Source organism: Seohaeicola nanhaiensis, assembly GCF_042654245.1.
Classification (GTDB): Bacteria; Pseudomonadota; Alphaproteobacteria; order Rhodobacterales; family Rhodobacteraceae; genus Seohaeicola_A; species Seohaeicola_A nanhaiensis.
Genome location: NZ_JBHSGI010000024.1, coordinates 216382 through 329105 on the forward strand (window position 1 = coordinate 216382; position 112724 = coordinate 329105).

General features: G+C 64.9%; 103 protein-coding genes, 1 tRNA gene and 2 pseudogenes (2 of these 106 only partly in view). 61 read left to right on the top strand and 45 right to left on the bottom strand.

The features are described from left to right. On the bottom strand, nt 1-527 hold the beginning of the coding sequence (locus ACFO5X_RS15520) for an efflux RND transporter periplasmic adaptor subunit (RefSeq protein WP_380718493.1). It extends 613 nt beyond the left edge of the window; 527 of the gene's 1140 nt are visible here — the first part of the coding sequence; the start codon lies at nt 525-527; its stop codon lies beyond the left edge, outside the window. A gap of 213 nt (nt 528-740) precedes the next feature. Between ACFO5X_RS15520 and ACFO5X_RS15525 the strand changes: the two genes are divergently transcribed. Further along, on the top strand, nt 741-1349 hold the full coding sequence (locus tag ACFO5X_RS15525; protein WP_380718495.1) for a TetR/AcrR family transcriptional regulator: 609 nt from the start codon (nt 741-743) through the stop codon (nt 1347-1349). 291 nt (nt 1350-1640) lie between these two features. Then, the gene (locus ACFO5X_RS15530) at nt 1641-2357 is read left to right on the top strand and encodes a GntR family transcriptional regulator (protein ID WP_380718497.1); all 717 of its coding nucleotides are present in this window, start codon (nt 1641-1643) and stop codon (nt 2355-2357) included. A gap of 7 nt (nt 2358-2364) precedes the next feature. On the opposite strand, the gene ACFO5X_RS15535 is transcribed toward ACFO5X_RS15530, so the two are convergent. The 8 genes and pseudogenes from ACFO5X_RS15535 to ACFO5X_RS15570 form a co-directional block, all read right to left on the bottom strand. Next, nucleotides 2365-3783 (bottom strand): amidase, encoded by a 1419-nt coding sequence (locus ACFO5X_RS15535; RefSeq protein ID WP_380718499.1) that lies wholly within the window; start codon nt 3781-3783, stop codon nt 2365-2367. Nucleotides 3784-3785: 2 nt separating this feature from the next. After that, the gene (locus ACFO5X_RS15540; protein WP_380718501.1) at nt 3786-4754 is read right to left on the bottom strand and encodes an ABC transporter ATP-binding protein; all 969 of its coding nucleotides are present in this window, start codon (nt 4752-4754) and stop codon (nt 3786-3788) included. Further along, nucleotides 4751-5722: an ABC transporter ATP-binding protein gene (locus tag ACFO5X_RS15545; RefSeq protein ID WP_380719522.1), complete on the bottom strand. Its 972-nt coding sequence runs from the start codon at nt 5720-5722 to the stop codon at nt 4751-4753. The genes ACFO5X_RS15540 and ACFO5X_RS15545 overlap by 4 nt, the downstream gene beginning before the upstream one ends. After that, nucleotides 5719-6054 carry an ABC transporter permease gene (locus tag ACFO5X_RS15550; protein WP_380719524.1) on the bottom strand — a complete coding sequence of 112 codons (336 nt, stop codon included), beginning with the start codon at nt 6052-6054 and terminating at the stop codon, nt 5719-5721. Before ACFO5X_RS15550 ends, ACFO5X_RS15545 begins: the two co-directional genes overlap by 4 nt. Before the next feature lie 28 nt (nt 6055-6082). Next, nucleotides 6083-6631 (bottom strand): annotated as a pseudogene (locus ACFO5X_RS15555) (ABC transporter permease); the annotation flags it as partial. After that, a complete protein-coding gene (locus ACFO5X_RS15560) occupies nt 6603-7547 on the bottom strand; it encodes an ABC transporter permease (protein WP_380718503.1) in 945 nt (314 codons plus the stop codon). The pseudogene ACFO5X_RS15555 and the gene ACFO5X_RS15560, both read right to left, overlap by 29 nt. 85 nt (nt 7548-7632) lie before the next feature. Further along, the gene (locus tag ACFO5X_RS15565; protein ID WP_380718506.1) at nt 7633-9192 is read right to left on the bottom strand and encodes an ABC transporter substrate-binding protein; all 1560 of its coding nucleotides are present in this window, start codon (nt 9190-9192) and stop codon (nt 7633-7635) included. Nucleotides 9193-9250: 58 nt separating this feature from the next. Further along, nucleotides 9251-11584, bottom strand: a pseudogene (locus ACFO5X_RS15570) (penicillin acylase family protein). A gap of 178 nt (nt 11585-11762) precedes the next feature. On the opposite strand from ACFO5X_RS15570, the gene ACFO5X_RS15575 reads away from it, so the two are divergent. Further along, nucleotides 11763-12683, top strand: coding sequence for an aminotransferase class IV (locus ACFO5X_RS15575; protein ID WP_380718508.1), 921 nt, complete (start codon nt 11763-11765; stop codon nt 12681-12683). A 3-nt stretch (nt 12684-12686) separates the two neighbouring features. Then, complete coding sequence (locus ACFO5X_RS15580) at nt 12687-13439, top strand: SDR family NAD(P)-dependent oxidoreductase (RefSeq protein WP_380718510.1); 753 nt, start codon at nt 12687-12689, stop codon at nt 13437-13439. On the opposite strand, the gene ACFO5X_RS15585 is transcribed toward ACFO5X_RS15580, so the two are convergent. The 4 genes from ACFO5X_RS15585 to ACFO5X_RS15600 form a co-directional block, all read right to left on the bottom strand. Then, a complete protein-coding gene (locus ACFO5X_RS15585) occupies nt 13429-14088 on the bottom strand; it encodes a class II aldolase/adducin family protein (RefSeq protein WP_380718512.1) in 660 nt (219 codons plus the stop codon). The two genes, ACFO5X_RS15580 and ACFO5X_RS15585, sit on opposite strands and share 11 nt — an antisense overlap. A 16-nt stretch (nt 14089-14104) precedes the next feature. Continuing rightward, a complete protein-coding gene (locus tag ACFO5X_RS15590; RefSeq protein ID WP_380718514.1) occupies nt 14105-15376 on the bottom strand; it encodes a four-carbon acid sugar kinase family protein in 1272 nt (423 codons plus the stop codon). 22 nt (nt 15377-15398) lie between these two features. Continuing rightward, the gene (locus ACFO5X_RS15595; RefSeq protein WP_380718516.1) at nt 15399-17063 is read right to left on the bottom strand and encodes a N,N-dimethylformamidase beta subunit family domain-containing protein; all 1665 of its coding nucleotides are present in this window, start codon (nt 17061-17063) and stop codon (nt 15399-15401) included. A gap of 82 nt (nt 17064-17145) precedes the next feature. Then, nucleotides 17146-18306 carry an aminotransferase class III-fold pyridoxal phosphate-dependent enzyme gene (locus ACFO5X_RS15600; RefSeq protein WP_380718518.1) on the bottom strand — a complete coding sequence of 387 codons (1161 nt, stop codon included), beginning with the start codon at nt 18304-18306 and terminating at the stop codon, nt 17146-17148. Nucleotides 18307-18772: 466 nt separating this feature from the next. On the opposite strand from ACFO5X_RS15600, the gene ACFO5X_RS15605 reads away from it, so the two are divergent. From ACFO5X_RS15605 to ACFO5X_RS15625, 5 genes are all read left to right on the top strand, one after another. Next, entirely contained in the window at nt 18773-19870 is a 1098-nt protein-coding gene (locus tag ACFO5X_RS15605) for an ABC transporter ATP-binding protein (protein WP_380718520.1), read from the top strand. Next, on the top strand, nt 19867-20736 hold the full coding sequence (locus ACFO5X_RS15610) for an ABC transporter permease (RefSeq protein ID WP_380718522.1): 870 nt from the start codon (nt 19867-19869) through the stop codon (nt 20734-20736). The genes ACFO5X_RS15605 and ACFO5X_RS15610 overlap by 4 nt, the downstream gene beginning before the upstream one ends. Beyond that, nucleotides 20733-21548, top strand: a complete 816-nt coding sequence (locus ACFO5X_RS15615; RefSeq protein ID WP_380718524.1) for an ABC transporter permease — start codon at nt 20733-20735, stop codon at nt 21546-21548. The genes ACFO5X_RS15610 and ACFO5X_RS15615 overlap by 4 nt, the downstream gene beginning before the upstream one ends. Before the next feature lie 42 nt (nt 21549-21590). Beyond that, nucleotides 21591-22640 (top strand): extracellular solute-binding protein, encoded by a 1050-nt coding sequence (locus tag ACFO5X_RS15620; protein ID WP_380718526.1) that lies wholly within the window; start codon nt 21591-21593, stop codon nt 22638-22640. Between the two features lie 107 nt (nt 22641-22747). Continuing rightward, nucleotides 22748-23437: a TetR/AcrR family transcriptional regulator gene (locus ACFO5X_RS15625; protein WP_380718528.1), complete on the top strand. Its 690-nt coding sequence runs from the start codon at nt 22748-22750 to the stop codon at nt 23435-23437. A gap of 544 nt (nt 23438-23981) precedes the next feature. On the opposite strand, the gene ACFO5X_RS15630 is transcribed toward ACFO5X_RS15625, so the two are convergent. Beyond that, nucleotides 23982-24065: transfer RNA gene (locus ACFO5X_RS15630), tRNA-Tyr, on the bottom strand. Between the two features lie 107 nt (nt 24066-24172). Here ACFO5X_RS15630 and rlmB point away from each other — a divergent pair. From rlmB to ACFO5X_RS15645, 3 genes are all read left to right on the top strand, one after another. After that, complete coding sequence (gene rlmB, locus ACFO5X_RS15635; protein WP_380718530.1) at nt 24173-24955, top strand: 23S rRNA (guanosine(2251)-2'-O)-methyltransferase RlmB; 783 nt, start codon at nt 24173-24175, stop codon at nt 24953-24955. 109 nt (nt 24956-25064) lie between these two features. Beyond that, the gene (locus tag ACFO5X_RS15640; protein WP_380718532.1) at nt 25065-25511 is read left to right on the top strand and encodes a YHS domain-containing (seleno)protein; all 447 of its coding nucleotides are present in this window, start codon (nt 25065-25067) and stop codon (nt 25509-25511) included. 178 nt (nt 25512-25689) lie between these two features. After that, entirely contained in the window at nt 25690-26160 is a 471-nt protein-coding gene (locus ACFO5X_RS15645) for a CoA-binding protein (RefSeq protein WP_380718534.1), read from the top strand. Here the strand turns inward: ACFO5X_RS15645 and ACFO5X_RS15650 are convergent. Together ACFO5X_RS15650 and hisF are read right to left on the bottom strand one after the other, a co-directional pair. After that, nucleotides 26157-26474, bottom strand: a complete 318-nt coding sequence (locus ACFO5X_RS15650) for a phosphoribosyl-ATP diphosphatase (RefSeq protein WP_380718536.1) — start codon at nt 26472-26474, stop codon at nt 26157-26159. The genes ACFO5X_RS15645 and ACFO5X_RS15650 overlap by 4 nt on opposite strands. Then, nucleotides 26471-27232 (bottom strand): imidazole glycerol phosphate synthase subunit HisF, encoded by a 762-nt coding sequence (gene hisF / locus ACFO5X_RS15655; protein ID WP_380718538.1) that lies wholly within the window; start codon nt 27230-27232, stop codon nt 26471-26473. Before hisF ends, ACFO5X_RS15650 begins: the two co-directional genes overlap by 4 nt. A 73-nt stretch (nt 27233-27305) precedes the next feature. Here hisF and ACFO5X_RS15660 point away from each other — a divergent pair, with 73 nt between their 5' ends. Further along, nucleotides 27306-28415 carry a THUMP domain-containing class I SAM-dependent RNA methyltransferase gene (locus ACFO5X_RS15660; protein ID WP_380718540.1) on the top strand — a complete coding sequence of 370 codons (1110 nt, stop codon included), beginning with the start codon at nt 27306-27308 and terminating at the stop codon, nt 28413-28415. Between the two features lie 38 nt (nt 28416-28453). Here the strand turns inward: ACFO5X_RS15660 and hisA are convergent, their stop codons facing one another. Then, nucleotides 28454-29170 (bottom strand): 1-(5-phosphoribosyl)-5-[(5-phosphoribosylamino)methylideneamino]imidazole-4-carboxamide isomerase, encoded by a 717-nt coding sequence (gene hisA, locus ACFO5X_RS15665; RefSeq protein WP_380718542.1) that lies wholly within the window; start codon nt 29168-29170, stop codon nt 28454-28456. A gap of 134 nt (nt 29171-29304) precedes the next feature. Between hisA and ACFO5X_RS15670 the strand changes: the two genes are divergently transcribed. Next, the gene (locus ACFO5X_RS15670) at nt 29305-29694 is read left to right on the top strand and encodes a DUF2147 domain-containing protein (protein WP_380718545.1); all 390 of its coding nucleotides are present in this window, start codon (nt 29305-29307) and stop codon (nt 29692-29694) included. A gap of 9 nt (nt 29695-29703) precedes the next feature. On the opposite strand, the gene hisH is transcribed toward ACFO5X_RS15670, so the two are convergent. Continuing rightward, a complete protein-coding gene (gene hisH, locus ACFO5X_RS15675) occupies nt 29704-30339 on the bottom strand; it encodes an imidazole glycerol phosphate synthase subunit HisH (RefSeq protein WP_380718547.1) in 636 nt (211 codons plus the stop codon). 70 nt (nt 30340-30409) lie between these two features. Continuing rightward, on the bottom strand, nt 30410-30997 hold the full coding sequence (gene hisB / locus ACFO5X_RS15680) for an imidazoleglycerol-phosphate dehydratase HisB (protein ID WP_380718549.1): 588 nt from the start codon (nt 30995-30997) through the stop codon (nt 30410-30412). 211 nt (nt 30998-31208) lie between these two features. Here hisB and ACFO5X_RS15685 point away from each other — a divergent pair, with 211 nt between their 5' ends. The 11 genes from ACFO5X_RS15685 (at nt 31209) to ACFO5X_RS15735 (ending at nt 40198) form a co-directional block, all read left to right on the top strand. Further along, complete coding sequence (locus tag ACFO5X_RS15685) at nt 31209-31550, top strand: zinc ribbon domain-containing protein YjdM (protein ID WP_380718551.1); 342 nt, start codon at nt 31209-31211, stop codon at nt 31548-31550. A gap of 140 nt (nt 31551-31690) precedes the next feature. Then, a complete protein-coding gene (locus tag ACFO5X_RS15690; RefSeq protein WP_380718553.1) occupies nt 31691-31930 on the top strand; it encodes an Lrp/AsnC ligand binding domain-containing protein in 240 nt (79 codons plus the stop codon). 175 nt (nt 31931-32105) lie between these two features. Then, entirely contained in the window at nt 32106-32894 is a 789-nt protein-coding gene (locus ACFO5X_RS15695; RefSeq protein ID WP_380718555.1) for a cyclase family protein, read from the top strand. Between the two features lie 3 nt (nt 32895-32897). Continuing rightward, nucleotides 32898-33377: a MarR family winged helix-turn-helix transcriptional regulator gene (locus ACFO5X_RS15700; RefSeq protein ID WP_380718557.1), complete on the top strand. Its 480-nt coding sequence runs from the start codon at nt 32898-32900 to the stop codon at nt 33375-33377. Nucleotides 33378-33402: 25 nt separating this feature from the next. Next, complete coding sequence (locus tag ACFO5X_RS15705) at nt 33403-35571, top strand: thiamine pyrophosphate-dependent enzyme (RefSeq protein ID WP_380718559.1); 2169 nt, start codon at nt 33403-33405, stop codon at nt 35569-35571. Next, nucleotides 35568-37142: an indolepyruvate oxidoreductase subunit beta family protein gene (locus ACFO5X_RS15710; protein ID WP_380718561.1), complete on the top strand. Its 1575-nt coding sequence runs from the start codon at nt 35568-35570 to the stop codon at nt 37140-37142. The genes ACFO5X_RS15705 and ACFO5X_RS15710 overlap by 4 nt, the downstream gene beginning before the upstream one ends. A gap of 69 nt (nt 37143-37211) precedes the next feature. Further along, nucleotides 37212-37607, top strand: coding sequence for a RidA family protein (locus ACFO5X_RS15715; RefSeq protein ID WP_380718563.1), 396 nt, complete (start codon nt 37212-37214; stop codon nt 37605-37607). Nucleotides 37608-37616: 9 nt separating this feature from the next. Beyond that, entirely contained in the window at nt 37617-38738 is a 1122-nt protein-coding gene (locus tag ACFO5X_RS15720; protein ID WP_380718565.1) for a cupin domain-containing protein, read from the top strand. Nucleotide 38739: 1 nt separating this feature from the next. After that, nucleotides 38740-39360, top strand: a complete 621-nt coding sequence (locus ACFO5X_RS15725; protein WP_380718567.1) for a flavin reductase family protein — start codon at nt 38740-38742, stop codon at nt 39358-39360. Then, a complete protein-coding gene (locus ACFO5X_RS15730; protein WP_380718569.1) occupies nt 39360-39767 on the top strand; it encodes an acyl-CoA thioesterase in 408 nt (135 codons plus the stop codon). The genes ACFO5X_RS15725 and ACFO5X_RS15730 overlap by 1 nt, the downstream gene beginning before the upstream one ends. Continuing rightward, nucleotides 39764-40198: a type II 3-dehydroquinate dehydratase gene (locus ACFO5X_RS15735; RefSeq protein ID WP_380718571.1), complete on the top strand. Its 435-nt coding sequence runs from the start codon at nt 39764-39766 to the stop codon at nt 40196-40198. Before ACFO5X_RS15730 ends, ACFO5X_RS15735 begins: the two co-directional genes overlap by 4 nt. Before the next feature lie 97 nt (nt 40199-40295). Here ACFO5X_RS15735 and ACFO5X_RS15740 read toward each other — a convergent pair whose 3' ends face one another. Beyond that, nucleotides 40296-40595 (bottom strand): DUF6476 family protein, encoded by a 300-nt coding sequence (locus ACFO5X_RS15740; protein ID WP_380718573.1) that lies wholly within the window; start codon nt 40593-40595, stop codon nt 40296-40298. Between ACFO5X_RS15740 and ACFO5X_RS15745 the strand changes: the two genes are divergently transcribed. The 4 genes from ACFO5X_RS15745 (at nt 40594) to pssA (ending at nt 44350) form a co-directional block, all read left to right on the top strand. After that, nucleotides 40594-41619, top strand: a complete 1026-nt coding sequence (locus ACFO5X_RS15745; RefSeq protein ID WP_380718575.1) for an RluA family pseudouridine synthase — start codon at nt 40594-40596, stop codon at nt 41617-41619. The two genes, ACFO5X_RS15740 and ACFO5X_RS15745, sit on opposite strands and share 2 nt — an antisense overlap. A 249-nt stretch (nt 41620-41868) precedes the next feature. After that, on the top strand, nt 41869-42765 hold the full coding sequence (rpoH, locus tag ACFO5X_RS15750) for an RNA polymerase sigma factor RpoH (protein ID WP_380718577.1): 897 nt from the start codon (nt 41869-41871) through the stop codon (nt 42763-42765). A 134-nt stretch (nt 42766-42899) separates the two neighbouring features. Further along, nucleotides 42900-43592, top strand: a complete 693-nt coding sequence (locus ACFO5X_RS15755) for a phosphatidylserine decarboxylase (RefSeq protein ID WP_380718579.1) — start codon at nt 42900-42902, stop codon at nt 43590-43592. Next, on the top strand, nt 43592-44350 hold the full coding sequence (gene pssA, locus ACFO5X_RS15760) for a CDP-diacylglycerol--serine O-phosphatidyltransferase (RefSeq protein WP_380718581.1): 759 nt from the start codon (nt 43592-43594) through the stop codon (nt 44348-44350). Before ACFO5X_RS15755 ends, pssA begins: the two co-directional genes overlap by 1 nt. Before the next feature lie 4 nt (nt 44351-44354). On the opposite strand, the gene ACFO5X_RS15765 is transcribed toward pssA, so the two are convergent. Continuing rightward, nucleotides 44355-45530 (bottom strand): dipeptidase, encoded by a 1176-nt coding sequence (locus ACFO5X_RS15765; protein ID WP_380718583.1) that lies wholly within the window; start codon nt 45528-45530, stop codon nt 44355-44357. 117 nt (nt 45531-45647) lie between these two features. On the opposite strand from ACFO5X_RS15765, the gene ACFO5X_RS15770 reads away from it, so the two are divergent. Beyond that, on the top strand, nt 45648-46613 hold the full coding sequence (locus tag ACFO5X_RS15770) for a Gfo/Idh/MocA family protein (protein WP_380718585.1): 966 nt from the start codon (nt 45648-45650) through the stop codon (nt 46611-46613). On the opposite strand, the gene ACFO5X_RS15775 is transcribed toward ACFO5X_RS15770, so the two are convergent. Both ACFO5X_RS15775 and ACFO5X_RS15780 read right to left on the bottom strand, forming a co-directional pair. Continuing rightward, nucleotides 46610-47092 carry a GNAT family N-acetyltransferase gene (locus tag ACFO5X_RS15775; RefSeq protein WP_380718587.1) on the bottom strand — a complete coding sequence of 161 codons (483 nt, stop codon included), beginning with the start codon at nt 47090-47092 and terminating at the stop codon, nt 46610-46612. The genes ACFO5X_RS15770 and ACFO5X_RS15775 overlap by 4 nt on opposite strands. Further along, nucleotides 47089-48906 carry a M3 family oligoendopeptidase gene (locus ACFO5X_RS15780; RefSeq protein ID WP_380719526.1) on the bottom strand — a complete coding sequence of 606 codons (1818 nt, stop codon included), beginning with the start codon at nt 48904-48906 and terminating at the stop codon, nt 47089-47091. Before ACFO5X_RS15780 ends, ACFO5X_RS15775 begins: the two co-directional genes overlap by 4 nt. 132 nt (nt 48907-49038) lie before the next feature. Here ACFO5X_RS15780 and ACFO5X_RS15785 point away from each other — a divergent pair, with 132 nt between their 5' ends. Next, entirely contained in the window at nt 49039-49296 is a 258-nt protein-coding gene (locus ACFO5X_RS15785) for a hypothetical protein (RefSeq protein WP_380718589.1), read from the top strand. A 42-nt stretch (nt 49297-49338) separates the two neighbouring features. After that, nucleotides 49339-50166, top strand: coding sequence for a mechanosensitive ion channel family protein (locus tag ACFO5X_RS15790; protein ID WP_380718591.1), 828 nt, complete (start codon nt 49339-49341; stop codon nt 50164-50166). Between the two features lie 82 nt (nt 50167-50248). Here ACFO5X_RS15790 and ACFO5X_RS15795 read toward each other — a convergent pair whose 3' ends face one another. The 4 genes from ACFO5X_RS15795 to ACFO5X_RS15810 are packed head-to-tail and all read right to left on the bottom strand — an operon-like array spanning nt 50249 to nt 54137. Further along, on the bottom strand, nt 50249-51841 hold the full coding sequence (locus ACFO5X_RS15795; RefSeq protein WP_380718593.1) for an ATP-dependent DNA ligase: 1593 nt from the start codon (nt 51839-51841) through the stop codon (nt 50249-50251). Next, complete coding sequence (locus tag ACFO5X_RS15800) at nt 51838-52845, bottom strand: ligase-associated DNA damage response exonuclease (protein ID WP_380718595.1); 1008 nt, start codon at nt 52843-52845, stop codon at nt 51838-51840. Before ACFO5X_RS15800 ends, ACFO5X_RS15795 begins: the two co-directional genes overlap by 4 nt. Before the next feature lie 42 nt (nt 52846-52887). Beyond that, the gene (locus ACFO5X_RS15805; RefSeq protein ID WP_380718597.1) at nt 52888-53847 is read right to left on the bottom strand and encodes an alpha/beta hydrolase; all 960 of its coding nucleotides are present in this window, start codon (nt 53845-53847) and stop codon (nt 52888-52890) included. Continuing rightward, complete coding sequence (locus ACFO5X_RS15810; protein WP_380718599.1) at nt 53847-54137, bottom strand: SCP2 sterol-binding domain-containing protein; 291 nt, start codon at nt 54135-54137, stop codon at nt 53847-53849. The genes ACFO5X_RS15805 and ACFO5X_RS15810 overlap by 1 nt, the downstream gene beginning before the upstream one ends. A 76-nt stretch (nt 54138-54213) precedes the next feature. On the opposite strand from ACFO5X_RS15810, the gene ACFO5X_RS15815 reads away from it, so the two are divergent. From ACFO5X_RS15815 to ACFO5X_RS15840, 6 genes are all read left to right on the top strand, one after another. Further along, a complete protein-coding gene (locus tag ACFO5X_RS15815; protein WP_380718601.1) occupies nt 54214-54861 on the top strand; it encodes a hypothetical protein in 648 nt (215 codons plus the stop codon). A gap of 31 nt (nt 54862-54892) precedes the next feature. Then, nucleotides 54893-57868 carry a helicase-related protein gene (locus ACFO5X_RS15820; protein ID WP_380718604.1) on the top strand — a complete coding sequence of 992 codons (2976 nt, stop codon included), beginning with the start codon at nt 54893-54895 and terminating at the stop codon, nt 57866-57868. 4 nt (nt 57869-57872) lie between these two features. Next, on the top strand, nt 57873-58244 hold the full coding sequence (locus ACFO5X_RS15825) for an RNA-binding S4 domain-containing protein (RefSeq protein ID WP_380718606.1): 372 nt from the start codon (nt 57873-57875) through the stop codon (nt 58242-58244). A gap of 154 nt (nt 58245-58398) precedes the next feature. Continuing rightward, nucleotides 58399-58737 (top strand): ferredoxin FdxA, encoded by a 339-nt coding sequence (fdxA, locus tag ACFO5X_RS15830; RefSeq protein WP_380718609.1) that lies wholly within the window; start codon nt 58399-58401, stop codon nt 58735-58737. 292 nt (nt 58738-59029) lie between these two features. After that, nucleotides 59030-59539: a CarD family transcriptional regulator gene (locus ACFO5X_RS15835; protein WP_380718612.1), complete on the top strand. Its 510-nt coding sequence runs from the start codon at nt 59030-59032 to the stop codon at nt 59537-59539. A 66-nt stretch (nt 59540-59605) separates the two neighbouring features. Continuing rightward, complete coding sequence (locus ACFO5X_RS15840; RefSeq protein WP_380718614.1) at nt 59606-61198, top strand: MFS transporter; 1593 nt, start codon at nt 59606-59608, stop codon at nt 61196-61198. Here the strand turns inward: ACFO5X_RS15840 and ACFO5X_RS15845 are convergent. Continuing rightward, nucleotides 61175-61900, bottom strand: a complete 726-nt coding sequence (locus ACFO5X_RS15845) for an adenosylcobinamide-GDP ribazoletransferase (RefSeq protein WP_380719528.1) — start codon at nt 61898-61900, stop codon at nt 61175-61177. The genes ACFO5X_RS15840 and ACFO5X_RS15845 overlap by 24 nt on opposite strands. Nucleotides 61901-62027: 127 nt before the next feature. Here ACFO5X_RS15845 and cobT point away from each other — a divergent pair, with 127 nt between their 5' ends. Then, entirely contained in the window at nt 62028-63038 is a 1011-nt protein-coding gene (gene cobT, locus ACFO5X_RS15850) for a nicotinate-nucleotide--dimethylbenzimidazole phosphoribosyltransferase (RefSeq protein ID WP_380718617.1), read from the top strand. A gap of 119 nt (nt 63039-63157) precedes the next feature. Here the strand turns inward: cobT and ACFO5X_RS15855 are convergent, their stop codons facing one another. Continuing rightward, nucleotides 63158-65041 carry a cation:proton antiporter domain-containing protein gene (locus tag ACFO5X_RS15855; protein WP_380718619.1) on the bottom strand — a complete coding sequence of 628 codons (1884 nt, stop codon included), beginning with the start codon at nt 65039-65041 and terminating at the stop codon, nt 63158-63160. Nucleotides 65042-65065: 24 nt separating this feature from the next. Beyond that, nucleotides 65066-65521: an Lrp/AsnC family transcriptional regulator gene (locus ACFO5X_RS15860; RefSeq protein ID WP_380718621.1), complete on the bottom strand. Its 456-nt coding sequence runs from the start codon at nt 65519-65521 to the stop codon at nt 65066-65068. Nucleotides 65522-65665: 144 nt separating this feature from the next. Here ACFO5X_RS15860 and hppD point away from each other — a divergent pair, with 144 nt between their 5' ends. Further along, nucleotides 65666-66760 (top strand): 4-hydroxyphenylpyruvate dioxygenase, encoded by a 1095-nt coding sequence (gene hppD / locus ACFO5X_RS15865; RefSeq protein ID WP_380718623.1) that lies wholly within the window; start codon nt 65666-65668, stop codon nt 66758-66760. 196 nt (nt 66761-66956) lie between these two features. Beyond that, nucleotides 66957-68099: a calcium-binding protein gene (locus ACFO5X_RS15870; RefSeq protein ID WP_380718625.1), complete on the top strand. Its 1143-nt coding sequence runs from the start codon at nt 66957-66959 to the stop codon at nt 68097-68099. Nucleotides 68100-68243: 144 nt separating this feature from the next. On the opposite strand, the gene ACFO5X_RS15875 is transcribed toward ACFO5X_RS15870, so the two are convergent. After that, nucleotides 68244-70883 (bottom strand): hypothetical protein, encoded by a 2640-nt coding sequence (locus ACFO5X_RS15875; RefSeq protein ID WP_380718627.1) that lies wholly within the window; start codon nt 70881-70883, stop codon nt 68244-68246. 189 nt (nt 70884-71072) lie between these two features. Between ACFO5X_RS15875 and ACFO5X_RS15880 the strand changes: the two genes are divergently transcribed. Continuing rightward, nucleotides 71073-71762: an SIMPL domain-containing protein gene (locus ACFO5X_RS15880; protein ID WP_380718629.1), complete on the top strand. Its 690-nt coding sequence runs from the start codon at nt 71073-71075 to the stop codon at nt 71760-71762. 7 nt (nt 71763-71769) lie between these two features. Here the strand turns inward: ACFO5X_RS15880 and ACFO5X_RS15885 are convergent, their stop codons facing one another. Then, nucleotides 71770-73062, bottom strand: coding sequence for an O-acetylhomoserine aminocarboxypropyltransferase/cysteine synthase family protein (locus ACFO5X_RS15885; RefSeq protein WP_380718631.1), 1293 nt, complete (start codon nt 73060-73062; stop codon nt 71770-71772). Nucleotides 73063-73292: 230 nt separating this feature from the next. Here ACFO5X_RS15885 and ACFO5X_RS15890 point away from each other — a divergent pair, with 230 nt between their 5' ends. Continuing rightward, entirely contained in the window at nt 73293-73937 is a 645-nt protein-coding gene (locus ACFO5X_RS15890) for a hypothetical protein (RefSeq protein WP_380718633.1), read from the top strand. A 77-nt stretch (nt 73938-74014) separates the two neighbouring features. On the opposite strand, the gene ACFO5X_RS15895 is transcribed toward ACFO5X_RS15890, so the two are convergent. Further along, nucleotides 74015-75019: a hypothetical protein gene (locus tag ACFO5X_RS15895; RefSeq protein WP_380719530.1), complete on the bottom strand. Its 1005-nt coding sequence runs from the start codon at nt 75017-75019 to the stop codon at nt 74015-74017. Nucleotides 75020-75157: 138 nt separating this feature from the next. On the opposite strand from ACFO5X_RS15895, the gene ACFO5X_RS15900 reads away from it, so the two are divergent. Beyond that, a complete protein-coding gene (locus ACFO5X_RS15900) occupies nt 75158-75961 on the top strand; it encodes a hypothetical protein (protein ID WP_380718636.1) in 804 nt (267 codons plus the stop codon). A gap of 23 nt (nt 75962-75984) precedes the next feature. Here ACFO5X_RS15900 and ACFO5X_RS15905 read toward each other — a convergent pair whose 3' ends face one another. The 10 genes from ACFO5X_RS15905 to ACFO5X_RS15950 form a co-directional block, all read right to left on the bottom strand. Then, nucleotides 75985-76680, bottom strand: a complete 696-nt coding sequence (locus tag ACFO5X_RS15905) for a helix-turn-helix transcriptional regulator (RefSeq protein ID WP_380718638.1) — start codon at nt 76678-76680, stop codon at nt 75985-75987. Between the two features lie 197 nt (nt 76681-76877). Beyond that, nucleotides 76878-78491: an AMP-binding protein gene (locus tag ACFO5X_RS15910; protein WP_380718640.1), complete on the bottom strand. Its 1614-nt coding sequence runs from the start codon at nt 78489-78491 to the stop codon at nt 76878-76880. Further along, nucleotides 78488-78937 (bottom strand): cupin domain-containing protein, encoded by a 450-nt coding sequence (locus tag ACFO5X_RS15915; protein WP_380718642.1) that lies wholly within the window; start codon nt 78935-78937, stop codon nt 78488-78490. The genes ACFO5X_RS15910 and ACFO5X_RS15915 overlap by 4 nt, the downstream gene beginning before the upstream one ends. Before the next feature lie 91 nt (nt 78938-79028). Continuing rightward, nucleotides 79029-80159 (bottom strand): acyl-CoA dehydrogenase family protein, encoded by a 1131-nt coding sequence (locus ACFO5X_RS15920; RefSeq protein WP_380718644.1) that lies wholly within the window; start codon nt 80157-80159, stop codon nt 79029-79031. Between the two features lie 73 nt (nt 80160-80232). Continuing rightward, on the bottom strand, nt 80233-81045 hold the full coding sequence (locus ACFO5X_RS15925; RefSeq protein WP_380718646.1) for an enoyl-CoA hydratase family protein: 813 nt from the start codon (nt 81043-81045) through the stop codon (nt 80233-80235). Next, the gene (locus tag ACFO5X_RS15930) at nt 81042-81491 is read right to left on the bottom strand and encodes a MarR family winged helix-turn-helix transcriptional regulator (RefSeq protein WP_380718648.1); all 450 of its coding nucleotides are present in this window, start codon (nt 81489-81491) and stop codon (nt 81042-81044) included. Before ACFO5X_RS15930 ends, ACFO5X_RS15925 begins: the two co-directional genes overlap by 4 nt. Continuing rightward, nucleotides 81488-82234, bottom strand: a complete 747-nt coding sequence (locus ACFO5X_RS15935) for an SDR family NAD(P)-dependent oxidoreductase (RefSeq protein WP_380718650.1) — start codon at nt 82232-82234, stop codon at nt 81488-81490. Before ACFO5X_RS15935 ends, ACFO5X_RS15930 begins: the two co-directional genes overlap by 4 nt. Then, nucleotides 82231-84516, bottom strand: a complete 2286-nt coding sequence (locus ACFO5X_RS15940; RefSeq protein ID WP_380718652.1) for a bifunctional salicylyl-CoA 5-hydroxylase/oxidoreductase — start codon at nt 84514-84516, stop codon at nt 82231-82233. The genes ACFO5X_RS15935 and ACFO5X_RS15940 overlap by 4 nt, the downstream gene beginning before the upstream one ends. Nucleotides 84517-84680: 164 nt before the next feature. Then, nucleotides 84681-86252: a 2-isopropylmalate synthase gene (locus ACFO5X_RS15945; protein WP_380718655.1), complete on the bottom strand. Its 1572-nt coding sequence runs from the start codon at nt 86250-86252 to the stop codon at nt 84681-84683. Between the two features lie 223 nt (nt 86253-86475). Beyond that, nucleotides 86476-87825, bottom strand: a complete 1350-nt coding sequence (locus tag ACFO5X_RS15950; RefSeq protein ID WP_380719532.1) for an MORN repeat-containing protein — start codon at nt 87823-87825, stop codon at nt 86476-86478. 206 nt (nt 87826-88031) lie between these two features. Between ACFO5X_RS15950 and ACFO5X_RS15955 the strand changes: the two genes are divergently transcribed. Next, nucleotides 88032-89690, top strand: coding sequence for an NAD+ synthase (locus ACFO5X_RS15955; RefSeq protein ID WP_380718658.1), 1659 nt, complete (start codon nt 88032-88034; stop codon nt 89688-89690). Here ACFO5X_RS15955 and ACFO5X_RS15960 read toward each other — a convergent pair. After that, on the bottom strand, nt 89665-90147 hold the full coding sequence (locus ACFO5X_RS15960; protein ID WP_380718660.1) for a GNAT family N-acetyltransferase: 483 nt from the start codon (nt 90145-90147) through the stop codon (nt 89665-89667). The two genes, ACFO5X_RS15955 and ACFO5X_RS15960, sit on opposite strands and share 26 nt — an antisense overlap. Before the next feature lie 112 nt (nt 90148-90259). On the opposite strand from ACFO5X_RS15960, the gene ACFO5X_RS15965 reads away from it, so the two are divergent. The 15 genes from ACFO5X_RS15965 to ACFO5X_RS16035 all read left to right on the top strand — a co-directional run bounded on the left by ACFO5X_RS15965 (nt 90260) and on the right by ACFO5X_RS16035 (nt 111605). Next, on the top strand, nt 90260-92029 hold the full coding sequence (locus ACFO5X_RS15965; RefSeq protein ID WP_380718662.1) for a hypothetical protein: 1770 nt from the start codon (nt 90260-90262) through the stop codon (nt 92027-92029). A 92-nt stretch (nt 92030-92121) separates the two neighbouring features. Continuing rightward, nucleotides 92122-92709 carry a heme NO-binding domain-containing protein gene (locus ACFO5X_RS15970; protein WP_380719534.1) on the top strand — a complete coding sequence of 196 codons (588 nt, stop codon included), beginning with the start codon at nt 92122-92124 and terminating at the stop codon, nt 92707-92709. After that, on the top strand, nt 92706-93737 hold the full coding sequence (locus ACFO5X_RS15975) for a diguanylate cyclase domain-containing protein (RefSeq protein WP_380718664.1): 1032 nt from the start codon (nt 92706-92708) through the stop codon (nt 93735-93737). Before ACFO5X_RS15970 ends, ACFO5X_RS15975 begins: the two co-directional genes overlap by 4 nt. A 69-nt stretch (nt 93738-93806) precedes the next feature. Further along, nucleotides 93807-94292, top strand: a complete 486-nt coding sequence (locus ACFO5X_RS15980) for a MaoC family dehydratase (protein ID WP_380718666.1) — start codon at nt 93807-93809, stop codon at nt 94290-94292. 193 nt (nt 94293-94485) lie between these two features. Then, nucleotides 94486-95181, top strand: coding sequence for a hypothetical protein (locus tag ACFO5X_RS15985; RefSeq protein ID WP_380718668.1), 696 nt, complete (start codon nt 94486-94488; stop codon nt 95179-95181). Between the two features lie 4 nt (nt 95182-95185). Next, on the top strand, nt 95186-96817 hold the full coding sequence (locus tag ACFO5X_RS15990) for a trypsin-like peptidase domain-containing protein (RefSeq protein ID WP_380718669.1): 1632 nt from the start codon (nt 95186-95188) through the stop codon (nt 96815-96817). Nucleotides 96818-96820: 3 nt separating this feature from the next. Then, nucleotides 96821-97999, top strand: a complete 1179-nt coding sequence (locus ACFO5X_RS15995; protein ID WP_380718670.1) for a hypothetical protein — start codon at nt 96821-96823, stop codon at nt 97997-97999. A gap of 6 nt (nt 98000-98005) precedes the next feature. Beyond that, complete coding sequence (locus tag ACFO5X_RS16000) at nt 98006-101044, top strand: virulence factor SrfB (RefSeq protein WP_380718672.1); 3039 nt, start codon at nt 98006-98008, stop codon at nt 101042-101044. 14 nt (nt 101045-101058) lie between these two features. Then, nucleotides 101059-103674 carry a virulence factor SrfC family protein gene (locus ACFO5X_RS16005; RefSeq protein WP_380718674.1) on the top strand — a complete coding sequence of 872 codons (2616 nt, stop codon included), beginning with the start codon at nt 101059-101061 and terminating at the stop codon, nt 103672-103674. Beyond that, nucleotides 103671-104759, top strand: a complete 1089-nt coding sequence (locus ACFO5X_RS16010; RefSeq protein WP_380718676.1) for an SEL1-like repeat protein — start codon at nt 103671-103673, stop codon at nt 104757-104759. The genes ACFO5X_RS16005 and ACFO5X_RS16010 overlap by 4 nt, the downstream gene beginning before the upstream one ends. Continuing rightward, nucleotides 104743-106653, top strand: coding sequence for a vWA domain-containing protein (locus ACFO5X_RS16015; protein WP_380718678.1), 1911 nt, complete (start codon nt 104743-104745; stop codon nt 106651-106653). The genes ACFO5X_RS16010 and ACFO5X_RS16015 overlap by 17 nt, the downstream gene beginning before the upstream one ends. Before the next feature lie 6 nt (nt 106654-106659). Further along, nucleotides 106660-107373 (top strand): ABC transporter ATP-binding protein, encoded by a 714-nt coding sequence (locus ACFO5X_RS16020; protein WP_380718680.1) that lies wholly within the window; start codon nt 106660-106662, stop codon nt 107371-107373. Beyond that, nucleotides 107367-108563: an ABC transporter permease family protein gene (locus tag ACFO5X_RS16025; protein WP_380718682.1), complete on the top strand. Its 1197-nt coding sequence runs from the start codon at nt 107367-107369 to the stop codon at nt 108561-108563. Before ACFO5X_RS16020 ends, ACFO5X_RS16025 begins: the two co-directional genes overlap by 7 nt. Continuing rightward, nucleotides 108560-110110, top strand: a complete 1551-nt coding sequence (locus tag ACFO5X_RS16030; protein ID WP_380718684.1) for a formylglycine-generating enzyme family protein — start codon at nt 108560-108562, stop codon at nt 110108-110110. Before ACFO5X_RS16025 ends, ACFO5X_RS16030 begins: the two co-directional genes overlap by 4 nt. 187 nt (nt 110111-110297) lie before the next feature. Then, nucleotides 110298-111605 carry a peptidoglycan-binding domain-containing protein gene (locus ACFO5X_RS16035; RefSeq protein WP_380718686.1) on the top strand — a complete coding sequence of 436 codons (1308 nt, stop codon included), beginning with the start codon at nt 110298-110300 and terminating at the stop codon, nt 111603-111605. A 56-nt stretch (nt 111606-111661) separates the two neighbouring features. On the opposite strand, the gene ACFO5X_RS16040 is transcribed toward ACFO5X_RS16035, so the two are convergent. After that, nucleotides 111662-112351: a 5-formyltetrahydrofolate cyclo-ligase gene (locus tag ACFO5X_RS16040; RefSeq protein WP_380718688.1), complete on the bottom strand. Its 690-nt coding sequence runs from the start codon at nt 112349-112351 to the stop codon at nt 111662-111664. A 136-nt stretch (nt 112352-112487) separates the two neighbouring features. On the opposite strand from ACFO5X_RS16040, the gene ACFO5X_RS16045 reads away from it, so the two are divergent. After that, nucleotides 112488-112724, top strand: partial view of a DUF6522 family protein gene (locus ACFO5X_RS16045; RefSeq protein WP_380718691.1) — the 5' portion only. The gene runs 39 nt beyond the window's last position; the window shows 237 of its 276 coding nt (coding positions 1-237); the start codon lies at nt 112488-112490; the stop codon falls past the right edge of the window.

Genomic DNA, 112724 nt, shown 5'->3' on the forward strand with positions numbered 1-112724 from the left:
GAGATCGGCGCCCGGATCGTCGTCCGGTCCAGATCAATCGCGGCCGCCTGCACCTGTGCTTCAGCAACCTTCACCGCCGCATTGGCGCTCTCCAGGGTGGCAACGGCGTCGTCCAACACCTGCTGGCTGACAACGGCACGTTCGCGCAGTTCCTGCTGCCGCTTCTCCTCGCGCTCGGCCGAGCGCTGCTGCGCCTGAGCCTGCGCCAGCCCGGCCTCGGCCGCCGCCTTCGCGGCCTCATAGCTCGCCGCGTCGATATGATACAGCGCCGCGCCCTGCTCGACAGGGCGCCCCTCCTCGAACATCCGTTCGGTGACGATGCCGCTCACCTGCGGGCGCACCTCGGCCACGCCGGACGCCGTGACTCGCCCGGGCAGGACCGAGATCAATGTGACGTCACTGGCTTCCAGCGTCACCACGGTCACTGGCTGCGGGGGCGGGGCACCGCCGGCCTGCTGTGCATGGGCAGACGACACGCAGGCAAGGACAAGGGCCAGAATCGGAAAGGAGAGACGAGAGATCGGCATCGCGGGCTCCGGAAGGCGAACATCCGCCAGAACGGCAGAAAACTTGCTTCCGGCAGTTATGGAAACTAAACAGTTTTGTAAAGATCGCTATATCGGGGATACAGCTTTTCTTTGAGGGAGTGTCAAGTATTGGGGCGCGATGTGACGGATAGCCGGGCAAATCAGGACCAACCGAACGCAACGTCGACCCGCCGCAGGGGTCGGCCCGTCCAGATGTGTCCGGTCGAACGGGAAACCGCCGTCATCGACTGCGCCATCGCCCTGCTGTCCGAACGCGGCGCCGAAGATGTCACCATGGCCGACATCGCCAAGAGTGCAGGCATGTCCAAGCGCACGCTCTACGAGCTTTTCACCAGCCGCGAGGAGCTGCTGGGCGCGGGCCTCGCGCGGATGGGGGCCAAGCTTTTCCGACCGCTGAGGCCCGACGAACGCGACGCCTCGCTGGAAGAGCGCCTACGCATCCTGCTGACTTTAAGCCCGTCGTGGGAGCCGCCCGAGGTGGTGATCAAGATGCTGCGCGCGGTGATCGCCGAAGTGCCGACCTATCCCGACCTCGGCCGCCGCCTCAGCCGCACCGGTCCCGGTCAGGTGGTCGATTTGCTGGTCGAGGAATTGTCCCGCGCGGCCGAAACAGGCGAGATCGAACTGCGCGCCGACGAGATCGTCCCCACCGCCGAACTGCTTGTCGACATGGTCGTCGGCAACACCATCCCCTGCCTGCTCGACCCCGACCGCATCCTCAGTCTCCCCGAGGAACAGGCTGCCCGTCGCGACCGCGCCCTAGCCATCTTTCTGAACGGCGTGCGTCCGCGCAACGCCTGATCGCGCGAGAGTAGGACAGGACATGCGTGTCAGACATCGGTCGGCTATGCCTGTTCCGCATCCGGCCAACTTTCACCTCGCCACATCGTCGGAACCTCCGAGACCTTGCCTGCGGATCAAAGGTCATCGCCTTGAGTGAAACCTGTGGCAGGGAAACGCTGAAGTGCGGGCTCTACATGCATCACAGACACAACATGTTCCCCGGAATCGTGTATTCCACCGAAGAGATTGACTGCGCGCCAGTTGCGGCCGACTCTGCCGTCGCCGCACTGGCGAAAGGACGACGCCGCGATGACTGAACTGATCGAAGAGGAGATCGAGACCGGGGCCGACAACGAGCCACTGTCGGAAGTGGTCTATGCCCGACTGCGCCGTGCGCTGATGCGGGCCGAACTCAAGCCGCACGAGCGTCTCAAGGTTCGCGATCTCGCCCAGCAGATGGGTACGTCGGAAACACCTGTCCGCGAGGCGCTGTTCCAGCTGGCCCACGAAGGTGCCATCGAAATTCGTCCGCGCTATTACATCCGTGTCAAGCGCCTCACCCTGCGCGAATACACCGAGATCCGCGATATCCGCATGAACCTCGAACCGATGGCGGCCGAGCGGGCGTTGCCCTTCATCAACGACGATATCATCGAACAGCTTGCCGCCACTCACGAGGCGCTGATCGCGGCCGAGGCGGCGCATGACTGGCCGACGGCGTTGCAGACCAATTTCGATTTCCACTTCGGGCTCTATTCGCGCTCGGGCATGTCGACCCTGACCGAGGTTCTGGAAGGCCTGTGGATCCGCGTCGGACCAGTCCTGAGCGAACTTTATCCCGACGCGCACCCGACGTATGCCGAGCGTCACCAGCACCTCAACGTGCTCGATGCCCTGCGCGCCCGCGATCCATACTCCCTGCGCGAGGCGATCCGGATGGATCTGATCGAGGGTGGGCGGAACCTGCGCCAGCACCTCGGGGCCTACGAGGCCGCGGCTGCTGCGGCAAGCAATCGCCGCCGCTGAGCCCGGCTTACAGCCCCGGTGGCCTGAGGTGGGCCCACGGGCGGTCTTCCTCGACCAGCGCGCCGAGGCCTAGCAGGTCCATGTCGCTGTACCAACGCCCCACGAATTGCACCGAAGTGGGCAACCCATCGCCGGCAAAGCCCGAGGGTATGGCCAGTGCCGGATGGCCGGTCAGGTTGAACGGATAGCAATAGGGCGACATGCCCACGCGGGTCAGCCCGTTTGCCGCGCCGTCCACCATCACCTGGCCGTCAAGCGCCTCGAAATCGGCAGGCAGGGCGGTGCGAGTGAGCGTAGGGCTGACCAGAACGTCATACCGTTCGAACAACTTCTGCACGTGGCGGTAGAGCCGCGTACGGGCCAGCTGTGCGCGGCGGTAGTCCTCGGTGCTGAAAGCGCGGCCCCGCTCGATGAATCCAAGGTAAACCGGGTCCATCTGATTGCCCCATTTGCCTACATGCGGCCCGCCGGCCACGGCAATATTGGCCTGGTACATCACGCGGCCCTCATATTCGATCCAGTCGATCTCCTCGGTTACCTCCTCGATGTATGCGCCGCGCGCGGCAAGCAGGGCCAGCACCGCCTGGGTGTTGGCCTCGACGTCGCGGGCGATCCGCCGGTTCACCGTGCGCGCGACATATCCGACACGCAGACCGTGCAGCGTCGCGCCGGTGCGGGTCGCCACCGGTCGCGGGGCCGCCAGCGACCACGGATCGACAGGGTCGGGCCCGGCCAGCGCGCGCAGCATCAGCGCCGCGTCCTCGACGGTGCGCGAAAGGGGGCCGGCGGCCGCGTAGTTGAAGAATCCGTCGACCGCCTCGGCGTAGGGCAGGAGACCCGGCGACGGCTTGAGGCCGACCGTGCCGCAGGCGGCCGCCGGAATGCGGATCGATCCGGCGCCGTCGGTGCCCAGACCCAGCGGGCCGATCCCCGCCGCCACCGCACAGGCCGCGCCCCCCGACGATCCACCGGCATAGCGCGAGGTGTCCCAGGGGTTGCGCGTGGTGCAGAACTGCGGACCATCCGTCTGGCCCTTGTGGCCGAACTCGGGCGTGTGCGACTTGGCGAACATCACGCCACCCGCTGCCCGCAGTCGTGTAACTAGCAGGTCGTCGCTGTCAGGGATATTGCCGGCGTGGATCGCAGACCCGTATTCGGTCGGAATGCCGGCGGTCTTCAAAAGATCCTTCACGTGCACCGGCAGTCCGTGCAGCGGGCCAAGCGCTTCGCCCGCCATCACCGCTCGCTCGGCCAATTTGGCATCGTCCCGTGCGTGTTCGGCGGCGACATAGGAAAAGGGGTTCAGCCGCTCGGCCTCGGCATCGGCGCGGGCCAGCAGCGCCTCGAGGTATTCTACCGGCGACAGTGCCTTGCGCGCGATCAGCGCCACGGCCTGCGCGGCGGAGAACCAGGCGAGTTCACTCATGTTCAGCTTCCTTCGTGGAGATGGCAGGCAACCTTGCGGCCAGGAGATATCTCGCGCAGCCTCGGCGCTTCGACCCGGCAGCGGTCGAATGCATGCGGACATCGCGCGCAGAGGCAGCATCCGGCCGGGCGGTTCAGCAGGCTCGGCACCTCGCCCCGGATCGGCGGCTTGCGCACGCCCGCCTGCGGCCGTGGAATCGCGGCCAGCAGCGCCTGGGTATAAGGGTGTTTGGGGTCCTCGTAGAGCGCGCGGCGTTCGGCCAGTTCGACGATCTCGCCGGCGTAGAGCACCGCGATCCGGGTCGATACGGCGCGGACGACGGCCAGGTCATGTGCAATGAAAAGATAGCTTAGCCCGAGTTTGTCCTGCAGGTCCATCAGCAGGTTGATGACCTGCGCCTGCATCGACACATCCAGCGCAGCCACAGCCTCGTCGCAGACCACAATGCTCGGATCGAGCGCCAGGGCCCGGGCGATGACGATGCGCTGCCTTTGGCCGCCAGAGAACTCGTGGGGAAAGCGGTCGGCGAAATCGCCCGAAAGCCCCACGATCTCCAGCAGCTCGGCAACCCGATCGGCGCGGTCCTTGCGGCTCCAGCCGCCACGCACGTCGATCGGCTCGGCGATCACGTCGGCGACCCGCATCCGAGGGTTCATGGAGGCATGCGGATCCTGGAAGACGAATTGCAGCCGGTGGCGCACGCGGGCCAGCGCCTGCGCGCCGCCGCGCCCGGTGATTGTTTCGCCGAAGAGCTCGATGCTGCCGCCGGACGAGGGCAGCAGCCCGACCAGCATCCGGCCAATGGTCGATTTCCCTGAGCCGCTCTCGCCGACGACGCCCAGCGTCTCACCGGACATGACGTCGAAGCTCACGTCGTTCACCGCGCGCAGCACTTGGCGGCCCGCGCCACGCCGGCCCACGGTGAAGTCGCGTCGCAGATCGCGCACGCGGATGATCGGCTCCTGGTTCATCGGATGCCCTCCGAGAGACGCACGGGACACCGCACGAGATGTCCCGGCGAAGCAGTGTCCATCGGTGGCATTCCCGCCGAGCAGGCGGGCAGTGCCAGCGTGCAGCGCGGAGCGAAGGCGCATCCCGGCGGCCGCCGGCCCGGGTCTGGAATGCGTCCCGGTATTGCGTAAAGGCGGAACACATCCTCGTCGGGCGATGGAATCGCCCGCAGCAGTCCCTCGGAATAGGGATGCATCGGCTGCTCGAAGATGGTCTGCGCCGGCGCGTCCTCGACCAGGCTGCCGGCATACATCACCAGGACCCGTTCGGCGAATTCGGCAACCAGCCCCAGATCGTGCGAGATCAGGATCACCGACATGCCGATTTCGGCGCGCAACTCGCGCAGAAGTTCGAGGATCTGTGCCTGAACCGTCACGTCCAGTGCGGTTGTCGGTTCATCGGCGATCAGCAGGCGCGGTCGGCAGGCGATGGCCATGGCGATCATGACGCGCTGCCGCATCCCGCCGGACAACTGGTGGGGAAAGTCGGCGATCCGGCTCCGGGCATCCGGGATCCGCACCATGTCGAGCAGTTCCGCCGCCCGTGTCATCGCCTGATCGCCTGACAGGCCCTGATGGATCCGCAACGTTTCACCAATCTGGTCGCCGATCGTCAGAACCGGGTTCAGCGAATGCATCGGATCCTGGAAGATCATCGCAATGTCGCGCCCCCGCAGCCGTCGCAACGCGCGTTCGGGCATGGCCAGAAGGTCCTTGCCGTCGAACAGGATGCGTCCGGCCATGCGGGTGGTGCGCATGGCGTGCAACCGCAGAACCGAAAGCGCGGTCACCGACTTGCCCGAGCCAGATTCGCCGACAATGCCCAGTGTGGCATTGGCCGGCAGGTCGAAGGACACACCGTCAACCGACCGGATCCAGCCGGTATCGACGCGGAAATCGACCGAGAGGTTTTCGACACTCAGCATCATTGCTCGATCTTCAGCCGCGGGTCGAGCACGTCGCGCAGACCGTCGCCCAGCAGGTTCATGCCTAGCGCAGCCAGGCTGATCGCGAGACCCGGGAACAGCATGATCCACCAGGCCTCGACCGAATAGTCGCGCCCTTCCGCGATGATGTTGCCCCAGGAAGGGTGCGGCGGCGGCGGACCGATGCCAAGGAAGGACAGCGCCGCCTCGGCCAGGATCGCATAGGCAAAGACGAAGGTGACAGAGACCAGCAACGGCGCCATGCAGTTCGGCAGGATGTGACGGAAGACGATCCGCGCCCCCCCCGGCGCCGCTGACCCGCGCTGCGTCGACATAGTCGAGTTCCCGAATGACCAGCGCGGCCGCCCGCACGATACGCGCCATGCGCGGCACATAGGCCGAGGCTAGCGCGATGATGACGCTCGACACCTGCGGACCAAGGGCGGCGTTGATGCCGATCGCCAGCAGGATCGCCGGAAAGGCCAGCAGCGCGTCCATGATGCGCATGATCAGCCCATCGAGCCGGCGGAACCAGGCAGAGGCCAATCCCACCAGCGCGCCGCCGGCCGCTGCCAGCATTGCCGAGGCGAAACCGATCCAGAGCGAGATCTGCGCGCCGTAAAGGACCCTCGTGAAAATGTCGCGCCCGAAATTGTCGGCGCCGAACCAGAAGTCGGCCGAGGGCGGTGCGAACCGGTTCCGGAGCGACATGGCGTTGGGCTGACCGTTGGTGAGGAGCGGCGCAGCCAGCGCGAGAACCAGCACAACCAGCACGATCCCTGCGCCGACACGGAACGAGCGATGCCGCCAAAGCCGTTGCATCAGCACCCGCCATCGCGCCGCGCGCGGCGGCAGTGCGGCGGCGTGCAGGGGCATCGTCGCGTCAGTCATAGCGGATCCTCGGGTCGACATAGGCGTAGATCAGGTCGATCACGATATTGATGAAGACGAAGGCGAAGCCGAGCATGAGCATGGTGCCCTGCACCACAGGGTAGTCGCGCGCCATGATCGCCTGGACGAGCAGCCGTCCGATGCCGGGCATGGCGAAGATCTGCTCGATCACAACAGAGCCGCCGATCAGCAGTGACAGGATATAGCCCGAAACTGTCACCACCTGCATCAGCGTGTTGCGGAAGGCATGTTTCACGATGGTTGTGAAGGGCGAAACGCCTTTGGCGCGGGCGGTGCGGATATAGTCCTGGTCGAGTACCTCCAGCATCGCGGAGCGGGTCATCCGCGCCAGGTATCCGATCTGGAACAGCGCCAGCACTACTGCCGGCTGGATCAGCGAGGCCAGCCAGTTCCCGACCCCCTGTGACAGAGGCGCGTAGCCGGACGAGGGCAGCCAACCGAGCGTCACCGAAAACAGGATCACCGACAGGATCGCGATCCAGAAGTTGGGCACCGAGACGCCCACCAGCGCCAGCATCATCACTGCGCTGTCGGCCCAGGTGTCCCGCCAGACGGCGGCGACCACGCCCAGCACGATCCCGACAGGAATGGTGATGACGAAGGCAACCAGCGCCAACGAAAGCGTCACCGGCAGGCGCTCGGCCACGGCGGTGGCGACCGGCTGGTTCAGCATCAGCGAACGACCGAAATCGCCTTGCAGCAGGTTGGTGATCCAAAGCCACAGCTGCGTCGCCACCGGCTGATCCAGCCCGAGATCGCGGCGCACCTGCGCGATCGCATCCTGGTCGGCCATGTCACCGGCAATGATCGTGGCCGGGTCGCCGGGAAGAAGATGCATCAGCAGGAAGGTCAGCACCGCCACCACCAGCATCACCGGGATCGCCTGCGCGATGCGGAAGGCTATGAGCTTGGGCATGCAATGCTGCTCCTGCCGGTCGGGGCTTTGGGGAAGGGAAGGGCACGGGCGGCAGGAGCCGCCCGCACAAGCATTTGGGTGGGCTTCAGCGGTCCAGCCACATGTCCCAGAACAGGTTGATGTTGAACTCGCGGAATCCCTTGAGATCGTTCGAGATCGCCCGGTTGGAACCGCGGTCCGACACCTTGATCATGTAGGCGCCCTCCAGGACTTCGGCCTCGATGTCCTTCCACGCCGCCACACGGTCCTTCAGGTCGAGAGAGCCGTAGAACTTGGCAAAGGCATCATCGAGCACCTTGTTGTTCTCGATATGGGGGAAGTTGTAGATCATCGTCTGCCACTGTTGCGGCCCGAGGATCGGGTTCGAGCAGAAGGATGTCGTCGAGACGTTCCAGCCGCCATTGCCAGACTGCAGGTTCGACGCGTTGGTGGTCCAGTCGGTGATGTCGACCTTGACCTTCATCCCCGCCAGCTTGAGCTGTTCGGCCAGCACCAGAATCGAGTCGCGCATGTAGCCGTAGTTCGTGTTTGATTGCAGCACGATCTCCTCGCCCTTGTAGCCTGCCTCCTTCAGCAGCGCCTTCGCGGCCTCGGGATCGCCCTGGTCGTACCAGCCGGCATTCGCGTCGCCGATGAAGTAGGCTCCGCCCGGATAGACCATCGAGAAATTCGGCCGCGCCGCCTCGCCGGAGGCGAGGATCAGGTCGTCCACTTCGGTCGCGGTGCGGATGGCCTGCCGGATCAGCCGGTTGTCGGTCGGGGCCTGCGCCGAGTGGACGATCAGGTATTGCTGGCAATAAGGGAAGACCGTGACCGGGGTCACGCCTTCGGTTCCCTCCAGCCGCTTGGCCAAGTCGAGCGGCAGCGCGGTGGTGATGTCAGCCTCGCCGGTCTGCATGGCGGCCACCCGCGCATTGGCCTCGGGCAGGAAATTGTAGCGCACAGCATCCACGTAGACGGTCTTCTTGCCGACATAGCCGTCCGGCCCCTCGGCATCTTCTCGCGGAACGTAGTTCGGGTTCTTCTCTATCACCAGGTGGCTGTCCTTCACCCATTCACCCAGCGTGAAGGGTCCGGTGCCGATCACTTCGATCTCACGCGGCGGCGCATTGCGCTGAGAGGCCGGCATGATCGAAAACGGATAGACCGGCGTCTTAAGCTGGTCGATGAACACCGTGTTCAGCTTGTTCAACTCGATGATGAACGTATAGGGATCCGGCGTGCGGTATTCTTTGACGTCGGCCAGTGTTGCCTTTCCTGGACTTACTTCGGCATAACGCTCGAAGGTCGCCTTGACGTCGGCCGACGTCATCTCGTCGCCATTGTGGAACTTCACGCCTTTCCGCAGGTGGAAGGTGAAGGTCTTGCCGTCTTCCGAGATGTCATAGCTCTCCGCCAGCATTGGCTTGGCGTCATAGTTGCTGTCCATGAAGACCAATGGCTCAAAGATATGCGCGATGACCTCCAATTCGACGAGGCTCGCAGCCATCTGCGGGTCCAGCTGCCCGGGACCCGAGTTGTTGGCATAGACGATCGTGCCGCCTTGCTTGGGCGTCTGCGCGAAGGCAGCGGCAAGCGGGGCAGTCGCCAGAAGCGCGGCCGAAAGCACGAGACCGGCGGCGCGGCCGGGACTGAAATGTTTCATTGCGTCGTCTCCCTGTTGTTATCCGTCTGCTGTCCGGCTGCAGGCCGGTCGTCGTTGGTCATGCCGGCATGTAGCGGCTGCGGGTGACCGCATGGGCCTCGACCGCCGCAGAGCTGTAGGGCATCGGCACCAGTTCGCCCTGCGCCCAGAGCGGGTTCTGATCGGAATAGTGCCGGTCGCCGGGACGCCCCGAGGTTCCGTGCAGCACGATCCAGCGGCTGTTGTCCCAGTCGGCGAGATCGAAGATGTAACGCGCGACCGGACCATAGACCGACCGGGTGCCAAAACCCGGAAAGCCGCCGGTCGCCAGCACGCAGTCTCCGTCCCCGCCGGTCGGATTCGACACAGGGGCGGCGGTGCCCTCGGACTGCGGGAACGCATGTGCCAGCGGGTGAACGAAGACAGGCAGATGCGCCGCTCCCCAGGGCATGGGCGCCGGGCCTGCGGTAACTGTCGCCACCGCCTCGCGGATCACCTCCGCCCAGCTGGCGCCGCCCAGCAGCGTGGTATCGTCCGAACGCAGCAGGTTCGGGAGCGTCCACCATAGCTGGTTCAGCGCCGGAATGCCGGGCGCGGGCGAGGCGGCAACATCGCGCGAGGCCGCTTCCAGTCCCGAGCGGCGGCCCAGGATACGGGTCATTTCCTGGCGGATCAGATAGTAGAGCGTCGGCGCTGTCAGTCCCGCGTCCATCCGACCGTCCCAAGCCTCCAGCACTGCCAAGAGCGTCTCGCCGCTGTCGCATTCCGCAGCGAGGATACTTGCCACGATCTCGCGCGCCGGGGCGCTGTCGGTGTCTCGAAGGATGTCGGCCACATCTCCAGCGGTCAGACCCTGCACCCGCTCGATGCGCGCAGCCACCCGCGCCGCGCGTGTCGTCGGATGGCAATCGGTGGTGAGATAGTCGGGATGATCCTCGGGCACGAGGCGATTGTTGGCCGTGACGACGTAACCTCGCACTGGGTCGATCTCGCGCGGCATCCGCTCAAAGGGAATCAAGCCCTGCCATTCATGTGCACCGGTCCAGCCCGGCATCGGCAACCAACCGTTGGCGCGCTCCCGCACCGGGACAGCCGCGCGCACCAGCACGCCGATTTGCCCGTCGCGATCGGCGCCCACCAGGTTGTGATCGATCACCCCCCAACCCTTGCAGCTGTCGTAGAAATCCGCCAGCGTGGGCGACTTCAGCATTGGCAGCAAGCAGTCGAGCGAGCGGTCCGTGTCGAACAGCTGGACCGATTTCAGCACCAGTGCGCGCCCGCTTTCGGGACGGCCCGCAATGACCGGCCCGTGCCGGGTCTCGGTCACGGTGATCGTTTCCGCAGCTTCGCCACGCACGGCGATGGTCTCCTGCCGCCGCACGGACGGATCCCAGCCATTCTCGGCGCGGAACTGCGCGCCACTCTCGGCGAAGTCCTCGATATACACGTCGTGGATGTCGGCGAAGGAGTGGGTCACACACCAGGCGACGCGCTCGGTATGGCAGAAATGCGGGAAGGCGGGCACCCCCGGCACCGAAAAGCCGATGGCGTCGAAGTCTGGCCCGGTCAGGTGGAGCTGGGTATACATTCCCGGGATTTCGTATTGGCGGTGCGGATCCCCCGCAACCAGCGGCATCCCCGACGCGGTGCGCGCGCCGCTGACCGCTCAGTTGTTCGATCCGCCAACCGTGCCGTCCGGCGGCGCCTTTCTGGTCAGGGCCTCTACCGCGGGTTTCAGCGCCTCGAGATCCGCCACGACGCGCCGTCCGGCCTCGCCTTGCGGCACGATGAACTGTTCGATCCCACCATCGTCATAGCGAAGCAGCGAAATCGCATCGGGTCCGATTGTCGCAACCGCCGCCGCGCGCCACAGCTTGAACCAGACGGATCCCATGAGAAGGCCCCGCTGGCGCATGACCGCCACCGAAAACCAGGGCTCCCATCGCATCGGGCGTTCGCCGAGCAAGTCGTATTCGGGTGCGCTGCCGCCTGCGTCGATCCAGGCGTTCACCCCGGCGGCATAGGAGACAAGCATCGCGCGGGTCTCGGCGCAGAGCGCGTCGTAGTCGCGCCGAGAGGCCGCTTCGACCCCCAGTTGGCGGGCGAGCCGGTCGGCGGGCAGAGCGGAAGGTCCCGCCCATTCGGCAAACCGCCCAACAGCCCGGCGAAGGGCGGCTTCCATCTGCCACATGCGGTCCTCTGCATGGACATGCCCGTTGAGGAAGAAGAGGTCGGCCGTCGTCTCGGCCCGCACGTGAGGAATGCCCCATTGGTCGCGCAGAACCTCTGCGGCGGCCTCGATCCCCTCCAGATTCGCCGCTGGGTTTTCCTCGGAGCGGTTCGCGAAAGCGGCGGCGGAAGGTGTCATGACGGCCAGTTCACTTGATTCGGATATATCATAAGCCTGACACATGTTCCGATTGCTTCAAGAAATAATCCCGATCAAGCACCATCTAGGGTGCTCGCTACGGAAATATCTGAGGAAATACGCATTTTCTTGAGCTGTTTTTCCACATTATGATATATTAAAAACCTGTTCCCTAAGGAATTTTGTCCCGACTCGGGGGGAGCGGCAAAGGGCGATGACCGGCATGAGCAGTGATTTTTCCTTCGGTTCGGCCTACATGAAGGGGCGATACATGCCTGTCAGCGAGGCCGCGATTCCGGTGCTCGACGCGGCCTACCGGCGCTCGGACGTAACCTATGACGTCGTCGGCGTTCGCGACGGCGCCTTCTTTCGGCTCGACGATCACATCAACCGATTCCGCGCCTCGCTCACCCGGTTACGGATGACGCCGGTCGAGACGGACGACGACATCCGCGTGATCCTGAACCGAATTGTGGCGCTCAGCGGCTTGCGCAATGCCTATGTCTCAATGGAATGCCTGCGCGGCGCTCCGCCGCCCGGCAAGACACGCCATCCTTCCAACTGTGAGAGCTATCTCTGCTGCATCGCCATACCTTGGGTCTCGGTAGCCTCTGACGAGATGTTCCGGCGCGGAATGCACTTGATCATCCCGAAGGTGCGCCGCATTCCGCCCGACAGTTTCGATCCGACCGTGAAGAACTTCCTTTGGGGCGACTTCACCCAGAGCCTGTTCGAAGCCGAGGACGCGGGCGCCGACTATGCCGTCTTGCTCGACGCCGAGGGCAATGTGACCGAGGGCGCGGGCTTCAACGTTATGTGCATTGTCGATGGGACTGTTGTTTCACCCGCGCACGGCGCGCTCGAGGGCGTCACCCGCGCCTCGGTCTTCGAACTTTGCGAGGAACTGGGGATTCCCACCGAGATCCGCGACATCTCGGCCGACGAGCTGCGCAACGCCGACGAGATCTTCACCTGCACCACGGCGGGCGGCATCATGCCGGCCTCGCGCATCGACGGGCGCATCCTGACCAATGACGCGCCGGGGCCGATCTCGTCGCAGCTGCGTGAGCGGTTCTGGAGCCGGCGCGCCGAGGGTTGGCATGCAACGCCGGTCGATTACTCCGTTGTAGCCGGGAGCAACTGACAAATGATCATCGTGACCGGGGGCACCCACGGCATCGGCCGCGCGGCCGCGCGCATCCTGGCGGGCGAGGGGCATCGCGTGCTGATCGCCGGCCGCGACGCCGAGGCCGGAGAGGCCGCAATGCGCGAGATCGCCGGCCTGCACTACATCTGCGCCGACATTTCCGAAGAGGCCGGCTGCCGGGCGATTGTGGAACGCGCGATGGAACTGGGGGAGGGCCTCATCCGGGGCCTGGTCAACAACGCGGGGCTTGGCCGCCGCCATGTCTTTGCCGATACGACGGTGGCGGACTGGGACTTGCTGATGACCGTCAATGCCCGCAGCGTCTATCTCATGACCCGGCTGGCGCTCGACGGTTTGATCGCGGCGCGGGGATCGGTGGTGAATGTCGCCTCGATCGCCGGTCGCGCAGGCGAAGAGGAACTCGCGCTCTACACAGCTTCCAAGGCGGCCGTGATCGGTCTGACGCAAGCGCTGGCACTCGAACTCGGCGACCGGGTGCGCTTCAACGCGATCTGCCCCGGCCAGATCGGTACGAGAATGATGGGCAAGGTGCTCTCCGACCCCTATCGCCGCCGCGCGCTGGAACTGCGCATTCCGGTCGGCCGCATCGCCGACCCTGCCGAAGTGGGCGAGGTGATCGCCTGGCTGGTCTCGGACAGGTCGAGCTATGTCAACGGCGCGGTGATCCCTGTCGATGGCGGCGAGACCGCAGGTCTGCGAAATCCGCGCGCCGTGGATGAGCCTAGGATATGACCTCTGCCGGCGTGCCGTAGCCGTATGTCTTGTACTGCCGGTGCACCACGGCCATCTCTTCTTCCGACAGCAGCACCGGCGAACCCATCGCGCGCGCGAGTTGAAACTGGCGCGCCAGCACCTCGAGCTTCTCAGTGCGTCCCATCGCCGTCTCGAGATCGCCGGCCAGCGCGATCATACCGTGATTGGCCATGAGGCAGGCGGTAAAGCGGGTGCCCATGGTCGCGACCACCGCCTCCGCCAGCGCCTGCGAGCCGAAGGTCTCGTAGGGCGCACACGGCACCTCGTTGCCGCCAAAGCTTGCCACCATATAGTGGAACGGCGGCATCGGCTCGCGCAGGCAGGACAGCGCCACACAGTAGGTCGGATGGGCATGCAGCACGGCGCCGGCCTCGGGCCGCCGCTGGTAGAGCGCGGCGTGGAGCGCCCATTCGCTCGACGGCTTCCAGTTGCCGCTGAACCTCCCGTCGAAGGATACCGCAGAAATCTGCCCCGGCTCCATCCGGTCGGGCGGGATGCCCGATGGTGTGATCAGCATCCCCGCTTCGAAACGCATGGAAATATTGCCGGCCGTCGCGTTCGAAAGCCCGCGTTCCACGCAGAGGCGGCTGTAATGGACAAGCGCCTCGCGGATCTCGCCTTCTGTCATTGCCTTTGCTCCTCGCTTAGGGCCGCATGGCCTCAAGGGCGCGCAGCAGGACGTCGGGCGTCCCGAGCTTGCCCGATTTCAGGAAAAGCGACATCGGGTCCTCGCCCTCGGCGATGCAGAAGCCGCCGCCGAGAGGTCCGCGGCCCAGCGCTCTTACGCGGGCAATGCCGAGAGCGCCAATGACAGACCCAGAGGTCTCGCCACCGACCACGATCAGCCGCCGAACGCCTCCCGCATGAAGTCCACGCGCGATTCCGGCGAGCAGACGTTCCGCTCTGCGTGCGGCGCCAATGCGGCCCATTTTCTCCTGCGCGCGGCCGACACCGGCGGCATCGGCGCAGGTGGTGATGGCGAAGGGAGCCGCCCCGATCCTGCAGCGCGCCCAGTCGAGTGCCGCCTTGATCTGCGCGTCTTCCGTCCGTTCGTCCAGCAGGTCGAGAGTCAGGATCTCGTGGCTTGCGCAGAAGGCCGCCAATTGCCCCTCGGCCACCGGCCCGACACTACCGACCAGCACAGCCGCCGGTCCGTCCACCTGTTTTGGCGGCGTGGCAGTTCCCCTGAAGGCGGCCGCCCGCGCCAGCCCGAAACCGACCACCAGCGGGTCGCTGGCCACGAAGGCCCGGCTGTCCAGTGCGAGTTGCGTGCTGATCTCGATGTCATGTGCATCGCTGCTGTCGAGCAGCACGTGGCGATGCCCGGCCGCGACCACACCCGCCAGCGCCGCCCGGGCTGCCGCTTCGCCCTGGATGAGCTCGAGATGGCTGACCAATCCGAGCGGGCTGCGCGTCTGGTGCGACAGGAAGCGCACGAGGTTCGGGTCCGGCATGGGCGTCACCGGGTCGAACCGCTTGACCGACTCATTGACCAGGGTTGCCTGGTAAAAAAGGTACCCCTGATGCACCGTTGCGCGAAACTCCGGGAAGCCAGCGCTGATCAGCATCGGTACCTGGCTGTAACGGTCTGCCAGGAGGTCGGCGGCAATGCCGATATTCCCTTCCTCGGTTGAATCGAAGCTGGCGCAGGCCTTGTAGGCAACTGTGCCGCAACCCAGCGCGTCGAGCGAATCTAAGCCACGCGTCATCTCGGCCAGCGCATCGGCCGGAGGGCTGAGGCGCATCCGCCCCGCGACGACGACTATGGGTGCCCCGCTGTCATCCGCCGCCGCCACCGCCGGATCGAAGTAGACCGGGCATTTGATCCCGGCCTCCTCGAAGTAGCTCGCGACAAGCAAACCGCCGGTAAAGTCGTCCGACAGGATGCCGTAGACCGGCTCGCTCCGTTCGCTCATTCCATCCTCCCCCGAAACTGCGTCAGAGGCCGCCGAAGCGGTCCAACGCATTGCGCGTGATCGTTTCGGTGAAGGGATCGCGCCGCGTCAGGCCCATGATCCACTCGCAGGAGCCGGCCGTCAGCACTTCACCCTTGCCGCGCTTCATCGAAACCACCATGCCCGAACCATACTGGTAATTCCGCCGCGCCGTGTCGAAATCCTCGGGCGCCAGTTCGGCCAGCCCGTTGAGGTCGGAATCGCGCACGTAGTATCGGTAACCCGGACCCTCATGCTCGTATTCGAAAAGTACTGCCGGGCTCATCGCCAGGATTTCTATGCCATCGGGGACACCTGGATCGGACACGGCATAGGGCAGGCCGCGCTCGAAGGTATAGTTCAGCCCGTCCACCTCGTAGCCGAATATTCCGGCCTCGGCACCGAACACATCCGCATAGCGCAGGTCGGTTCCTTCAAAGACCCAGTGCTCCGGCCGGTAGACTGTGAACCCTCGCGACCCGCGCGGTGCGAAGCCGCCCCAGCTTCCGTACATCCCATGGCAGCCGTTCACCCCCACGGTCGAGGCTCCGGGCCAGTTCACTCCTCCGCTTTCCCAGCTTGCCGTCAGCAGGTGCTTTAGCGACGGATCGTCCCGCACTGGGTCCATTGTCGGCGCCTTGAATTTCCAGCAGACCTGCCGTGCCCCTTCATTCTCGAGCCGGATCTGCCAAAGGAAGTTGCCGCCGAACCGCGAAAAGCCGCCTCCGCGCTCGACAAAGGCTTCGACCGTCTTGCGCATGTCGTATGACCAGTATTCGTCATGGCCCACAGTCACGAGGCAGCTGTAGTCGTCCAGGATCTCGGGGCGGAACTGCAGGTCGGTCTGGGTAATGATGTCGAAGCCATAGCCTTCGCGCTCGGCCCAGACCGCGAAATGCCGGTCGAACTGCGCCCAGCCTGCGGCGGCATAATACTGGCCCCAGCCATGGGAGTAGCCCCACTCTTTCGAAGGGTAGCCCGGCAGGTCGTTCATCTCGGGCATCCGATTCTGCGCAATCCGGGCCGCACCCTTCGGCAGCCAGAGCATCCCCCGCGTCCACGGGCGGTGCAGGCTCAGGTGCGGCGAGCCCTCGTTGCCATTCGGACCCCAGGTGCCGAAATAGTGGTTTGCGCCGCCCCAGTCGTTGTAGGCGGTCCAGGTGCCGGTCGCGAGCATGAACAGGATCTTGCCCTGCCGCGTATCGGCGGTTGGCCGGACTACGACAAAATGATGTTGAACGAACCTTTGTCCGTCCTTTCTCAGGCAAGTCGAGACGATCCGGTAGAAGCCGGGGCGCTGGCTCGCCGGGATTGCCCAGGAATGCACCACCGGCCAGTCACAGCCGTCCATGTAAGCGGTGCCACTGGTCGGAGCGAAGGTGCCCGGCAGATCGAAGGCCTCATGCGCCATCTCGGGCTTCCAGCCGTCGCGATAAATCTGGATCGACCATCGGTCTGCCGTGGTCGACCCGTGAAACTCCACCGTCTCGCCCGGATCATAGGACATCCGGTCGGTATAGACGAAAACCTCGGCCAGCTCAGGGTCCTCGCGAGGGCCGTGATACCGGTAGTCCGAGAGGAAATGCTCGTCGGCATGGCCTTTGCGCACCGCCCAGGGGCGGATGGCGTGCGGCCCGGTTTCGGGAAAGCGGAACGTGGATCTTGTCATGCGCGGCCCTTTCAGGGACAGAGAGAGCAGGGCAGGCGCACCCAAGCCGGCCCCGGCGAAAATCGGCTTTCAGTCGCGCCGCTCACGCCACGGCGGTCCGGTTGCGGGCCAGGGCGGCAAAGGCCTTGTCGATCGCGTCCAGCGCCTCGTCGATGACTGAGTCGGTATGGGCCAGTGACAGGAACATGTTGTGCTTGTTGTGAAGGTAGACCCCGCGCGCCAGCGCCTCGCGGCACAGGGCCTCGCCCAGCCGCACGTCAGGGTCGTCGTTGAACTGCATCAGCGGAATCGCGGGCGGGCCGGAGAGGCTCACCTCAAAGCCGTGCCGCGCGGCCGAACCGGTCACGCCCTCGGCGAACCGCTTGCCGGCTGCCTCCAGTCGGGCCGGGCCGTTTTCGCGCTCGAGAATTTCGATCACCTTGACGGCCGCCGCCATCGGCGCGCCGCCATACCAGAATGATCCGGTGACGAACACCTGCTCGCCGGCCGCGCGGAACCGGGCGTTTCCGGTAACCGCGGCCAGCGGCCAGCCGTTGGCGATGGCCTTGGAATACCCCGCGAGGTCTGGCCGGACGCCGACGTTTTCCCAGCTGCCGCCCAGGTTCAGTCGGAACCCCGCACGCACGTCGTCCAGAACAAGCGCGGCATTCAGCCGGTCGCAATGCGCCCGCGCAGCCTGCGCGAAGGCGCGCGTCGGCAGCTCCTGCCGAACGCCCAGATCGTGGCGGAAGGCCGACACCACGATTGCGGCCAGATCCTCGCCCGCCTCGGCAACCGCCGCGTCAAGGCTGGAAATGTCGTTGTAGGTGAAATGGAGCAGGTGCGCCCGGTCTTCCGCGGTCACACCGATCAGCGAGGGCGAGCACCACGGCACCGCGCCATGATAAGCGCCTCGCGCCACCAGCACCTTGCGACGTCCGGTGCCCGCGCGTGCGAGGGTGACGCAGGTGGTCATGGCATCCGAGCCGTTCTTCTGAAACAGCGCCCAGTCGGCATGGAGGATGGTCGCCACCAGCTTTTCCGCCAGCACCACCGCGTGTTCGGTCGGCCCGTCGAGGCAGTCGCCCGCATCGAGCTGCGCGCGCGCCGCCGCTTCCACTTCGGCATGGCGGTGCCCAAGGATGATCGGGCCCCAGCTGCACATGAAGTCGATATAACTGCGCCCGTCCACGTCGCGCACCCGCGCGCCTTCGCCGCCGGCAAAGAACTGCGGATAGCCGGCCGGCACCGCCGCTGCGCGCATATGCCCCCACATTCCTCCTGGAATCACATGCCTTGCGCGCGTTCGCAGCAGAGAATCACGTGTGGGGGTCGGATCGGTCATCTGAGGCTCCGGTTCGCGGCTGGGGCGCCTTGTGGCGCAGGGCAGGATCGCCCTTTCACGATATAACAAAAATCCGAGTCGATCGTCGTTCGTCAAGAGGGAATCGGGAAGTAGTTAGATTAATTTCAGACAAGCACTTCGCGGCATCCTGCATGCCCGGATTGTAACCGTAACCTTTGATTGTGCCGTAAAACATGGGGTTTATCGCTATGTTGAAATGGTCGGCGAGCACCTGAACTGCGTGATTTTCAAAGCATGAGATCAGGTGGGGGCAAAATTATCGGGGCTAAACCTGAACTTTATTGATTTTTCTGGTATATCATCTAGCGTCAGATTCGTCCGCTGCGGGAAAGCCGTGGGGACGTGGTCCAAACAGGGGGTGCGCATGGGCGAAGAGGCGGTCAGGCCGGTCGTGGGGGCCCGTATTTCGGTGCGCGGCCTCGATAAGGCCTTCGGCACGTTGAAGGCGGTCGACGACGTCTCCATCGACATCGCACCCGGTGAATTTCTCGCCCTGCTCGGCCCCTCGGGCTCGGGAAAGTCGACGGTGCTGATGATGCTCGCCGGCTTCGAAGTTCCGACCGCCGGCCAGATCCTGATCGACGGGCAGGATTGCACGCGCCTGCTGCCGCAGAAGCGTAACATCGGTATGGTTTTCCAGCACTATTCGCTGTTCCCCCACCTCAGCGTCTTCGACAATGTGGCCTTCCCGCTGAAGATGAGGGGCATCGGCCGCGTCGAACGCCGGCGCCAGGCAGCCGCCGCGCTCGAGGTCGTGAGGTTGCAGGGCTACGGAGACAGGATGCCCGCGCAGCTTTCCGGTGGTCAGCGTCAGCGGGTCGCGCTGGCCCGCGCCATCGTATACAAGCCGCGGCTGCTGCTGATGGACGAGCCGCTCTCGGCTCTCGACAAGAACCTGCGCGAGGAAATGCAGCTTGAGATCAAGCGGCTGCACTCCGATCTGGGTATCACGGTAGTTTTCGTCACCCACGACCAGGGCGAGGCGCTGACAATGGCCGACCGCATCGCCATCCTCCGCGGCGGGCGGATCCAGCAGATTTCCCCGGCACGGGAACTCTACGAACGCCCCGCCAATCTCTTCGCCGCCGGCTTCATCGGAGAGATGAACATGATCCCGGTGGTCTGGGACGGTGCAAAGCTGGCGCTGGGGCAGGGCGACACCATGGTGCCATCCGCTTCTTCCTTTGTCGGTGCGCCGGGCCAGGGCCCCGCCACACTGGCGATCCGTCCCGAACGCCTGTCTGTCACCGCGCCCGAAGCCCCCGGAGCGCTGTCTGCGCGGCTCGAGGAAGTGGTCTATGCCGGCGCCGGCACGCTGGTCATCGCTCGCCTCGACGATGGCACCGAGATCCGCGCCCGGGTCGCCTCGGCCGCTTTGCCGTCGCTGTCCAAGGGAGAGCGGATCGGGCTCCTCTGCCCTCCTGAAGCCATGCTCGTCTATGGCGAGAGGGCCGCAGCGTGACCCTGTCCGATTTCTTCCGCCCGGACGGTCGCCGGCTTTCAAAGGCAGGAATTCTATTGCTGATGGGCCCGTTCTTCCTGCTCATCGGCTTCGCTTTTCTCTATCCGTTGCTCAGCCTGCTCTCGATTTCGGTCCTCGAACCGCAGCCCGGCCTGCAGAATTACGAGCGCATCCTCGATAACCCGGTTTATGCGACAGTGCTTATGCGGACGCTCTGGATCGCCTTCTTGGTCTCGGTCCCGTCGCTTCTGCTCGCTTTCCCGGTGGCCATGGCGATGGTTTCCTCGGGGCGGGGCATGGCGATTTTTATCACTGCCTGTGTGCTCCTGCCGTTCTGGTCGTCGGTACTGGTGCGCACCGCAGCCTGGGCCGTGCTGCTGCAACGCAACGGCATCGTCAATGGCCTACTCCAGTTGGTCGGGATCACGGACGAGCCCGTCCGCCTGCTTTACACGCAAGGCGCCGTCGTGGTCGCGATGACCCACGTGCTGATGCCGTTCATGGTGCTCCCGATTTATGGCGCCCTGCGCAACATACCCGCTGACTATGGCCGTGCTGCGCAGATTTGCGGCGCCGGACCGATACGCAGTTTCCTGGAGGTGACGCTGCCGCTGGCCCTTCCGGGCGTCCTGGGGGGGGTCATTCTCGTCTTCCTCAGCGCGCTTGGCTACTTCATCACCCCGGCCCTGCTCGGCTCGCCGCAAGAGATGATGATCTCGACCCTGATCTCGCAACAATTGCGCGAGTTTCTCGACTGGCCCTTCGCGGCCGCGCTCGTCGGCGTCCTGACGCTCTTCGTCACCGCGATCACGCTGATCTTCAGCCGCGTTTTCCGCTTCGACCGCATGCTCGGAGGCCACCTGTGAACGCCGCCGTGAATCCCCGCAAGCTCCTGCTCAACGCCTATGTCTATGCGGTGCTGTTCTTCGTCCTGGCGCCCATCGTCATCATTCTGCCGATGGCGTTCAGCACGACCGACTACCTGACCTTCCCTCCGGTCGGCTTCACCACCAGCTGGTTCGGAGAGTTCTTTGGAAGCTCGCGCTGGATGGGCGCGACCGCCTTTTCGTTCAAGATCGCCCTGCTCACCTCGCTGACAACCGCGGTGATCGGCACCATGTCCACTTACGCGCTGATGCGGGGCGCAGGCAGCCTGGGAACCTTGTTTCAGGGACTGCTCATCGCACCGATCGTGGTGCCGCATATTGCCCTGGCCGTGGCGCTTTACCTGTTCTTCCGCCAGACCGGCCTCTCCAGCACGGTAACCGGATATGTTCTTGCGCATTCCGTGATTGCGATGCCCTTTGTCGTCTTCACCATCGCTGCCGCGCTCAGTTCGGTCGATCCCACTCTCGAGGATGCCGCGATCAGCTGCGGCGCCTCGCGTTTCGCCGCTTTCCGGCTGGTGACGCTGCCGCTGATCCTGCCGAACGTGCTCTCGGGGGCGCTCTTCGCCTTCATTCTTTCCTTCGACGAGCCGGTCATCACCTTCTTCCTCGCCGGCATTCGCGACAAGACGCTGCCGCGAATGATGTTCGACGATATCGAACAGAACCTGACCCCGGTCATCCCGGCGATTGCCGTGCTTCTCACCGTCATCTCGATCTTCGTCCTGCTCGCCGCCGCGCTGCTGCGGCGCGTGGCCGAAACCCGGTCCAGTCCGTCCGATGCGGACTGAACGGAACGTCTGTGGAAATTCAGATCAACAAGGAGGCCGACTATGAAGACACCGAACCGAATAGTGACCCTGGGAACGGCGCTTGCCGTTGTCGTCGCCGGCACCGCCGCAAGGGCCGACGAGATCGTCATCGCCACAACCGGTGGTCTGATGCGCAACACGATGGAGGAATTCTTCTACAAGCCCTTCACCGAAGCCACCGGAACCGAGGTCATTCCCTTCGACATCGAAGTGCCTGACCAATGGGCGAGGGCCGAGGGCATGGTGCGCTCGGGCACAGTGGAATTCGACATCGTGACCGCGACCGGGCCCGACCTAGTGGGCAAGGCCGACATGCTGGCCGACATCCCCTGCGATACGCTGGAGAACGTGAAGAAATACGCGCTGCCCGGCGCCTGCCAGCCCAAGGGCGTCGCCCGCACCACCGGCGGCATGGTGCTCAGCTACAACAAGGAGGCGTTCGCCGGCAAGGAACCCAAGACTTGGGCCGACTTCTGGGACGTCGAGACCTTCCCGGGCCCGCGCGGTCTGCCTGACACCGGCGACAGGGATTGGTGGCTGCCCACTGTGGCGCTGCTGGCCGACGGCGTAGCCAAGGAAGACCTTTATCCGCTCGACCTCGATCGCGCCTATGCCAAGCTCGAGGAAATTCGCCCGCATATCGCCGTGTGGTGGAAGACCGGCAACCAGGTTCAGCAGATCATGCGCGACAACGAGGTCGTGATGACCATGGCCTACAGCGGTCGTGCGCTGAAGGTGATCCAGGACGGTGCGCCCTTTGCCATGGCATGGGATGGAGCGATCCGCGATACCGGCTATCTGGCCATCCTCAAGAATTCGCCCAACCCCGAGGGTGCGATGAAGTTCATCGACTTCTTCTACGGCGACGCGGAGGGGCACCCGGGCTTTATCAAGGCCGTCGGATATGCCACGTCCTCGACCATCGGGCTGAGCCAGTTGCCGGAAGACGAACAGAAGCTCTACGCCACCTATCCGGCCAACTACGAGCAACTGGTGTCGCCCGATTTCGAATGGATCGGTGCCCACCGCGACGAGCTGCGCGAGCGCTGGAACGCCTGGCTGCTGAAGTGACTTAGAGGCGGGCGGGACGGCCCTGCGCCGCCCCGCTCCGCAGCCGCCGCGCTTGTGACATCCGGGCTGACACCGTAAGTTGCCCCCCAGTCCGCGGAGAGCAAGGTTTGAGTAGGACCAACGAAAACGCGATAGCCGGCAGCGCGAACCGTTCGATGCGCCGCCGCGGAGTCGAACGCTACAACCTCCTGCTGGACGCCACAGAGAAGCTCCTGACCGACAGCGGAGACGAGGATATCAGCCTCGCCCAGATCGCCGAGGTGGCCGGAGTATCCCTGGCTTCGGTCTATTACTTCTTTCCCAACCGCAATGCCGTCTACGTGGCGCTGGCAACCCGCTTCAACGAAGAGATCTACCGCCGCTCGATCCTGCCGCTCCGCGATCCCGAACCGCAAACCTGGCAGGAACTTCTGGCAATGAAACACACCAGCGCTGCGGCCTTTCAGAACAGCCGTCCGGCCGCGCTGCGGCTGTTTCTAGGGGCAGGGGTCTCGGTCGCCGTGCGCAATGCCGACTTCGCCGGCAACGCCCATATCGCCCGGAGCCGGGCACGGATGTTCGAGGCCTATTTCGACATGCAGCCGATGCCGGACCTCGCCCATTGGCTCGAGATCTCCGCGGCGGCGATGGACGGAATCTGGGCGCTGTCCTACGGCCGTCATGGCGAGATCACCGAGGAATACCGGCGCGAAGGCACCGCCTGCGCCATCACCTACCTGCGCCGCTTTCTCCCCGAGTACCTTCCCCGCAAGCCGCTCACGGAAGGAGCGCTCGACCGAATCCTGATCGTGGACTGATCCCGCCGGCCCCCTCTGTAAGATGACCTCGACGCGAGATGGGGCAGGGCGCCAGATGGCCTATCTCAATGTCGCTGCGCGCACGGACGCTCTGTCCTGGAGTTGTGCGCGCAGGTCGATTGGAAGCGACCGAGGTTAAGCGCTACCTCGATTGCGGAGATCACCGAACGGGAGGGACTGCGCAGCGGAAGTGTCAGCTGCATCCTGCCGCCCGCCTGGCTCGCGGCGGACATTGCCACCGCAATCCTGGCCGGACATCAGCTCGCCGAGCTGTCGGCGAAACGGCTGAGAGACCTCCCGGACCTCCCCCTGAACTGGGCCAAGCAACGCCGCGTCCTGGGATTCCCGGCCCGCTGACACCCCTCCGGGAATAGCCCAAGACCTCACGCGAAATCGGGCCACAGAGACTTTTGCCCGAAACGGCCGAAAGCCGGCCCGACAGAGACGTCTCTGTGCGAAATCCACAGCAGATATGTCCGGTAACCTCCTGAAATGTCGAGGTCTCTCCCTTGAGGGGATATCTGCCGAGCATGGAAGGGGTGGATGGTGGGCGACCCTGGAATCGAACCAGGCGTGCGTCTCCGCGAGGGAGTTACAGTCCCCTGCCACACCTTGCGGCCTGTCGCCCACACCCCTTGTGCATTGCACCCGGAGTGGAGGCGTGATTACTAGCGGGCCTGAGGGGCGTCAACAGGAAAATCCGGAGCCTTGCAGAGAGATTTGGCGGAGGCGGTGATGGTCAAGAAACCCAAATGGGTCATTGAGAAGGAACAGGCGCAGAAGGTTGCGGCGACTGAAACTGTCTGGCTCTTCGGCCTCCATGCGGTGCGGGATGCACTGCTGAACCCGCGTCGTGAAAAGCTGCGCCTGCTGGTGACGAAGAATGCGCTGGACAAATTGGCCGAGGCGGTCGCGGCAGCAGGAATGGAGCCCGAGATCGAGGAGGCCCGCCGTTTCAGCGCCCCCATCGACCCCGGCTCGGTCCACCAGGGCGCCGCGCTCGAGGTCAGGCCGCTCGACTGGGGCCGTCTGGAAGAGGTCTGCATCGGCGCCGCCACGCCCCGCGTGGTGCTGCTCGACCGGGTCACCGACCCGCATAACGTGGGGGCCATCCTGCGCACTGCCGAGGTCTTTGGCGCCAGCGCCGTGATCGGCACCCGCCACCATTCCGCGCCCGAGACCGGGGCGCTTGCCAAGGCCGCCAGCGGGGCACTCGAGCGCCAGCCCTACCTGCGCGTCAAGAACCTGGCCGAAACCATCGAGGAACTGCAGTCCTTCGGCTATCTTGTGCTCGGTCTGGCTGGCGAGGCCACACAAAGCATCGAAACCGCGCTCGAAGGCCGCCGCGACCGCCCCGTCGCGCTGGTGCTCGGGGCCGAGGGGCCGGGCCTGCGCGAAAAGACCCGCGCGACGGTCGATGAACTCGTCCGGATCGACGCCGCAGGCGACTTCGGCTCGCTCAACGTCTCTAACGCCGCCGCCGTGGCGCTCTACGCTGCACGCGCCACAGGGGTGTGAGTCAAAGTCCACACGGCCGCGCGCAGCGGATCACATCGGCGTTTGTCGGCTTCCGGCAGAAGGATCTGCACCCTATTCTGCTCTGCATTCACTGCCGCGGAGCCGCCCGATGATCCTGCGCCACCCTCTGGCCCTTCTTGCTCTTGTCCTGCTGCTGCCTCTGGCGGCGCGGGCGGACGAGCCGATGATCTATGCCAGCAACGGCCAGGCGATCCAGGGCTATGACACGGTCGCCTATTTCACCGATGGCAAAGCGGTAAAGGGCGACCGGCGTTACAGCGTGATGTGGAAGGGCGCGATCTGGCTCTTCGCCAGCGCTCAAAATCGCGAACTCTTCGAAGCCAACCCCCGCGGATATGCGCCCCGCTATGGCGGCTACTGCGCCTATGGCATGGCGCGGGGCAGGGTGGTCGGCTCAACCCCGGAAACCTGGGCCATACGCGATGGCCGACTGTATCTTGTCAACGGCAGCGCCATCGCCGCGCGCTGGCAGAAGGACGCCGAAGCCGAGATCGCGCTTGCCAATGCCAACTGGCCGGCCGCTCTTGCCCGTTGATGCGGCGAATCACAGTTTTGCGATCCGGCCTTTTCGTTTTCAAACCATCACCTAAATACATCACAGGCGCAGGCCGGAACGCCTGTTGCTCATATTACTGTCCCTCGTTCCGTACCTTGCGCCCCTGGTCTCATCCAGGGGCGCTTTTTCTTTCCTGACAGGCTGCTATGGTGAACTCATGCCACAGTATTCCGACGACCTGCTGACCCGGACCCTCAAGCGCGCGCGGACCATCGCCGTGGTCGGTGTTTCGACCAATCCGGTGCGCCCCAGCTATTTCGTGGCGCGCTACCTGGGCCTCAAAGGCTATCGCGTGATTCCGGTCAATCCGGTCAACGCCGGCGAGACTCTCTTCGGGCAGACCATCGTGGCCAGCCTCTCCGACATCACCGAGCCGGTCGATATGGTCGATATCTTCCGCCGCTCCGAAGCCGTGCCCGAGATCGTGGACGAGGCGCTGGCTGCCTTCCCGGACCTCCAGACGATCTGGATGCAGATCGGCGTCGAACATGCCGAAGCGGCAGCCAGGGCCGAGGCACGGGGCGTTACAGTGATCCAGAACCGCTGCCCCAAGATCGAATATCAGCGTCTCTTTGGCGAACTCCGCATGGGCGGCTTCGCCACCGGCGTGGTTTCGTCCAAACTCTAGGCGCCCGGGCGCCCCGCCTTCTCGGCGATGCCTGAAGTGCCCTCGCGTCGCTCCAGCTCGGCCAGCACGTCGTGCAGCGAAACATCGCGCGCCGCCAGCATTACAAGGAGGTGGTAAAGCACGTCCGCCGCCTCGGCGGTCAGCTTCTCCCGGTCGCCTTTCACCGTCTCGATGATCGCCTCGACCGCTTCCTCACCGAACTTCTCGGCGCATTTCTCCGGGCCTTTCGACAGCAGCTTGGCGGTCCAGCTCTCGCTTGGATCCGCCCCGCGACGCGCCGCGATGGTGGCGGCCAGCCGCTCCAGCGCACTCATGTCAGCCTCATCGGAATGCCTGCCGCAGCCATATGGGCCTTGGCCTCCCCGATGGTGAAATCGCCGAAATGGAAAATCGAGGCGGCCAGGACCGCGCTGGCATGACCCTCCAGCACCCCATCGACCAGATGGTCAAGCGTGCCGACCCCGCCCGAGGCAATCACCGGGACATGCACGGCATCGGCAATCGCCCGCGTCAGGGGCAGATTGAACCCGGCACGGGTGCCGTCCCGGTCCATCGAGGTCAGCAGGATCTCCCCAGCGCCCTGGTCCACCACCGTCCGCGCGAAATCCACCGCGTCGATGCCGGTCGGCTTGCGTCCGCCATGGGTGAAGATTTCCCATTTGCCCGGCGACACGGTCTTGGCGTCGATCGCCACCACGATGCATTGGCTGCCGAAACGATCCGCCGCCTCGGCCACCACTTCAGGTCGCGCCACGGCCGCCGAATTGAAACTCACCTTGTCCGCCCCGGCCAGCAGAAGGTCTCGCACATCCTCGACCGTGCGAACGCCCCCGCCCACGGTCAGCGGGATATAGCACTGCTCGGCAGTTCGCGTGACCAGATCGAACATCGTCCCCCGGTTCTCGTGCGTCGCGTGGATGTCGAGGAAGCACAGCTCGTCCGCCCCCGCCGCATCATAGGCGCGCGCGGCTTCCACCGGGTCGCCGGCATCGCGCAGGTCGACGAAATTGACGCCCTTGACGACACGGCCGTCGGCGACATCGAGGCAGGTAATGATCCGGGTCTTCAGCATGTCCCGCTTATGGCGCGGATCTCGGGCTTGGGAAAGGGGTCGCGCGCATACGAAGGGCAGGGTATGAGGCGCGATGGACAGTGATTTCGAGATATTCCTCGTCGCCCCGCCCGGACTTGAACCACACCTCGCCGCCGAGGCGCGCGCGGCGGGTTTCGACGGCGTGACAGAACAGGCGGGCGGCGTCGCCCTGCGCGGCGGCTGGGCAGAGGCGATGCGTGCCAATCTCGACCTGCGCGGCGCGGTCCGCGTGCTGGTGCGCTTCGCCAGCTTCCGCGCGATGCACCTCGCCCAGCTCGACAAGCGCGCGCGCAAGGTCGATTGGTCGGCAATCCTGCGCCCCGATGTGCCGGTCAAGGTAGAGGCGGTCTGCCGCGCCTCGCGCATCTATCACCACAAGGCCGCCGCCCAGCGGATCGCCCGCGCGATCACCGAAACGCTCGGGGCACCACTCGCAGAGGATGCATCGGTGCGTATCCTCGCCCGCATCGACGATGACCTCTGCACACTCTCCATCGACACCACCGGCGACCCGCTGCACAAACGAGGACACAAGGAGTTCGTTGGCAAGGCGCCCCTGCGCGAGAATATGGCGGCGATGTTTCTCGCGGAATGCGGCTTCGACGGCTCGCAGCCCGTGGTCGACCCCATGTGCGGCTCCGGCACCTTCGTGCTCGAAGCGGCCGAAATCGCGGCCGGTCTGCAACCCGGCCGCAGTCGCACCTTCGCCTTCGAGCAACTCGCCCTCTTCGATCCCGCCGCCCTGGCCGCGCTCCGCCGTCCCGCGCCCGATCGAACGCCCGAGCCGCGCTTTCTCGGCTTTGATCGTGATCAGGGCGCGATCCGCGGCGCCGCGGCCAATGCTGCCCGCGCCGGCCTCTCCGCTTGGTGCCGCTTTGCCTGCCAGCCGCTCAGCGCGCTCGAACGCCCCGATGGCCCGCCGGGCCTGGTCATGATCAACCCGCCCTACGGCGCCCGGATCGGCGAGAGGAAACAGCTCTTCGGCCTCTACGGCGCGCTCGGCACCGTTTTGAAAGAGCGATTCCGTGGCTGGCGCGTCGGCATCGTCACTTCCGACGCGGGGTTGGCCAAGGCGACCGCGCTGCCCTTTCTGGAACCCGGCCCGCAGGTCGCCCACGGCGGCCTCAAGGTCCAGCTCTGGCGCACCGCGCCCTTGCCCTAAACCCTGTACGCGCCGGTTCCAGGCGCGAAGCCGCCCGGTCAGCCCAGAAGTTTCAGGGCGTCCGCCAGATCGATCGCACCATCATACAGCGCCCGCCCCGAGATCGCCCCGGCGATTACCCCGGTCGCCTTCAGCGCGACGAGGTCCTCCATCCGGCTCACCCCGCCCGAGGCGATCACCGGAATTGTGACCGCGCGCGCCAGCGCCTCGGTCGCCGCGATGTTCGGCCCCTGCATCGCCCCGTCCCGGTCGATGTCCGTATAGATGATCGCCGCTACTCCGGCGTCCTCGAAACTGCGGGCGAGGTCGGTCGCCATCACCTCGGTTTCCTCCGCCCAGCCCCGCGTCGCGACGCGTCCCTTTCGGGCGTCGATCCCCACCGCGACCTGTCCCGGGAACGCCCGGGCCGCCTCGCGCACAAGGTCCGGATTCTCCACGGCGACCGTGCCCAGGATCACCCGGGCCAGCCCGCGCCCAAGCCAGTTCTCGATGGTGGCCATGTCGCGGATGCCGCCGCCCAGCTGGCAGGGCACCTCGACCGCCGCCAGAATCGCCTCGACCGCCGCCGCGTTCACCGGCGCGCCGGCAAAGGCGCCGTTCAGGTCCACCAGGTGGATCCAGCCGCAGCCCGCCGCCGCAAAGGCGCGGGCCTGCGCCGCCGGGTCGTCGTTGAAGACCGTCGCCTTCTCCATCTCGCCGCGCAGCAGGCGCACGGCCTGGCCGTCCTTGAGGTCGATGGCGGGATAGAGGATCATCGGCAGGTCCTTTCGCAGTCGGATCGGCGCGATATGGCACAGCCCTGCGCAGGATTGCAACGCGCCCCGACGTCGCCCTTGTCCGACTCGATACTGCCTGCGACACTTGCGCCGAACCGGAAAAGAGGTCCCAAATGAAATACCTTCTTCTCGGCGTTCTCGCCTCCTTGACCTTGGCCGGCGCCGCCCTGGCCCAGGATCCGATCTTCGGCACCTGGAAGACCGAGCCGGATGACGGCAAATACTCCTACATCGAAATGAAGCAATGCGGCGCGGTGATCTGCGGCGTCGCGGTCAAAAGCTTCAACGAGTCGGGTGAATACGCCAGCCCGGTGCTGGGCAAGCAGATCGTGCGCAACATGAAAAACGACGGCGACGGTCAGTATTCCGGCGAGGCCTGGCGCCCCTCGAACGACAAGGTTTACGTCGGCAAGGCCACTCTCAACGGCGACACGCTTCGGATGAAGGGCTGCGTGTTAGGTGGGCTGATCTGCTTTGGTCAGAACTGGACGCGGGTCAACTGACCAGCGCCTTCAAGGCCGCCACCGCAGGAAATTGGCGATCAGCCGCAGGCCCACCGCCTGACTTTTCTCGGGGTGGAACTGAAACCCGATCATGGTGTCGCGCCCGACGATGGCGGTGACCTCTCCGCCATAGCCGACATGGGCGATCCGCTGGGTCGGGTCGCTCATCCGCATCTGGTAGGAGTGCACGAAATAGGCGTGATCTCCGGTCGAAACGCCCTCCATCACCGGATGCGCCCTGTCGATCACCAGATCGTTCCACCCCATATGCGGCACCTTCAGCGCGGGATCGTCCGTTACGATCCGCTCGACCTCGCCGTCGATCCAGCCCAGACCTTCGACCGTCTGGTATTCGTGCCCGCGCTGCGCCATCAGCTGCATCCCGACGCAGATGCCCAGAAACGGGCGCCCGCGCCGTTCGACCGCCTCGACCATCGCCTCGAAACAGCCCGAGCGCCGCAACGCCGCCGAACAGGCCGGAAAGGCGCCGTCGCCCGGCAGCACGATGCGGTCGGCGCGCGCCACGTCCTCGGCCCGGTCGGTGACCAGTATCTGTCCCGCGCCGGCCTCGGCCGCCATCCGCTGAAACGCCTTCTCGGCGGAGTGCAGGTTGCCGCTCTCGTAGTCGATGATGACGGTCAGCATGGGGCGTGCCTTTCGCAGTTCGGCCGAGGATTAGGCGAGATCGCCGCCGGTGCCAAGCCGGCGGTCGCCCTCAGAGCATACCCTTGGTCGATGGCACCGCATCGGCCTTGCGCGGGTCGGTCTCGACCGCTTGGCGCAGCGCCCGCGCCACTGCCTTGAAGGCCGCCTCGGCGATATGGTGGCTGTTGATCCCGTGGACACGGTCCAGATGCAGGGTGATCCCGCCATGGGTGCTGAGGGCCTGAAAGAACTCGCGCACAAGCTCGGTGTCGAAACTGCCGATCTTCGCCGTCGGCATGTCCACGTTCCACACGAGGAACGGCCGTCCCGACAGATCCAGCCCGCAGACAACCTGCGCGTCGTCCATCACTAGCCGGCACTCGCCATAGCGCCGGATACCCCGCTTGTCGCCAAGCGCCTGCGCCAGCGCCTGACCCAGCGCGATACCGGTATCCTCGACCGTATGATGGTCGTCGATGTGCAAATCCCCCGTGGCCCGCACGGTCATGTCAATCAGCGCATGCCGCGCCAGCTGGTCCAACATGTGATCAAAGAACCCGACCCCGGTCTTGTTGTCATAGACCCCGGTTCCGTCGAGATTGATCTCGACCGAGATATCGGTCTCGGCGGTCTTCCGCGTGATCGTGGCCTTGCGCATTGGTCATTCCCTCATGGTCGCGCGGCCTTATAGGCGGCGGCGGTGTCCATTCCAAGGCAGCGCGCGGGGATTTCCCTCGGATGTGGCGGTGTTACTAGGGGAAGGAGGCGGCGCGGAAGACGCGCAATGCAAGCTTGGCGCGATGACCTGAGGCTCAGGGGAAGAGGATTTTGCCCTGTTCTCCATCCTGTCATCAGGTTACTGGCACCTCATGACCGATACATTGCCGCCATGTCCCGAATGTTCCTCGACCTACGTCTACCAGGTCGATGCTCTGCTGAATTGCCCCGAATGCGGACACGAGTGGGTGCCCGAAGAGCCGGGCAAAGGAGCTCCAGAGGTGCGTGACAGCGTCGGGAATGTCCTCACAGACGGCGACACCGTCACGGTGATCAAGGACCTCAAGGTTCAGGGGTCTTCCTCGGTGGTCAAGGTCGGGACCAAGGTTCGCAACATTCGGCTGGTCGACGGCGATCACGACATCGATTGCAAGATCCCGGGCATTGGGCAGATGGGCCTGAAATCTCAATTCGTGAAGAAAGTGTCTGGATAGACCGCCGGCCACGGCCGCCCCGGCCGGACGTCAACTCCGGATCTCACCAACACCCGCCCGCCGTTCAATCCGCCGCAGGGGGATTGCATGGACCCCGTTGCCATGCCAGCTTGGCGTCGACCAAGCGAGGCCCCAAAGACATGAGCACCTGCGTCTTCATCCAGATCCGTTGCAAGCCCGGCACCACCTATAAGGTGGCCGAAGACATCGCGCTGCGCGAAATCCACTCGGAACTTTATTCCACATCCGGCGACTATGATCTGTTGATGAAACTCTACATCCCCGCCGACGCCGATGTGGGGAAATACATCAACGATCATCTGCTCGACATTCCGGGCATCGAGCGGTCGCTGACGACCATGACCTTCAAGGTGTTCTGACCTCCGCCGACGGGTCTGGTATCTGCACTTGCATACAGTGATTGCTGGGTCGGGGGGCTCTCGATCTCTCATTCCGTTCGATGCGTGTTAAGCTTCGCGAACCGCGCGCAAGAAGTTATTTGCATCTGCATATAAATTCGCTAGGTTTCCTGCGTCACCACAGGGAGAATCCGCGATGGGCACCGCAGAACTGCTGGTTCAACTCGGCGACGGGCTTCTCTCCGGCGCAATCCGCGTCGTCGATCTGAGCGGCCCGCTGGGGCCAGACACCCCGATCCTGAAACTGCCGCCCGAACTGGCACGCGATACGCCCAGGATCGAGATCCACAAGATCAGCGAATACGACAAGGACGGTCCGTTCTGGGCCTGGAACTGGATGAAGCTGGGCGAGCATTCGGGCACCCATTTCGACGCGCCGCACCACTGGATCACCGGCAAGGACTATGCCGACGGTTTCACCGACACGCTGGACCTTTCCCGCGTCGTTGCGCCGGTCAATGTGATCGACTGCTCGGCCGAGGCCGCCGCCGACCCCGATTTCCTGCTGACCGCCGAAGGCGTTCGCCACTGGGAGGCCGAGTACGGTGCCATCGGCGCCGGTGAATGGGTGGTGATGCGCACCGACTGGGACGCCCGCGCCACCAGCGAAGCCGCTTTCCTGAACGCCGACACCACCGGCCCGCATTCGCCCGGTCCGACGCCTGACTGCATCGAATACCTGCTCTCCCGCAAGATCGTCGGATGGGGCACGCAGTGCATCGGCACAGATGCGGGGCAGGCGGGCGGCATGACCCCGCCTTTTCCGGCCCACAATCTGCTGCACCGCGACAACTGCTTCGGCCTTGCCAGCCTCGCCAACCTCGACCAGCTGCCCCCGAAGGGCGCGATCCTGATCGCCGCGCCGCTCAAGATCGCCAACGGCACCGGCAGCCCGATCCGGGCACTGGCCCTGGTCGCGGGCTGAGCGGTGGACGACCAGACCCCTCCGGCCCGGGCGATCCCCACGCTGGGCGAAATCGGCCTCAACCGGTTTGTGCCCTACCTGATGAACCGCACCATGGGCCGCTACAACGCCGACCTCCAGCGCGCCCTGAAAAAGCGCGGCCTCACCACGATGAAGATGCGCACGCTTGCAATCCTCGCCGTGGTGCCGGGGCTGACGATCAACGAACTCTCGGTCTACGCCATCAGCGAGCAGTCGACGATGAGCCGCACGCTCGAATCGCTCGAAGCGGCCGGTCTCGTCCGCCGCGAGGAACGCGAATCGGACGGTCGCGTGCGCGAAATCTACCTCACTGCCGAAGGCCGAGCCTGTTTCGGCGATATCTGGCCGCTCGTGCATCAGGGCTGCGAACGCATGTTCGACGGCATAACCGAGGCCGAGCGCGAGGCCTTTGTCCAGACGCTGCAGAAGATGTTGCACAACGTGCGCCGGAACGAATTCTGACCCCGACCCTCGAAGGAGAGACCAGATGGCGGAACGCTCATTCAGGAAGGAGGTCGAACAGTTGCGCATCGGCTCCGGCCAGACCTTCCGCGGCGAGGGGATCCTGGCGATCACCAAGGCCTTGCTGGAAAACCGGGTCGGCTATGTCGGCGGCTACCAGGGCGCGCCGATCTCCCACCTCATGGACGTGCTCGCCGACGCCGAAGAGCTGATGGGCGAACTTGGCATCCGCTTCGAGGCCAATGCCTCCGAGGCCGCCGCCGCCGCCATGCTCGCCGCCTCCGTCCACTACCCGATCCGCGGCGCGGTGACCTTCAAGGGCCCGGTTGGTGTCAACGTCGCCTCCGACGCGCTCGCCAACCTCGCCTCCGGCGGTGTGACGGGGGGCGCGCTGATCATCGTCGGCGAGGATTACGGCGAAGGCTCCTCGATCATGCAGGAACGCAGCCACTCCTACGCCACCAAGTCGCAGATCTGGCTGCTCGACCCGCGCCCGAACCTGCCCTCGCTGACCCAGGCCGTGCGCCACGGGTTCGAACTCTCCGAGGCCTCCAACACCCCCGTCATGATGCTCATGCGCATCCGCTCCTGCCACGTCCACGGCGCCTTCGAGGCCAAGGACAACGTCTCCCCGCCGCTCAACGTGCGCGACGCCCTGTCCAACCCGCGCCGCGACACCAAGCGCATCGTCCTGCCGCCGTATTCCTACATCCACGAAAAGGAAAAGATCGAGAAACGCCTTCCCGCCGCGCTCGACTACATCCGCGCCAACCGGCTGAACGAACTCTTTGGACCCGGGGCGAGCAAGGTCGGAATCGTCGTTCAAGGCGGCATGTACAACGCCGTCGTCCGCGCGCTCCAGCGCCTCGGCCTCGCGGACCTTCACGGCGACACCCAGGTGCCGCTTTACGTGATGAACGTCGCCTATCCGATTGTCGAGAATGAGTTTCTCGACTTCTGCGCCGGAAAGGACTCGGTGCTGATCGTCGAGGAGGGCCAGCCCGACTATCTCGAACAGGCGTTCCGCGCGATCCTCCACAAGGCCGGTAATCGCGAGACGCTGGTCTCTGGCAAGGACGTGTTGCCGATGGCCGGCGAATATACGGGGCGCGTCATGCTCGAAGGCGTCGAAGCTTTCCTGCGACGCCATGCCGTGGACTTGCTGCCCGCCGAGCGGCGAGCGCCGAATGAACCCAAGGAAGCCCTCCCGATCCCGGATCTCACCAAGTCCGTTCCGATGCGCCCGCCCGGCTTTTGCACCGGCTGCCCCGAACGCCCGATCTTCGCGGCGATGAAGCTTGTGGAAGAGGAAATGGGCCAGCACCAGATTTCCTGTGACATCGGCTGCCATCTATTCTCGATCATGCCCCCGTTCGAGATCGGCGGCACCACGATGGGCTACGGCCTCGGCCCAGCCTCGAACGCTGCATTCGACGGCGGCGGCGAGAAGCGTCCCATCTCGATCATCGGCGACGGCGGCTTCTGGCACAACGGGCTGAACTCGTCGATCGGCAACGCTGTGTTCAACAAGTCGGACGGCGTGACCATCGTCGTCGATAACTACTACTCCGCTGCGACCGGCGGGCAAGATATCCTGTCCTCGCGCGCCGACAACAAGAGCAAGGCGACCAAGCACGCGATCACCAAGGCGGTCGAAGGGGTGGGGGTGAACTGGGTCCGCCAGATCGACCGCACCTATGACGTCAAGAAGATGCGCGACACGCTGAAAGAGGCGCTGACGACGGACCACGAAGGGCCCAAGGTCATCGTCGCCTCGTCCGAGTGCATGCTGAACAAGCAGCGCCGCGAACGCCCCCTGATGAATGCCGCGATCAAGGAAGGCCGCCGGGTCGAAAAGCCAAAATTCGGCGTGGACGAGGACATCTGCACCGGCGACCACGCCTGCATGCGCCTCTCGGGCTGCCCCTCGCTGACGCTGAAGATGCCGGACGACCCGCTGCGCGACGATCCCGTCGCCCATATCGACACCTCCTGCGTCGGCTGCGGCAATTGCGGCGAGGTGGCGGATGCCGCGGTTCTCTGCCCGTCGTTTTACCGCGCCGATCTCGTGCATAACCCTTCGGGCCTGGAACGTTGGTGGGCACGCGTGAACGCCAGGGCCATCGCGTGGCTGCAACGCCGCCGCGAGGGTAGACGGCTGATCTGGAGCGAAGGTCTGGAGGCCGCTGAATGAATGCTCCGATGAAATCCGCGGCTCGCGACACCCGCGTCGACCAGATCGTAAAGCTGGCGGTGATGGCCGTGGGCGGGCAGGGCGGCGGTGTGCTGAATGGCTGGATCGTCGCTCTGGCCGAACGCAACGGTTATGCTGTTCAGGCCACCTCGGTCGCGGGGGTGGCACAACGCACCGGTGCCACGATCTACTACGTCGAGATGCTGCCCGACACAGGAACGCCCCCCGTCTTCGCCTTAGCCCCCGCCGAGGGCGATGTCGATATCCTGATCGCCGCCGAGATGATGGAGGCCGGCCGGGCCATCATGCGCGGCTTCGTGACCCCCGACCGCACCACGCTGATCGCCTCCACCCACCGCAGCCTTGCGACGCTCGAAAAGGTGATGCCCGGCGATGGCCGCGGCGACCCGGCCGAGGTGCGCAAGGCCGCTGCCATCGCCGCGAAAGAGGTCATCGCCTTCGACATGGAGGCGATGGCCCTGAAATCCGGGACGGTGATCTCGGCCAGCCTCTTCGGCGCGCTCGCCGGCTCCGGCACCCTGCCATTCCCCGTGGAAAGCTACCGCGACTGCATCCGCGCCTCGGGTCGCGGCGCCGAAGCCTCGCTGGCCGCCTTCGAACTGGCCCGCACGGCCGCAGAAACCCGCGCGCACGATGCAACGCCCCAACCGACCGAGACCCGAACGCGCATGCAAGGTCCCGACACCCTCCGCCGCGACTACGAGGCGCTCGAAGCCCGCATCGCCAGCCTCCCGCCCGAGGCGCAGGACATGGCCCGCGCCGGCCTGCGCAAGGCCGTGGATTTTCAGGACATCGCCTACGGCGGCGAATATCTCGACCTGCTCGCCGCCCTCGCCGCCAAGGACCGCGCCGCCGGGGGCGAGGATCATGCCTACGCCTTCACGGTGAACGCCGCGAAATATCTCGCCAACGCCATGGCCTATGACGACCTGCCCCGCGTCGCCGACCGCAAGACCCGCGCCGCCCGAACGCCGCGCATCGCCACCGAAGTCTCCGCGCAACACAACACCCTGGTGCAGGTCACCGAATACCTGCATCCCGGCGCCGCAGAGTTTGCCAGCCTGATGCCCGCCCGTATCGGCGCTTACGTCGAGAGCCGCCCGTCCCTCATGCGGCTGCTCGACCGACTCGTGAATCGTGGCCGCCGGATGCGCTCCGACCGCGTGCCGTCCTTCCTCATGCTCTACACCGTCGCCGGACTTCGGCGCTGGCGGCGGTCCCTGCTGCGCCACAAGACCGAACGGGCCCACATGGTCAACTGGCTCGACACCGCCACGACCCGTCTGCCGAAGAACTATGACCACGCGGTTGAGACGCTGAAGATCCGCCGCCTGATCAAGGGCTATTCCGACACCCACGCCCGGGGCCTCTCGAAATTCGACCGCGTCATGGCCGGCTCGGCCCTGGTCGAGGGCCGCGTGGATGCCGCGCAATGGACCGCCCGCCTGATCGCCGCCGCGTTGGCCGACCCCAAGGGCACGGCGCTCGACGGCGCGCTCGACACCGTCCGTTCCTTCACGACCAAGGGGCAAAAAGCGTTTGAAGCTTGAAATTTCAGGCTTGAAATTTCCCGCCGTTCGGAGACAGTCTCCGCAACTGGCGCTACCGGAGGAGGTCCCATGCCCGCGATCACCGTTCACCCCGAAGGCTGGAAACCGGCCAAAGGCTATGCCAACGGCATGGTGGCCGAGGGCCGCGTACTCTTCGTTGGCGGGCAGATCGGCTGGACCGCCGATCAGGTCTTCGAATCCCACGACTTCATCGGCCAGATGACCCAGGCGCTGAAGAACATCCGCGACGTGGTCGAGGCGGCGGGCGGGCAGGTCTCCGATATCACCCGTCTCACCTGGTATGTTACCGACAAGCGCGAATATGTCGCGCGCCAGGCCGAAGTCGGGGCTGCCTATCGTGACGTCATGGGTTATCATTTTCCGGCGATGACGATGGTCGTCGTGGCCGGTCTGGTCGAGGACGAGGCCAAGATCGAGATCGAGGCAACGGCGGTTCTGCCGTAGGGAGGTCGCATGAGCAGACACGATCAATACCGGGAAAACGTGGCAGGGCGCGCCAATGTCGAGGACACGCCCGAACTGCTCGCCTATTACGACGATCTGAAGAAGAAGGGCGCCGCCGCGCTCTGGACCGTCGCCAACAAGATCGAGCCCTGGGAACCGGTCAGCCAGTCCTTGCCAATGGTCTGGCGTTACAAGGACTTGCGCGACGATGTTCTCAGATCTGTCGAACTGGTCACGCCTGAAAAAGCCGGGCGCAGGGTTATCTATCTCGACAACCCCGGCCGCTCCGACGTTGCCGCCGCCGTGGGCTGGATCTATGCCGGTCTACAGGTCATGCACCCGGGCGAACGCGCCTCGGCGCACCGCCATTCAGCCTCGGCGATCCGTTTCATTATGGAAGGCACGGGCGCCTATACCGTCGTGGATGGCCACAAGATGACGCTTGGCGCCAATGATTTCGTGCTGACGCCAAACGGCACCTGGCACGAACACGCGGTTTCCGAGGACGGCACCGCCTGCATTTGGCAGGACGGGCTGGACATTCCGCTGGTCAACGCGTTGGAAGCCAACTTCTACGAGGTCCACCCGGACCTGACACAGGCCGTCGGGCATCCGGTCGATGACATGACCCGCACCTGGGGTAACCCCGGCCTGCGCCCGGGAACCGGCGCCTGGTCAAAGGGCTACAGCCCGATGTTCAAGTATGAATGGGCTCCGACATACGAGGCGCTCTCGCGTCTGGCCGAAACCGACGGTTCGCCTTTCGACGGCATCCTGATGCACTACATGAACCCAGTTACCAGCGGCCATGTCATGGGCACACTGGGTGCCTCGATGCAGATGCTCCGTCCGGGCGAGCGCACCAGGGCGCACCGCCACACCGGAAGTTGCCTCTATCAGGTGTGCAAGGGCTCGGGTCATTCCGTCATCAATGGCCAGCGTTTTGACTGGACCGAACGCGACATCTTCTGCGTGCCCTCCTGGGCCTGGCACGAACATGCCAACGCGTCGTCCAGCGAGGAGGCCTGCCTCTTCTGCCTGAACGACCTTCCGGTGATGGAGAAACTCGGCCTCTACCGCGAAGAGTCCTTCGGCGAAAACGGCGGGCACCAGCCACTACGGCAGCCTTGAAATGCTCTATGAGACAAGCGCTTATCCGCCGGAGTTTACTTACAAGCTGCTGACCGCGACAATCACGCCGCGTCCAATTGCCTGGATCACGACCCAGTCTGCCGATGGCGCAAGAAATGCTGCGCCCTACAGCTTTTTCAACATGATGGGCGACAATCCTCCCATCGTGGCGGTCGGCATGATGCGCGATCCCGTCAAGGGCTTCAAGGACACTTGCAGCAACATCCTCGCAACCGGCGAATTCGTGGTGAACCTCGTGCCGGTCGCGCTCGCCGACCAGATGAACGCGACCTGCGTGAACGCACCCGCCGGCGTGGACGAACTCGATCTGGCCGGACTAGAAACCCTTTCGTCCGTCCGGATCTCCCCGCCACGGATCAAGGGCGCGCCGGTGAACCTGGAATGCACCCTGCACAGCGCCGTCGTCACCGGCCCCCACCAGACTCTTGCGATAGGTCGTGTCGAAGTCATCCATATCGCCGACGAGATGCTGCTGGACGCCGAGCGCGGCCATGTGGACAATGGTAAACTCGACCTGATCGCCCGCCTTCACGGCTCCGGCCTGTATCAGAAGGGCGGCGAGCGTTTCGAGATGACCCGCCCGGTCTGGGGCGAGTCGTGATGGCGGATTTTTCGCTTGAGGTGCCCGTTAGTTTCGGCCATTGCGACCCGGCCGGAATCGTCTTTTATCCCAATTATTTCCGCTGGTTCGACCGCTGCTTTCATGCCTTGCTGCAAGACCGGGCAGGGGGGCACCGCGCGATCTGCGCCCAACTGGGCGCAAAGGGGCTGGGCCTCATGGACGTCGGCGCCCGATTTCCTGCGCCAGCCACGGAGGGCGATCTCATGCGTCTCGATCTCACCCTCGCCGAGTGGGGCGGCAAGACGCTGCGCCTGACCTACTCGGGCTTTGTCGGCGACCGCACCGTGGTCGAGGGGTACGAGCTGCGCGGACTGTTCCTCGAACGCGATGGCCGGATGCGCGCCGGTGACATCGCACCCCTGCGCGCCTTGCTGGAGGCGAGATGACGGCAATCCACATCCTGAACGGCCCCAACCTCAACCGCCTCGGCACGCGCGAACCGGAGATCTACGGCACGACGACCCTGGGCGATATCGAGGCCGCCTGCCGCACGGCCGCCGGCGGTCATCCGCTGGTGTTCCGCCAGTCGAACGCCGAGTTCCAGTTGATCGACTGGGTGCACGAGGCCGTGGACTCCGCCGGTGGCGTCATTATCAACCCCGCCGCCTTTACCTTTACCTCCATGGCGTTGATGGATGCGCTCAAGATGCTGAGCGTACCGCTGATCGAGCTTCACATCTCCAACATTCACCGCCGCGAGAAGATGTATCACCATTCGCTGGTCTCCCCGATTGCCACCGCCTTCATCGCCGGCTTCGGCGCAAGGGGGTATCCGATGGCCGTGCGTGCCATGCAGGAGATGATGGCGTCGCCCTGATCGGGACCGACCTGCGGCGGAGCCTCCAGAAGTCACTCCCGAAGATTCTCTTTTGGAATCGTTGGAATGAGCTCCTGTCCCGGCTGGGACACCTGTTTCAGTCGACCACGACCGTCTGTTTCAGCTGCCCCGAGGCCCGGTCGAAGATCAGAATCTTCCGGCCACCTTCGGTCACCACCGCGTACCAGTCCGGCGCCATCGTGAAGGCCTCGGCGGTCACGCCATCCGGCAGGGTCACACTGTCAGGCACCATCGGCGGGACCGCAGAGAAGCGGATGACAAGCAGGGCAACGATGGTTAGAACCCCGCCAATCATCACCACGGTCAGCACCGTGACCAGAATCCGCAGGAACCGGAGATTCGCCGGCTCGGGCTGCGGTTGCAAGGGATCAGTCATGGCCACCCGCCGGATCACATTCACCATCGCGGCCGATCCGCCGCCCCGCCTTGATAAGGCGCTTTCCCGCGATGTGCCAGAAGTCGAATCGCTCTCGCGCACCCAGCTCTCCCGTCTGATCGCCACGGGCGGGGTGATCATCGACGGGCTCCCCGTGACCGACGCCAAAGCCCGCCTGAGCGAAGGCGCAGAGGTCGTCATCACGATGGACGCGCCCGAGGAAAGCGACATCTCCCCCGAAACCATCCCGCTGACCGTTGTCTTCGAAGACGCCGACCTTATCGTGATCGACAAGCCCGCCGGAATGGTCGTCCATCCGGCCCCGGGCTCGCCCGCCGGAACCCTCGTCAACGCGCTGTTGGCCCATTGTGGCGACGATCTGTCCGGCGTCGGGGGCGTCAAACGTCCCGGTATCGTCCATCGCATCGACAAGGATACCTCGGGCCTGCTGGTCGTCGCCAAATCCGACGCCGCCCACCACGGCCTTGCCGCGCAATTCGAAAAGCATTCGGTCGAACGCTATTACCGCGCCCTCTGTTACGGCGTGCCCGATGCCAACGATCCCCGCCTGCGCGGCATTCGCGGCACCAGCTTCGAGCCGGGCAATATCCTCAAGCTCACCACCCAACTCGCCCGCCACAAGACCGACCGCCAGAAACAGGCGGTCCTGTTTCAGGGCGGCCGCCATGCGGTGACCCGGGCACGTACCGTGGCCGCCTATGGCACACCTCCGGCTGTCGCCCAGCTTGAATGCTGGCTGGAAACCGGGCGCACCCATCAGATCCGCGTGCACATGGCCCACGCAGGCCACGCGCTGGTGGGCGATCCGGTCTATGGTGGCCGGCGCAAGGTGGCCAAAGGGGCGTTGAAGCCCGTTGCGGAAGAGGCGCTCAAGGCCTTTCCACGCCAGGCACTGCATGCCGCGGTTCTGGGATTTGTCCATCCGGTCAGCGGCAAGTCCATGCGTTTCGAGGCGCCGCTGCCGGACGACATGGCACTTCTGATCGCCGCACTGGAGAGCTGACCGCGCCTTGGCTGAGGCATGGATTTCTGCGCGGGCTGCCGATGATAGCGCAAACATCAGGCAAGGCCAAGCACCCGGCTTCGCTTTGAAATGATACGCACTTGTGCGTGAATGCACAGGAAATTCGCTGCCGTTTAGCCTATTTTAATCTCGTTATACAATCAGCCCCTTGAAAGGGTGCAGGACCGAACCATATGGCATGTTAAGGGGCTAAACATTGCCCCGCTACAGGTGGGAGTGACGCGACACATGTCGAATTATGCAAATCTGCCGGCTCCGTCGCCCGAAGGCGGCCTCAACCGGTATATGCAGGAGATCCGCAAGTTTCCCCTGTTGGAGCCCGAAGAAGAATACATGCTCGCGAAGCGCTGGGTCGATCACCAGGACACCGAGGCGGCGCACCGGATGGTCACGTCCCACCTGCGTCTCGCCGCGAAGATCGCCATGGGCTATCGCGGCTATGGCCTGCCCCAGGCCGAGGTGATTTCCGAAGCCAACGTCGGCCTCATGCAGGCGGTCAAGCGCTTCGATCCCGAACGCGGCTTCCGCCTTGCGACCTACGCCATGTGGTGGATCCGCGCCTCGATCCAGGAATACATCCTGCGGTCCTGGAGTCTGGTAAAGCTCGGCACCACCTCGGCGCAAAAGAAGCTGTTCTTCAACTTGCGCAAGGCCAAGGCCCGCATTGGCGCGCTCGAGGAAGGCGACCTTCACCCCGACAACGTCAAGCAGATCGCGCACGATCTTGGCGTGACGGAAGAGGACGTGATCTCGATGAACCGGCGCATGTCCGGCTCGGACGCCTCGTTGAACGCCCAGATCGGCGCCGACAGCGAAGGGTCGATGCAGTGGCAGGACTGGCTCGAGGATGAAGATGCCGACCAGGCCGGCGACTACGAGGAGAAGGACGAGATGCAGGCCCGCCATGGCCTCCTCATCGAAGCGCTCGACGTGTTGAACGACCGCGAAAAGGACGTGCTGACCCAGCGCCGCCTGTCGGAAGAGGCCGTCACGCTCGAAGATCTCAGCGTTCAATATGGCGTCAGCCGGGAACGAATCCGCCAGATCGAGGTGCGCGCCTTCGAAAAGCTGCAGAAGCGTATGCGCGAACTCGCACGCGACAAGGGCATGCTGATCCCCGCCTGACGCGCGGCAGCACCAAACCGGGGCCGGATGTCACGCATCCGGCCCTTTTTTGCGCTCTCCCGAGGATGTGCGTTGAATAAGCAAGCCGCACGGGATAACCCGTTGACCACCACATAAAAGGGTGACGACGCGCCATGAAGATGCACGAAACCTTCATCAAGCCGATGCACCCCGAGGGCCGGCGATTTGTCGCGATCTTCGGCGCTGTGACGCTCGTCCTGTTCCTGCTGTGGGAACCGCTGGGCTGGCTGGGTCTCGGCGTCACCGTCTGGTGCTATTACTTCTTTCGCGACCCCAAGCGCAGCGTGCCGACCCGCGCCGACCTGATCCTGTCGCCCGCCGACGGAGTGGTGTCCCTGATCGAACCCGCCGCACCACCGCCGGAACTCGGGATGGGCGGGGCCGAACTGACCCGAGTCAGCGTCTTCATGTCGGTCTTCAACTGCCATGTGAACCGCAGCCCGATCGCCGGCCGTGTCGATAAGATGGTTTATCGTCCGGGCAAGTTCCTCAACGCCTCGCTCGACAAGGCCAGCGCCGACAACGAACGCAACAGCCTTGCCATCGAAATGGATGACGGACGCAAACTCGCGGTGGTGCAGATCGCCGGCCTGGTCGCCCGCCGCATCGTGCCCTTCGTCAGCGAAGGTCAGGCCCTGCGCGCCGGCGAACGCTTTGGCCTGATCCGCTTCGGATCGCGCCTCGACGTCTACCTGCCCGAGGGCGTGGTGCCGCTGGTGGCCCTGGGACAGACGATGGTCGCGGGCGAGACCGTCATCGCCGACCTGCGCGGAACCGAAACCGCCCGCCAGGCACGGAGCGAATGATGGAAGATCCCCGTCAATCGCGCGACAAGGCCAGGGTGCCCCTCCGTCCGACGCATCTGTTGCCCAACATGATGACGCTCGGCGCAATCTGCGCCGGCCTGACCTCGATCCGCTTTGCGATGGACGGCAACGCCGTCCTCGCCATGTCGCTGATCGTATTTGCGGCGGTTCTGGACGCGCTGGACGGGATGCTGGCCCGCCTCCTGAAAAGCGAAAGCGCCATCGGAGCCGAACTCGACAGCCTGGCCGATTTCGTCAACTTCGGCGTCGCGCCGGGCATGTTGCTTTACATCTGGGTCCTGCAGCACTCGCGCAGCCTCGGCTGGATCGCGGTTTTGATCTATTGCCTGTGCTGCTGCCTGCGTCTGGCCCGCTACAACGTGTCCTCCAAGGCTGATCCGGGTGTGCCGCGCGTGGTCTTCACGGGCGTGCCGGCGCCGGGCGGGGCAGTGCTGGCGCTGCTGCCACTGGTCCTGCAACAGAACATGCCCGAACTGATCGACCCCATCATGTCGCAGATCACCGCCGTCTGGCTGGTGGCGGTGGGGCTGATGATGATTTCGCGCATCACCACGCCCTCGCTCAAGCTGATCCGCATTTCGCGCGACAAGGCGCCCTACATGATGGTCGCGGTTCTCGGCCTCATGGCGGCCTTCCTGACCTGGCCTTGGCCGCTCCTGCTTCTGGCCGAGTTCGGTTACCTCGCCGTCCTTGCCCGCTTCGCGCTGAAACGACACCCCGACCGCGACGCCCGCTGACAGGCTATTTCAGCCGGGCCCGCAGGACACGCAGCATGTTCTCGCCCATCACCTTGCGCACCTGTGCCTCGGTCAGACCCTGATCCAGAAGCGCGCTGGTGAGCGCAGCCAACTCCGACGTATCGAACGCCGTTTCGACCGACCCGTCGAAATCCGAGCCGAGCGAAACGTGATCTTCGCCCACCAGATCGACCGCCGCCCGGATCATCCGCGAGATATGCGCCGGCGTAATGTCGCCACAGGTCACCTCGTCCCAATAGCCGATCCCGATGACCCCGCCTGTCGCCGCGATGGCCTGCATCAGATCGTCGGGAAAGTTGCGCTTTGCCGGGCAGAAGCTGTGAATGCCGGTGTGGCTGACCACGATCGGCATCTCGGTGATCGCCAGCACGTCGCGCGCCACCTGTGGGCTGGAATGCGCGACGTCCAGGATCATGCCGCGTTTCTCCACCTCGGCCACGACCTGCCGCCCGAAGTCGGTCAGCCCCGTGTCTCCCTTACCATGCAGCGAGCCGCCAAGTTCGTTGTCAAAGAAGTGCTGCAGGGCGATCAGCCGGTAGCCCGCCGCCTCCAGCAGATCCAGATTCTCAAGCTTTCCCTCCAGCGGATGTGCGCCTTCGATCCCGAGGATGCCCGCCAATCGCTTGGACCCTGCCGCGCGATCCGCCAGAACTCCCTCCAGATCCGCCAGGCTGTGCACGATCTTCAGCATGTCCGGCGCCTCGTCCTCGAAGCGCTGCAACTTCTGCGCCTGATAGATCGCCCGGGCGAGCAGGCTGCTCCATGTCCGGATCGGCCAAAGCTGTCCAACCGCCAGCAGGGTGATATTGTCCATCGTCTCGGCCGAGTTGCTGTCATAGTTCTGACCCGCCGGGCTCTTGGTCACCGCGGTAAAGACCTGCAACGCCACATTGCCTTCGATCAGCCGGGGCAGGTCGACCTGACCGTAACTGCCGCGCTGCGTCAGGTCGCGGTTCCACAGCAGGCTGTCAGCGTGCCAGTCCCCCACGATCAGCGAGTCGTGCAGCGCACGGGCGGCCTCAGAAACGGGGTAGGGCGCATGTGGTGAAACGGCGTTGCGCTCACGTTCGACATAACCCGGCGCATATACAAAAAACGCCCCAACCGCGACAATCAAAACAACCAGCAGCCCAACCAGCCATTTCCCCAATACCCGCATGAAAAATCCCCTCACCCTTGATGTTTCACAGGCTAGGCCAAGGAGAGAAAAACACAATGGCAGCGGCACGAGTTTTGCTCCAGAATGCAGCGCGAGGCATTTCGGCGGAGACTGAAGATGAGTGTCAGATGGGGAATTCTGGGCGCGGGAAATTTTGCGCGCCAGCATATGGGGCCGGCAATCCACGCTGCACAGGGGGCCGATCTCGTGGCCCTGGCCACGACCAGCGCCGAGAAGGCCTCAGGCTTTCTCTCGTTCTGTCCGACCCTCACCGTTCATCCGACCTATGATGCCCTGCTGGCCGATCCCCAGATCGACGTGGTCTATATCCCGCTGCCCAACCACCTCCATGTCGAATGGGTGAACAAGGCTTTGGACGCCGGCAAACACGTCCTTTGTGAAAAGCCGCTGGCGATGAACGCCTCCGAAATTCCCGCGCTGATGGCGCGGCGCGATCAGACCGGGTTGCTGGTGGCAGAGGCCTTCATGATCGTGCATCATCCCCAGTGGAAATGGGCCAAGGAGCAGGTCGCCTCAGGTGCTATCGGCAAGCTGGTGCATGTCACCGGCCGTTTCACCTTTGACAATCGCGACCCCGGAAACATCCGCAACCGCCCCGAAACCGGGGGCGGCGCCCTGCGCGACATCGGCATCTATGTCATCGGCTCCGCCCGCTTTGTCACTGGAGAGGAACCCTCGGAAATCAGCAGCCGCATACGTTGGGAAAACGGCGTGGATGTCTTTACCGAAATCGGCGCGACCTTTCCCGGATTCACCTATTCCGCCTATATTTCAACCCGCCTGCACCGCGGGCAGGAAATGGTCTTTCACGGGGAAGAGGGGCTGATCCGCCTGACCGCGCCCTTCAACGCCAATGTCTTCGGCGAGGCCAGGGTCGATTTGCACCGGCCCGGTTTGGAAATCCTGACCAAACGCTGGCCCGACAGCAACCACTATGTTCTCCAGGTTGAAGCCTTCTGCCACTCCCTCCGCACGGGCGAGGACTACGCCTGCCCGCTGGAGTTCTCTTACGGCACACAGGAAATGATGGACCGTGTCTTTGACGCGGCGCAGTCGCTCTAGCCCTTCAGCGGAAGCCGCATCACCAGCTGAGGGCCGGCCATGCCGCCCTCCCAGATCTCGCCGGTATCGACAAACCCGCCGCCCCGATAGACCCGCACCGCCGCCGGATTGGCCATGTTCACGGTCAGCACGAGGCTTGGGATGGCGGGGTATTGGGCGGGCAGATAGTCGCCAAGCGCACGCACCGCCCCGCTGGCGATGCCGAGGCCCTGGTGGTCTTTGTCGATCATGAAGGCGCGAAGTCCCGGTTCGCCCAGCCGGGCGAACCAGTGTTTTTCGGAGTAGTTGTGATCGATCTTGAAGAATCCGACAGATCGGCCTTCGACGCAGATGGCGTGAAAGTCCACGCCGGGTTCCTTCCGATCGAAGGCCTGCCGCACGGTGCCGGAAAACCGCACCTGGTCGGGATGCACCGCAATATGCGCGACGCGCCCGAACTGGGTTGCGGCAATCGGCGCCAGCGACAGCCCCGCCGTCACGCCTCCATCGCCTCCAGTTCGTCGATGAAGCCCTCGATCATGCTCAGGCCCTTGTCCCAGAAGGTCGGGTCGCTTGCGTCAAGCCCGAAGGGCGCCAGCAGTTCCTTGTGGTGCTTGCTGCCACCGGCCTTCAGCATGTCGAAATACTTGTCCTGGAACCCCGGCGCCCCCTCGGCGTGAACCGAATACAGCGCGTTCACGAGCCCGTCGCCGAAGGCATAGGCGTAAACGTAGAAGGGCGAGTGGATGAAGTGGGGGATATAGGCCCAGAAGGTTTCGTACCCGTCCATGAAATCGAAGGCCGGGCCGAGGCTCTCGGCCTGCACCGACATCCACAGCGCGCCGATATCCTCGGGTGTCAGTTCGCCTTCGCGGCGGGCGGCGTGAAGCTTGCACTCGAAATCATAGAAGGCGATCTGGCGCACGACCGTGTTGATCATATCCTCGACCTTGCCGGCCAGAAGCACCTTGCGCTGCGCCGGCGTCTCGGCCTTGTCGAGCATCGCACGGAAGGTCAGCATTTCTCCAAACACGCTCGCCGTCTCGGCCAGCGTCAGCGGGGTCGAGGACAGCATCTCGCCCTGACCCGCCGCCAGCACCTGATGCACCCCGTGTCCCAGTTCGTGCGCCAGCGTCATAACGTCGCGCGGTTTGCCGAGATAGTTCAGCATCACATAGGGATGCACCTCGGTCACCGTCGGATGGGCAAAGGCCCCGGGCGCCTTGCCGGCCTTCACACCCGCATCGATCCAGCCCTTGCGAAAGAACGGCTGGGCGATCTCGGCCATGCGCGGATCGAAGGCCGCATAAGCCTCCATAACGGTCTTTTCCGCCTGCTCCCAGGTGACCACGCGCTTGTCCTGCATCGGCAGGGGCGCATTGCGGTCCCAGACCTGCATCCGGTCAAGCCCCAGCCACTTTCGCTTCAGCTCGTAATATCGGTGCGACAGCCGCGGATAGGCCGCAACCACGGCCGAGCGCAACGCTTCCACCACCTCGGGCTCGACATCGTTGGACAAGTGCCGCGCGGTCTGCGCCGTCGGCATCTTGCGCCAGCGGTCGACGACTTCCTTCTCCTTGGTTTGCGTGTTGTGCACGCGGGCGAAGGTCTTAATGTTCGCCTCGAACACCCGCGCCAGCTCGCGCGCCGCCGCCTCGCGCTTCGCGCGGTCGCTGTCGGTCAGCAGGTTCAGCGTGCCTTCGATGTTCAGCGCTTCGCCATCGACGGTGAAGCCCAGTCCGGCGATGGTTTCGTCGAACAGCCGTTCCCAGGCGTCGCCCACAACGCCGAGGGCATGCAGGAACTTCTCCAGCTCATCCGACAGCTGATAGGGCTTCATCGCCCGGATCCGGTCGAACACGGGCTTGTAGCGCGCGAGATCGGCGTTGGCGGAAAAGAGCTTGGCCAGGTGATCGTCCTCCAGCCGGTTCAGCTCCAGCGTGAAGAACACCAGCGGCGTGGTGAAATTGGTAATCTTTTCTTGACAGTCGCCCATGAACTTGGCGCGCCCGCCATCCATGGTTTGCTGGTAATAGCGCAGCCCCGCAAAGGACATGATCCGCCCGGCGATGGTGCTGATCCGCTCGTTGCGGTGGACGCATTCCAGCATCCCCGCTGCGTCCAGGCCGGCCAGCTTGCCCTCGTAATCCGCCGCGAAATCGGCGCAGGCCTTCTCCAGCCATTCCATGTCGCGCTTCAGCTCGGGCGCAGTCTCGCTGGCGTAGAGGTCGGTCAGATCCCATTCCGGCAATGGCCCGAGGTCCTTGCCTCCGGCAGGGTTGGCGTCGCGGACAGGGAAGGGGAACTGGAACATCATCGGCCTCTCGTGTGTTGCACAGGCCAACACTTAGGCGTCCCGGTGCGCGGCGGCAACCGTCCCCGGGTCGGAACCGCACGCGGCCTGACTCGTTGTCCTTTGCAAGGGGAGGGCAACCAAGGGGACCGGATGCCCGAAATAGAAGAGACTGTGAACCACTATACAGCCTGGATGCCCGACTGGGCCGCCAGCACGTTGATCTTTGGCGCGGCCATTTTTTCCGCCATTCTGCTCCATCGACTGGTTTTTTCAGGGCTGACCCGCGTGGCCGAAGGGCGTGCTCTGTTCTGGCGGTCGCTCGTGTCGCGCACCCGCCGTCCCGTGCGTGTCGCCTTCGTGATTGTGGCTGTGATTTTGGCTGCCCAGGTTGCGCCGGTCAGCGCCTAGAGCCGGTGGCTGATCGAACGTGGCCTGTCCATCGCCATCATCATGCTGATCGGCTGGGTAGTGCACACTGCCCTGCACATCTGGCTCACCGTCTATCTTCGCCGCTTCAAGCTGGATGCCGAAGACAATCTGCTGGCGCGCAAGCATGTCACCCAAAGCCGCATCCTCGCGCGCGTGGCCGGTGTGCTGATCGTCATGATCACCGCGGCAGCGGTGCTGATGACCTTCGAGTCGGTGCGCCAGATCGGTGTTTCGCTGCTGGCGGCGGGCGGGGCCGCCGGGGTCGTGGTCGGCCTCGCGCTGCAGCCGGTGCTGAAAAACCTCTTTGCCGGCATCCAGCTGGCGGTGACCCAGCCGATCCGAATCCACGACGCGCTGATCGTCGAAGGCGAATGGGGTCAGGTGGAAGAGATCACGGCGACCTATGTTGTGGTTAAGATCTGGGACTGGCGCCGGCTCATCGTGCCGCTGGGCTATTTCATCGAGCAGCCCTTCCAGAACTGGACCCGCGACACCGCCTCCCTGATCGGCACGGTGATGCTGTATCTCGATCACCGCGCCGACGTGGATCGTTTGCGGCGCGAGGGCCGCAGGATCGTCGAGGCAACACCGCTGTGGGATCGCGACGTCTATGCCGTGCAGGTGACCGACTTCCGCGAGCGCGTGATGGAGGTGCGCATCCTCGCCTCGGCCCGCAACGCTCCTCGCACCTTCGATCTGCGCTGCGAGATCCGCGAGAAGCTGATCGCCTTCATCCAGGCCGAAATGCCCGAGGCCCTGCCACGCACCCGCGAGGAACTGACGCTAGACCCCGATCGCGCGCTGCCCAGGGCGCTGGCTCTCAACGGCGGTACGGGCAAGGCATCCTGACGTAGCGCCCGCGACAATCGCCGGGGGCGCTGTCCCCGGAGCCCGAAGTATTTGCAAAGAGAAGAAGAACGCGGCGCGCACCCTAGCCATAAGCCGCCAGCATTGCCTTGAGATCGGCCAGCGTGTTTGCCTCCTGCACCGGCTTGTCCTTTCGCCACCGGGCCATTCGCGGAAATCGAAGCGCGACGCCCGACTTGTGGCGCGGGCTGGCCTGGATGCCCTCGAAGGCGATCTCGAAGACATGTTCCGGCGTCACCTGCCGCACGGGGCCGAACCGCTGCTGCGTGTTGCGCCCGACCCAGCGGGTGATCTCGCGGAATTCCTCGTCGGAGAGGCCCGAGTAGGCTTTGGTGAAGGGCACCAGCGCATTGCCGTCCCAGACCGCGAAGGTGAAGTCGGTGTAAAGCGCGGCGCGACGGCCGCTGCCAGCCTGCGCATAGATCATCACCGCATCAATGGTGAAGGGATCGAGCTTCCATTTCCACCAGTCGCCCCGTTTTCGTCCAGCGTGATAGGGACTGTCGGCGCGCTTCAGCATCAGGCCCTCGGCCCGGCGGTCCCGCGCAGTGGCGCGGTTCTCGGCAAGGGTTGTCCAGTCCGCGAAAGGCAACAGGGGCGACGGCAGGATAGGTGCATCCCTGGACAGATCGGCCAGCAGGCTGTCCAGAATTGCACGGCGTTCCGCAAACGGTCGGGCGCGGATGTCCTCGCCCTGCCACTCCAGCAGGTCATAGGCATGTAGCATCGCTGGCGCCTGCTTCAGCACCGATTTCGGCACAACCTTTCGCCCCAAACGCTTTTGCAGCGCCGCGAAGGGCATTGGACCGTCGCTGTCCCAGGCAAGTATCTCGCCGTCGATCACCGTGCCCTGCGGCAGGAAATCCACCGCCCGCGCGAATTCGGGAAAAGCGTCCGAGATCAGATCTTCGCCGCGCGACCACAGATGCCAGCCATCCCCGCGCAGGATCAACTGGCCGCGGATGCCGTCCCATTTCCACTCGGCCCGCCAGTCGGCCGGATCGCCCAGGCTCTCGGCCCCAGATTCCAGCGCGTGGGCCAGGCAGAAAGGGTAGGGCCGAGAGTCCTCGATCCCGGCGTCCTCCGCCTCGATCAGATCGTGCCAGGTCACCGTGTCGGGAGTCCATTCGCCCATCAGGCGATGGATCAGCTCGGCCTCGTCGCGCCCGGTCGCCTGCGCGAGTGCGCGGGTCATCAGCTTCTGGCTCACGCCAACCCGGAACCCGCCCGTGATCAGCTTGTTGAACAGGAACCGCCGGGGCGTGTCCATTGCGGCCCAGGCCGCCAGAACCGTCGCCTTTTTTTCCTCTTCCTGCGCCTTGGCAATGTCGCGCAGCACCGCGATCCAGTGCGAAAGGCTCTCGTCCTCATCGGTCTCGGGCGGCGGCAGGATCAGCGCCACCGTCTCGGCCAGGTCGCCGACCACCGGATAAGCCTCCTCGACCAGCCACAGCGGCAGCCCGGCGCGCTCCGCCGCCCATTCCCGCAGCCGCGTGGCGGTCACCGCCCGACGCGGCCGGCGCCCCGAGAACAGCGCGACCGTCCACAGCCGGTCAGCCTCGGGCGCCTCGCGGAAATAGCCGGCCAGCGCGGCCACCTTGACCGAGGTCCGCGTTGTCGCGTCGATTTCTGCGAAGAGTCGGGCAAAGCGCTTCATGCCGCGTCATCCTCGGCGGCTTCGCCGCGGAATTCGGTCTTGACGACCTGCGCGTTATAGCCTTCGTCGTTCAGCCAGCGCGCGAAGATCTCGGTGTATCCATGTGTAACATAGATATTTTCCGCCCCCGTCGCCGTGATGGCCGCATTCAGCCCATCCCAGTCGGCATGATCCGAGACGACAAATCCCCGGTCCACCGATCGCCGCCGCCGGATGCCCCGCAGCCGCATCCACCCGCTGGCGAACCCGCCCGACACCGGGCCGAACCGCCGCGCCCACGGCGTTCCGAGCGCCGAGGGCGGTGCCAGCACCAGAGCCCCCGGATGATCGGCGATCTTCGTCTCGGGCGTCACCAGGCGGGTGTCGGGCAGGGGCAGACCCTGCGCGCGCAGCACCGCGTTGGTGTTCTCGACGGCACCATGCGTCAGGATCGGCCCGATGCCGGGATCGAGCATCGCCAGCAGCCGCTGCGCTTTGCCCAGGGAATAGGCCCCGAGCAGCGGCGTCACCCCCGCCGCGATGCTTGCGCGCCACCATCCGTTGATCTCGGCGGCCACCTCGGCCTGCGGGCGCCAGCGGAACACGGGCAGACCGAAGGTGCTCTCGGTGATGAAGCTGTGACAGCGCACCGGTTCGAAGGCCTCGCACAATCCGTCGGCCTCGGTCTTGTAGTCGCCCGATGCGACCCAGACCTCGCCACCGACCTCGACCCGGATCTGCGCCGACCCGGGGACATGACCCGCCGGATGGAACGACACCACCGCATCGCCAATCCGCCGCTCTTCGCCATAGGTCACCGTCTCGAGGTCGATCTCTCCAAGCCGGTGCCGGATCACCGGCGCCGCCGCGGATGTGGCAAGATACCGTCCGTGCCCGGCGCGGGCATGGTCGGAATGGCCATGCGTGATCAGGGCCCGGTCCACCCGGCCCCAGGGGTCGATGTAAAAACCGCCCGACGGGCAGTAGATGCCGTTCTTGGTGAAGGTGAGGACAGGCGCACGCATGTGCCTCAGACTAGCGCGCCGCTTCGGCCGGTCCAGCCCCGCTCAGGCGCTGCGTGCTCTGGCTTCTCCGCCCGAGAACAACGCGTCCAGCCGGGCGAACAGCTGCTCGCGCGTGGCCGGCACCTCCAGCAGGACCTCGTGCTCGGCGCCCGGCAGAACCACCAGCTCTCCGTCCGGCCAGCGCTGCATCCGTGCACGCACGGCGGCGGTGTCGATGATGCGCTCGTTGCCGCCCAGGAAGGTGACGCAGGGCAGGCGCGGCGAGGGCTGACGCGCCAGCCACGCGCATTCGCTCATCGCCTCGCGCAGCCAGATCAGGCTCGGCCCACCCAGCGCCAGCCCGGGCTCGGCGCGCAGCTGATCCTGCATCAGGGCGAACATCTCGGCATCGGTCGTCAGCATGTTCCCTGCAAATGGGTTGGACAGCACATAGGGGTCATAAGTCGTACTCGGCGGCAGCCGCGTACCCATGCCGACCAGAGTCGCGACGCGGGGCAGCGCCCAGCCCAGCGGCTTCAGCAGTGCTGCCATGTGGATGCCCCACATCGGCCCGGTAAAGGCGGCGGTGGCGACCGGCAGCCCTTCGATCAGCGCGCGCAAACCGATGGCGCCGCCCATGGAATGGCCGATCAGATGCCAGGGTTTCGGAAGCCTCTGGGCCTCGGCCAGCGCCAGCACGGCGGCGACGTCCTTCTGATAGTCGGGAAAGTCGACCACATGGCCCACGCGCGCATCGGGCAGCATCCGTTCGGCCAGCCCCTGTCCGCGCCAGTCGACCACCAGCGTGGCCAGGCCCAGTCTCGCCAGCTCCCGGGCTGTCCTGCCGTATTTCTCGATATATTCGGTGCGTCCCGGAAACAGCAGAACGCTGCCGCGCGCCCCCTCGCAGGGCCAGATGGCGGCGCGAATGCGCAGGCCATCCGCCGTCCGGCACCACCAGGCCGCGCCGCCCTCGGGGCCGCCGGCGATCTGGTCATGCAGGGGCGCGCGGGGGGCGTCCATCAGGCCAGGACCGAGGCCAGCTTCATCGCCAGACCCATGTCGCCATCCACCGACAGTTTGCCGGTCATGAAGGCGCTGGTCGGGTTCATGTCGCCTTCGAAGATGGCACGGAAGGTGTCGGCATCCGCGCTCAGCGTCACGTCCGCCTCTTCGTCGCCCACCCGTGCACCGCTCGAATCGAGCATGATCGCGCCGGTATCGTTCACCACGAACTTGGCGGTGCCGTCAAAGCCGCTGCCGGCCAGCTTGCCGTTCAACTCGGTCGCGGCCTGTTCCAGAAATTCGCTCATCTGTAGTCGTCCTCATGGATATGTGACGCGCTAATCTCTGGCCTTCGCCGCGCGTCGCGTTACACTGATCCGTGTTATGAGCTTTCGCCATCCCAGACTCAAACCTATCGTGGCGGCATCCGCCATCATAGTCACGTATTCCTTACCCGCCCTCGCGCAGGTGGTCGGGCCCGACGCCATGCCGCCCGAGGAGCTGCCCAATTTTTCCGCCGGTTCGGAAAGCACGGGCGATGTCCCGCAGGCCGATCTGACCGACGAGGCGGCGCTGCTCGACGCGCTGGCCCATGCCGATCCGGTCGCGGCCAAACGCTACGAAAGGCAGCTCCAGGCGCTCTGGAGCAAGAGCGGCTCGCCCGCGGCCGACCTGCTGCTCAAGCGCGGCCGCGAGGCGCTTGAGGTCAAGGATACCAAAACCGCGATCGAGCATCTGACCGCCCTGACCGACCATGCGCCTCAGTTCGCCGAAGGCTGGCACGCCCGCGCCAGCGCCTACTTCGCGGCCGACCTGATGGGCCCGGCTATTGCCGACATCGAACATACGCTCGCGCTCAATCCGAACAACTACGGCGCAATCTTCGGGCTGGGGACGATTCTTGAAGCATTCGGCGACAAGAAGCGCGCTTACGAAGCCTATCTGCGCGCCCAGTCTATACATCCGCACCACGAAGACATATCTGCCGCCGTGGAGCGCTTGCGCGCCGAAATCCAAGGCAAGGCCCTTTAGGCGCCTTCCTTCACAGGTATGAGGGCGCGGAATGTTGACCGCTTCGTCGCAGGTGGTGGCCGTTCTCGGGCCAACCAACACGGGCAAAACCCACTACGCCATCGAACGCATGCTGGGGCACCGCACCGGGGTGATCGGCCTCCCGCTGCGCCTGCTCGCCCGCGAGGTCTATGATCGCATCGTCTCGCTGCGCGGCCCCTCGGTCGTGGCCCTGGTCACCGGGGAAGAGCGGATCGTGCCGCCCCGCACCCAATACTGGGTGTGCACGGTCGAGGCGATGCCCGAAGGAATGAGCTGCGACTTTCTCGCCGTCGATGAAATCCAGCTCTGCGCCGACCCCGAGCGCGGCCATGTCTTCACCGATCGCCTGCTGCGTGCGCGGGGCCATCTCGAGACGCTCTTCCTGGGATCGGACACCATGCGCGGGCCGATCCAGGCGCTGGTGCCGGGGGTGCGATTCGTACGGCGCGAGCGGATGTCGCAGCTGGTTTATTCCGGCGCCAAGAAATTGTCGCGGATGCCGCCGCGCTCGGCCATCGTGGGATTCTCGGTCGAAAACGTCTATGCCATCGCCGAGCTGATCCGCCGACAGAAGGGCGGGGCCGCGGTTGTGATGGGCGCGCTCTCGCCACGCACCCGCAACGCCCAGGTTGCCCTCTACCAGAACCATGACGTCGACTACCTTGTCGCCACCGATGCCATCGGCATGGGCCTCAACCTCGACATCGACCACGTCGCCTTTTCCTCGCTGACCAAGTTCGATGGGCGCCGGATGCGCCCGCTGCAGCCCAACGAGCTGGCTCAGATCGCCGGGCGGGCAGGGCGGGGCATGTCGAACGGCACCTTCGGCGTCACCGGCGAGGCCAGTCCGCTCGACGAAGGGGTCGCCCAGGCGATCATGGAGCACCGCTTCGCTCCGCTGAAACGGCTGAACTGGCGCAATTCCGACCTCCGCTTCGGATCGATCGAGGCGCTGATCACGTCGCTCGAGATCCTGCCCGAAGGAGACGTTCTGACCCGCGCGCGCGAAGCCGACGACCTCCAGGCGCTGAAAAGCCTTTCCGCCCTGCGCCACGTCGCCGAACGCGCCAGCGACGGATCCTCGGTCAAGCTCTTGTGGGATGTCTGCCGCATCCCCGACTTCCGCGGCATCAGCCACGGGGAACACGCCTCCCTGCTCGACGCGATCTTCACCCATCTCGTCGACGGCGGTCAGGTGCCGGACGACTGGCTCGCGCGACAAATTCGCAGAATAGACAGAACCGATGGCGACATTGATGCGTTAAGCAAGCGACTGGCGTTTATCCGCACATGGACCTATGTGGCCCAACGCAAGGGATGGACGGCGGACGAAAGCCATTGGCGCGACGAAACCCGCGCGGTAGAAGACAGGGTGTCAGATGCGCTCCATGCTCGTCTGACACAGCGATTTGTGGACCGCCGAACCTCGGTCTTGATGCGGCGGCTCAACCAGAAGGAGGCCCTTTTGGCCGAAGTGAACGACAAAGGTGAAGTGACCGTCGAAGGCGAATTCGTCGGACGCCTCGAAGGGTTCCGTTTCAGCCCGGACCGTGGCACGGCCGGTGCCGAGGAGAAGGCGATCCGCGCGGCCTCGTTGCAGGCTCTGGCGCCGCAGTTCCATCTGCGCGCCGACCGCTTCTACAACGCGCCCGATACAGAAATCGACTTCACCGAACAGGGTGGCCTGATGTGGGGCGAGCATGCCGTCGGCAAGCTCGTCGCCGGGTCGGATCCTCTCAAGCCGCAGGTTTCGGTCTTTGTCGATGACGTCGCCGGCCCCGATGTGGCGCAGAAGGTTCAGCGCCGACTTCAGCACTTCATAGATCGAAAGGTCGCGGCTCTCTTCGAACCGCTCCTCGCTCTTCAGCGTGACGAGACACTCACCGGTCTCGCGCGTGGCTTCGCTTTCCGCCTTGTCGAGGGCTTCGGCATCCTGAACCGCGCCAGTGTCGCGCAAGAGGTCAAAGACCTTGATCAGGATGCGCGCGGCGCCCTGCGCAAGCACGGCCTCCGCTTCGGCCAGTTCACGATCTTCATGCCGCTGCTTCTGAAACCGGCCCCGACGCGCCTGCGTCTCGTGCTCTGGTCGCTGGCGCAGGGGCTGTCCGACTTCCCGTCGCCACCGCCTCCTGGCCTCGTCACCATTCCCGCCGTCAAGGGTCTGCCCCAGGGCTATCACACGATGAGCGGCTATCGGGAAGCAGGCGAACGGGCGATCCGCATCGACATGCTGGAACGTCTGGCTGACATGTTGCGGGCCGACAACACCCGCGCCGGCTTCGAGGCCAAGCCCGACATGCTGTCTATAACCGGCATGACGCTGGAGCAATTCGCGGAACTGATGCGCGGCCTCGGCTATCGGGCCGAGCGGGGGGAACGCGCAAAGGTGAAACCGGTGGATGCAGTGATCCCTGGCGATGCACCGGCCACAGAAGAAAACGCGCCCAGCGATGATGTGCCGGTCATGGACCGGGGCGACGACGCTGCTCCGGGTGCGGTAACCGAGATGCCAGAAACGCCGGCTCCCGCGGATGTGCCCGAAGGAACAGCCGTGATTGTCGCGGACGGCGAGGCACCGATCGCGGAGGAAGCCCCGGAACAGACCGAGGTCGAGGCGCATATTGCCGAGCAGTCGGAAACCGAGATCGCGCCCGGCACCGCCGCCGATGCGGCCATCGCCGCACCCGAGATGGAAGTTTTCTACACCTTCACCTGGGGCCGCGAGCGTGGCCACAACGCCCGTCCGCAAGGGCAGGAACGCACTGCGGGGAACAAGCCCCGCCGCCGTGACGGCGAGGGTGGCCAGGAACAGGGTAGGGGCCGGGGTAAACCCAAAGGCAAACAGCGCCAGGGCGGCCCTAAGGGTCAGCGCCCGGAACGGGACGACGCCCCCAAAACTTTTGCCGCCCGCCCTCCGCGCGAACAGAAGATCGACCCCGACAACCCCTTCGCCGCCGCTCTGGCGGGGTTCAAGGTGAACAAGTAGGGCGATGCCCGACCCTTCGGTCAAGCTGCGCGTCGACAAATGGCTGTGGTTCGCCCGCTTCTTCAAAAGCCGGACCACAGCTGCCGCTCAGGTCAGCGGCGGACACGTCCGCATCAATGGTGATCGCGCCGCAAAGCCGTCCGAAACCGTCAGCGCAGGCGATGTCCTCACATTCGCCCAGGGAAACCGCGTCCGCGTCATTCGCATCGTCGCGCTGGGAGACCGTCGCGGACCGGCGCCCGAGGCACAGGCTCTTTACGAGGATCTGACTCCGCCCGATTCGCCCGACGACGGTGTCGAAAGTGGTGGCGCCCGACCCACCAAGCGGGATCGACGCGCCATCGACGCGCTCAAACCCGACGCCTTTGACAACTAGGCGGGAAGACTGCCTCTCCCGCCCCGGCCCGGTGGAACATCTGCCCTGCGCGCGTTCTGATCAAGCGACGGATCGTCCTTCTGGTCGGCTTCCGCTTGAATGCCCCGCGGTGCTGAATTAGCTAGGCGGGGCAAAAGGAAACGGATTCCGGCCCATGACCTACATCGTCAACGACAATTGCATCGCTTGCAAATACACCGACTGCGTCGAGGTATGTCCGGTCGACTGTTTTTACGAAGGCGAGAACATGCTGGTCATCCACCCGGACGAATGCATCGACTGTGGCGTCTGCGAACCGGAGTGCCCGGCGGATGCCATCCGCCCCGACACCGATCCAGGGACGGAAACCTGGGTCGAGTTCAATCGCAAGTATGCCGAACTCTGGCCGGTGATCGTGACTCGCAAGGATCCGCTGCCCGAGGCCGAGGAACGCGATGGCGAGACCGGCAAGTTGGAAAAATACTTCTCCGAAGCGCCGGGCGAGGGCGGCTGAAAGCCGCCGAAGGACTGCGCCGCGAACCCGATTCGGCTTCGGAAACGGGCTGCTCTGTGCCGATCAAGCCCCTAAATTTTATGGTATATCTGAAAGCTGACCCTGCGTCCGCTTTTTTTCGCCGGAAATTTGTGCTATATATAGACGATAAACGTTGTAAACCCCCGGATCGCTCCGTTGGCCACTCGAACTGGAGCAACACAACTTGCGTCACATTGAAAGCCGGACGGGGCGGATCGCCCCGCGCCAGTTTTGTTGTCGCGTGAGATCGGGAAGCTAGGGATGAACCTGAATGACCAAGTCGAAGAAGCTCGAATTCCGCCCCAATGAATATGTCGTGTATCCTGCGCACGGCGTCGGGCAGATCGTGTCGATCGAAGAACAGGAAGTTGCCGGCATCACGCTGGAACTGTTCGTGATCTCCTTCGAGAAGGACAAGATGACCCTGCGGGTGCCCACCCACAAGGCAACCGAGATCGGTATGCGCTCGCTCTCGACCCCCGACGTCATCACCAAGGCGATGTCCACCCTCAAGGGCAAGGCCAAGGTCAAGCGCGCGATGTGGTCCCGCCGGGCCCAGGAATACGAACAGAAGATCAACTCGGGCGACCTGATCGCAATCGCCGAGGTGGTCCGCGACCTTCACCGCACCGACGACCAGCGCGAGCAGTCCTATTCCGAGCGTCAGCTCTATGAGGCCGCGCTCGAGCGTCTGACTCGCGAGGTTGCCGCCGTGGGCGGCGGTGACGAGATGCTCGCCGCCAAGCAGGTGGACGACGTGCTGACGTCCCGCGCCGCCTGACCGGGCGCCGCCGCGTGACGTCTGAAATCGGAAACCGCGCCCCTCGGGGTGCGGTTTTTTACTGACATGAGCGCGTCCGCCCGCCGGTCGCTGTTCCAGCGCGTCTTCGTCGATCTCGCGCGCCAGATGCGGTGGTCCTTCGTGCCTCCGCTGATGGTCTATTTCTCCTATGGCGTCTCGGGGCTCACCGCGATTGTCGGCGCCTTCTTCGTCAAGGATCACCTCGGCCTCTCCGCCGCCTTCCTCGCCGGGCTCGCCTTCTGGGCCGGTCTGCCCTGGGCGCTGAAGATGCCGATGGGTCATCTGGTGGACCTGTTCTGGCGGTGGAAGGGCCTGCTGATCTTTGTCGGTGCCGGCCTGATCTCGGCGAGTCTCGGCATCATGTATGCCCTGATCGCCGCGCCGGCGGCGATGGCCGTGATCATGCCGCTCGGGTCATGGTACGTGCTTTCGGTGCTGCTCGCTCCCGCGGGCTTCGTCGTTCAGGACGCCGTCGCCGACGCCATGTCTGTCGAGGCGGTCCCGGTGATCGATGACCAGGGCAATCCCCTGTCCGAGGCCGATTCCCGCGCGCTTCACACCACCATGCAGACTCTGGGCCGCTTCGCTCTGATCGGCGGCACCGTGGCGGTCGCGCTGCTGAACATCGTCATGTTTTCGGGCACCGATGCCCTGTCGGTCGCCGAAAAAGCCCCGATCTACGCCCGCATCTACCTGATCGCCCAGGCCATCCCGATCCTCTCCGTCTCCGGCGTGGTGCTGGCCTATCTGCAGCGCCGCGCAGCGGGCAACGATCCGCGCTTCGACCGCCCGGACGAACCGCCCCAGATCAACTACTGGTATTTCATCGGCGGCGCCGCCTTCGTCGCGATTTCTCTCACCGTCGGTCTGGGCGGTCTTCCCTACGGGCAGGAGCTGGTCTTTGTCGGATCGATGGCGGTGGTTGTCTTCCTGATGACGCAGTTGGCCCGGGCACTGGAACCCGGGCAGGCCAAAATGCTCTTCGGCACCGCCATCATCATCTTCGTCTACCGCGCCGTTCCCTTGCCCGGCCCCGGCTATACCTGGTTCGCGATCGACGAGCTGGGTTTTGACGAACAGTTCCTCTCGATCCTCTCCCTGATCACCTCCGTCCTCACGCTCGTCGGCATCATCCTGCTGCGGCCGCTGATGGCCTCCAGCACGATCACCCGCATCGTCGTTCTGCTCAGCATCGCCTCCGCGGTGCTCTCCCTGCCCAACATCGGCCTCTACTACCGCGTGCAGGACTGGACCGCGCCGCTGACCGGCGGCGTCGTCGACGCCCGGTTCATCGCGATCATGGACACGGCGGCGGAAAGCCCGCTGGGGCAGGTGGCGATGATCCCGATGCTGGCGTGGATCGCCCGCAACGCGCCGGCGCATCTCAAGGCCACCTTCTTCGCGGTGATGGCCTCCTTCACCAACCTCGCGCTCTCGGCCTCCAGCCTCCTGACCCGTCACCTGAACGAGATCTTCCTCGTCACCCGCGAAGTGCGCGACGCCGGCGGCCGGATCACCGTCCCGGCCGACTATGGCGAGTTGGGGCTCCTGCTGATCACTGTCGCGGTTGTCGGCGTGCTTGCACCCCTTGTTGCCATCGTCGTGGTGCAAGCCTCACCCCTGCGCACCACCGACTAGCACCAGCAGGACGGCGATTTCCGCCACCTGCTGCGCGGCCCCCAGCACGTCTCCGGTCTGCCCGCCGATCTTTGCCCGTGCCACCAGCGCCAGCGCGCCCACCGCCAGGCCCGCCGCCAGCACCGCCCCGACTGCACCCACACCGATGAATGCCAGAGCCAGCGCGCCGCCGAGGACCAGCGCGACAAGACTGACGCCCAAGCCGGGCACGCCCACGCTGCGCGACAGCCCGCCCGCGCGCGCGGGCGGCAGCGCGGTCATCAGTCCGGGCAGAAAGGCACGCGACAGGCAGGCCACGCCGATCACGGCCGCCGGCGTCACGGGCAACAAAGCCGCCAGCGCGGCCCAGCGCAGCCCCAGCGACAGGATCAGCGCCAGCACGCCATAGCTGCCGGTCGCGCTGTCCTTCATAATCTCCAGCCGCCGGTCGCGGTCGTAGCCCCCCCAGAACCCGTCCGCCACATCGGCCAGCCCGTCCTCGTGCATCGCCCCGGTGGCCGCGACCTGCACCGCCAGAACCAGACCCGCCGCGACGCCCGCGGGCAGTCCCAGCGCCAGCGCGCCCCATCCCGCCCCGGCGGCCAGCACCCCCACCGCCAGCCCCGCCAGCGGAAAGGCCCAGGCCGCCCGGGCCTGACGCGCAAAGGCGGTGGCGGGCAGGCGCGGCAGGGGCAGGCGGGTCAGCAGCGCCAGCGCCACCATCGGGTCCAGCACCAGCCGGCGCGGCAGACTGTCGGTTTCGGGCACTCAAGCGGCCTTTCTTGGGGTTGTGAAGCCAAACGCAACGGTTAAACACCTCGCAACGACCTGATGCAACGAGGCTTGATCCATGCTGCCCGAATTCAACGACCTTGCCGGGCTGCGCCGGCTGCTCTCCGATCTGCCTGACCCTGATCAGAGCGCCATCGACGGCGCGGCCGAACGCAACGCCCAGCTCACCAAACCGCCGGGCGCTCTCGGCCGGCTGGAGGATCTGGCCAGCTGGTACGCCGGCTGGCGTGGTGACCCGCGTCCCAGAATCGAGGCGCCCCAGGTCATCGTCTTTGCCGGAAACCATGGCGTCGCCGCGCGCGGCGTCTCGGCCTTCCCGCCCGCCGTCACCGCCCAGATGGTCGCCAACTTCCGGGCCGGCGGCGCGGCGATCAACCAGCTGGCCGAACTTGCCGGGGCGCGGATGGACGTCCACGCGCTGGACCTGGATCGCCCGACCGAGGACTTCACCAAAGGCCCGGCGATGAGCGACGCCGACTGCGCCGCCGCCCTCAAGGCCGGCTGGGACGCGGTCGATCCCAAGGCTGACCTGCTGGTGGTCGGCGAGATGGGCATCGGCAACACCACCCCCGCCGCCGCCCTGTCACTGGCGCTCTTCGGTGGCGCCGCCGAAGATTGGACCGGGCGCGGAACCGGCATCGACGATGCCGCGCTGGTGGCCAAGGCACAGGTCGTCTCCAATGGCGTGAAGCGCCACTTTGGCGGCGACGGGCTGGAACTGCTGTCCCGCCTGGGCGGTCGCGAGATCGCTGCCATGGCCGGCGCCATTGCCGCCGCGCGGATGTTGCGGATCCCCGTCATCCTGGACGGTTTCATCTGCTGCGCCGCCGCCGCCTGCCTGCAGTCGGTGAACCCGCGCCTGCTCGACCATGCCGTCGCCGGCCATCAAAGCGCCGAGGGCGGGCATCCCGCGCTGCTTGAGCGTCTGGGCAAGCAGCCGCTGCTCACCCTTGGCCTGCGGCTGGGCGAGGGTTCGGGCGCAGCGCTGGCGATTCAGGTCCTGAAGGGCGCCATTGCTTGCCATTCGGGCATGGCCACCTTCGCCGAGGCCGGAGTTTCTGCGGGCTGAAGCTCCGCCGGTCCACGCGGGCCGGACAGATCGCACGGGGGCTCTGCCCCCGCCGCGCCTGCGCGCGACTCCCCCGAGGGTATTTGGAAACCAGAGAAGCCAGGGACGCCGCGCCGCCCTCAGGCCGATTTCTTGCGTTCTGTCTCGGCGAAACGGTTCAGCAGGGCGGCTTCGAGATCCTTCTGCAATTCGCGGGTGCGCGCGATATAGGCCGTGTTCTGCGAGATCGGCACCGCCGGATCCCAGACCTGCGCCAGTTCCTTCACCGCGGCGCGGTCATGGTGATAGAAAGTCTGCTGCGCCTCGGCGGCCTCGTATTCCGACAGGCCGATGTTCTCCAGAACGTATCGACCGGCGCGCAGGGCAGAATCGAACATCTCGCGCACGATGTCATCGGCCCCGGCGCGATACAGTTGGAAGACGTGGAAGCGGTCGTAGGCGCGCGCGATGATGTGCAGGTCGGGCCGCTGGCGGCGGGCATAGGCGACCAGCTGTGTCGCCTTGTCCTTGTCGTCCATCGCGACCACCAGAACCCGCGCCTTGGCCAGACCCGCGGCCTTCAGCAGTTCGCGCCGCGAGGGATCGCCCAGAAAGCCCTTGAAACCGAATTTTCGCATCAGCTGGATCGTCTGCATGTCCTTGTCCAGCACCACGGTCTTGAACCCGCTGGCCTGCACCAGCCGGTTGACCACCTGCCCGAACCGGCCCACTCCGGCGATGATAACCGGCCCTTCCTCGTCGATCTCGTCCGGCTCGAACGGGTCGGCACGGTCCTGCATCCGGCGCGAAATCTGATCGTACAGGATGAACAGCAGCGGCGTGATCATCATCGACAGCGAGATGATCAGCAGCAACTTTTCCGACATCTCCGACGGCAGGATGTACAGCTTGGTCGAGAAGGCGACGAGAACAAAGCCGAATTCGCCGGCCTGCGCCAAAGACAGGGTGAACAGCGCCCGGTCGCGCCCCTTGATCCGGAAGATGCGGGCCAGAAGATAAAGTACCGCGCTCTTGGCAAGGATCACCATCAAGGCCAGGCCGATGAAATCGTCGGGCGCGGCAAAGAAGGCATCGAAGTTGATTCCCGCGCCGACAGTGATGAAGAACAGCCCCAGCAGCAGCCCCTTGAAGGGCTCCAGATCGCTTTCCAATTCGTGGCGGAATTCGCTGTTGGCCAGAACGACACCCGCCAGAAAGGCGCCAAGGGCGGGCGACAGACCCACCAGCGTCATCAGGAAGGAAATGCCCACCACGATCAGCAGCGCCAGCGCGGTGTACATCTCGCGCAGGCGCGAGGCGTGGATAAAGCGGAACACCGGCCCGATGGCGAAGATTCCCGCCACGATGATGAAGGCGATCACCCCGAGCGTCACCAACGTCACTCCCCAGCCGGGCAGCCCCTGCAGGAACTCCGCCGCCGCATGACCCGCATTCGCCGCCTCGTGCACCGCCAGCGAGATCGACCCGTCGTCGTTGATCTTGCCATATACCGGCACCGCGAGCAGGGGCAGGAAGGCCAGGATCGGGATCACCGCGATGTCCTGCGTCAGCAGCACCGAAAAGGCCGCGCGGCCGCCGCCGGTCTGGGCCAGACCCTTCTCGCTCAGCGTCTGCAGCACGATCGCGGTCGAGGACAGCGACAGCGTCAGCCCCACCGCCAGCGCCACGTTCCAGACCTGACCCACGGCCATCGCCGCCCCCATCAGCACCAGGGTCGAGACCACCACCTGCAGCCCGCCCAGACCCAGCAGACGATGCCGCATCGCCCAAAGGGTGCGCGGCTCCAGTTCCAGCCCGATCAGGAACAGCATCATCACCACGCCGAATTCCGCGAAATGCTGCAGCTCGGCCGTCTCGTCGCCCACCAGATGGAACACCGGCCCGATGATCACCCCCGCGGCGAGATAGCCCAGCACGCTGCCCAGCCCCAGCCGCGACGCGATCGGAACGGCGATCACAGCCGCGGCCAGATAGATGCAGGCCTGGTAGAGAAAACTTTCCATCGGTCGCAGCGTCCTTCGGGCAGGTCAGGTTGGTAGCGGGGCGTCCTGTTTCAGCTGGTCCATCACGATCTGGCTCTGCACGCGGGCGACCGAGGGATGGGACAGCAGGACCTCGTGGATCAATGTGTTCAGAGCGCCGAGGTTAGCGCAATAGACGCGCAGCAGATAGTCCGCCTCGCCCGTCATCGTCCACGCGCTTGTGATTTCGGCCCGCGACCGCACCAGCCGGGCAAAGGCCTTCGACTGTTCCGGACCATGCGTGGCCAGCTGCACCTGCACGAACCCCTGCACGCTCAGTCCCAGCCGCTCGGGATCCAGCCGCGCCGCGTATCCGGTGATGAAGCCCTCGGCCTCCAGCCGCTGCCGCCGACGGCCCGCCTGGCTGGGCGACAGGTTCAGCATCTCTCCCAGCTCCTGCGCCGTCAGATGCGCATTGGCCTGCAGCGCGGCCAGCAGTCGGGTATCGGTGGCATCCAGCATGTGCGGCCTTTCCCTGTTTTTCCTTAACCTAGCGCATGTTTCCCGCATCGAGAAAGCCAAACAGGCAAAACTTCGCGCAAAACCTGCATGGGATCGGGGCTATGATGAATCTGCGATCAGATCCAAACACAGGAGACGCCGGCCATGGGACCTTTCCCGCACAACGCCCCGAAATCCACCATTTCGCCGGAAAACCCTGCCGGTACCGACGGCTTTGAATTCGTCGAATTTGCCCACCCCGAACCGCAGCAGCTGCGCGAGCTCTTCGCGAAGATGGGCTATACCCTGACCGCGCGGCACAGGTCGAAGGACGTGGAACTCTGGCAGCAGGGCGACATCACCTACATCCTGAACGCCGATCCCGACAGCTATGCCGCCAAATTCGTCGACGAACACGGCCCCTGCGCCCCCTCGATGGGCTGGCGCGTCGTGAACGCGCAGCACGCCTACGATCACGCCATCAGCAAGGGGGCCGAGCCTTTCGACGGTCCCGGCAAGACGATGGACGTGCCCGCGATCAAGGGCATCGGCGGCTCGCTGATCTATTTCATCGACCAGTATTACGAAACCTCGCCCTACAACACGGAATTCGAGTGGCTGGCCCAGTCGAAACCGCGGGGCGTCGGTTTCTTCTACCTCGACCACCTGACCCACAATGTCTTCAAGGGCAATATGGACAAGTGGTTCTCCTTCTACGGCAACCTCTTCAATTTCCGCGAGATCCGCTTCTTCGACATCGAAGGCAAATTCACCGGCCTCTTCTCTCGCGCCCTGACTTCGCCCTGCGGCCGCATCCGCATCCCTATCAACGAGGATCGTGGTGAAACCGGGCAGATCGTTTCGTATCTCAAGAAATACAAGGGCGAGGGTATCCAGCATATCGCCGTCGGTACAGACGACATCTACAGCGCGACCGATGCGATCTCGGAAAAGGGCATCCAGTTCATGCCCGGACCGCCCGACACCTATTACGAGCTGTCGAAAGATCGGGTAAGCGGACATGAAGAACCCCTTGATCGCATGAAGAAACACGGCATCCTGATCGACGGCGAAGGCGTCGTCGACGGGGGCGAGACGAAGATCCTCCTCCAGATCTTCTCGAAAACCGTGATCGGCCCGATCTTCTTCGAATTCATCCAGCGCAAGGGCGACGACGGATTTGGCGAAGGCAACTTTAAGGCGCTCTTCGAATCCATCGAGGCCGAACAGATCGCCAACGGCGAGATTTCCGCAGAATAATCAATTCAGAATCCGGAATGGAAAACCGCGGCCTTCGGGCCGCGTTTTTTCGGCCCTCCCTTGCAAATCTCGGCGCGAAACGAGTTGTGTCTTGCCATGGTCACCGGATCCGCCTTTAAGGATCCCGGGTGAGAATTCCGTGACTTGCTGAAGACAGCCAGCTTTCCGGAGGTTCGACGACTTTCGGGAGGGAATTATGGCCGAGATTAACTATTACAACGGGTTGAACGCCTTCGGATACAAAGATCTCTACGATCTTGTCTACGAGGACGGGCGGTTGACCACATCCTCCGCAACTTTGGTCGCGGGCTATATCGGCGGGTTCTACGTCGCCCTGCATGGGGCCTATACCTATGACCCTTACGGGATGATTGGAGGAACCCTTACGGGGATGACCGTCACCCACGCCGGATACACGGTAATAACGGTCACCGGCCTGAACCTGGATGTCGAAGACGTCTCATACATGTATCCGGCCGAACTGGAACGCGAAATGCTCGCGACCGACGATACCCTGACATCTTTCTGGAACATCGGTGACAGCTACTCCATGTTTGGCGGCGACGACTGGCTCAATCTCGGAACGGGCCATGACACTGTGGATGGCGGCTACGGCATCGACACGCTTCACCTCGATGCGGCATTCGCCTCGGCCAGCTTTACCTGGCAATCCGGATACACCACGCTCATCACCAGCAGCGAGGGCCGCGACACCGTCCGAAGCGTCGAGATCATCGAATTCACCGACGCCAGCATCGCGTTGCGCCATGGGACATCATACAGCGACACTCTTCGGGGCGACTCAATCGCCGAGGTTCCGAGCGACCTGATCTACGGGGCTAGTGGGAACGACACGATCAAGGGCGGCACCGGCGACGACCGGCTGTTCGGCCAGGCTGGGGATGACAGGCTGTTCGGTCAGGGGGCCTGGGACCTGCTGTTCGGCGGCGGTGGAAAAGACCAGTTGGACGGCGGATTCGGCAACGACCGCCTGCGCGGCGGCGGCGGCGACGACCTCCTCTTGGGAGGGCGGCATGCCGATGTGCTGTTGGGCGATGGCGGCAGTGACCGGCTTTTGGGCGGCGCGGGCAATGACATCCTGACCGGAGGGGCCGGCCGCGACGTCTTCTTCTTTGCCCGCAACAGCGGGCAGGACATCGTGACCGATTTCCAGATCGGTTTGGACAAGATCGAAATCGGTCGGGGTGCCGCATCGCTTGATGACCTGACCTTCACCCGCAAGGGTACTGATGTGCTGATCACGTTCGAGGGAACCGAGATTCTGGTCGAGAATACCCTCGTCAATGAGCTTCGCGACGCGGACCATTTTCTGTTCTGACGCCGCTTTCACACAGCTTCCCTCTCACCTCCGGGTGGGGGGAAACCCGACCGACAAAACCGGGGACAAATCACGTCCCGAAAAGGTCACTCTTAAATGATCTTTTGAAATCAACGTATTGACCCCCCGTCCTAGCTGGGACGCTCAGCCAGAGGGCACTTTCAGGGTCATGTTGCGGCCGCCCTTCTGATAGCGCAGCTCGCCGTCACCGATGGCCACGACCCGGCCACCATCCACAGTGTCGCCCACCTGAACCTTCTTGTAGCGCCCACTCGGCAGCCGGATCAGCGCCCGGCGGTTCGACGGGGTGCCATAGACCCCGATCAGGTTCAGCTGCCGCAGGTTGATCGCGTTCTTCAGCGTCGCCTGCCGCGCCACCGAGGCCGAAGTCGGAATCCGCGGCGCCACCGTCGCTGCCACCGTTTCCGGCTCCCCGTCATCGCCCGGGTCCTGTACCGAAGGCGCAGGCTTGGCCCGCGCCACCAGGCTCGCGAACCCGGCCGGCCGCGCATCGGGCCGCGGAGAGGTCGAGACCGCCAGCGCCGAGGCGCTCGCCGAAGCCGGAACCGCCGACTCCTCCGGGGTTTCAACGGCTGCCGGCGCGCTCTCGGGCACCACCAGAGAGGCGGGCCTCAACTTGGGTCGAACCGTCGCCAGCTCGGCCCGCGTCAGCCCCCCCAGCGACGAGCGCTCCACCCGTTCTGGCAGGTCAGCCGGCCGCAGCCTCGGTCGCACGCTCGCCAGCCGCGACTGCTCGGCCTTCTGCTCCTGCGGCGCCAGCTCTGCCCGCACCGGCGGGTTCGGCGGCCGACGCGGCGGTGGCCCCTGAATGATCAGAACTCCATCCGGATTCAGCGCGCCATCGCGGCTCGGCTCCACCAGCCCGGCGGAATTCAGCGTGAACTCCGTTCCCGCCGCCGCCGGCGATTGCTGCCCGCCGGGCACCCGGTCGGTATCCAGCGTATCGAGCGGCATCAGCGCGATCGCATCCTGCGACAGATCGGTCCGGTCGATGGACGCGATGTAGAGGTCGTCGATCCCGATGATCGACGGTGTCTCGGGCACATTCGGGGCGACAGGCCAAATACCGGTCGCCGCGTACCGCGCCGCGTCGGTCATCGGCGTCGCGGGCGGCACCTCTGCCGCTTCTTCCTCAGGCGCGGCGGAAGGATCCGTTTCTTCGACCGGCTGCCCGTCGGCCAGCGCCTCCTCGTCAGCCGGCGGCACAGGCTCGGACAGCATGGCGGTTTCGACATCCGCTGCCTCTTCGGTCGCCGGCACCATCTCCGGATCCGGCGGCTGGTCCGGTACCTCAGCTGCCTCGGGCTGGCTGCTCTCGGGCTGGCTGCTGTCGCGCAGCGCGTCCAGCACCGCGGCATCGGTCGCCGAGAGCGCAGGCCCCTGGGGCTCCTGCCCGGCAGGGGCAGGTTCGGACGCGCTCATGCGCGCGGTCTCGGCCGGCGCGGCCGCCATCACCGGGTCCTCTGTCTGCACTGACGGCGCAGGCACGGCCGCCGGCCGCACGGCAATCTCGGTGCGCGTCTCGCCCGAGCGGAACAGTCCCGCCAGACCGTCGTCAAGGAAGAGGCTCGCCCAGAGCGCGACGACCATCAGCACAACCAGAAGCCCGCCGGTCAGGATCAGACCAAGGCGCCGGCCCTGTCCCGAAATCGGATCGTTGTTGCGTGCGCCAAAGACGGTCATCCGCCCGGCTTCGTCCTTGGGTACCTGGCGCTGCGGCAGCGGAATCTCGAGCTTGCGTGGGGCAGCAAGTGCCGGGGCGGGCTCGGCAGGCCGCTTCGGTTTCGGAGCCTCGCTGCGCGCCGGGCGGCTGCGGCGCGACAGGAACGCGGCGAAGCCTTCGGCCGGCATCTCCTCGGGCTCGTCCGGAATGGCGAGAACCGGGGCGGTGACATCGGTCGCGGCTCCGCCAGGCAGGTCCACGAATGTGGTCAGCGGCGGACTGTCCGAGGCGACCGAGCCATCCGTCTGCGCAGGACGGGGCGGGGCGGATTCGACGGGCGCTGCGTCTTCAACAGCTTCCGGTTCATCCTCAGCAGTGTCCGAAATGGTCTCGCCCTGCGAATCCTGAACTGGCGCGTCCTCGGAAGGGGCCGAGAAGTTGATCCTCGGCATAGGCGCCTCGGCGTCCGGATCGATGTCGTAGGAGGGCGCCGGATGCCGGGCCCGGCGGCTGGAAAAACTGGGTGCTTCACCTGCGGGCGCAGCCGTCTCTGGAGGAACCAGGGCTGGGCCGATCACGACAACTGCCACGCCATCGGGTTCGACCCGTTCCTTCCGGCTGAGGCCACTGGCCCGCCCGAAGAAGGGTTCGCCAAGAAAGTCATTCTCGCCAGGGATCGCAACAAAGCTGACCGGGCCAAACCCATGCTCCTCGGCGAAGGCTTCCGCTTCGTTCAGCGTTTCCCGCGCGACCGCCGCGATATGCGTCATCTCACCGTCCGGAGATGTGTCGAAGGCAAGATCCGCCAGGGCGTAGGGGGTTGCCCCATCGAGCGTCGTCGCAACGATCCTGTCGCGCGCCTCGCCGGTGAACGAACCCGTCGCCACGCTCAGATACCTGACCTGATCGTTGGGGATGATCACCTTGCAGCGCATCTCACCGGGCACCAGCCGAAGCGCCTTCTCGCGCAGCTTGGCGAGGTCGCGGGCAAGGTCGTCCGATTCGAGCGAAACTTCGCCGACAAATCGCCAGCCGCCTGCCGCACGATGCAGCAGGGCAATGCCATCAAACGACAGCGATAGGGCAAAGGCGGGTTTCATCAGCGGCGAATCCCAGTCAAAGTCACGCGTTTCCCCTAGCAGGGCAGGGGCGTCGCCGGCAGCCCGGCAATTGCACCATATGGCAGGTCCTTGCCGAGGAACAGGACCACACCAAAAGGCGCCCTTGCGGGGTATGGCCGGCAACCCCTACGTATGACGAAATCCGTGGAATATTAAAGGAGAATGGATGTGAACGGCAAGGTGTTGTCCGCAGCCGCGCTGATCTGCGCGCTTCTAACCCCCGCAGGGGCCGAAACGGCGCCGTCCCGGCAGATCGTAGTGACCGGCGAAGGCCGCGTCGATACCACGCCCGACATGGCGGTGATCTCATTGGGCGTCACGCACGAAGCCAAGGCCGCGATGGCGGCCATGGGTGAAACCTCTGCTGCGGTCGCGGCCGTGCTGGAACGCCTGACCTCCATGGGCGTCGCTGAAAAGGACGTGCAGACCGAGAATGTGTCGCTGAACCCGATCTGGAGCGATCCGGGCAGCCAGGGCGGCGTGCCGTCCATCAGCGGGTTCTCCGCGTCGAACACGGTCCAGGTGAGGGTCCGCGATCTGGAGCGGCTGGGCGCGATCATGGATACCGCCATCGGCGACGGCGCCAACACCTTCAGCGGGCTGCAATTCTCTCTTCAGAACCCCGCACCGCAAGAGGAAGAGGCCCGCAAGCGTGCCGTCGCTGACGGGATGGCCCGAGCCAAGGCATTGGCCGAGGCAGCCGGCGTTACGCTTGGCCCGGTTCAGCAGATCAACGAGATCGGCGGCGGCATCCCCGGTCCGATGAAGATGTCGATGGCCCGCGACGAGGGCATTCCCATCGCCGCGGGAGAGGTCAGCGTGTCGGTGACGGTCTCGATGACCTTCGCCATCGAGTGAGCCGACTTCAGGCGGTCGCCTTGCTCAGGGCCTGATCGAGATCGGCGATCAGGTCGTTCGCGTCCTCGATCCCGATCGAGACACGCACCAGATTGGGTCCGGCGCCGGCAGCTTCCTGCTGGGCCGGAGTCAATTGGCGGTGCGTGGTCGAGGCAGAGTGGATGATCAGCGACCGGGTGTCGCCCAGGTTCGCGACGTGGCTGAAGATTTCCAGTGCATTCACCAGCTTGACGCAGGCGTCATATCCACCCTTGACCGCAAAGGTGAAAAGCGCCCCGGCACCTTTCGGACAGATCTTGGCGATCCGGTCGTAATAGGGCGAGGACTTCAGACCGGCATAAGTCACGTAATCGATGCGCGGATCCTTTTCGAGCCAGGCGGCGATCTTCTCGGCGTTCTCGACGTGACGCTGCATCCGCAGGCTCAGTGTTTCGATGCCCATCAGCGTGTAATGCGCAGCCTGCGGGTTCATCGTCATCCCCAGGTCACGCAGACCGACCGCAATGCCATGGAACATGTAGGCCAGCGGCCCGAAGGTCTCGTGGAACTTAAGCCCGTGATACGCGGGCTCGGGCTGGCTGAGCGAGGGAAACTTGTCCGAGGCCGACCAGTCGAACTTGCCTGAATCGACAACACATCCCCCGGTGACCGTGCCGTTGCCGGTCAGATACTTGGTCGTCGAATGCACCACCAGCGTCGCGCCAAGTTCGATCGGGCGACAGAGATAGGGCGTTGCCGTCGTATTGTCGACGATCAGCGGAACGCCCGCCTTGTCGGCGATGTCGGCAAGCGCCCGGATGTCAGTGATATAGCCGCCGGGATTGGCGATTGTCTCGCAGAACACCGCGCGGGTATCCGCGTCGATAGCGGCGGCAACTGCATCGAGGTCGTCGGTATCGACGAACTTCGCCGACCATCCGAACCGCTTTATGGTCTGGCTCATCTGGGTCACCGTGCCGCCATAGAGACGGGTCGAGACCACGACATTCTTGCCCGGTGCCATCAGCGGGAACAGCGCCATGATCTGTGCCGCGTGCCCCGAGGAACAGCACACCGCGCCGACGCCGCCTTCCAGCGTCGCGATACGCTCCTGAAGCACGCTGACCGTCGGGTTGGTCAGACGCGAATAGATGTAGCCGACCTCCTGCAGGTTGAACAGCGCGGCGGCATGATCGGCGTCTCGGAACACATAGGCTGTGGTCTGGTAAATCGGCGTCTGTCGCGCGCCGGTGGCCGGGTCGGGGCGGGCGCCGGCATGAATTTGCAGGGTATCGAAACCGTAGGTGGGTCCGTCGGACATAGCTCTCTCTCCCAGTTCGGATGTCGCGGACAGGGTTAATGCATTTAACACATCGAGTGCAGCGCAATTTTCAGGATACGCGGCAAAAAGAACGGGCGTCCGGGAAACACCCCACGAACCAGAACACTTTGAGCGGACGGACGCTGCACCGGTGAACATAGATTATATGTATGTTGACGGAATGCATGATACAACATACCTGTAATCTATGTTGAGGCCAGGAGACTGCCATGAACGACGATATTCAAACTCTTGAGAAGAAAAAGAAACGCGCCGGCAAGCGTGCGGCGGCTGGAAAGGCGCGCAGGGGTCCGAAGGGTGAAGCGGGCGCCGCACAGCCAACCCTCGCGGAAAAGCGTCTTGCCAAGCGCAAGCGGCAGGCCGAAACGAATACGGTCACCTTCCTGCTGGAAACCGAAGTGCGCAAGGTCATGACCCAGGCCGCCAAGATCGCCGGGATGGACCTGGCTCCCTTCCTCCAGAAGCTGGCCGAGACTTTTGTGATCGAACAGGCCCCCGCCGGAGATCCTCTCGCCAAGCGCCTTGCCGCCAAGCGCGCGGTGCTGGACCGTGTCGTCGAGCTCGCTCGCGAAATTGACGCGGCGGGAGGCTTTGACGAGCACTTCATCCTGTCCGTGATGAAGCGCGCCGCGACCGACGCCATATTCCAGGCGCACTACGATGACGCCGTGGATGCCGGCACGGCCGATCAGCGTGCCCTCGCCCGCGCCAAGGCGCCAATCAACCAGCAGATGGGCCGCCTCATCAAGGGCGTCGCAGGCGCAAAGAGCAAACGCGACGAGAATGGTAAAATTCAGCGCGCCCAAGTGTCGGGCGAGGTGATTTCAACCTACACGTTGCTGCAACGCGCCTAAGTCATGTAATACCGACTGTCGCTCCGAAGGCCGCTCTCCGAGAGCGGCCTTCTCCGTTCAAGAACGGAAGTCCGGCGTCACCGGATCCAAAGCCCCGCTTCCTTGATGCGATTGCGGATCGCCTTTTCTTGTGTTGGCAGGTTGTCGCGGTCGAACATGGCCCGCACCCTGTGCCCCTTTCGTTGATAGACTGTGCGCTTGATCGCCTCGTAATTCTTCAGGATTTTCTTGATCTTGTTTGGTGCGGCAACCTCTTCCAGCGCCGCGACCACATAGTCGCTCTCGCGGGCGTAGAGCAGGGGAAAATGGCGGTAATGGCAGCTGATTGCGCCATCAAGCAAACCCCGCGGCAGCACGTCGCGCGCCCCGCCAAGCGCGTGAATCACCAGCGGAAGCGTGATCTGGTCCAGCCAGGGGGCAAAACTCTGCCCGGTCAGTTCGACGGGTGGCGTGTCGCGGATGGTCTGGGCATAGTCCAGAAACGCGGCGCCAAACACACGCGGGCAGGGACCATAGAACCACCCTGCGTTGAAATAGAGATAGCGCCGCCAATGGTTTGCGGGTTGAGACAGATCGAGGCTCGAGTCGAAGTCCAGTCCGAAAAGATCGTACAGCGAACGCCAGATCTGTGCGATACCGGGTCCATAGAGTGTCGGCACCGGCCAGGTTCCCTCCACCCGGCCCGAGGCAGAGGGCCGAGCAAAGTCGAAGGGCACGCCCCCCAGGTCGCCGGTGATCAACGTATCGCTGTCGAAAAACACGAAAGGCTCGCCCTTGGGCATCGCCAGCAACGCTTCGATCTTGTTGCCGTGCGGATAGCTGCCGCCAAACACCCGGTTCTGAAATGGCAGGATCTCGGCGCCAAGTGCATCTAGCGCGGCCAGCAGGTCCAAGTTGCGGATCGAGGGGTCATATCCCCAGTTTGCTCCGGGTTGCGGCACGGCCACGAACAAACGTCCGGGGAAATCGGGCGCAAACTTCCGCAAAGATGCAGCGAACAAAAGACATTCGTATTGCAGACGCCCGGCTTGGCCGACGATCATCACATTGAACGATTGGCGCGCGCCCGGATTGTTTGACATACTGCTCCCGGTCGCCGATTTCTGCTGCGACGGCTGCTTTTTGCGGGCAGTATAGAGGCGTTGGCCTTGGCCCAAAACCCTGCAATTGCGCAGGTCCCGATTTCGCCCGGACTGCGGGAACTGGTGGAGGAGATTTTTATGCTCGAGATTTTCCTGTTGATGCTGGCGACATCGGTGCATCAGGCAGCCGAGATGGATGCGGCTCTATCGATGCCGGCCGAGACCCCGTCAATCACCGCCTTGGAAACACCAACGGCGACCGCGCCGGACGCCGCCCAGATGGCTGAGGAAGAGACGCCACCCGAGGCAGCCGAGCCGACGCCACCGCAACAGACCTCGGCGCTGAACCTGCCCGTCTTCCCGCCCGCGGCTTCCACCGCCCCTGCGCAACCTGCGCCGGTGGCCACCGCCCCGCAACCCGCGCCACAGACGGCCGCGCCGGTGATCTTCGCGCCTCAACCTGCCCCCCAACCGGTGCCTCAGCCGACGCCGAATCCGCAGGAGCAAACTTCAGCCCAATTGGCCTTTCTCGCGCCAAAGGCGCAAACCGTCACGCCGGGACTCGTGGCCGAGCCTCAGGTGCCGACCGGGCGCTTTCTCACCGCACTCGAGGTGCGGCCGATCCTGAACGCCACCAAATCGAACTGGATCGCAGTCCGCGAATATGGCGGAAAGGACCTGCTTTATGTCACGCACCTCTGGTCCTGGCGCTGCGGATTGCTTGAACTGCGGGTGGGCCTGAATGGCGCACCGGCCGAGCCCTGGCCTCTGCCGCAGTGCCATCTCGACAAACCACAGGCTGCGGCAATTCTCGAAGGAGACGGCAACCCCTACCGGGAATTCCCCCTGCGCACGGTTCAGCTGATAGAGGTGATGGTCACTTACGACGACCTGACCACCGACAAGGTCCGCTTCAATCGCGCGGGCGTGGTCATTCCCTGACCCTCGGAGAACGCCCCCGCGCATCAGCCGATAACCTGTGGTCCTGCGGCATAGCCATGCTGTTCCGTCCAAAGCTGGCGCAAAGTCCTCTGCTGCTCGGGAAAGAACTCCTCCAGCAGATCGCAGCCCCACAGACGATCGACCCGGAAGTGCCTGAAATCGTGGCGAAGCTCGCACCAGGCCGCAAGCATGACGCATTCGAGATGGTAGATCACCGCCACCGGACGAACAACGCGCACAGACTCCTCCTCATCGGCATCGCGGTAGGTCAAGCGCAGCTTGCGTGCCTGCCGTACCGCGTCGCGCAGCACTGACTTGGACACACAGCCAAGCGCCGGATCGTCCAGTGGCGCACCCCAGGGCGCGACCTGCAGCCAGTCCGCCTCGGGGCTGAGCGCCTCGATCTTCGCGCGAATCCGCTCCGCCGCTTTCTGAAGCGCCCCATCCCCGGTCCGTGCCAGCATCGCCAGTCCGACCCTCAGCGCCTCGATTTCTTCCGGGTCGAAATTCAGAGGCGGCAGGTCATAGCCGCGCCGCATGACATACCCGACACCAGCCTCTCCTTCGATCGGGGTCCGCATGCCCTGCAGCGCCGCGATATCACGATATATGGTGCGCTCAGACACTTCCAGGCGCTCGGCCAGGGCGCGCGCGGTCAGCGGTCGCGCGGCAGAGCGCAGGACTTGGATGATTTCGAACAGGCGCGACGACTTCCGCATCATGATCTCCTCGGGTTGCCGTCACCCTAACATCCCCTCCTGACACCCCACTGTCAGGATCGGTGCTGTCCAGTCGCCTGGAAAGCGAAGGAGGCCCCACATGTCATGGTATGATTCCGCAACACTGATGGCCCTGCGGCTCGGACCCTGGGCCGAGCCGCGACGCCGGAAGTCATGGGAAACCGAGCGCGACGCCCTCAGTTCTGCTTCAGCCGAAACCGCTGAATCTTCCCCGTCTGCGTCTTCGGCAGCGAATCGACGAATTTCACCGAACGGGGATACTTGTAAGGGGCAATGCGCGCCTTCACAAAGTCCTGCAAGGCCTTGATATCGCCTGTGACACCCGGTTTCAGCACGACATGCGCCTGCACGATCTGCCCCCGATCCTCGTCTGGCACCCCGATCACGGCGCATTCCGCCACATCCGGATGGGCCAGCAAGGCGGCCTCGACCTCCGGACCGGCGATATTGTAGCCGGCCGAGATGATCATGTCGTCGGACCGCGCCGCGAAATGCAGATAGCCGTCGGCATCCATGACAAAGCTGTCGCCGGTCAGGTTCCAGCCATTCTGCACATAGTCGGCCTGCCGACGGTCGTTCAAATAACGGCAGCCGGTCGGCCCTTGGACAGCCAGCCTCCCCACCTCGCCACGGGGCAGCTCTTGCCCGTCCTCGCCGACGATCTTCGCGCGATATCCTTTTACCGGCCTGCCCGTGCAGGCGGGGCGATGGTCGTCGAAGCGGTTGGTGATGAAGATATGCAGCATCTCGGTCGAACCGATGCCGTCCAGCATCGGCTTGCCTGTCTTGGCCATCCAGTCGTCATAGACCGGCGCCGGCAGCGTTTCGCCCGCCGAAACTGCCGCACGGAGCGAGGACAGATCCGCTCCCTGGTCCATCGCGGCCAGCATCACCCGATAGGCGGTCGGCGCGGTAAAGCACACGGTCGCCCGATATTTCTGGATGATCTCGATCATGTTCGGCGGTGAGGCGCTTTCCAGCAGCACCGCGCAAGCACCAAAGCGCAGCGGGAAGACCGCCAGCCCGCCCAGGCCGAAAGTGAAGGCCAGAGGGGGCGAGCCGACGAAGATGTCCTCCGGCGTGACGTTCAGCACCTCCTTCGCATAGCCGTCCGCGATGATCAGGATGTCGCGGTGAAAGTGCATCGTCGCCTTGGGCTCGCCCGTGGTGCCGCTGGTGAACCCCAGCAGCGCCACGTCGTCGCGCCCCGTCTTCACGGCCTCGAACCGCACCGGCTTGTCCAGCGCGGCGCGGTCCAGTTCCGCATCATGGTTCGCAGTGCCGTCAAAACCAACAACGGTCTTCAAGGTGCTGGAATCCTTGGCACATGTGACCATATCCTCCATGAGCCGAGTATCGCAGAGCGCGTGCGTGATACCCGCCTTGTCGACGATCTTGGCCAGTTCCCCGGCCCTCAACATCGGCATCGTGTTCACCACCACCGCCCCCGCCTTTGTCGCGGCAAGCCAGCAGGCCACCATTGCCGGGTTGTTGGCGCTGCGGATCAGCACCCGGTTGCCGGGCTTCACGCCGTAGTTCTCCACCAGCGCGCGCGCCAGCCGGTTGGTCCAGTCAGCCAACTCCTTGTAGCTGCGCCGCCGCCCGTTTCCGATCAGCGCGGTGTGGTCGCCAAAGCCCTGTTCGACCATCCGGTCAGTCAGTTCGACCCCGACGTTGATCCAGTCGGGATAGGAATGTGCGCCAGGCGTGATCTCCGGCCAGTCGGACGCGGGCGGCAGGTTGTCGCGCGTGAAGGTGTCGGTGTGACCCGAAGGCCCCAGGGGTGTCATGCATTCGCCTCTTCAGGCAGGAAGTCGACTTCGTGTTGCGCCGACAGTTCAACGATCCGTCCGATGTCGGTCTGGTCGTGCAGCGCCGCGAAGAGATCGCGCAGCTGCCCCATGGGCGAGACCCAGAAGAGCGCGCGGCACGGCTTGTCGGACTTGTTGAAATAGCCGTGGGGAATGCCGCGCGGCATCCGCACCAGATCGCCTGCACGCGCCTTGGTCCAGACGCCGTCCAGCTTCAGGTCCAGTTCCCCCTCTTGCACCAGGATGAATTCGTCCTGTGTCGGGTGGATGTGCACGGGCACGAACTGTCCCGGCTCGGAATTGGTCTCGAAGGCGAAAGTCGTCTCGCAGACGGCCTTCGGATAATAGGTCTGACCAAGGATGTTCCACACGACCCCGTCATAGCCAGAGCCGTTTTCGGTGATGCCTTTCTCGAGATCTTTCATGACACTTCCTCTTGTTGGATTTCAGTCTCCCGTTGTCTCGGGATTGGTCTTTTTTCCTATCTGCCGCAGGCCCCCGGTGGGACGGCCTGTGTCAGCTTCCCATCGCAGTTCGGGCGATCACCACCTTCTGCACGTCGCTTGCGCCTTCGTAGATTCTCAGGGCGCGGATCTCCCGGTAAAGGCTTTCCACCACGCTGCCCCTGCGCACGCCGTCACCGCCATGCAGTTGCACTGCCGCGTCTATGATCTGTTGCGCCGTCTCGGTCGCATGGAGCTTCGCCATCGCTGCCTCGCGCGTCACCCGCGCCGCGCCCATGTCCTTGGTCCAGGCCGCGCGATAGACCAGCAGGGCCGAGGCATCGACTCCCAGAGCCATGTCCGCGATATGGCCCTGCACCATCTGAAGATCGAACAGGGGCGCACCAAAAAGCTCTCGATTCTGAACCCTTGCAAGGCTCTCCTCGAGCGCGCGCCGCGCAAAGCCAAGCGCTGCCGCGCCGACGGTCGAGCGGAAAACGTCCAGCACAGACATCGCGACGCGAAAGCCGCCGCCCGCCGGCCCGATCAGCGCCGACCCGGGAAGGCGCATGTCGGTGAACGTGAGGCGTGCCAGCGGATGCGGAGCGATCACCTCGATGCGTTCGGCGATCTCCAGCCCGGGTGTGTCGGCCGGCACCAGAAAGGCCGAGATCCCCTTCGCCCCCGGCGCTTCCCCGGTGCGCGCGAACAGCACATAAAGATCGGCGATTCCCCCGTTGGAAATCCAGGTTTTTTCGCCGTTTATCACAAAGTCGTTGCCGTCTTTCTCTGCGGTCGTGGTCATATTCGCCACGTCCGACCCGCTGGCCGGCTCGCTCAGCGCAAAGGCCGAAATCGCCGCGCCTGAACGCGTCCTTTCCAGCCATGTTCGCTGCTCATCCGTTCCAAACAGCGACACCGCCCCCATCCCGAGCCCCTGCATGGCAAAGGCGAAATCGGCCAGCCCGTCATGGCGCGCCAGTGTCTCGCGGATCAGGCAGAGCGAGCGGACGTCCAGCGTCTCGCCACCCGAGTGCTTGAGAAAGCCGGCTGCCCCCAAGTCGTGCACCAGCCCCCGGCAGGCGGCATCGACGTCGCCGTGATCGACGGGCAGGTTGGCCTTGCACCACTCCTCGAGCGCCGCTGCCAATGCGCGGTGACGATCCTCGAAGAAGGGCCACTCCAGAAAGCTCCGGTCCGCCATCCCAGCAATTCCCTCTGCTTCTTCTCTTTCCAAATACTCCAAGGCCACCGCGCCGCCGGCGCGCCGGCAGGGGTCAGTCCCCGGCGAACACCGGCTTTTCCTTCGCGACGAAGGCGTGGTAGGCGCGCTCGAAATCCTTGGTCTGCATGCAGATCGCCTGCGCCTGCGCCTCGGACTCGATCGCCTGATCCAGCGACATGTTCCATTCCTGGTTCAGCTGGGTCTTGGTGATCCCATTGGCAAAGGTCGGACCGGCGGCGATACGGCCGGCCAGCTTCATCGCCTCGGCCTCCAGCGACTCCGCCGGATGCAGGGCGTTCCAGTAGCCCCAGGCGAGCCCTTCCTCTGCACCCATCGCGCGCCCGGTATAGAGGAGTTCGGCCGCGCGCCCCTGACCGATGATACGGGGCAGCATCGCGCAAGCGCCCATGTCGGCGCCGGCAAGGCCCACACGGTTGAACAGGAAGGCGCATTTCGCCTCGGGCGTGGCAAGCCGAAGGTCCGAGGCCATGGTGATGATCGCCCCAGCTCCGGCCGCGATGCCATCGACGGCCGCGATCACCGGTTTGGTGCAGTGCAGCATCGCCTTGACCAGATCGCCGGTCATGCGTGTGAAGGCCAGCAGATCCTTCATCTCCATCGCCACCAGCGGGCCGATGATGTCATGCACATCCCCGCCCGAGCAGAAGTTCCCGCCGTTCGAGGCGAAGACAACGGCGTGAATGTCGCTGGCATAGGGCAGCGCCCGGAACGTATCGCGCAGTTCGGCATAGCTGTCGAAGGTCAACGGGTTCTTGCGGTCCGGCCGGTTCAGGCGGATCGTGGCTACGCCATCGGCCGCCTGCCACTGGAAATGTTTCGGGGCAAAGCCAGCCATATCGGTCATGCGGGGTGGTCTCCTATGCGGTCGAGTAGCGTGATGAGCGTATCCAGTTCGCCCGCCGAGAACGGGGCGAGCAAGTCGTTGACCCAGGTTTCGTGATCGGCGGCCATCGCGGCAAAGCGCTCTATGCCGGCCGGAGTAAGCCGCACCAGCATGGCGCGGCGGTCGCCATCGACCTGGGAGCGTTCGATCAGCCCTTCGCTTGCCAGCCGTTCGACGATGCCGGTGACATTGCCGTTGCTGACCTTCAGCCGCGCCGACAGGTCGCTCATCCGCAACCCGTCACGGTGGCGATCCAGGGCCGACAGCACGTCAAAGCGGGGCAGGGTGCTGTCATGCGTCTCGCGCAGGCGCTCGCGCAGATGCGCTTCGATCCCCCGATGGGCCGACAGCATCCGCAGCCACAGCCGCAGCCGTTGCTTCGACGGGGGGCGCACCGTATCGCTCATATCTCGCCACCCGAGATCGAGATCGCCTGGCCTGTCACCCCTTCCGAGCCGGCGAGGCAAAGCCATAGTGCAGCGGCAGTCACCTCTGCAGGCTGGATCAGGCGGCGTTGCGGGCTGTTGGCCTCCAGCGAAGCGCGCGCCTTGTCCGCGGACATCCCGGTCTTGCCGGTGATATTCGCAATAGTGCGCTCGGTCATTTCGGTATTAAGAAAGCCGGGGCAAAGCGCATTGACCGTGAGTCCGCTCCGCGCGGTTTCCAGCGCCAGACTGCGAACCATGCCGATGACGCCATGTTTCGCCGCCGCGTAGGGCGCCACATAGGGATAGCCCTTGAGGCCTGCGGTCGAGGCCACGGCGATCAACCGCCCCCAGGACGCGCTGCCCATCGCCTGCAGCGCGGTGCGGAAGGTCAGGAAGGTTCCGGTCAGGTTCACATCCAGCATCGCCTGCCACTCGGCGAGCGTCGTCTTCCGGAAGGGCGCGCTGGCCGACGCGCCTGCATTGGCGATCACGATGTCCGGCGTGTCGATGAAATCGAACATGGCCGCCACGGACGTTTCGTCGGTCACATCCGCCTGGACGGTATGAATCTCCGCATAATCCGCCGCCACACGCTCCAGTGCCTCGGCGGTGCGTCCGGCGATCCAGACCCTTGCACCCTCGCGCGCGAACCCTCGCGCCAGATCGGCGCCCAGACCGGTGCCGCCACCGGTGATAAGAACGACCTTTCCCTTAACGCTCACACTTTGATTCCCATGCCCTCACCCCGTTCAGCGAGCCTGCGCATCTGGTCACGCCCGCGCAGATATGGCAACGGCCAGGGGGTCTCTGTGTCGCCCAAAGCGGCGGCGGCGTGCAGCGTCCAGTACGGGTCTGCAAGGTGCGGCCGCGCAAGACAGACCAGATCCGCGCGCCCCGCCATCAGAATGGAATTCGCGTGATCCGGCTCGTAGATATTCCCGACCGCCATCGTCGCCATCCCGGTTTCGTTGCGGATGCGGTCTGAAAACGGCGTCTGGAACATGCGGCCATAGACCGGCTGCGCTTCGATTGAGGTTTGCCCGGCCGAGACATCGATAATGTCCGCCCCGGCCGCGCGGAACATCTCGGCGATCTCCACCGCCTCCGCCGCATCGACGCCACCTTCGACCCAGTCGCTGGCCGAGATACGTACCGACATCGGTTTGGTCTCGGGCCAGGCGGCGCGCATCGCGGCGAAGATTTCCAGCGGATATCGCATCCTGTTCTCGAGGCTGCCGCCATACGTGTCTGTTCGGTGGTTCGACAGCGGCGAGATGAACGAAGAGATCAGATAACCGTGCGCGGCATGCAGTTCCACCATGTCAAAGCCGGCGCGGTCAGCCATCTTGGTCGCGGCGACGAACTGGTCGCGGACAAGGTCCATGTCACCGCGGTCCATCTCCTTCGGCACCTGGTTCTCGGGCGCCCAGGGCAGGGGAGAGGGGGCGATGATGGGCCAGTTTCCCGTCGTCAGCGGCGCATCCGACTCTTCCCAGCCGACCTGAGTCGAGGCCTTGCGCCCGGCGTGGCCGATCTGCATGCACAGCTTGGCCTGGGTTTCGGAATGGACGAAATCGGTCAGGCGCTTCCAGGCCGCCTCATGTTCCGGCGCATACAGACCGGGGCAGCCCGGCGTGATCCGCCCCTCGGGCGACACGCAGGTCATCTCGACATAGACCAATCCCGCGCCGCCCTTCGCGCGTTCCGCGTAATGGGCGAAATGCCAGTCGGTGGGGCAGCCGTCTACGGCTTTGTATTGCGCCATCGGCGAAACCACGATCCGGTTGGCCAGCCGCATGTCGCGCAACCGGAACGGTGCGAACATCGGCGCGCGGTGCACTCCATTGGCGCCCGCCTGGGCCTGGAACCACTCTTCGGCGCTCTTCAGCCAATCCGGATCCCGCATCCGCAGGTTCTCGTGGCTGATCCGCTGCGACCGCGTGAGCAGCGAATAGGTGAATTGCACCGGATCAAGGTCCAGATACCGCTCCACCTGCTCGAACCACTCGGTCGAGTTGCGCGCGGCGGACTGGAGGCGCAGCACATCGGTGCGGCGGTCCTCCTGATACCGCTCGAAGGCCGCCTCCAACGTCGGCTGAGTCTCGACAAAATCCGCCAGAGCGATAGCCGACTCAAGCGCAAGTTTGGAGCCCGAGCCGATGGAAAAATGCGCGGTGGCCGAGGAATCCCCCAGCAGCACCACGTTCTTGTAATACCACTTTTCGCAGAGCACCCGGTTGAAGTTGATCCAGGCCGACCCGCGGATGTGCTTGGCGTTGGTCATCAGGGAGTGACCGCCCAAATGCGCCGCGAAAATTCTCTCGCAGGTGGCGATGCTTTCCTCCTGCGACATATGGGCAAAGCCCCACTTGTCGAAGGTGTCCTGGGCGCATTCCACGATGAAGGTCGCGGTGTCCTTGTCGAACTGGTAAGCGTGCGCCCAGATCCAGCCGTGCTCGGTCTTCTCGAAGATGAAGGTAAATGCGTTATCGAACTTGGCATGGGTGCCAAGCCATACGAACTTGCAGGCGCGGGTGTCGATCTCGGGCTTGAAATGCTCCGCGAAATGGGTGCGCACACGGGAATTGATGCCGTCCGCCGCCACCACGAGATCGTAGTCCGTCACCAGCGCATCGACATCGGCCACATCGGTCTCGTATTTCAGGGTAATGCCAAGCTCCCGGCACCGCTCCTGCAGCAGCAGAAGCATCTGCTTGCGCCCGATGCCGCAGAACCCATGACCGGTGGAAACGGTGTTGGTCCCTTTCAGGATCACCGAGATATCATCCCAATAGGCAAAATGCGCGTGAATCGCATCAGCGCTGACGGGATCGTTGGCACGCAGGTTGGCCAGCGTTTCATCCGACAGCACGACGCCCCATCCAAAGGTGTCGTCGGGCTTGTTCCGCTCGATCACCGTGATCTGGTGTTCGGGGTTCCGAAGCTTGAGGCTGATGGCGAAATACAGGCCTCCCGGCCCTCCGCCCAGACACACCACCTTCATTTTTGACCCTCCCCTTGGTCAGGACTCACCGGGAAATCTGGCAGGGGGGCGAATATATTTCAAGTATAAAATATCAAGCTTGAAACATCTCAAATCGCCAGAACGAAAAACAGCGCCGGCAATGGCCGGCGCTGTCCAGAAACCTGCCGGGCGGGTCGCCCGATCTAGTTCACGTCCTTGTAGCTGATCTCGCGCGCGTCGGCCCCGGGTGCGGTCTTCGCGCGACGCACGATCAGCCGGTTCAACGCATGAACATAGGCTTTCGCCGAGGCGACGACCGTGTCGGTGTTCGCCGACTGGCCGGTCACGATGCGCCCGTCCTCTTCCAGTCGTACCGAAACAGTGGCCTGCGCGTCGGTGCCCTCGGTCACGGCATGCACCTGATACAATTGCAGGTTCGCCTGGTTCGGGCACAGCTTGCGGATCGCCTTGAAGCTCGCGTCCACCGGGCCGTCGCCCTGCGCGGTGGCGGTCACGTCCTCGCCGTCGATCTCCATTTCGACCGTCGCCTCGGCCGGGCCGTCGGTGCCGCACAGCACCCGCATCGAGACGATCTTGAGGTTATCGCTCTCTTCCTCACCAATCCGCATCAGCGCCACGACATCGTCGTCGTAGACCTCCTTCTTGCGGTCGGCGAGTTCCTTGAACCGGACAAAGACATCTTTCAGCTGGTTGTCGCCCACCTCGAAGCCAAGCTGCTTAAGCTTGTCGCGCAGCGCCGCACGGCCCGAGTGCTTGCCAAGCGGCAGGCTGTTGGATGACAGGCCCACGTCCTCGGGCCGCATGATCTCGAAGGTCTCGACGTTCTTCAGCACGCCATCCTGATGGATTCCGCTCTCGTGGGCAAAGGCGTTCTTGCCCACAACCGCCTTGTTGAACTGAACCGGAAAGCCCGAAACCGTGGCCACCCGGCGCGAGATCGCCATGATCTTGCGGGTGTCGACATTGGTCGTCCAGGGCATGATGTCGTGGCGTACCTTCAGCGCCATGACCACCTCTTCCAGTGCCGTATTGCCCGCGCGCTCGCCGAGACCGTTTATCGTGCATTCGATCTGGCGCGCGCCGCCGGCGACGGCCGCCAGCGAATTCGCGGTCGCCATCCCAAGGTCGTTATGGCAGTGCGTGGCAAAGATCACCTCGTCGGCGCCCGGCACTTCGGCGATCAGACGGCGGATAAGGTCCGCACTTTCGACCGGCGCGGTATAGCCGACCGTGTCGGGAATGTTGATCGTGCTCGCCCCCGCCTTGATTGCGATTTCGACCACGCGGCGCAGATAGTCCCACTCGGTCCGCGTCGCATCCATCGGCGACCACTGCACGTTGTCGCAGAGATTGCGGGCGTGCGTCACCGTCTGATGGATGCGCTCGGCCATCTCGTCCATCGTCAGGTTCGGAATGGCGCGGTGCAGGGGGGAAGTCCCTATGAACGTGTGGATGCGCGGCTGTCGCGCGTTCTTCACCGCCTCCCAGCACCGGTCGATATCGGGCAGTTGTGCGCGGGCAAGGCCGCAGATGACCGAGTTCTTCGAGGCCTTCGCGATTTCGCTCACGGCGCGGAAGTCGCCCTCGGACGCGATGGGGAAGCCCGCTTCGATGATGTCGACGCCCATGTCGTCAAGCATCTCGGCAATCTCGAGTTTTTCGGCGTGGGTCATCGTCGCGCCGGGGGACTGTTCGCCATCCCGCAGGGTGGTGTCGAAAATCCAAACGCGGTTGCTGTCGGTCGTGCTGGTCATTTCAAGATCTTTCGTAACTGTTCCTAGGGCCAATGGCGCGCAGGCTGCATCCTCTGAGCGGGCGCGCCTAATGGCACGCTCAGAGGCGCGTTAGGAGCAGTAGGCCGCGCGCGACCGTGCCGCAAAAGGCGGGCAGGGCAGACATATGGGCGCGGCTATTCATGGCAGGGATGTATAACTTGAATATGGTAAATGAAAAGGGTGAATTTCGGACGGCCGTCGGTCAGCCCCCGTTCTTGTTCAGCGCGCCATTCTCCCAGGTGCCGCTTTCTTCCTGGCCGCTGGCATAGCGCATGGTGCCCTGTCCCTGACGTTTGCCCTTCACGAAGTCGCCCTCGTAAACGTCGCCATTTGCATAGGTCGCGATGCCCTTGCCCGCGATCTCGCCGTCCTTCCATTCACCGACATATTTGAACCCACCGGTCATGACAATTTCACCCTGGCCTTCGCGCTGCCCATTGACGAAAGCGCCGGTGTAAACCGATCCGTCGGCATAGGTCGCCTTGCCCTGGCCGTGCCGCTGGCCGTCCACCCAGTCGCCCTCGTAACGATAGCCATCCGGATAGGTCATCACGCCACGCCCATGGTTCTTGGCGTTCTTGAACTGGCCCTCATAGACTGTGCCGTTGGCGTAACGCGCGATTCCGTCGCCATCGATCACACCCGCAACCCACTGTCCTTCGTAGTTCGAGCCGTCGGGGTAGGTGATCTTTCCCGTTCCATCCGCAAGATCGGCGCGGAACTGACCCTCGTAGACCGATCCGTCGGGATAGGTGACGCGCCCCATGCCTTCGATCTGCCCGGCCACCCACGAGCCGGTGTAGACATAGCCATCGGTGCCGGTGAATGTGCCTTGACCATCGCGGCGATCGTCCGCGAAATCGCCCTCGTAGACATCGCCGTTGGCATAGTCCACCCGGCCCTTGCCCTCGCGCTTTCCGGCGACCAACTCGCCGGTATAGACGTCGCCATTGGGCTGGGTGAGGGTACCCTTGCCTTCGATCTGACCGGCTCTCCAGGTGCCCTGATAGACCAGCCCATCGGGCAGCGTCAGCTTGCCGGTCCCTTCGCGCTGGCCTGCAACGATGTCGCCGTCATAGACAGCGCCGTCGGGATAGGTGATGACGCCCTTGCCCTGCTTCTCGCCATCGACCCATGTGCCGCGGTATTCGTATCCACCCGGGCTCTGCATCGTGCCCTGGCCGTGGTGCTTGGCGTCCTTGAACTCGCCTTCATACCGCACGCCATTGGCGTAGATCGCGATCCCCTTGCCGTTGATCTTGCCATCCAGCCACTCGCCCTCGTAGGTGCCTCCGTCCGAGAACGTGATCTTGCCCAACCCCTCCGGCTTGCCCTTGGCAAATTCACCCTCGTAGACGGACCCGTTCGGAAACCGTGCAACCCCCTGTCCGCGAATTTCCCCGTCGACCCATTGCCCGGTGTACTCATACCCGTTGGGCAGGCGGTAGGTGCCGGTGCCGTGCTGCAACCCGTTTCGGAAGCTGCCCTCGTAGATGCCCCCGATGTCGTCCTGCGTCTTGCCGGTCTCTTGCGCCTGCGCGGGCAGGGCCATTTGCCAGGCGAGAAACGCGGCGGTCGTTGCTGTCAGGGCTCGGATCATGCTGTTTCCTGTCGGACCTGTCTGGCGCCGATCAAAGTGCGGCCCGCCGAAATTAGGCGAGCCTGCCGTTCGGAGCAACGCCTTTTGCCGCTATCGCCTTTTCTGCCCGGCACGATCTGCTAAAGGAAGCGGGACAACGACTTGAGACCGAGGGCAGGATGGCCGACCGTTTCCGCATGACACTGGCGCAGCTGAACCCCGTAGTGGGCGATCTGGCCGGGAATGCCGCCAAGGCGCGCGAGGCCTGGGAGGCCGCGCGTGAGGCCGACGCCGACATGGTGGCGCTGCCCGAGATGTTCATCACCGGCTACAACGCGCAGGATTTGGTGGTGAAACCGGCCTTCCATACCGCTGCCATCGAAGCCGTCCGCCAACTGGCGAAAGACTGCGCCGAAGGCCCCGCCATGGCGATCGGCGGCCCCTGGGTCGAAGGCGTCGAGTTGTTCAACGCCTATTTCATCCTGCGTGGCGGTCGCATCGTTTCGACTGTGCTCAAGCACCATCTGCCGAACGAAACCGTCTTCGATGAGGTCCGCATCTTCGATTCCGGCCCTATCGGCGGGCCCTATTCGGTGGGCAACACACGCATCGGCTCACCGATCTGCGAGGACGCCTGGCACGAGGACGTGGCCGAGACCCTGGCCGAGACCGGAGCCGAATTCCTGCTGGTCCCGAACGGATCGCCATACTATCGCAACAAGTTCGAGACCCGTCTCAATCATATGGTGGCCCGCGTGGTCGAGACCGGCTTGCCGCTGATCTATCTGAACATGGTGGGTGGCCAGGACGATCAGGTCTTCGATGGTGGCAGCTTTGCGCTCAACCCCGGCGGCGCCCTGGCCGTCCAGTTGCCGGTCTTCGACGAATGCATCGCCCATGTCGACCTTGAACGTGGCGAATCCGGCTGGCGTGTCTTGCCGGGCGAAGTTGCCGGCTTGCCCGATGCCTACGAACAGGACTATCGCGTCATGGTGCAGGCCCTGCGCGACTATTTGGCCAAGACCGGCTTCAAGAAAGTACTGCTTGGCCTTTCCGGCGGTGTCGATTCGGCCATCGTCGCGGCCATCGCCGCAGATGCCATCGGCCCCGAGAACGTCCGTTGTGTCATGCTGCCCTCGGAATACACCTCCGACCATTCGCTCGAAGACGCCGAGGCGGTCGCGAATGCCATCGGCTGCCGATACGATTATGTGCCGATCTCCGGCCCTCGCGCCGCGGTGACAGAGGCGCTGGCCCCGCTGTTCGAGGGCTTGAAACCCGACCTGACCGAGGAAAATATCCAGTCCCGCCTGCGCGGCCTGCTGCTGATGGCTATGTCCAACAAGTTCGGGGAGATGCTGCTGACCACCGGCAACAAATCCGAGGTCGCGGTCGGCTATGCAACGATCTATGGCGACATGGCCGGCGGCTATAACCCGATCAAGGATCTCTACAAGACCCGCGTGTTCGAGACCTGCCGCTGGAGGAACGCGAACCACCGCGACTGGATGATGGGTCCGGCGGGCGAGGTGATCCCGCCGCGCGTGATCGAAAAGCCGCCAAGCGCCGAGCTTCGCCCCGATCAGAAAGACAGCGACAGCCTGCCGGATTATCCCGAACTCGACGCAATCCTGAACATCCTGATCGAAAAGGATGGCTCGATCGCCGATTGCGTCGCCGCGGGCTTTGACCGCGCCACCGCTCAGAAGGTTGAGAGGCTGATCTATCTTAGCGAATACAAGCGTTTCCAGTCCGCGCCCGGCGCGCGCCTTACCGGCCGGGCCTTCTGGCTCGACCGGCGCTATCCCATCGTCAACCGCTGGCGCGATCCGACCTGACCGGCAGCTGCATGGTGATCGACGTGACCCGGTCATAGCCCTCGTGCGAGGTCTCGGCCGTTTTCACGAATCCCACACGCGCAAAGGCGGCATGATTTTCGACCAGTTCTATCCGCGTCTGCAATTCCACGGTGTCGAACCCCAGCGCCGCCGCCCGCTCGCGCGCGATGCCAACCAGCCGCGCGGCGAGCCCATTTCCCCGCGCAGAACCAGATACCGCCAGCTTGCCCAGATAAAGGCGCCCCGGCATTGGCGTCAGGAACATGCACGCGACAATCGGATCGCCCAGCGACCAGACCTCGCCCTCGCGACACTGGCGCTGGACCGCTTCAAGACCAAGGCGTTGCATCGACGAAGGCGGATCGACCCGGCCATCCATATACGCGAATTCGGCGCGGATCAGAGCCAGAACTTCTGGCAGGGCAGGGTCGTCGGGCAGGTGGCGGGTGGCGATCATCGGCGCTCTCCGGAAAGTCGGCGCATATGACGGCGTCAGGTCCAGTCACGCAAGAGGCTGGCCTCTGCGCCGCCCCGGCGGTTAACGTGCAGTCGCAATCCGGAGGCATGACATGACCAGCTCGGGCGACGACGGATCACGACGGCTCTGGCTGGCGGGTCTTGGCGCGCTGGCGGCGGTCGCTCTGCGCTATATCGGGCAGGCCTGGGACGATCCCACAGTCCCGCCCGGGCTGGCGCTGGCGCTGTTTGCCTTCGTCCTGACCCACGCCATCGTCGCGATGACGCTGACCGGCCCTCTTCCGGCCCTTCGCGCCCTGACCGGCGCGCTCTGGCTTTCGCTGCCGCTCACCGCCCTGATCTGCTGGGCCGGACACCGGTTCGACGCCGCGACCGACCTCGCCGACGATCCGGCGACAATCGTTGTCGCCGTGCTTCTTGTGTCCATTGTGACGCCCTTCTTGCTGGTCAGGCTTTCCGCGCCCGGACACTGGCGGGACCCCGCAAGACTGTTTGACGCCGCCTGGACGATGCACGTCCGCTTTCTCGCTGCCTGGCTGTTTGTAGGGACCGTCTGGGTCGCGCTGTTTCTGTCGGACACGCTTTTGTCGCTGGTCGATGTGACGCTGATCCGCGCCCTGATGCGGCACGAGAGTTTTGCCTTCGGACTGTCCGGCGCGGCGCTTGGCCTGGGACTCGCCGTGACATGGGAGCTGCGCGCGACCGTCTCGCCCTTTCTGGCCCTCCGTCTGCTGCGCCTGCTGATTCCTTTGGCGTTGGTGGTCGTGGTGGGCTTTTTGCTGGCGCTACCGTTTCGCGGCTTCTCCGGTCTCTTCAGCGAATTTTCGGCCGCTACCACCCTCATGGGTGTGGCACTGGTCGGCCTGACCCTGATCGCCTGCGCGCTGGACCGAGATGATGCCGACGCCGTTACCTCACCTCTTCTGCGCTGGTCGACGCGCGGCCTCGCGGCCTCGCTGCTTCTTATTGCGGCACTGGCGTTCTGGTCGGTTTCCCTTCGTGTAAGTCAACATGGCTGGACTCCGGACCGCCTTCTGGCGGCGGTATCGGCGGCGCTGCTGATGGCTTATGGCATCTCTTATTTCCTCGCCGCCGTTCAGGCGGGGTGGATGGCGCGAATCCGCAGCGCCAACGTTGGCTTGGCGCTGCTGGTCGCCGCTGTCGCCGCGCTCTGGTTCACACCCGTGCTGAACCCGCAGAGAATCGCGGCCGAGAGCCAGGTCGCGCGCTATCTCTCAGGCAAGACCAGCCTGAGCCGTCTGGCGCTTTGGGAGCTGGCGCATGATTGGGGCCGCGCCGGCAATGCGGCGCTCGAGAGACTGTCGGCGGTCGACGATCGCGCCGACCACGCCGAACTGATGACCCGTATTGCGGATGTGCGCGCGCAGACAAGCCGTTTTCGCTTTGACAAGCTCCTCAGGGACCGGGCGATGCCCCGCGCCGAGTGGAGCGAAAGGATTGCCGCCCGCATAACCGTGGTGCCTCAGGGGAGGGTAGATGCCCGGATGTTCGCGGCGCTCGATGCTGACCAGCTCGAACGGATCTCCCGCGGCTGCATGCGCAACCTGCCTGATGGACGCCCCGGCTGCGCCATGGTGCGCGGTCGATTTGCCGGTGCGAATGAGGAGGCGATGATCCTCTTCCTTGCGGAGGCCGGCGTCGTCTGGGTCCAGCATATGGTGATCTCCGATGGCGTTGCGCTGGACCTGCAACAGGTGACCCAGGTCGGCAAAAGCGAAACGCCCTTTCCGCGTCTCTGGCCGAAGGATCTGGCCGCGGTGCTCGACGGGAATTATGCGATCCGCCCGACCGGCCTGAACGCGCTTTGGATCGGCGAGCGTGGACTTCAGCCTTCGAACTGAACCGGGCCGAAAGCTACTTAAAATTGTCATCGTTTGCCCGGAATTAACCGGCAACGGGCATGGTGGCGCGCGAACCCATGGGAACCGCCACGATGCATGGCCTGATCAACTGCGCGATCCAGTCCTTCTTCTGTCATACCTACAGCCAGGACCGATGGCAGCGGGTGCTGCGCCACGTCGGACAGGACGTTTCGGGATTCGAAGCCATGCTGCTCTACGACGACAGCGTGACATTCGACGTTCTCGCCGGGGCCTGTGCTGAACTGGGCCGCAATCAGGCGGAGGTACTCGAGGATATCGGAACCTTCATCGTCTCGCATCCCGGCCTCGAGGCAGTGCGCCGCCTCTTGCGATTTGCCGGTGTTAACTATGTGGATTTCCTGCACTCTCTCGACGACCTTCCAGACCGCGTCCGCCTCGCCGTCGCCGATCTCTATTTGCCCGTGCTCGAATTGCGCGAACATACGGCGGGCCTGTACAGCCTGACCTGCGGCCCCGGTCTTCCCGGTTTCGGCAGCGTCATGATCGGCGTGCTGCGCGCCATGGCCGACGACTACGGCGCGCTGGTCATGCTAGATCACCGCGGCCACCACGATGGATGCGAGGTGATCTCCATCGCCCTGGTCGAATCCGCATACTCCGAAGGGCGCGGCTTCGATCTCGGGGCGCGCTCTGCATGAGCGAGGATCACGGCACCGACGTGCTGCTCGACGTGCTCTGCCCGATGCACGTCCGTATTGGCCCCGCCGGAGACATCCGTCGCGTCGGGCCGACGCTGCGCAAGCTGCGCCCGGACGAATTGGTGGGCCAGCGCTTTCTTGATGTCTTTGCGCTGAACCGTCCGCGCGCGATCACGTCGATCTACCAGCTTATGCAACGCAGCGGCGCAAAGCTGCACCTTCAGTTCCGCCGTGCGCCGTCTACCGGTCTCAAGGGGGTGATCGTCCCTCTGCCGCCGGGCGAGGGCGCCATCGTCGATCTGTCCTTCGGCTTTTCCGTGCTTGAGGCGGTGCGCGACTATGCGCTGACCAGCGCGGATTTTGCGGCTACCGACCTGACCATCGAATTGCTCTATCTGGTCGAGGCCAAGACCGCCGCGATGGATGCCTCGCACAAACTCAATCTGCGCCTTCAGGGGGCGATGATCGCCGCCGAGGAGCAGGCCTATACCGATATGCTGACCGGCCTGAAGAATCGCCGCGCGATGGATTTCGTCATGCAGCAGCTCATCGCCGAAGGCAGCCGTTTTTCCCTGATGCAGCTGGATCTCGATTTTTTCAAGGAGATCAACGATTCCATGGGCCATGCGGCCGGGGATCATGTGCTGCGCCATATGGCGCGCATCATGACCGAAGACAGCCGCGATTCCGATTGCGTCGCACGGGTCGGCGGCGACGAATTCGTCCTGATCTTCAAGCGTCTGGTCGATCGGGCCCGGCTCGAGGAACTGGCCGACCGGCTGATCGCCCGCATCCGCCAACCGATCGCCTACCAAGGCCGGGTTTGCCAGGTGTCGGTCAGCATCGGCATGGTGGTCACGCCCAAGGCCGGACGCCCCGATGCGGTGACGCTGCTCCATCAGGCCGATGTGGCGCTATATTCCGCCAAACATGCCGGCCGTGGCACGCACCGCTTTTACCGCCCCGGCATGACCTACGGCCCGGACGCCACCCTGCTGCCGCCGGCCTGCCGCTCGCGGCAGGACTGACGCCCCTTTTACACCAGCCCCTTCGCCCTGTATGTCCGACGTGAATGCGCGACAACAAGGGTCCGGTCCATGTCTGACAACCAACCGAAACTTCTGGGAACGGGCTTCTTCTGGCAGGACCTGTCCGTCGGCGCCCGGTTTCGCACCTACGGCCGCACGATCCGGGACGCCGATGTCTCGGCCTTCACCGCGCTCGTTGGGATGGTCGAGCCGCTGTTCACCGACGATGTCTACAGTGCGGCGCATTCGGCAATCAAAGGCCGTCTCGTTCCGGGGGCGCAGGTCTATGCCGTTGCCGAAGGTCTGGTGCTTGCGGCAACCGCCCATGGCACCGGCATGGCCTTCCTGCAGGCGTCGATGAACGTGCTTGGACCGACGCTCGCCGGGGACACCCTGCATGTGGAGTTCGAAGTGATCGAATCCCGCCCCGCAAGGAAAGACGGCCGCGGGCTGGTGCGCACGCGCAACCGGGTGATCAATCAGCGCGGCGAGGCTGTCATGGAATATGAGCCGCTGCGTCTGATGGCCGGCCGCGGAGATGCGCCGGCGGCCTGACCGCAACGGCGGAAACCCGCAAACCGCATCAGCGGGATCGCGCCGCCCTGTGGCATGACCCGGCCGATATCCGGCCTTGCAGGACCAAAGCCGCGCGGCATAGGGTCAACCCGTTGGAAATCGGGGTCAAACTCCTACCGCTCGGCCGCCGGATAATCGGCATACAGCGTCGGTCGGGGTTGAAGTGGGTGCCATGCGATCGGCGATAGCTCTTGTCGCGATCTTGCTCGTGATCCTGACGGCGGCGTCAGGATATCTGCTGTTGCAGGCCTGTGGCCTGCGCCTGCCGCTGTTCGGCACTGTTGTCTCGGCCTGCGAGGATGACTCCATCCTGGACAATCGCCGCCGCCTGACCGAAGAACTCGCCCGGTCCCGCGATCTTGCCGCCGAGGTCGCGGCGCTGGAGCGCGAGCTGGCGCTGAAGGTCTGCAAGGCCGAGCCGCCACCACCACCGCCACCACCTCCCCCTCCGCCGCCACCCGAGCCGGAAACGCCAAGCGGCCTGGCCCCGGATGCCTTTGAAGACAACGATATCTCGGTGATGGAAGGCTGCTGGGAGCTGTCCTCTCAATATGACGTGCGCGACATCCGCACCGGCCAGGTCACCAGTTTCCGAAGCTGGCAGATCTGCTTCGATGCTGCCGGCAACGGACGCGAGGTGATGCGCGCCACCGACGGAACCCGCTGCGAGGGTCGGCTCAGCGGCAATATTGCCGGCGGTCGGCTCAACATGCGCGAGCCCGGCAACCTGCAATGTTCCAACGGGTCGGAAATCTTCCGGCGCGACATCAGATGTGCGCTCGACGCCAACGGCTCGGCAAATTGCACCACCTACCAACCCGAGACCAACGGGCGCGGCAATGCCAAACTGCGTCGGGCAAGGAGATAGACCCATGGCCGATCATTTCCTGTCCAAGATCAAGGTAACCAACGCCGATTTCGTCGAGGCAGGGGGCAGCACTGCGCTGGAACGCCATGCCGAACTGCGCGCTCTCCTGGCCGATCGTGCCGGCCCCGAGGCCGCCGCGCTCTTTGCCGAGCCTCTGATCAGCCGCGGCAACGACGCTGCTGCGCCGACCATCAGCTGGTATACGGACCGCGCCGGCCCGGCGAAACCGCTCGCCGAGCTGCCCGCCGGCGAACGCGAACGGGTCGAACGCTGGCTGGCAGACCACCTTCGTCCGGTGCGCGCGCTGGCCGAGGATCCGGCGACCGCGCCGCTGGCGCAGGCAGCTCTGACGGTGATGGGAGAGGCCGATGTGCTGGTCGTGGGCGACCGGCCGGTGATCGTGAACTGGGGTCTGATGCCCGGCGGGAAGGGGGCCAATGCGACGGCCCGCCCGGCGCATTACGCGGCGACGCTCGGGCGGTTTTTGCCGTTGACCGGCGCACCCGCGCCGGAACCTGCCGCAAAGCCACGCGTCACACCTGTCGCTGCGCCTGTCGCGGCGCCGCAAAAGGAAGTCGTGCATCGCATCACGCCTCTCGCCTGGGTGCCGCTGGTGCTGCTCCTGCTGCTCGCCGCAGGCACGCTGGCCTGGCTTCTGACACCTGGCAGCCGCCTGTTCGCCACCGGTGCGCCGCCCTTTGTGACCGATGCCGCCATGCTCAAGGCCGCCGAGGCGGAAACCGCCGCCCTCCGCGAGCGCAAGGCGCAGATGGCCGAGGCCCTCGACGGCGCGGTCTGCCGAGCCGACGGCCAGCTGATCGTGCCGGGCGGCCTGACACCCGAGGGACTGACCCCGCCGCCCGAAGGCACGGCGCCGCCGGATCAGGCGTCCGCCGTGCCCGACGCCCTCCTGCCCAGCCGCCCCGACCGGGTGCTCACCGGCGAGGAAAGCCTGCTGGCCCTGATCGAGGCGCGTACCGTCATGGTGATCGCCGAAACCGGGGGGCGGGTTTCAACCGGGTCGGGGTTCTCTCTCGGGGGCGGCCTGATCGTCACCAATTTTCACGTTATCGAAGCCGCGCAGAACGGTCAGATCCTGGTCACCGGAAAAGCCCTCGCCAAGCCCATGCCGGCCGAGGTCGTCAAGACGCGCGGCCCGCTGTTCGACGCGGGCGGTGATTTCGCCCTTCTGAAGATCGCCGAAGTGGCCCTGCCGGCTTTCACCGTGCATGTTCCCTCCGCCTCGCTGAAGCTGACCAACGTGGTGGCCGCAGGCTATCCTGGGGACGTTCTGGAAACCGACGCGGCTTTTGCAGCGCTGAAGTCCGGCGATCTGGCCTCCGTGCCCGATCTCACCGTGACGGACGGCATCGTGAATACCGAACAGCAGCTTGGCCCGGACACCCACGTGCTGATGCACTCCGCCGCCCTGTCTTCGGGCAATTCCGGCGGACCGCTTGTCGACATGTGCGGGCGGCTGGTCGGCGTGAATACCTTCGTCCGGCAGGGCACCATGCAGAACCGGGGGTTCGCACTGACCTCCGGCGATCTGATGGCCTTCCTCGATGGCACCGCCGCCGCGCCGCAGCGCGATGCCGAGCCCTGCACGCCGCAGGTCGTCCGGTCCGGGAACTAGGCGATGTATCAAAGCCTGCTCGCCACCACCTCGACCGAAGGGCTGCAACCTCTGGGCACCCCGGCCCAGCGCTCTTTCGAACTGGTGAGCGGGGCGGTGCGCGCCCGCTTGAGCGACGACCATGCCGCAATCTTCGCCGAACCCGTGGCCGCGCAGCATGGCGAGGCGATCGACTGGCATTCGCCCCGCGAAGGCCGCGCGCTCACCCTGGAGGAACTGGACGAGCCCGAAAGCGAAGCGCTGAAGACGACCCTCGGCCGGATCGTGGCCGATATCCGCGCGGAGGCAGAAACGCTTTTGACGGCCGCGGCGCCAAACGACCAGCGCCTGGGCGAAGCGCTGCTGAACGCGTTGGAAATCCCCGGCGAGGACATGATCCGCGCGATACGTGACCCCTCCGGCGCGCTGCATCCGGTTCTGCTGCACTGGGCCTGGCTGCGCGACGAACAGCGCGCCGTGCGCGGCGTGCTGAGCGCGATGGTCGCGCGCCCGGCCGCTCCGGCCGCCGCACCACAACCTGACCGCCAGAATTCCGCATCGAACCTGTGGTGGCTGCTCCTCCTCGGATGGCTGCTGCTTGCCGCCTTGCTGGCCGCGATCCTGTGGCTGCTGATCCGGCCCTGCGGTCTCTGGGGCAGCGGTCCCGATTTCTGCCCCGTGCCACAGGCACGGATCGAAGCTGCTCTGACCGAAACCCGGGTCGCGCAGGATGAAGTTGCTGCATTGGAACGCGAACTGGCCCTGCTCGACCGGGGCTGCCAGCCGACCATTCCCGTGCTGCCGGCCGTGCCAGGCGGTCCGGGCGAGCCCGAACGAAAGGCCGCGCTGGACCGTGCGCGGACGCGTGGCGTGACACCTGGCCAGCTCACGTTCCTGCTCGAATGGCAGGGCAAGGCGGACATCGACCTAACCGTGACCTGTCCGGCCGGGGACGGCGCCGCCGGTTGCGGCGAAACCTCCTCGCTGCAGGCTGACGCGACAACTGAGCAACCGCTCGAAGCGGTCACTTTCGATCAGGCCCGTGCTGGACTTTACAAGGTCACCGCCCATCTCGCAGAGGGCGCGGGTGAAATCCCGGTCACCCTGCATATGTTTCGCCAAGATGGACCTTCGCAAAGCTATGCGGGTATGCTGGGGCCAAAGCAGGCCGATTGGACAACGAACATAAGTATTTCGAGGTAAGGCAGGATGAAGCATTCCAGACATCTGGCGCAGCTGACCGACTGGCGCGACGAAATCGCGCTGGTGCCGTGGTCCGGCACCCAGATGCTCGATTTCGGCTTTCGCCTCGATACGCTCGACCTGCGCCCGGCCCGCTTTATCGAACGCGTGGTCGGGGGCACCGAGGCGCATGAGGAATGGGCGCTTCTGCCCATGACCGGCGAGGCGGAGGCCGACGAGACGGTCGAGGCCGGCGCGCGTCCCGATGACGACGAATATTCAGTGCGCCCGGTTGCGGCGCTGGAACCCTTCCTCGAGAAATGGGTGCCGGTGCCGGTGCTGCGCATCAAGAACGACCGCGGGGCGGGCGGGGAAGAACGCTTTGACCCCGGCCCGACTGCATGGGCGCGGCTACGCGTCGTCGAACTCGACGAACCCGACCCCGACACCGGCCACACGCACCGCGTGCAGCTTGCGCTCGACACCGCGCTCTCGGACGCCGACAGCCTGACTTACGTCGCGCCCGAACGTGCCGATGCGGAAAAGGCCCGCGACTTCCGCTTCGTGTCTGATCCGGCGCGCATGGACTGGTTCCTGCGGCGATTGGAGCCGGACACCAACGGCGAGGTTCTCGACCTTCAGAAATGGGTCTCGGACTGGCTGGACGACCTGTTCATGGCCTTCAAGCGGGCCGAGCGCCCGGGCCGCAAGATCACCCACGAGGCGCTGCCGCACCGGTTCGAGCACTGGGCGCGCTACCTGGCCTTCCTGCGCCTGATCGACCATGCGGTGAAAATCCCGAAGATCCGGTTTGCCAACACCGTCAGCACCCGCGAAGGCGTCACGCCGGTCGAGGTGGAACTGGTGCTGGACGTGGGCAATTCGCGCACCTGCGGCATCCTGATCGAACGCTTCCCGGGCGAGATGAAACTCGATCTGGCGCGGTCGTTCCCTCTCGAGGTACGCGACCTCTCGCGCCCCGAATTCAGCTATTCCGGCCTCTTCGACTCCCGTGTCGAATTCTCCGAACACCGCATGGGTGACGAACGCTTCGCCTCGCGGTCGGGACGGCGCAACGCCTTTCTCTGGCCCTCCATCGTGCGGATCGGTCCCGAGGCGCTGCGGCTGGTCGCCGGCGAAGAGGGGACCGAGACAGCCTCGGGCCTGTCCTCGCCCAAGCGGTATCTCTGGGATGACCAGCCGGTTCAGCAGGACTGGCGGTTTCACCACCATTCCGACCCCAACAACCTGCCGAAATCCCTCCGCGCCGCCATGCGCCACCTGAACGAGGCGGGCGACGTGCTGGCGCAGATCAAGGCGGACGAGGCCGCGCGTCTGCGCCCGCGCGGTAAAACGCCGATGACCCCGGCGATCCGGCCCCGGTTCGCACGTGCCTCGCTCTTCGGCTTCATGCTGGCCGAGATCATCGCCCATGCCCTGATCCAGGTGAATGCCCCCGGTGCCCGAGCCCGACGAGCGCAATCCGAACTGCCGCGTCACCTCGACCGGATCATCCTGACCCTGCCAACCGCCACCACGGCGCAGGAACAGGCCATTATCCGCTCCAAGGCCAAGGGCGCGCTGGAGCTGGTCTGGACCATGCTTGGCCTGAAAGACGGCGAAAGCAGCATCAGCCGCAAGCCCGAGTTGATCGTGGAATGGGACGAGGCAAGCTGCACCCAGCTGGTTTGGCTCTATTCGGAACTGACGCAGAAATTCGATGGCCGCATCGACCGCTTCCTGCGTCTCAAGGGCCGCGATCGCGACGGCGAACCGTCGCTGCGGCTCGCGTGCATCGACATCGGCGGCGGCACCACCGACCTGATGGTCACGACCTACACCGGCGAGGCGGGACGCGTCCTGCACCCCGAACAGAACTTCCGCGAAGGGTTCCGCGTGGCCGGCGACGAACTGCTGCAACGGCTGATCGCCAGCGTGATCCTTCCCGGCATCCAGCGTGCCATCGAAGCCGCCGGCGGCCGTTTCGCCGGTGACAAGCTGCGCGAACTCTTTGCCGGCGACATCGGCGGTCTGGACCAGCAAAGCGTCCAGAAACGCCGCCAGTTCGCTTTGCGCGTTCTGTTGCCGTTGGCGGTCGCCATCCTGAAGGCCAGCGAAACCGCCGACGAAGACGCTCCCATCACCCTTCGCGTCCGCGATGCCCTGCCGGATGGAGATCTTCCCGAAAGCTTATTTGCCTATATCGAGGACGCGGCCGCGGGCCTTGGCGCCGTCGATTTCCATCTTGCCGACGTGGAGTTGACGCTCAACCGCGAAGATGTGGACGCCGCCGCACGCGAGGTGTTCCAGCAGGCGCTCTCCAACATGGCCGAAGTGATCCAGCATCTGGGCGTGGATGTCGTGCTGCTCACCGGCCGCCCCTCGCGCCTGCCGGCGGTGCGCGCCATCCTGGAAGAGATGCTCGTCGTCCCGCCGCACCGCCTGATCTCGATGCACGCCTACAAGACCGGGCGCTGGTATCCCTTCCGCGATCCCGTCACCCAGCGCATCGGCGATCCGAAATCGACGGTCGCAGTCGGCGGCATGCTGATCGCGCTCAGCGAATCCCGCATTCCCAACTTCAAGGTCACGACCTCTGCCTTCCGGATGCAATCCACCGCCCGCTATATCGGCGAAATGGACAGCTCGGGCCAGATCATGTCCGACAGGGTGCTTTTCCAGAACGTCGACCTCGACGCGAAGAAGACGGATCGCGACCTGCTGGCGCATCTGACGATGTATACGCCCGTTTACCTCGGCGCCCGCCAGCTTCCGCTGGAACGCTGGACCACGACACCGCTCTACCGGCTGGATTTTGCCACCCCGGCCGCCGAAGCCCGCGCGCCGCTCAGGGTAACGTTCGAGCGGACGGAGTTCGACGAGGACCCGGAATTCGAGACATCCGACTCCGTTCTGCGCCGCGAAGCCATGCGCGAGGCCTTCGCGGTGACAGAACTGGAGGACGCCGAAGGCACCGCAATGAAACCGAGTGAAGTGAGACTGCGTTTACAGACACTGGGCTTCGCCGACGAATACTGGATCGACACTGGCCTGTTCAGGCTGTGAAAGGGCAAGAACGGATGGCGACGCAGGACCAGCAGAAACTCGCAGCCGATTGCACTGCGGTGGCCGATGCCACCGAGCAAGCGCTCGCTTGGGTCGAAACCCCAGGCAACGCCGCGATGATCGGAGCCGAGGCACGGTCTCTCACGCAGATGATGCGCAAGGGCCTGCGCCGCGCGCGCCGGCTGGCTCAGGCGGCAGAAAAACCCATGTCTGTCAGTGTTTTCGGTCCCAGTCAGGCGGGAAAGTCCTTCCTCGTTTCTGTGCTGGCCCGCCCCGAAGGAGGCCGGCTGGTGGGCGATTTCCCCACGCGCCGACTCGATTATATCTCCGAGGTGAACCCTGAGGGAGAAGGTGAAAGCACCGGCCTCGTCACCCGTTTCACCATGCGCCGCGAGCCGACGCCCGACGGGTTTCCGGTCAAGCTCACGCTGCTCAGCGAAGCAGACATCATTCGCACGATCGTGAATTCGTTCTTCAACGACGGCGACGAATCCGAAGTTCCGCCCGAACCCGCCGAACTCTCCGCGCATCTCGATGCCTTCAAGGCTAGGGCAGGGGCCGCGCGGCCCGGCCTCGACGCCGACGCGGTGCACGAGATCGGCGAATATATCGACAGCGTCTTCCGCAAGTCCGCCTATGCTGCCGCCCTGAAACCCTTCTGGGACGAAGCCGCCGAGATCGCGCCGCGCCTCACCGTTCAGGACCGCGCCGCCTTCTTCGCGATCCTCTGGGGCCGCCACGATGCAATGGGCGACCTCTACCAGCAACTGGCCAACGCGCTGGCACATCTCGACCACTCGGCCACCGTTCACGTCACCCTCGACGCCCTCACCCCGCGCGAGCAATCCATCATCGACGTCAAGACCCTCGCCGGACTGCGTGGCACGCCTGTCGGTCCGCCGCTGAGTGTGCTGACAGAGGCAGGACGCACGCTTCAGATGCCCCGGGCCGAACTCTGTGCCCTGGCTGCCGAACTTGTCTTCCCGATGGCCGAACAGCCCTCCGAACTTTTCGGACGCACCGACCTGCTCGACTTCCCAGGCGCCCGCAACCGGTTCGAAGAGCCGCTGTCCAAGACGCTGCAGAACCTTGACAAGAACCTTCACGAACTGCTGCTGCGGGGCAAGGTCGCCTATCTCTTCGACCGCTACGTCGAAAACCAGGAAATCACCTCCATGCTGCTCTGCGTCCCTGGCAGCAATATGGAAACGCTCGACCTTCCGGGGCTGGTGGACAACTGGATCGCCCTCACGCACGGCCGCACGCCGGAACAGCGCGCCCAAAGCGACAACGTGCTGTTCTTCGTCCTGACCAAGTTCGACATGCAACTCGCCGACAGCGCGGCCGAAGGCGGCGCGGTTACCCGGTTCGAGCGACGTATGAAAGCCTCGCTGCTCGAGCGCTTCGGTCGTGGGCAGGACGGCTGGGTCGAGGAATGGGCGCCAGGACAGCCGTTCGACAACTGCTACTGGCTGCGCAACCCCAACTATTTCGTCGATGGCCTGATCGACTATGACGAAAACCGGCGGGAACTGCGCCTGCGCCCCGACAAGGAGGCCCGCATCGCCGAACTGCGCGAGGGCTCCCTTGCCGCCGAACCGGTGCAGCGCCATTTCCGCGATCCCGCTGCCGCGTGGGACGCCGCCCTGTCGCTCAACGACGGCGGTGTGACCTACCTCACTGATGCCCTGGCCCGCGTCTGCAAGCCCGACAGCAAGCTGCGCCAGATCAGGGTGCAGCTCGACGAGATCGCCGCAAAGGTCACGCAGGCTCTCGCTCCCTTCCACGTCTCCGACGATGTCGAACAGCGCATCGCCGAAGCGCAGGAAGCCGTGACCGCGGTGATCGACGACCTCGAACAGGCGCTCGCCCGCCACCGTTTCGGCGCGGTGCTGTCGGCACTCATGGTCGACCAGGACGAAATCGAGGGGCGTATCGCCCGGGTGCCCAGCTCGGTCCGCATCACCTCTGCCGTCAGCGCAGCCAGCGCCGAGCCCGGAGTCGCTGCCGGTCCGGCGCGCCCGGGCCGCCCGGCACGGCCAAGAGCCGCCAGCACAAGTGACATCCGAACGATGACGCTGGAACAGTTTCAGGCCGAAACCGCGCTCGAGGCGTGGATCGACCGGCTCAAGGCCTTCCGCGACGACCGCGCCCTGCGCGCGGCCTGGGGGATCACCGACAGCCCGGCCTCGGATCTGGTCACCGGCCTGATCCACGCCGCGCGCCGGACACATCTGTCGCGGCGCACCGCGGCCGAGATTGCAGCGGTTAATTTCGGCCTCAACGTCGAGAAACAGGCACAGCCTGCATCCATCATCGGCGCAGAAGAGATCAACGCCTTTGTCGCGACACTGGGCATGCGCGACCTTCCCACCTCCGAGCGTCCGAAGGTCCAAACAGCAACCGGACTGCGTCCGGTCTTCACCGAAGTCGAATCCCATGACAGCGTCGACACCCTGCCATCCCGTGCCGCCAACGTGGCCGAGGCGACCTGGAGCGACTGGGTGTTTGCCCTGGACGCGCTCTTTGTCGCCAACGCCAAGGACGGGGCCGGCGGCGAGATCGACATCGAACAGAACCTTGCGCTTGGCCGCATCCTCGGCGCGCTGAACGGCAACGGCGGCCCATGACCTTGATCGTTCACCCCGATCCACAGGAAAAGGCTGGCGGATTTGCCTTTCTGGAGCTGATGGAGGGCACCCTAAAGGGCGACACGGTCAGTGTGGCGGTTTTCGATGCCTACGGCGAGCGCTGGCTTGCTGCCGACGAGGCCCCCGGCGCGCAGATCGGTATCGGCAACCCTCATTGGCAGCAGGAACGCTTCGAGTTCGGTCCCTACACGGTGTATCGTCACGAAGGTGCGGACTGGGTGCACATCGGTCCCGAGATCGTGAACAAGGTCGAGGAATACGCGCCGCTCCGGATCAGCGTGGGTGGGAAGGACTATGACATTTCCTGGCCCGATGACGTCCCGCCTCGGGCCGGCGCGGCTGTGCTGGGTGGCATCCGGCCCGTGGCGCGCGTCAGCAAGCCCAGCGGTCAGCCACAGCTTGTCGGCCATGTCGAACCCGATACGGAGGAAGACACGGTGGTTTCGGCCCCGCCGGCACGCCCGGCGCCCGATCCCGAACCCGAGTCTGCGCCTGTTGTGCGGGCTGCCCCACGGCGCCGGAGCTTCTGGCTGCCTTTGCTACTGGTGTTGCTCCTTTTGGCGGGCGCCGCAGCCGCGTGGTGGTACTGGTCGCACGAAACCCAAACACCGGCCGAAACCGCTGTCGCGCCCCCAGCACCGGCGCCACAGCCCACACCGCAGCCCGTGGCCGCCGAAGCTGCCCCCCCGGTCGAAGCCTGCTCGCTGGCCACGCTCTCGGCCTTCCCCGATTTTCCGAGTTTCGACAAAGCACTGCGCCAATGCGGCAAGGACGTCAGCCCCGACACCGCGCTCGAGGTGATCGAGTCCCATGCCGCGCGCGATGACGCGGGCGCGCTTCTGCTGATTGGCACCCTGTACGACGAGAACAGCATCGATCCCCGGATCGAAACGCTGATCGGCCTGACCTTTGCACCGGACATCGCCCGCGCTGTCGAGTATTATGCCCGGGCGGCCAAGGCCGGTTCGACCGAGGCGCCGGCGAAACTCGTCGACGGATGTGCACGTCTGAAGGAGACGGATGGGACTTTGGCCAAGGGGGCGTATGATGATTTCTGCGGTTAGGACCATCGCGCTGGCGCTGGCGCTGGCATTGGCCGGCCCTGTCGTCCAGGCCCAGTCTGGCGCCCGCCCATTGCTGGTCGAGGGGCGCAAGACAGTCTACCAGCGCGTGCTGACCCGCCCCGATGCGCCCAGATACTCGGAAACGAATGGCGCGCCGGTCGCGGTCTATCCCGCTTTCCAGCCGCTCTATGTCTACGCGACCGAGCCCGGCTGGTACCAGATCGGCCGCTCGATCTCCTCCGGTCCCGAGGGCTGGGTGAAGGCCGACAGCGTCGTCGAGTGGAAACAGAACATCGTCGCCGCCTTCACCAATCCGGCCGGCCGTCAGCGTCAGGTCCTGTTCGATACCGAGCAGCGGCTCCACGCCGTGATGGAGGACAAGGGCCTGCCTGACGTCCAGGCACAGATCCTCGGCGAGGTACTTTCCGGCAATGTGCCCGCCGAACGCGGGGTGGTCGCCGCCGAACCTCCGGTTTTCGTCAATATCGTCGACCGGCTGTATTTGATGCCGATCCTCGATTTCGTGCAGGATCTGCACCCGATGAATTTCGAGGAAAACCTTCTGATGAAGGTTGCCTCGGTGCCGCTGCGCGAGGAGACTTCCGCAACCCCCGCAAAATCGGACAGTTTCGACGTCGGCATCGTTTTTGTCTTCGATACCACCTCGTCGATGGAACCCTATATTTCGCGCACCCAGGCCGCCGTCGAGAAGGTCGTGCGTGACATGGCCGGTACGGGCATTGGCGAAAAGGTCAATTTCGGAGTCGTCGCCTTCCGCGACAACACGGACGCGGCGCCGGGCCTGGAATATCGCACCCGCACCCTGCTGCCGCTGCAGCGCCGGTCCAGCCAGAACGAGGTTCTGGCCACCATCCGCGCCGCCACTAAGGTGGCCAGCGTCGATTCTCCCGGCTTCAACGAGGACAGCCTCGCCGGGGTCGAGGACGCCATCGACCTGACCGACTGGGACGGTGGCGGCGACCCCTTCGATGCGCGCATCGTCATCCTGATCACCGACGCTGGCCCCAAGCATCCCAACGACCCCAACGCCCGTTCGGCCATCGGCGCGAAGGAACTTCAGCGCGCCGCGCAGGACAAGGGCGTCGCGATCATGACCCTTCACCTCAAGACCGCGGTTCCGGGCGAGGCGGAACATGTCTACGCCGCCGGCGAATATCGCGACCTGTCGCGCTTCAACAACGACAGCTTCTACTATGGCATCGAGAACGGCTCGCCTGCCGCCTTCGAGGAGACGGTTCACCGCCTTGTCACTGCGATGTCCGACATCATCCGCGAGGCCCGCAGCGAAAAACCGATGATGCCCGCGGCGCAGAAGGGTCCGGAACTGGTCAACCTGGGCCTCGCCATGCGCCTTGCCTGGCTGGGCCGCACGCAGGGCACCGAAGCCCCGGACGTGATCGAAGGCTGGGTCTCGGAAAAGGCGATCGAGGATCCGACCAAACTCGCCATCGAGCCGCGCCTGCTGGTGACCAAGAACGAGATGGCCACCATGGCGGATCTGATCACGGAACTTCTGACGCTGGGCGAACAGGCCCGCGGCGCCGAGGATGCGGCCAGCTTCTTCACGCAGGTCCGCGACGTGGTCGCCCGGATGGCCCAGAACCCCGACCGGCTGGTCAATACCGACAGCAAAACTCTTGGCGGTGCGCTCGAATTCCTTGAAGATCTGCCCTACGAAAGCCAGCTCATGCTGACGACCGAAGAGCGCTGGGCGCAAAGCGCAATGAATCGTCGCCAGATCCTCGACGGAATGCGCCAGAAGCTGGTGCAATACCGCAAATGGCTGCTCAATCCCGATGTCTGGACCCCGCTCTATGACGGCGCCCCCGACGGCGAATACGTCTTCGCCATGCCCTTCGACGTATTGCCCTGAAACGCCATGGCGGGTTTGCGGCTGACCAACGGCAGGATCGACCTGCGCGACGGCGACCGCGCCTTCCGGCTTGAGGTGGATGTGCTGGCGCTCGCACCCGGCGAAACCGTCGCCCTGACTGGACCCAGCGGCTCGGGCAAGACGCTGCTGCTGGAACTGCTGGGCCTGCTGCGCGCGCCGGGGCGGGGCACCGCATACCACTCCGGCGAAAACGATCTCGCTGCGCTCTGGGAACAGGGCGCGCGCTCGGCCGCGCTCGCCCGGGGCAGGGGCCGCCTTTTCGGTTTTGTCCCCCAAACGGGCGGGCTGATGCCCTTCCTGACGGTGACCGAGAACGTCGCGCTGCCGCAGGCGATCTGCGACCGGCGCGATCCAGATCGCGTAAGTGACCTGATCGACCGGCTCGGCTTGACCGACGTAAGCCGGCTGCGCCCCGGCGCGCTCTCCATCGGTCAGCGACAGCGCACCGCCATCGCCCGCGCGCTGTCCCACCGCCCGCCCTTCATTGTCGCCGACGAACCCACCGCTGCACTCGACCCCGACAGCGCCGATCGCGTGCTCGACCTCTTGCTGGAAGCCGCGCGTCAGGACGGCACCGGTGTCATCCTCTCCTCGCATGACATTGCCCGGATGGAGCGCTTTGCCATTCCCCGCCGCGCTTTGGTTGTCGTCACCGAAGGCAATTCCGCAGTCAGCCGGCTCAAGGCTCCGGCATGCTGATCGCGGCCCTTGCCTGGCGCGACCTGATACGCGACCGCTTCTTCCTGCTCTGCAACGCCGCCGTGATGGTCGGCATCTTGGTGCCGCTCCTCGTTCTCTTCGGGGTCAAGAACGGCGTCTATGCCGCTCTCATCGGCCAGATGCTCGCCGATCCCGCCAATCTCCAGATCGACACCGCCGGCAACGCGACCCTGACCGAAGCCGAGATCGCCCCGCTGCGCACCTGGCCCGAGATCGCCTTTGTCACGCCCAAGGTGCGCACACAGTTCGACTACATGAATATCCGCGCCAAGGACGGTCGCCGAATGCGCCCGGCGCTGGTGATCCCGACGGGGGCAGGGGATCCCACATTGCCACCGGGCACAACATTGGAGGTAGGTGAAGTTGCCGTCAGCGCGCAACTCGCCCAGCAGCTCGACCTCAAGCCCGGCACTGAATTGCAAATGATCAGCCAGGCCGAGGATCGCCCGAAACAGCTGGTCTTGCCAGCGACAGTGGCGCTCGTTCTTCCGGAAACCGCCACCTCCGGCGCCGCTGTCCTTGCGCCCTTTGCAACGTTGGACCTGATCGAAGCCTTTTACGACAGCTACAGTCTTCCTGAGTATGGAATCGAGGGCAGAAAACCGCTCTCCGAACGTATCCCCGCCTACTCCGGTCTCCGCGTCTATGCCCGTTCGCTGGAAGGTCTGGCTTCACTTCAGTCCAGGATCGAGGCGCAGCTCGGAATTGGCACCACCGCCAACACCCGCGCCGTCGAGTCGCTGCTTGGCCTCGGGCGCAAGCTGAACCTCGCGCTCGCCGGCACAGCGGTGCTCGCGGCCATCGGGTTGGGGGCGGCGTTGGTACTGGGGTTCTGGTCCGAAGTGGCGCGCAAACGCTCTATTCTTGCCACCATTGCACTCCTCGGTGTTCCGGGGCGGAACCTCGCGTTGTTCCCTGTGGTTCAGGCGCTGATCACCGCTGCCCTCGGCCTGGTGCTCAGCTTCGCGCTCTACGCCCTCGCCGCGAGGGGCGCCGCCGAGCTGTTCGGCGAGGGAATGCCCGGCGAGGCGCCGCTGGCCGTCATCACGCCGCAGCAGGGCGCGCTGATCTCGCTCGCCGTGCTGATCCTGGTCGCGGTCGCAGCCGCCGCTGCGGCCTGGTCGGCGCAACGCCTCGATCCGGCCAGTGTTCTGCGGGAGGCCGCGTGATCCGTCTTCTCGCCACACTCGCCCTGATCGCAACCCAGACCCAGGCCCAGGACTGGCCGCAGGAGTATTACGATCCGGCCACCGGCGGCGCGCCTGCCGACCTGATCCTGCCGATGCCCTGCGGCGGCGCGATGGCCTTCCAGAAGGTGACGGTTCCCGTCGATGCCTCCGATCCGCTCGCCGACCGCCGCGTCCGCCTTGGCCAGACACTCGACGAAACCGGCTATTCCGACTACCTCAATCCCGCCTTCCTGCGTGGCAGTTTCACCGATCCGCAGACCGCAACCACCTTCTTCTACATCGCGCGCTACGAACTGACCCAGGGTCAGTATCGCGCCCTGAGCGGTGACTGCACCGAACCCGACCGTACCGACCGCGTCGCCAAGGGCGGCCTCTCCTGGTTCGACGCCGTTTCCCTGGCGCAGACATATTCCCAATGGTTGATCGGCGAGCGCCCCACCGCGCTTCCCGTAGAAGACGGCGTCCCGGCCTTTGTCCGTCTGCCGACAGAGGCGGAATGGGAATACGCCACCCGAGGCGGCGCCCGTATCGACCCGACGCGTTTCCCCGATCGCAGCTTTTTTGGCGATGGCGACCTGCGCGACTATGCGCGCCACCAGGCTTCCGGCTCGTCGCGAGGCACCATTGGTCCGGTCGGTCTGAAACAGCCGAACCCGCTTGGGCTCTACGACGTCTATGGAAACGCCGAAGAGCTGATGCTCGAGCCCTTCCGCCTCAACGCAGTAGGCCGCGCGGGCGGTCAGGTTGGAGGCATCGTCACGCGGGGCGGCTCGGTCCTGTCCACGGCCGATCAGATCTATTCCGCACAGCGAACCGAATATCCGCCCTTCGATCCGGCCACAGGCGCGCCGCTGGCCGGCGTGACCTTCGGTCTCCGGCTGGTCCTCGCAACCCATATCGCCACCTCCGATGCGCATCTGCGCGCCATCCAGAAGCGCTGGGCCGAACTCGCCGGCACGGAACCGGACACCGCAATCGCCGAGGCCGACCCGCTGGTCCTGCTCTCGGATCTGATCGAGGCCGAGGTTGATCCGGGCCGCCAGAACGCCCTGAACGAGTTAAAGCTCCAATTCCGCCGCGCTGGAGACCGGGCTCAGACGGCGCAGTCGCAATCGGCCCGCGCGACCCTTCTGGCCGGGGCGGTCTTCGTCGAATCTCTCGATGGCAACGCGGCGGCCATCGCCGCCAAGGCGGCGAATATCCGCATGCTGGTCGACCTCCAGCGCGCCGGCAATCAAAGCCCCTTCTACGCCCGGCAGGTGGAAAAGCACGTGACCGAAATCGGCGATCTCCGCGCAGTCCAGTCGACCTACCTCCTGTCCTATCGCACCGCACTGGAATCGCTGAACGCCGATATTTCCCCCAGTCTGCGCGAATCCGCCTATGCGGTCCTGCGGGAAGAAATGTCGCTGGCCGGTCGATCTTCACTGCTGAAGACGCTGGATCGCTTCTGGCTTGACGTTCTTGCCTACCCTGCGCGCCCCGATCTTGGACCCGACGAACTCCTGGAACTCGCGCTCGATTGAAAGTGCGGTAAACGTTACTTTCTTAAAGCGGCGGTTTCGCGTAGACTTGCGAAGCAAGCGGTGTGTCAGGCTTGACATATGGCCATTCATTTGTTCGGCTGGTCGTTGGCCTGCTGATCGCGGTTCGTAAGCTGTGACCCCGCCCGTTCAGGCAACTGGCGGATTTCTGCCCCGGAGGTTTTTGAATATGTTGAAACGCAATCTTTGTTCCTCGCTCATCATGGCCGCGATGGTCGCCGTTCCTGTCCAGAAGGCGCAGGCGGGCGATGCCGGGGCCGCATTGGGCGGTCTGATCCTAGGCGGGATCATCGTCAACGAATTGAACAAGAACAAACAACGCCAGCGCACGGTCTATCGCGCGGCGCCGTCCTATTCGGCCGCGCGGGAAGAGAACCGCCAAATCCAGACCGCGCTGAACTACTTTGGCTACAACGCTGGCTCGCCCGATGGTGTGATGGGCAGCCGGTCGCGCTCGGCGGTCTCGCAATATCAGGCGCAGATGGGCTTCACGCCCGATGGCCGGATCGACCCCTACGAGCGCGATTTCCTGCTCGGCTCCTATCAGCGCGCTCTCTCCAGCTCGCATGTCGCGCCCTACAACCAGATTATGGCGTCCCAGGGCCCATCTGGCCTGCTGCGCACCTATCGCAACGAGCAACTCGGCATTTCGACCACCGCGGCCCAGGCTGCGCCTGTTCCGGCACCGGCTCCTGCGCCGATGCCCGCTCCGGTTGCCACGTCTGCTCCGGCCCCCGCGCCGGTTCCCCAACCGGTCGCACCCGCAGCGCCACAGCCTGTAACCGCACGCCAGGAAAACGCCTCGCTGCCTGCTTTCACCTTCGGTCAAAGCGACCGTTCGGTGAACGAGCATTGCAACCAGATCAATGTGCTGACAGCGGCCAATGGCGGGATTACCGCGCCGGGCCGCGTCAAGGACAAGGAATTCGCTCTGAACGAACAATTCTGCCTCGCACGCACCCACGCGATGGCCGAAAGCACCTCGATCACCGCGACGATCCCCAACATGACAGACGCTCAGATCGAACAGCAGTGCGAAGGCCTCGCGCAGGTCATTGCGCCGCAACTTACCAGCCTGTCCACATCGCGTCCGGATCAGGTCATCGCCGATACCTCGGCCGTGATCCAAAGCTCGGGCCAGCCGATCCAGCAGCTCGCCTCCGGCGGCAAGGTCTGCCTCGGTGTCGGTTATCGGACGGACAATGCCCAGATGGCGCTGGCGTCGGCTGTGCTGCTGGCAGCAGCAGGACAGCTTGGTTATGGCGAAGTGATCAGCCACCATATGCGTGAAGGCTTCGGAACCGCAAAAGCCGATCCGGCGGGGTCGAACGCCTGGATGCAGATGGCCCTCGAGTCGGTCACCTCGACCGCAGGCGCCGCCGTCATGGGGCAGTCGCCCGACCGCGTTGCCGTGCTTCAGGACGCAACCGTCGGTGGCGGCTCCGCGGCCCTGCCGGCCTTCCCGGCCAAGAACTGATTTTCGGCCAGTTAGGGAATTGCGCGCCCGCCCCGACAGGGGCGGGCGTTTGCGTTCTACGGCAGACCGGCCTCGGTCAGGATCAGATCCAGCCGGATATCGTGAGGTTGGGGAAAAATCGTCGCCAGGCGCGCACTTGCGTAGCCGATCCCGATGGCAAAGGGGCGTGGTCGCAGCACCGCCAGGGTCCGGTCAAAATATCCGCCGCCATAACCCAGCCGGTAGCCGTCCTCGGACCATCCGACCAAGGGCGCCAGAGCGATCTCGGGGTGGATTTGATCCGCCTCCGGCGGCGGCACCGGAATGTTCCAGTCGCCCCGCACCATCCTCGTCTCGGGGGTCCAGACGCGAAAGATCAGCGGTGCGTGCTTGGTTTCGACGATTGGCAGGGCCACGTTAAAACCCGCCTGATGCAACTCTAGCATCAGCGGTCGCAGATCGGGCTCGCCCTTGATCGGCCAATAGGCGGAAACCGCCCGCCCAGGCGCGACAGCCAAGTGATCTCTCAGCACCTGTCGCAACTGTCCCGCAATCGCAAGACTGGCCGCTTGTCGCGTACTGACCGGCAGCGCCAGCCGTTCGGCCCGCAACCGGGCGCGCTCTGCCTTGCGCCAGCGCATTACATCGCGCGCCTGTTCGGGATCGACCGCCAGTGGGTCGAAATAATCGGGTGCGATCTCGGCGGCAAGGCAGGGGGGCGAGGTGAACCCCTTGCGACCCGTGTCGTCGTCGGGATCGTCGCTCATGACTGCGCTCCCCACCAACCCGGCGGCCCCCGTTGCGGCATCCGGTTTGCAAACCTGCATAGGTTCGTTAAAGGAGGCTGTAAATGCCCGGAGTCTGGGCGCAGCCCGGAAGGCGCGTCACCATGGCGAGGATCGCATGAGCGAAGTCGAACGCGACGGCGACGGTTTTGTCGTCGATGCCGCTCTGCTCGCCGCCGCCTTCGGGCGTTCGGTCACGCAGGTCCGTGCCTTCATGACGAATGGCCGCATCACCACCCGCAGCGAAACCGGCACCGACGCGGATGCCGGGCGCTGGAGGCTGACCTTCTATCACGACGGACGTGCCTTCCGTCTGACAGTCGATGGACAGGGCAACATCCTGTCCCGCGCGACC

Excerpts from the sequence above, each read along its gene's own strand:
- ACFO5X_RS16000 (WP_380718672.1), top strand. The coding sequence starts at position 98,006 with ATGAAGCATTCCAGACATCTGGCGCAGCTGACCGACTGGCGCGACGAA.
- hisF (WP_380718538.1), bottom strand. The coding sequence starts at position 27,232 with ATGCTGAAGACCCGGATCATTACCTGCCTCGATGTCGCCGACGGCCGT.
- ACFO5X_RS15950 (WP_380719532.1), bottom strand. The coding sequence starts at position 87,825 with ATGGCCCTGCCCGCGCAGGCGCAAGAGACCGGCAAGACGCAGGACGAC.
- ACFO5X_RS15860 (WP_380718621.1), bottom strand. The coding sequence starts at position 65,521 with ATGCTGGATGCCACCGATACCCGACTGCTGGCCGCGCTGCAGGCCAAT.
- ACFO5X_RS15535 (WP_380718499.1), bottom strand. The coding sequence starts at position 3,783 with ATGAGTGAACTCGCCTGGTTCTCCGCCGCGCAGGCCGTGGCGCTGATC.
- ACFO5X_RS15825 (WP_380718606.1), top strand. The coding sequence starts at position 57,873 with ATGCCCGACCCTTCGGTCAAGCTGCGCGTCGACAAATGGCTGTGGTTC.
- ACFO5X_RS15905 (WP_380718638.1), bottom strand. The coding sequence starts at position 76,680 with ATGCGGAAGTCGTCGCGCCTGTTCGAAATCATCCAAGTCCTGCGCTCT.
- pssA (WP_380718581.1), top strand. The coding sequence starts at position 43,592 with ATGGAAGATCCCCGTCAATCGCGCGACAAGGCCAGGGTGCCCCTCCGT.
- rpoH (WP_380718577.1), top strand. The coding sequence starts at position 41,869 with ATGTCGAATTATGCAAATCTGCCGGCTCCGTCGCCCGAAGGCGGCCTC.
- ACFO5X_RS15560 (WP_380718503.1), bottom strand. The coding sequence starts at position 7,547 with ATGCCCAAGCTCATAGCCTTCCGCATCGCGCAGGCGATCCCGGTGATG.
- ACFO5X_RS15650 (WP_380718536.1), bottom strand. The coding sequence starts at position 26,474 with ATGAGTGCGCTGGAGCGGCTGGCCGCCACCATCGCGGCGCGTCGCGGG.
- ACFO5X_RS15810 (WP_380718599.1), bottom strand. The coding sequence starts at position 54,137 with ATGAGCGAATTTCTGGAACAGGCCGCGACCGAGTTGAACGGCAAGCTG.
- ACFO5X_RS15930 (WP_380718648.1), bottom strand. The coding sequence starts at position 81,491 with ATGAGCGATACGGTGCGCCCCCCGTCGAAGCAACGGCTGCGGCTGTGG.
- ACFO5X_RS15550 (WP_380719524.1), bottom strand. The coding sequence starts at position 6,054 with ATGTCGACGCAGCGCGGGTCAGCGGCGCCGGGGGGGGCGCGGATCGTC.
- ACFO5X_RS16010 (WP_380718676.1), top strand. The coding sequence starts at position 103,671 with ATGACCTTGATCGTTCACCCCGATCCACAGGAAAAGGCTGGCGGATTT.
- ACFO5X_RS15980 (WP_380718666.1), top strand. The coding sequence starts at position 93,807 with ATGTCTGACAACCAACCGAAACTTCTGGGAACGGGCTTCTTCTGGCAG.
- ACFO5X_RS15790 (WP_380718591.1), top strand. The coding sequence starts at position 49,339 with ATGCTGATCGGCTGGGTAGTGCACACTGCCCTGCACATCTGGCTCACC.
- ACFO5X_RS15870 (WP_380718625.1), top strand. The coding sequence starts at position 66,957 with ATGGCCGAGATTAACTATTACAACGGGTTGAACGCCTTCGGATACAAA.
- ACFO5X_RS15955 (WP_380718658.1), top strand. The coding sequence starts at position 88,032 with ATGGCCGACCGTTTCCGCATGACACTGGCGCAGCTGAACCCCGTAGTG.
- ACFO5X_RS15620 (WP_380718526.1), top strand. The coding sequence starts at position 21,591 with ATGAAGACACCGAACCGAATAGTGACCCTGGGAACGGCGCTTGCCGTT.
- ACFO5X_RS16035 (WP_380718686.1), top strand. The coding sequence starts at position 110,298 with ATGTTGAAACGCAATCTTTGTTCCTCGCTCATCATGGCCGCGATGGTC.
- ACFO5X_RS15835 (WP_380718612.1), top strand. The coding sequence starts at position 59,030 with ATGACCAAGTCGAAGAAGCTCGAATTCCGCCCCAATGAATATGTCGTG.
- rlmB (WP_380718530.1), top strand. The coding sequence starts at position 24,173 with ATGGTCAAGAAACCCAAATGGGTCATTGAGAAGGAACAGGCGCAGAAG.
- ACFO5X_RS15920 (WP_380718644.1), bottom strand. The coding sequence starts at position 80,159 with ATGGCGGACCGGAGCTTTCTGGAGTGGCCCTTCTTCGAGGATCGTCAC.
- ACFO5X_RS15820 (WP_380718604.1), top strand. The coding sequence starts at position 54,893 with ATGTTGACCGCTTCGTCGCAGGTGGTGGCCGTTCTCGGGCCAACCAAC.
- ACFO5X_RS15895 (WP_380719530.1), bottom strand. The coding sequence starts at position 75,019 with ATGTCAAACAATCCGGGCGCGCGCCAATCGTTCAATGTGATGATCGTC.
- ACFO5X_RS15755 (WP_380718579.1), top strand. The coding sequence starts at position 42,900 with ATGAAGATGCACGAAACCTTCATCAAGCCGATGCACCCCGAGGGCCGG.
- ACFO5X_RS15845 (WP_380719528.1), bottom strand. The coding sequence starts at position 61,900 with ATGGTGGCGCTGGCGCTGCTGACCCGCCTGCCCCTGCCGCGCCTGCCC.
- ACFO5X_RS15670 (WP_380718545.1), top strand. The coding sequence starts at position 29,305 with ATGAAATACCTTCTTCTCGGCGTTCTCGCCTCCTTGACCTTGGCCGGC.
- hisA (WP_380718542.1), bottom strand. The coding sequence starts at position 29,170 with ATGATCCTCTATCCCGCCATCGACCTCAAGGACGGCCAGGCCGTGCGC.
- ACFO5X_RS15995 (WP_380718670.1), top strand. The coding sequence starts at position 96,821 with ATGTATCAAAGCCTGCTCGCCACCACCTCGACCGAAGGGCTGCAACCT.
- ACFO5X_RS16040 (WP_380718688.1), bottom strand. The coding sequence starts at position 112,351 with ATGAGCGACGATCCCGACGACGACACGGGTCGCAAGGGGTTCACCTCG.
- ACFO5X_RS16025 (WP_380718682.1), top strand. The coding sequence starts at position 107,367 with ATGCTGATCGCGGCCCTTGCCTGGCGCGACCTGATACGCGACCGCTTC.
- ACFO5X_RS15580 (WP_380718510.1), top strand. The coding sequence starts at position 12,687 with ATGATCATCGTGACCGGGGGCACCCACGGCATCGGCCGCGCGGCCGCG.
- ACFO5X_RS15815 (WP_380718601.1), top strand. The coding sequence starts at position 54,214 with ATGAGCTTTCGCCATCCCAGACTCAAACCTATCGTGGCGGCATCCGCC.
- ACFO5X_RS15800 (WP_380718595.1), bottom strand. The coding sequence starts at position 52,845 with ATGCGTGCGCCTGTCCTCACCTTCACCAAGAACGGCATCTACTGCCCG.
- ACFO5X_RS15730 (WP_380718569.1), top strand. The coding sequence starts at position 39,360 with ATGGCGGATTTTTCGCTTGAGGTGCCCGTTAGTTTCGGCCATTGCGAC.
- ACFO5X_RS15745 (WP_380718575.1), top strand. The coding sequence starts at position 40,594 with ATGGCCACCCGCCGGATCACATTCACCATCGCGGCCGATCCGCCGCCC.
- cobT (WP_380718617.1), top strand. The coding sequence starts at position 62,028 with ATGCTGCCCGAATTCAACGACCTTGCCGGGCTGCGCCGGCTGCTCTCC.
- ACFO5X_RS15715 (WP_380718563.1), top strand. The coding sequence starts at position 37,212 with ATGCCCGCGATCACCGTTCACCCCGAAGGCTGGAAACCGGCCAAAGGC.
- ACFO5X_RS15910 (WP_380718640.1), bottom strand. The coding sequence starts at position 78,491 with ATGACACCCCTGGGGCCTTCGGGTCACACCGACACCTTCACGCGCGAC.
- ACFO5X_RS15805 (WP_380718597.1), bottom strand. The coding sequence starts at position 53,847 with ATGGACGCCCCCCGCGCGCCCCTGCATGACCAGATCGCCGGCGGCCCC.
- ACFO5X_RS15585 (WP_380718512.1), bottom strand. The coding sequence starts at position 14,088 with ATGACAGAAGGCGAGATCCGCGAGGCGCTTGTCCATTACAGCCGCCTC.
- ACFO5X_RS15795 (WP_380718593.1), bottom strand. The coding sequence starts at position 51,841 with ATGAAGCGCTTTGCCCGACTCTTCGCAGAAATCGACGCGACAACGCGG.
- ACFO5X_RS15975 (WP_380718664.1), top strand. The coding sequence starts at position 92,706 with ATGAGCGAGGATCACGGCACCGACGTGCTGCTCGACGTGCTCTGCCCG.
- fdxA (WP_380718609.1), top strand. The coding sequence starts at position 58,399 with ATGACCTACATCGTCAACGACAATTGCATCGCTTGCAAATACACCGAC.
- ACFO5X_RS15735 (WP_380718571.1), top strand. The coding sequence starts at position 39,764 with ATGACGGCAATCCACATCCTGAACGGCCCCAACCTCAACCGCCTCGGC.
- ACFO5X_RS15985 (WP_380718668.1), top strand. The coding sequence starts at position 94,486 with ATGCGATCGGCGATAGCTCTTGTCGCGATCTTGCTCGTGATCCTGACG.
- ACFO5X_RS15565 (WP_380718506.1), bottom strand. The coding sequence starts at position 9,192 with ATGAAACATTTCAGTCCCGGCCGCGCCGCCGGTCTCGTGCTTTCGGCC.
- ACFO5X_RS15605 (WP_380718520.1), top strand. The coding sequence starts at position 18,773 with ATGGGCGAAGAGGCGGTCAGGCCGGTCGTGGGGGCCCGTATTTCGGTG.
- ACFO5X_RS15960 (WP_380718660.1), bottom strand. The coding sequence starts at position 90,147 with ATGATCGCCACCCGCCACCTGCCCGACGACCCTGCCCTGCCAGAAGTT.
- ACFO5X_RS15540 (WP_380718501.1), bottom strand. The coding sequence starts at position 4,754 with ATGAACCAGGAGCCGATCATCCGCGTGCGCGATCTGCGACGCGACTTC.
- hppD (WP_380718623.1), top strand. The coding sequence starts at position 65,666 with ATGGGACCTTTCCCGCACAACGCCCCGAAATCCACCATTTCGCCGGAA.
- ACFO5X_RS15785 (WP_380718589.1), top strand. The coding sequence starts at position 49,039 with ATGCCCGAAATAGAAGAGACTGTGAACCACTATACAGCCTGGATGCCC.
- ACFO5X_RS15525 (WP_380718495.1), top strand. The coding sequence starts at position 741 with ATGTGTCCGGTCGAACGGGAAACCGCCGTCATCGACTGCGCCATCGCC.
- ACFO5X_RS15740 (WP_380718573.1), bottom strand. The coding sequence starts at position 40,595 with ATGACTGATCCCTTGCAACCGCAGCCCGAGCCGGCGAATCTCCGGTTC.
- ACFO5X_RS15720 (WP_380718565.1), top strand. The coding sequence starts at position 37,617 with ATGAGCAGACACGATCAATACCGGGAAAACGTGGCAGGGCGCGCCAAT.
- hisB (WP_380718549.1), bottom strand. The coding sequence starts at position 30,997 with ATGCGCAAGGCCACGATCACGCGGAAGACCGCCGAGACCGATATCTCG.
- ACFO5X_RS15765 (WP_380718583.1), bottom strand. The coding sequence starts at position 45,530 with ATGCGGGTATTGGGGAAATGGCTGGTTGGGCTGCTGGTTGTTTTGATT.
- ACFO5X_RS15590 (WP_380718514.1), bottom strand. The coding sequence starts at position 15,376 with ATGAGCGAACGGAGCGAGCCGGTCTACGGCATCCTGTCGGACGACTTT.
- ACFO5X_RS15945 (WP_380718655.1), bottom strand. The coding sequence starts at position 86,252 with ATGACCAGCACGACCGACAGCAACCGCGTTTGGATTTTCGACACCACC.
- ACFO5X_RS15575 (WP_380718508.1), top strand. The coding sequence starts at position 11,763 with ATGAGCAGTGATTTTTCCTTCGGTTCGGCCTACATGAAGGGGCGATAC.
- ACFO5X_RS15690 (WP_380718553.1), top strand. The coding sequence starts at position 31,691 with ATGAGCACCTGCGTCTTCATCCAGATCCGTTGCAAGCCCGGCACCACC.
- hisH (WP_380718547.1), bottom strand. The coding sequence starts at position 30,339 with ATGCTGACCGTCATCATCGACTACGAGAGCGGCAACCTGCACTCCGCC.
- ACFO5X_RS15705 (WP_380718559.1), top strand. The coding sequence starts at position 33,403 with ATGGCGGAACGCTCATTCAGGAAGGAGGTCGAACAGTTGCGCATCGGC.
- ACFO5X_RS15710 (WP_380718561.1), top strand. The coding sequence starts at position 35,568 with ATGAATGCTCCGATGAAATCCGCGGCTCGCGACACCCGCGTCGACCAG.
- ACFO5X_RS15875 (WP_380718627.1), bottom strand. The coding sequence starts at position 70,883 with ATGAAACCCGCCTTTGCCCTATCGCTGTCGTTTGATGGCATTGCCCTG.
- ACFO5X_RS15915 (WP_380718642.1), bottom strand. The coding sequence starts at position 78,937 with ATGAAAGATCTCGAGAAAGGCATCACCGAAAACGGCTCTGGCTATGAC.
- ACFO5X_RS15780 (WP_380719526.1), bottom strand. The coding sequence starts at position 48,906 with ATGTTCCAGTTCCCCTTCCCTGTCCGCGACGCCAACCCTGCCGGAGGC.
- ACFO5X_RS15600 (WP_380718518.1), bottom strand. The coding sequence starts at position 18,306 with ATGCGCGCAGCGGCGGTGCCGGCCGGCTATCCGCAGTTCTTTGCCGGC.
- ACFO5X_RS15970 (WP_380719534.1), top strand. The coding sequence starts at position 92,122 with ATGCATGGCCTGATCAACTGCGCGATCCAGTCCTTCTTCTGTCATACC.
- ACFO5X_RS16020 (WP_380718680.1), top strand. The coding sequence starts at position 106,660 with ATGGCGGGTTTGCGGCTGACCAACGGCAGGATCGACCTGCGCGACGGC.
- ACFO5X_RS15530 (WP_380718497.1), top strand. The coding sequence starts at position 1,641 with ATGACTGAACTGATCGAAGAGGAGATCGAGACCGGGGCCGACAACGAG.
- ACFO5X_RS15545 (WP_380719522.1), bottom strand. The coding sequence starts at position 5,722 with ATGATGCTGAGTGTCGAAAACCTCTCGGTCGATTTCCGCGTCGATACC.
- ACFO5X_RS15990 (WP_380718669.1), top strand. The coding sequence starts at position 95,186 with ATGGCCGATCATTTCCTGTCCAAGATCAAGGTAACCAACGCCGATTTC.
- ACFO5X_RS15900 (WP_380718636.1), top strand. The coding sequence starts at position 75,158 with ATGCTCGAGATTTTCCTGTTGATGCTGGCGACATCGGTGCATCAGGCA.
- ACFO5X_RS16015 (WP_380718678.1), top strand. The coding sequence starts at position 104,743 with ATGATTTCTGCGGTTAGGACCATCGCGCTGGCGCTGGCGCTGGCATTG.
- ACFO5X_RS15640 (WP_380718532.1), top strand. The coding sequence starts at position 25,065 with ATGATCCTGCGCCACCCTCTGGCCCTTCTTGCTCTTGTCCTGCTGCTG.
- ACFO5X_RS15645 (WP_380718534.1), top strand. The coding sequence starts at position 25,690 with ATGCCACAGTATTCCGACGACCTGCTGACCCGGACCCTCAAGCGCGCG.
- ACFO5X_RS15925 (WP_380718646.1), bottom strand. The coding sequence starts at position 81,045 with ATGACCGATATGGCTGGCTTTGCCCCGAAACATTTCCAGTGGCAGGCG.
- ACFO5X_RS15695 (WP_380718555.1), top strand. The coding sequence starts at position 32,106 with ATGGGCACCGCAGAACTGCTGGTTCAACTCGGCGACGGGCTTCTCTCC.
- ACFO5X_RS15725 (WP_380718567.1), top strand. The coding sequence starts at position 38,740 with ATGCTCTATGAGACAAGCGCTTATCCGCCGGAGTTTACTTACAAGCTG.
- ACFO5X_RS15770 (WP_380718585.1), top strand. The coding sequence starts at position 45,648 with ATGAGTGTCAGATGGGGAATTCTGGGCGCGGGAAATTTTGCGCGCCAG.
- ACFO5X_RS15890 (WP_380718633.1), top strand. The coding sequence starts at position 73,293 with ATGAACGACGATATTCAAACTCTTGAGAAGAAAAAGAAACGCGCCGGC.
- ACFO5X_RS15965 (WP_380718662.1), top strand. The coding sequence starts at position 90,260 with ATGACCAGCTCGGGCGACGACGGATCACGACGGCTCTGGCTGGCGGGT.
- ACFO5X_RS15885 (WP_380718631.1), bottom strand. The coding sequence starts at position 73,062 with ATGTCCGACGGACCCACCTACGGTTTCGATACCCTGCAAATTCATGCC.
- ACFO5X_RS15595 (WP_380718516.1), bottom strand. The coding sequence starts at position 17,063 with ATGACAAGATCCACGTTCCGCTTTCCCGAAACCGGGCCGCACGCCATC.
- ACFO5X_RS15685 (WP_380718551.1), top strand. The coding sequence starts at position 31,209 with ATGACCGATACATTGCCGCCATGTCCCGAATGTTCCTCGACCTACGTC.
- ACFO5X_RS15840 (WP_380718614.1), top strand. The coding sequence starts at position 59,606 with ATGAGCGCGTCCGCCCGCCGGTCGCTGTTCCAGCGCGTCTTCGTCGAT.
- ACFO5X_RS15855 (WP_380718619.1), bottom strand. The coding sequence starts at position 65,041 with ATGGAAAGTTTTCTCTACCAGGCCTGCATCTATCTGGCCGCGGCTGTG.
- ACFO5X_RS15660 (WP_380718540.1), top strand. The coding sequence starts at position 27,306 with ATGGACAGTGATTTCGAGATATTCCTCGTCGCCCCGCCCGGACTTGAA.
- ACFO5X_RS16005 (WP_380718674.1), top strand. The coding sequence starts at position 101,059 with ATGGCGACGCAGGACCAGCAGAAACTCGCAGCCGATTGCACTGCGGTG.
- ACFO5X_RS15940 (WP_380718652.1), bottom strand. The coding sequence starts at position 84,516 with ATGAAGGTGGTGTGTCTGGGCGGAGGGCCGGGAGGCCTGTATTTCGCC.